Here is a 115,343-nt window from a genome sequence, read left to right as displayed (position 1 = left end):
GGTTACATCGCCCAAAAACCATGGCAACCTAGAAAATATCAGGAAAAACCATCTTTCACTTACGGAGGACGGTGCAACTGGCCTAAATACGGCGCAAATGCCCATTGTGGTCTACCAAGGCTTTTCCATCCATGGCAATGAACCCAGCGGATCTAACGCTGCTTTGGCCTATGCCTATTACCTAGCGGCGGCGCAGGGTGCGGAAATAGAAGCCAAACTGGATAATATGATCATTTTATTAGATCCCAGCTTTAATCCAGATGGCTTGCAACGGTTTGCCTATTGGGCCAACACCAATAAAGCCATTCAGTTAAACCCAGACCCCAACGATAGGGAATACAGTGAGGTTTGGCCGGGTGGCAGAACCAACCACTATTGGTTTGATATGAACAGGGACTGGCTGCCTGTACAATTGCCCGAAAGTAGGGCTCGTATAGAAACCTTTCACAACTGGATGCCCAATATTCTAACAGACCACCATGAGATGGGTACCAACAGCACTTTTTTCTTTCAGCCTGGTGAACCATCGCGAGTGCATCCGTTGACCCCAAAAATAAATCAAGAGCTGACCGCAGAAATTGGCACTTACCATGCCAAGGCTTTGGACGCCATTGGTTCGCTCTACTATTCAGAAGAAAATTATGACGACTATTACTACGGCAAGGGATCTACCTTCCCCGATGTCAACGGTAGTATAGGGATCTTGTTTGAGCAGGGCAGTTCCCGAGGTCATGTGCAGGAAAGTGAAAACGGCTTGTTGACGTTTCCATTCACCATCCGTAACCAGTTTGCCACCGCATTATCTACCATTGAAGCGGCGGCAAATATGAGAACCAAAATTTTGGACTACCAACGCAACTATTACCAAACTATCAAAGCGGAGGGTGCCAAAAGTAAGACCAAGGCCTATATTTTTGGGGATGCCAAAGATGTCAACCGCACATGGCATTTGGCAGAAATCCTAAACCGTCATAAAATTAGTTTTCATGAGCTGGCCAATGACGCTACCATCAATGGAAAACAATACCAACAAGGAGCTTCCTATGTAGTACCCCTAAATCAAAAAAATCCAAGGTTGATCAAGGCCATTTTTGAAAAACGCACCAGTTTCACGGACAGCCTGTTCTATGATGTATCTGCTTGGACACTTCCCTTGGCCTTTAACCTTGATTACTCAGAAACAACTTCTTTAAGTAATGCAGGACCAAAAGTGACCAATTTTGAGCCTGTAAAAGGTAGCATTACCAAAAAAAGCAATTATGCGTATCTGTTTGAGTGGCATGAGTACTATACCCCCAAAGCACTCCATGCCATAACCAAAAAAGGCCTACGTGCCAAAGTAGCCAAATCACCTTTTAATATTGAGGGAAAAACCTATGACTACGGAACCATTATGGTCCCTGTACAAAACCAAGCATTAGATGATCAGGAGCTCTACCAATTTCTTTCTAAGGTGGCGATGGAAAGTCGTATCACTATCACAGGGGTTGGCACCGGACTCACCCAGGGAATAGATTTAGGAAGCAATGATTTTGACCCGGTTAAGGAGCAACATGTGGCCCTGCTGGTAGGTGATGGCATCCGCTCCTATGATGCAGGGGAAATATGGCATTTATTTGATACTAGATACCAAATGGTACTTACCAAATTGGATACACGGGATTTAAACCGTGCGGACCTTAGCCGCTATACGGACATCATTGTTCCTAGCGGATGGGGAAATGGCATGCTTTCTGCCGCAAATACGGATAAAATAAAAACCTGGGTTAAAAACGGCGGTACTGTAATTGGTTACAGAAATGCCGCCAATTGGTTACAAAAGAACGAGTTTACCAATTTTGAGCTAAAAAAGGACACCTTGATTGCCAAAAACATTTCTTTTGGACAAAAAAGGGCCTTTTTGGGGGCACAGGTAACCGGTGGAGCCATTTTTGAGGCTACTATAGACCGCTCACACCCCATTAATTTTGGGTACGCGGGTAATAAGATTTCGCTTTTCAGAAATACAAACATTTACATAAAACCAGATAAGGACAGCTATAACAACCCCATTCAATACACCAGTAACCCCTTACAGAGTGGATACATTTCTGAAGAGAATAGCGAGCTGATTAAAAATAGTGTTCCCTTTAAAACCAATCGTCTTGGGAGGGGACGGGTTATTATCTTTACGGACAACACCAATTTTAGGGCATTTTGGTACGGGACCAATAAGTTGTTGATGAATGCTATCTTTTTTGGCGATATGATGTAGGTAGTAAAAATTTAACACAACATAGATTAAAAACGGCATGACCAAGAACCCCTAGGCATGCCGTTTTTAGGTCAAGGGCAAAGCTAAACGTACCAAGGGCAATGGCATAAAATAGAGGGAAACCCACCGCACAAAAGCCAAACCTAAACGTATCCATAAATTCCATTTCTGGCACTTTGGGTTTTAAGAAAGTCCGCCATAACCAAATCATTGGCAAATTCCATACTACGAACAGCACACGGACCGCACTTCCAATACCCCTTGGGTAGACCATTGTTCTTTTATTGGAAAGGTCTGTGGCCAAGGTGGCATTTACTTCAATGGGCTTGGTAAAATCCTGTTGTTGTGCTTGTAATTGATTATGTATGGCCTCGTAGTTTGCCTCGTCTTGAATATGGGTTGTCAACCCTTGTAAAGCATGGGACACCTCATGCTTAATAGTATTTATTACCAACCTTTTATCTTCTGCGATCAATGGCTGAACCTTAATAGGCTTGCCGTAATATATGGCGGCACTATCAGGAAAGGTGGAAGCATCTTGATAGTTCTGCCCTATGGGCACCAAGGTAATGTCCAATTTTGGGTTTTGTTTTAAGGCGCTAAATATCAATCGGGTAAAACCCTTACTGAGAGGGCGTACCCTTCGCTTTAAACTATGGTTGGCCTCCGGAAATAATAATATGGCCTCATCCTGATTCAGTAATTCCCCAGAAAGCTTAAAGGTGGTATCGTTATTTTTCAAATTTGCCTTGCCATCACGCATGCGGTACACGGGCAGCATTTGAAGAAAGGTGAAAAAAGGCCTTAAAACCTTGCTCTTAAAAACATCTGCCCGCGTTAAATACCAAGGCTTTCTGCTACAATTGGTGGCGATTATTAAAATGTCCATCAAGGCATTCTGATGATTACTAAGAAAGAGCACTGGGGTACGAGCAGGAATATTTTTTTTACCGACCACCGTAATTTTTCGGTAATAACAAAACAAACTTATGGCCATCCAATAGCGGATGATGTAGTAGCCCAAATTTCTCAAACCAGCTTTTTGCTTTTAATAGGTATATAACCCCACAAACCAGCCAACAACAATCCCGATACCAAGTGCCAAATACCCCAAAAGGCGGTAAGCACTGCCATTCCTCCGAGCCCATCAAAAAAGGTAAAAATAAGAAGTAGCCCCAAGCCCGAGTTTTGAATTCCTGTTTCTATGGTAATACTTTTAACATCGGCACCAGAGAAACCCATCAATTTAGCCAAGGAAAAACCAGATACAAAGGCAACAAAGTTATGGAGCAGGACTAACCAGAACACATAGACCACATATTCCATAAATATCTCCTTATTCTTGTACAGGGCAAGAAAAACCAAGGCTACAAAAAACAACAAAGAGCCAATTTTAAAGTACCGTGCCATTGCAGAGGCAAGTCTGGGTTTCCAATAATTCACCAACATGCCCAAAAGAAGCGGCACGCCCAAAAGCAAGGCGACCAATTTGACCATTTCCAAGGGAGAGATGGCAACATCTCTGAGAATAGCCGCTGTTGGTTGGTACAATGCCCCCCAAAACTGCAGGTTCACAGGGGTCATCACCACGGCCAATAAGGTAGCTATTGCCGTCAACGTAACGGACAAAGCGGCATTGCCCTTGGCCAAATGGGTAATAAAATTGGATATGTTACCTCCAGGACAGGCGGCTACCATAAACATGCCCAAGGCAATACTGGGATACGGTTTGGCCAACCATACCAATAAGAAAGTTATGGCGGGCAGTACTAAAAATTGGCTAGCCACACCGGTTAATACCAATTTAGGACGTTTGGACAACTCTTTAAAATCCGATAGGGATATCTCCAAAGCTATTCCAAACATAACTAGGGCAAGGGCAAGGTTTAAGGTCCATAAGGTCCCTTTATCAAAATGGATAGATGCGGTATCTATGATGGCTTCCAATTTAGCTTCTTTTGTTGGTTTTAGTCTGGCAATTCCATTGCCACGTAAGTTGCCTAAGATACTATTTCTTGTTAAAAGCTGGGAATGGGTGCCTTATAATACCCGCTTTACTTGAATCTGACAAAAAAAGACAAGTGCTATGGCCAACCAAGTACTTAAGGTATGTAAATACCATTGCCTAACTTTTCTTCTAGGTGCTACAATAAACTGCCAGGACAAGCGCACCAAAACATCAAATTTCCAGCAGAATTGCGTACCTTAATAGGCAATTAATATGGACGTAATGAAACTACTTTTCACCATAGTCTGCCTGGGTTGTAGCATATTCGGTTTTGGATTTCAAAATGAAATTAGAAGCAACGAGGGAGACGATTATCAAACCTTGACCAGTCTTTTTTCCCAGTGGCGCGCTTTTGAAGATCCTCCAAAGGTGGATGGTGTTCCAGACTATTCAGCAGCTACCTTCAACGCAAGGCACCCAAATTTTAAGCTTTTACAAGACAAGTTAACGGCAATAGACACCACTGGTTGGGAAACAGCACAAAAGGTGGATTGGATGATCGTCTGGGCAGAAATGAACGGCTATGACTTTAACCATCGGGTGCTTAGACCTTGGCAACGAGACCCTGCCTTCTATAAAACCCTCTGGATGTACCGTAGTGATGTTCCCGCACATGAAGGCCCTACCCATCATGCCATATTGGAGTTTTGGCAGTATAAATTTCCGTTGACCAAAGAAGACCGTTCCAAGTTACTTGCACAGTTTACGCTAATTCCCGGCATTAATGCAAAAGCCCGGGAATACCTTACTGGCAATGCCAAGGAGCTGTGGATTGCAGGAATACGAACCATAAAGAATCAAGCCAGTCAACTAAATCAACTCAAAATTCATCCTGAGCTGAAAAAGGACCGCCAAATGCAAAAGGCAATAAATAGCGCCATGCTTTCCACCATGGAATTTGCCAGTTGGTTGGAGGAACAGGCCAAGTTTAAAAATGGTGTTTCAGGCATTGGTAAGGACAATTATACCTGGTACCTTAAAAATGTGCACCTAGTCCCATTAACCTGGGAAGATGAGGTCCTTTTGCTAAAACGCGAACTGGCAAGAGCATGGGCCGCACTCAAACTAGAGGAACATCGTAACAGGAAATTACCTCCTTTAAAAGCAGCAGCATCAGCTGAGGAATTCAAAACAATGACAGATAAGGCAGCCAAGTCCCTTCTAAAATTTCTGGACCAACAGGAAATTGTTACCGTAAAACCGTATTACAAGCCAGCGCTCTATGAACATTTGGGCACTTTTGTTCCTGAAGAAAAGCGGAACTTTTTTGAAATAGGCCGCCATTTTGATGCCAGGCCCCTCTACTCCCATTTTTACCATTGGTTTGAACTGGCCAGAATGGATACCGAACCGCATAGCAGCCCTGTACGAAAAGGGGCACTCCTCTATAATATTTTTGATTCCAGAAATGAGGGAACGGCAACTGCCGTAGAAGAGATGTTCTTGGATGCGGGTCTTTATGATGATTCCCCAAGGGTCCGGGAAATCGTGTATATCATGATTGCACAACGAGCGGCAAGGGGGCTGGGCTCCCTGTATGCACATGCCAACCAATTGAGCATGGAAGATGCCGGCAGTATCCATTCAGAATATACGCCAAGGGGCTGGATGAAAACGGAAAAAGACCTTTTAATTTTTGAACAGCATTTATACCTAAGACAACCTGGGTACGGTACCAGTTACATTACGGGGAAATATCTTTTGGAAGCCGCCATGGCAGATTATGCCAAAATGAAGGAAGGCAACGAGAAAGCGTTTAGCGTAAAGGACTTTTTTGATGAACTTAACAGCATAGGGAACATTCCCATAAGCCTTGGCCATTGGCAGATGACCGGCGAAAACCAACATCTGCAAAGCATTTGGGATGCATCAAACTAAAAAAAATTAAAATTTAACACTATGGCAAGAACACTGAGCAATATGTTGCCCCTTGGCACCATAGCCCCAAAGTTTACCCTATTTGATACCGTAAGTGAAACGCATAAAAGCCTTGAGGAACTTAAAGGACCAAAAGGTACCTTGATTTTTTTTATTTGCAACCACTGTCCGTTTGTTATCCACATTAACCCAGAACTGGCCCAAATTGGGTTAGATTATCAAGCAAAAGGAATTTCACTAATTGGTATTTCTAGCAATGACGTTGAAAACTATCCTCAGGACAGTCCGAAGCTTATGAAGCAAAAAGCCAAAGAGGCAGGTTATACCTTTCCTTACCTTTATGACGAATCTCAGGACGTGGCCAAAGCCTACGATGCCGCTTGTACCCCTGATTTTTTTCTGTTTAATACTAACTTGCAATTGGTGTATCGTGGACAGTTGGATGATTCCAGGCCTGGAAACGATATTCCCTTAACCGGCCAAGATTTACGCAACGCCATGGATTGCTTGTTAGCTGGAAGGGATGTACCTGCGCATCAGAAACCTAGTATTGGCTGTAACATAAAATGGAAAAACTAAGTACGGTCTGTATTGTTCCAGTAACAAAGGATAACATTAACAGCTACCTAAGGGTAGGTATCCAATCCTACAAGGAACATTATTTACACCTCTGGGAAAATAGTGACCCAGAACCTTTTATCTCAGCGAACTTAACCAAGGAATCCGTTAAAAAAGCACTCGCAAATGACCGTGAACATCTTTTTATTGTTGAATGTAACCACGAGGCCGTAGGCATTTTAGCAATTACCTTGGATGTAAACAGAGCCGGACTGCCCACAAACAACCTTCTACTCCATAAAATCTATTTAACAAAAGTGAGCACCAATCAAGGGATTGGTAGTACGGTCTTGAAATTTGTCGAAGATTTTGCGCGTGCAGCCAACAGACAGCTCGTATGGCTTTTTACTATGCAAAAAGGAAAACCCATGACATTTTATCAAAAACAAGGCTATCGAATTTTGGAGGCTGCAGAAATCACCTTGCCCAAGGTAAAACCATCAGAAAAAGCCATGTGGGTAATGACCAAGAGCTTAGTGGGTAGTTAGTGGATTTTTTTTAACCCCTAGACTTTTATTTTAGTGGGCAATGGGCATGAATTTACGTAGTCCAATTCATACGAAGCACCAAGTTTTGAATATGTGCCAAATGGTGGGAGCCATGCCAGGCATACCTGCCTATATTTTCGGCCAGAGTGGTTTTGGTATTCCCATCAGGATGCATAAAAGTACGCTGCAAATCTTTCTTATCCAGACCCTTTAGCAAATAGACCAATTTTGCATGAACAGCACCCAAGTGTTGCAAGGATAGGAAAACGGGAGCTGATTTAGAGTCAAAAAGCGCTGCCCACTCCTTTTCCAAATACGGTTTAATGGTAGGATTGTCTTCGGTAAGCGCCCACTTAAAGCGCACATAACTGTGATGGTGGCTATCCGCAATGTGGTGGACAAGTTGCCTAACGGTCCAACCGCCAGGCCTATAGGGCGTGGCAAGCTGTTCTTGGGTAAGATTATTTACCATAGCTTCCAACGTTAAGGGAAGCTCCTCTAAAACGTTTATCCATTCTACAATATGATGGTCGGTTATAGGCATTGGAATTTGATAAGTACCTATTGGGTATTTTAATTTCTCAAGGGCTGCTGTTGTCATACTTTAAAAAACAATTAAATGAGACCATTATACCATTAAAAAAGTACTTCCTGGCGCACATCTTAATGTCTAATGTCCAAGTACTAAATATACACATCCTTGGTGAATACCATAGCAATTAAGGAGAAGTCCACAAATCAATTATCCCAATTGCCAAGGCCTCTTTATTTTTAGTGCATTCTTAACACCATATAGAATAAAAAACCTATTTAATCCACTAACTTTGTAGACTAATTTAAAAATTGAACTATGAGTACCTTACGATTAGGGGATACCGCCCCAAATTTTACCGCTGAAACCTCATTAGGGACCTTAAACTTTTATGATTATCTGGGTGACGCCTGGGGTATATTGTTTTCGCATCCAGCAGATTTTACCCCAGTTTGCACTACGGAACTAGGCACTGCCGCAAAATTTAGTGAGGAATTTTCCAAAAGAAACGTGAAAATGATGGCGTTGAGCGTTGATGGAGCTGAATCCCACCAAGAATGGATTAAGGATATCAACGAAACCCAACAGACCACGGTAAACTTTCCTATTGTTGCGGATAAAGACAAAACAGTCTCTAACCTGTACGATATGATACACCCCAAGGCAGACAACAATCTTACCGTGCGGTCCGTATTTATTATTGCACCAGATAAAACCATTAAGCTAATGTTAACCTACCCTGCGTCCACGGGTAGGAATTTTTATGAACTTCTAAGGGTAATAGACTCCCTACAACTCACCGCATACCATAAGGTAGCTACCCCGGCCAATTGGAAAAACGGGGAGGATGTAGTAGTAAGTCCGGCCATTGGAACAGCAGAGGCTAAAACCATTTTTAGCAAAGGGGTAAAGGAAATTAAACCCTATTTACGTATGACACCAGACCCAACAGTATAAGTTTAAAGATTATTTAATATAAAAGTGTTCATTGTCAATAAATTAAGTGTACCTTTGTGGCTTAAATTAATTTTTTATTATTATTTATTATGAGTAAAGGAACAGTAAAATTCTTCAATGATTCTAAGGGCTACGGCTTTATTACTGAAGAAGGTTCAAACACAGATCACTTTGTACACATTTCTGGCTTAGTCGATGAAATTCGCGAAGGTGACGTTGTAGAATTCGAACTACAACAAGGTAAAAAAGGATTGAACGCCGTAAACGTACAAGTTGTAGATTAAGGTCAATAACACACTTTTTTATAAGCTAAATCCCCAGAAATTTCTGGGGATTTTTTTGTGTACAATTTAAGATAATCCTTAAGGCACCTTTAAGAGGTAAGACCGCATGTATGACCTCTATGACACGACCTATTAGAAAGAAAAATTTTAATTTAAGAACCATAGGGTAGCCCATCTTATACCCATGAAACCACCAAACACATTTATTGTCAAAATAATAAAGTAGGGTTTTTCTCCGTTAAACTGTTAACTAAGTACGTTAACCCACATATACAATCATGGTAACATTCCTATCCATTTTAATATGCTTGTTGGCCATTAATGCCGCCATGCTTTTTTTAAGCGTGAATAAAGCCAACTAGCCCTTTTAGCCAACCACCATGAACTTCTATAAAATGGTAGAGGGAGTCCAAGCCGCACTCAGCCATTGGTTTTAGGTTACAGCTTTCTGTCCCTTGCAGTAAGACACAATTATCCTAAAAAAAAAGCCCCGATAGTTCGAGGCTCTTTCTTTACTTGTCCATTACGCCTATGATACGGCCATTAATTCCACATCAAAAATTAACGTGGCATTTGGTGGGATAACCCCGCCGGCACCAGCTGTACCGTATGCCAAGTCTGATGGAATCACAAATCTTGCCTTGTCCCCTACTTTTAGCAATGAAATGCCTTCATCCCAACCAGGGATTACCTGACCTACCCCTAGTTGAAAATCTATGGGTTGGTTTCTTTTAAAAGATGAGTCAAACACTTGTCCGTTAGGTAGACTGCCCTCATAATGTACGGAAACCTTTTGGCCCTTTTCGGCTTTCTGTCCGCTGCCTTCCTGTATCATTTTGTAGCGCAATCCCGAAGATGTTTTTTCAAAACCTGCCGCCAATTCTTCCATAGCTGCCTCGGCCTTGGCCTTTTCCTCTGCCAGGCGTTTTGCTTTTGTGCTTTCAAAAGTATTAAAAGCGTCAACGGCATTCCAAGCTTCTGCCGCCTGCCCTACCCGTACAATCTCCAAACTTTCTATGGTATCCCCCTGTGCAACGGCATCCACGACCTCTTGTCCTTTTGTAACATGACCAAAAACGGTATGCTTATTATCTAACCATGGGGTTGGGACATGGGTAATAAAAAACTGGCTGCCATTGGTTCCTGGACCTGCATTGGCCATGGAAAGCACACCGGGTGCACTATGGTTCAATTCTGGGTGGAACTCATCATCAAATTGATATCCCGGGCTTCCAGTCCCCGTACCTTGCGGGCAACCGCCCTGTATCATGAAATCTGGAATTACCCTATGAAATTTAAGTCCATCATAATACGGGGTTCCCTTGGGCTTTGCTCCATTTTCTTTATCACCTTCTGCCAAAGCAACAAAATTACCCACGGTTCCCGGGGTTTTATCGTGGGTGAGTTTCACTAAAATTTCCCCTTTTGTTGTATTGAATTTTGCGTAAATACCTTCTTGCATCTTTATGTTTTTATTATCGGGTGCAAAGATAATGGAATTACTATCAAAGTAGGTGAATAGGCGTAACCAGACAGCAAGGGCATCCAAATTGGTTATGCCTTACACGGACCAGTGTCAATCCTTAACTTGTAGCACCGGCGCAGTACTTTTAAAATGTTGCTGGAATATGGGCTAAGCTCCCGGGAATGCACCAAACAAATGTCGTAATCAAAGCATAATAGTGCTGCGGAGCGTTAAACTACCGATTTCCAAACGGCGCCTACATTTGGGTGGCTAAAACCAGTTGAACTAAGTAATGTTACCCCTTTATTTTCCTTGTGGCTGGGAACCCATACTTGTCCGCCAAATACACTAAGCTGGCCATGGTTGCCGCCCCAAGTTCCAACTCTCTCTTATTTACATGTTCAAACGTATCGATTTCGGCATGATGATGGTCAAAATATCGTTGGGAGTCTGGTCGTAATCCTGAGAGCACCAAACCTTCATCCTTTAACGGTCCTATATCCGCGCCGCTGCCACCACGAACAAACTGATGGATTAAATAGGGTTCAAAGAGCTCTTTCCAACCTTTTATTTGCTCAAAAGCTGCGTCAGTACAATCAAAAGAAAACCCCCTTGGGGTAAATCCTCCGGCATCACTCTCCAAGGCAAATACATGCTTTTCATTCTTTGCTTTTGCTACCTCCGCATACTTGTTCCCACCACGAAGTCCATTTTCCTCGTTCATAAACAACACCACACGCAAGGTTCTTTTGGGTGTATATCCGTTGGCCTTGATCAGCCGAAGTACCTCCATACTTTGTACCACTCCGGCACCATCATCATGGGAACCATCCCCTAAATCCCAAGAATCCAAATGCCCGCCTACGACCATTATTTCATCAGGAAATTCACTACCCTTGATCTCACCTATGACATTATAGGATTCCACATCATCAAACTGCTTGCAATTTTGCTTAAAGTAGAATCGTATATCGGGATTTAATTTTAGCGAGGTACTTAATAATTCTGCCCCCTTTGTACTTATGGCGGCCGCTGGAATACGGTCTTGGATAGGGGTGTTCCCATAACTCATGGAACCTGTATGCGGATAATCATCCAACCTTAAGTTTAGGGAACGCACAATAACACCAAGGGCACCGTACTTGGCAGCTTCCTCAGCCCCGGAATACCGCTGGTCCACACATCCGGAATAGGCAGAAAAGGTACTGATTTTAGTAGGGTCCATAGGTCTGTTAAAAAACACGATTTTACCCTTTATTTTTTCTTGGCCCAAGGCTTCCAGCTCTTCTAGACCCTTTACTTCGATCACGTTTGCCTTAATGCCTACATCGGGGGTGGCAACGGAACCACCCAAAGCACAAATAGGCACATTTGTTGTCATTCCCGGCCGTGTTTCAATGTAGGCAAACTCTGGGGTACCCCTAACCCATTTGGGCACCATTACTGGTTGTAGCCAAACCCTATCCAAGCCAATGGAGTCCAACTGCCTTTTAGTGTATTCTACAGCCTGTTGTGCCTGCACAGATCCAGAAAGCCTACCCCCAATCTGGTTAGACAGGTGATTAAGCCAATCATAGGCCATACCGTCCGTTAATGCCATATCATAAATGGACCTTAGCTGCTTGGCATCATCTTGGGCCGTGAGGGTTGTGACGCAGAAAAAAGCAATCAAAAAATATAGTTTCATGGGGCTTCGTTTTCCAATTCCTGTATAAAGCTTTCTAAATTAGCTTTTATTTCCTCATCCAACTCGGGAGGCTGCACATCTTTGTACTTTTTTAACGATTCCAATAAAATAGTAGCGACTATTAGCCTAGCTGCTTTTTTATCGTCTGCGGGAACCACAAACCAAGGCGCATGTGGTTTTGATGTTTTTAATAAGGCTTCTTGATAATAGGTTTGATAGGCATCCCATAGTTTACGTTCCTTAAGGTCATCTGGGGAAAACTTCCAATTCTTTCGTCTTAAACGCAATCTTCTTAGCAAGCGTTGGCGCTGTTCTTCTTTTGACAAATGGAGAAAAAACTTAAAAATCAGGGTGCCGTTTTCACTAAGGTGACGCTCAAAGTCATTGATTTGGCGATATCTTTTCTCCCAAAACGCATCGTTAATATCTTCAACCGTATCAACACCCGGTATATTTTCATTTAAGATATAGTGGGGATGTACCTTTGTGACCAGCACATTCTCATAATGGGTTCTGTTAAAAACACTGAACTTACCCCTTTCTGGAAGTGCCAGATAATGCCTCCACAGATAATCATGGCCAAGTTCTAGTTCTGTGGGCACTTTAAAGCTGTGCACCTCCACTCCCCTAGCGTTTAGCTCTTTAAATACTTCACGGACAAGACTATCTTTTCCAGAGGTGTCCATGCCCTGTAAACAGACCAAGACTCCGTACTTATTATGTGCGTACAAAGAATCCTGAAATTGTGCCAATTCCTTGCTGACCTGTCTTAATGATTTTTTTAATGCCTTACTCTCTTGTCCAAAGTTTTCATGGGTTGTCCTGTCTTTTAACCTCATCCCTTCCTGCACCAGGTACTTGTTTATGTTGATGTCTTCCATAGACCGAAATATAAGGATTTTTAGCGATTTTTTAAGGAGCGATTACCTCGCAGAACCCAATATCAGTATCTAAAAAACTAGGGGGTTGCCTTGCCACTTTTTTTATTGCCGGCGCAAGGCTGCCACTGCTACCAAAATGCTGCGGTTATCGAGTAAAGATTTGGTTTTAACGAGTGTTTTATAAAAAATGTAGCACAAAGAATACATTTACGATCCCAAATTAAACCATATGTTAACCTACAGCAAACGCTTCTGTGTTTCTACCTTACTTTTTGCCGGTAGTACATTATTTTTACTCTTCTCGTTCAGCCTCAACGATCCATGTGCCTTTGCTAACCAGCATACGGAATTCATAAAATCACAAACCAAACGGGCCTTAAAAGCACCTAGTTTGGAATTGTCCAAATTTTACGCTTACAAGGCTTTAAAAGGTATCTTTAAGACAGCGGACAATTTTGAAAGTTGCGGTTGTAACGATGCCTATGTAACCATAAAAAAAGCGGAATTATCTCTAAGGCAGGCTACTCAGGCGAACGACCATCAGACGTCTTTGCAATTATTGCAGTCTTCCTTACAATTAACGGAGAAAAGTCTGGATAAGCTTCATGCGTTCAGAAATACCAAAAGTCTTTATACGGATGACGTGCTTACCATGAATACCATAGAAGGTGATACGATGAAAGCCACTGAACATCTTTCCTTACCAAAACAGGAAGTTGACATTCCTCAAGAATTCCAACAAAAGGTAGACGAAAAAATAACAAACTTTAAAACATCCATAACAGACCTAAGGACGAGTTTAACCTGTGAAGAGGTTAAAGATTTTTTGACCAATGTGCAGGAGTTCACCAAATTAAAACTGGCTGATGATGCGATTACCCCGGTAAGGAAACTTTACCATGTAAAAATGCTGGAAGCTACCTATGAGGAGTTGGCCGGCCTACATACCTGCTTGGGCAAATAAGCAAACCGATACCATACCATTGGGGAAACTACGTGAAGAAAGCCAGACGTTATTCCTTAGACCCAAAAGCACGGTTTCTTATTACTTGCTGGCAAAAAGCTTAACGTCCTCTTCGTTCACCTCTGCACCCCCAAGAATAATAAGACGCTCCACCACATTGCGTAACTCGCGGACATTACCCGTCCAATCATAGCTTTTTAGCAAATTAATAGCCTTTGCCGTAAATTTTTTAGGTGCCGTACCCTGTTCATTGGCTATTTTATTGGTAAAATGGTTGATCAACAAGGGGATATCATCCCGCCTATCATTTAAGGCCGGAACGGGGATAATAATGACCGCAAGCCTGTGGTACAGATCTTCCCGAAAATTACCCTCCGCAATTTCAGCTTTTAAGTCTTTGTTTGTTGCGGCAACAACACGCACATCCACTTTAATGTCCTTGTCAGTACCTACCCGTTGAATCTTACTTTCCTGTAATGCCCTTAACACCTTGGCCTGGGCCGGCAGACTCATATCCCCTATTTCATCCAAAAAAATAGTGCCCTTATTTGCTGCCTCAAATTTACCTGCCCTATCTTTTACTGCAGAGGTAAAAGCCCCTTTTACATGGCCAAATAACTCGCTCTCTATCAATTCAGAAGGGATGGCAGCACAATTGACCTCAATGAACGGACCGGAGGAACGGGCACTTTTCTGGTGCAACCAATGCGCGACCAACTCTTTCCCCGTACCATTTTCCCCCGTTATAAGCACCCGCGCATCTTTTGGTGCCACCTTTTTTATCATTTCTTTAATGGTCCCTATCTGCGGGCTATCCCCTATCATCTCATAGTTCTTGCCTACTTTTTTCTTGAGTATTTTGTTTTCAACGACCAACTCTTTTTTATCCAAGGCGTTTCTTACCGTGGTGAGCAGCCTATTTAAGTCTGGTGGTTTGGAGATATAATCAAAGGCCCCCAAGCGCATGGTATTAACGGCGGTATCCAAATCGCCATGACCGGAGATCATGATAAAGGGAATCTCTGGCTTCACCTTTTTAGCAGTTTCCAATACTTCTACCCCGTCCATCTTTGGCATTTTAATATCACAAAGCACTAGATCAAAATCTTCCTTTTTTATGATATCCATTCCCTTAAGCCCGTCCTCGGCCTCAGAAACCTCGTAGCTATCGCTCTCCTCGCTTAAAATTTTGACCAAGACCCTTCTAATGGCGGCTTCATCCTCAATTACCAATATTTTTGACATATATCTTATTTTAAATCTTATTACTCAATTGCCATACATCCACGGTTAGACCTATGCATTGCCCCACTAACCATCGATACTTAGGATATCCTTACCAATAACGATGCCATCCCAAGTTGCATTGCTGTCCACTTTTAATCCATCCACCACGTAAAACTTTATTTCTTGCTATGGAACAAATGAACATCCCTTTGTGGAAATGGAATACTAATATGGTGTTCCCTAAAAGCGGCATCAATGGCATACCTCACATTACTTTTAATGCGTGGGTCGCTAAAACTATCCGTGATGTAAAAATTCACGGAGAACAACAAGGCAGAATCACCAAAATCCTCGAAAATGACAAAAGGTTTGGGATTCTTTAAAATTCCTTTTTGGTTGTTGACCACTTGTTCCAAAAGGCTGGTTACCAACTGAACATCACTGCCGTAAGCTACCCCAACACTCACTTTCTCCCTTGTCGTCTTATGGTTCTGGGTATAGTTATAAATAATATCGCTGATAAATTTATGGTTGGGTATCACAATAACCTTATCATCACGCGTTAATGCCCTTGTGGTGCGTAATTTAATTTCAAATACTTTGCCCACCTTTCCATTGACCTCTACAATGTCACCCACGCGCAGGGATTTATCCACTATAATAAAAACACCACCAATTATATCTTGAAAAAGCTCCTGTAACGCCAAACCCAAACCAACGAACAATGCGGCAGATGCCGTTAAGATTACGGTTACATTTATCCCCGCGGCGCTCATGGTAAGCAGTATGACAATGACGTAAACTACGTATTTGATAAATTTAAAAATGCTGATAAACTTATTTTTGTCCTCTTGGTCCATTTTACGGGTAAACAACCTTCTAAACCATTTTAGGACAAAACTGGTGGCCATAAATGCCAGCACCAATAATAATAGTAGGCCAATGGTGATGTGTATAGAATCTTCACCTTCTCCCAAATGAATGCCCCAATTGAGAAAGTCTTGAATGGAACCTAGAACATCTTCCTTAAATATTTCCTTTATCTCCGTAGTATCCGCTTCTTGCATAAAATCAATAATTTAACCATTTATACAATTCTCGATAGGTTGGTTTTTTACCGTACATAAGGATACCAACCCTGTAAATTTTTGCAGCCAACCATACAATGCCCAAAAAGGTCACCAGCAACAATATTATACTGGTCAAAAATTGCCATAAGGGTACGCCTCCCTCACCAATACCACCCGGCAAGCGCATGAGCATTACAATAGGGGAAGTTAAAGGGAACAGGGAAAACCCAACGGCTATTGGGCCATTTGGATTGCTAAAAACGGAAAAAAAACCTACATAAATGGCCAACATTAAAGGTAAGATAATCGGAAAAATAAATTGCTGTGTATCCGTCTCGTTATCCACCGCGGCTCCAATGGCTGCATAAATGGAACTATATATTAGATAGCCCATCATAAAGTACAGTAAAAAAGAACTGATCAATAATACCCATGGAATTTGCATCAATTCTTGGGCATACAGTTGCACATCACTAAAATTGCTGGATGGTATTGGGGCCATTTGCATTACGGGATTATTGCCTTCAGTAGAGGCACCCCTTAGGGCAGCCATGTCCACATCAAACAAAAACATGGCAACCAGCAGTAAAAACGAAGCGGAAAGAATCCAAATCACAAATTGGGTAATTCCCGCCAGGGAAGTGCCAATAATTTTACCTAGCATTAATTGGAACGGCTTTACCGAGGAAATGATAACTTCTATGATGCGACTCGTTTTTTCCTCAATCACACTGCGCATCACAAACCCACCATAGATAATGATAAACATCATAATTAAATACCCAAACAGTCCGCCGATTACGGCCTTTACCTCATTAATTCCCTTTAGGCTTCGCGCTCCTTCAAAAGTTGATGTTTTTACTTCAAAACTTTCGGAGACGGCAGCGAAATCCTTGGCAGAGACCCCTAAATCCTGTAACCTACCCTGTTGTAACCTGTTCTGAAAAATACGTTCCACCCTATCAAGTATACTGCCTACGGGGTTGTCTTTGGAATAAAAAGTGGCATGGTTTGCTGTTGCTTCCAAGGTTTCCGCTTGGGGTATATATAACAGTCCGTAGATGCCCATCTTTAAGGTGGAATCCTTTGCGGATTCCAAGTCTATAGCATTGTATGGAACAAAGGAAACATTGCCCGAGGAATGAAATGCATTAGAAAAATAATCACTTTCATTTAAGACCATGATTACCCTAGTTTCATTATCATTGACCTTGGTCAAAAACACAATCAACATCACCATGCCCACCAACAATATTGGACTTAAAAAGGTCATGACCACAAAGGACTTGTTGCGTACTTTGGCCAAATATTCCCGTTTTATAATAAGCTTTAGCTTATGCATGCATCTTCTGGTTTATAGTTTTGATAAAAATCTCGTTGGTGGAAGGAATTATTTCTTGAAACGTTTTTAAATGGATCCCATTCTGATGTAAATACCTTAAAAAATCCGTAGTATCCCCATTGGGTAGGCGCAGGGTGAAGGTGTGGTTGCGTGTATCGTCTATAACAATTTCATCCGAAATCTCGAATAAGGCTCGTAGTTCATGTATAACAGCATCGGACCTGTCACTTAAATGAAGCTCAATACGGTACTTATTATTTTTGTAGGCGTTTTTCACCTCCGATAATTTACCGTCCAATATTTTCTCGGATTTATGTATGAGTGCAATATGGTCACATAGTTCCTCTACAGATTCCATTCTATGGGTGGAAAATATAATGGAAGTGCCCTGTTCCTTCAGTGCTAGAATTTCATCTTTGATCTTATTGGCATTTATAGGATCAAACCCGCTAAAGGGTTCATCAAATATGAGCAGTTTGGGCTTGTGGAGCACCGTTACGATGAATTGTATTTTTTGTGCCATGCCCTTGGACAACTCTTGGATTTTTTTGTTCCACCAGTCCCCGATATCCAATCTTTTGAACCAATAATCCAGTCTTATTTTTGCCTCTTTTTTGGAAAGTCCTTTTAGTTGTGCCAAGTACAGGGCCTGCTCCCCAACTTTCATGCTTTTGTATAGCCCACGTTCCTCTGGTAAATATCCTATATGCGAGATATGTTCTGGAGCAAGAGGCTGGCCCTGAAAATAAACTTTACCTTCATCTGGGTGGGTAATTTGATTAATGATTCTGATTAAAGTAGTCTTTCCTGCTCCATTGGGGCCCAAAAGACCATAAATACAATTTTCTGGAATGGTAAGGGATACCTGAGTAAGTGCGGCATGGCCACCAAACCGTTTACTCACCTTTTCTACCTGTAATATATCGCTCATAACATTCCTTTACCCAAAGATACCTTATTGTGGTATTTTCCCAGTATTACCAGTCTCAAAACTAAGCTTTGATATTTGCGGAAACTCTTTTATAAAGGGAGTAAATTAACATAAGTGTTTAACCTTTGCTTTTTTAATGAAGTACCTAAAGTAGCCACATCCAACACAAAAAACCCCTTAAAAACAAAACCCACCCTCAAAAGAATCAAGGATGGGAAAAAAATTGCTATGAAAAAGAAAATTAGATACCGTTAAACAGTATCTGCGTCAAATATACGTTTTTTATTTAATTGACAATACCAAAATGTTCTCATTCTTAGGAGAACATATCTTTTACCTTTTCAAAAAATGATTTATCGGATTTTTTTGGGCTAGGGACAAAATTTTCATCGTTCTGCATCCGCTCAAAAAACTCCCGTTGTTCCTTATTTAGCTCTTTTGGCGTCCACACATTAACATGTACCAACAAGTCTCCATTGCCATAACCGTTTAAACTGGAGACCCCTTTACCCCGTAATCTTAATATTTTACCAGACTGGATGCCAGGTTCCAACTTGATTCTAACCTTGCCACCAACCGAGTCTATTTCTTTTGAACTGCCCAAGACAGCCTCCGAAATACTAATGTATAGATCATAGTGCAGGTTATCGCCTTCCCGCTTTAAGGTTGGATGTTCTTCCGTTTCAATGGCTACCAATAAATCACCAGGGACGCCATTTCCCGGGGCTCCATTACCTTTGCCGGACACCTTTAATTGCATACCTTCTTCTACGCCGGCCGGTATTTTAATGGATACGGTTTCCTCCTCTGTAGTTAACCCTTGTGCGTCGGCACCGGGCGGTCTATGGTCCATTATTTGTCCCGCGCCACCACATGCATTACACGTGGCCGCAGTTTGCATTCTACCAAGTATGGTATTTTGGATTTTGGTGACCTGACCGCTGCCGTTACAGGTGCTGCAGGTCTTGTAGGTAACCCCAGAAGCTTGTACCTTGCGCCTCACCTTTACCTTTTTCTCCACACCGTTGGCTATTTCTTCAAGCGTTAGCTTTACACGAATTCTTAGGTTGCTCCCTTTAACCCTTCTTTGACCGCCGCCAAAACCACTAAAGCCTCCAAAACCTCCACCGCCAAAAGCACTGCCAAAAATGTCCCCAAACTGGCTAAAGATATCGTCCATGTTCATACCTCCACCACCAAAGCCACCGCCCTCAAAAGCAGCATGGCCATATTGGTCATATTTTGCTTTCTTGTCCGGGTCTCCTAGTACCTCATAGGCCTCAGCAGCTTTTTTGAACATTTCCTCAGCTTCCTTGTCCCCGGGGTTTTTATCCGGATGGTACGCAATAGCTTTTTTTCTATAGGCCTTTTTGATTTCCGCCGCCGAAGCGTTTTTGGAGATACCCAGTATTTCGTAATAATCCTGTTTCATCTAACTTTTTTAATTGCCTACCACAACCTTAGGATGACGGATGATACGATCACCCAGTTTAAATCCTTTTTCTATCACATCAATAATCTTACCCTTTAACTTTTTGTCCGGGGCTGGAATTTGCGTCACGGCATCATGGATTTCTGCATCAAAGGAATCACCCTGCTTCACTTCAACCTCTTCTAAACCCTTGTTTTTTAGGGTTTCACTGAACTTATTGCTAATGAGCTCCACACCTTTATATAGTTCATTATCCTCAGATTTGGCAATTTCCTTCAATGCCCTATCAAAATCGTCCTTTACCGGCAGTAAAGAAACAATCACATCCTGGCCAGCAGTTTTAAAAAGCTCCATGCGTTCTTTGGAGGTACGTTTTTTAAAGTTTTCAAATTCAGCAAATAATCTTAAAAACTTATCTTTTTCCTTTCCCAATTCTTCCCGTAGCTCTTCTTCTATGGACAATTGGTCGTTACCTTCTTCTTCATTTAGTGGCTGCCCTTCATTTTCAACCGTCTCAACAGCTTGGTCTTGCTGTTGTTCTTTGTCAATTTTATCTGCCTTTTTCTTCTTGGCCATAACATGCTGTTTTATTCTGCGGTACTATTGTCAAAAGTACTGCCAATTCAGCTAAAATGTCAAAATGTCACTTAAAGTAGCTTCACCTCAGCTTTTTCTGGATAAGTGTAGTTTAGGGCGTAACCCATCCTCGCTATAATTGGCCAAAAACTAGTGTTAAAAGTAATGTCTTTAGATACTAAAAGGTTTGGGCAATCACTTGAAATGCTTGGTTAACCTAAACGTAAGTGTAGGAGGCTGTAAAAACTGTGGAAATCTCATCAGTAGTCTGGTCCGTACATGTTAAGACCTATAGGATAACGAATAATGGTATGCAGTACCATCCGCCCATTGTTTTACGATTTTAGTATTAAAGATGTGGAGCGTTCACCAGATGTAGCTTTCCGTTAAGAAACAGGAGGATAAAACAGCCTTATTAATACCGTTAAGCGTATTCTTTTTTAGCGGCAGCTGAGGTGTTTTTCACCGTTTCTTTTGCATAAAGGGCCTCAAGTGCCTTACAGATATTGATATAGGTAAAGTGGAAACCCATTTTCTCTATTTTACGGCTGCTTACCCTTTGACTGGTAAACAGCAAATAGGCCATTTCCCCAAGGACCATTTTCATTGCAAATTCCGGTACATTAGGCAAAAGCAGTGGTTTATCCAATACTTTTGCGAGCTCTGTAGTGAGCTTGGTATTGGTTACTGGGTTTGGACCTACGCCGTTGTATATGCCTTCAAGGGCTTTATCTGCCACATAGATAAACATACGGGCCAAATCCTTAATATGAATCCATGACTGCCATTGTTCGCCCGAGCCAAAAGCTGCGCCTGCATAAAGCTTCATGGGTTTTGCCATTTCTGGCAAAGCGCCTCCGTTTGTGGATAATACAAGTCCTATACGGATGCGCGCCACACTAAAACTAAACTGTTTAAAACTGTCTATTTCCCTTTCCCATGCCGCGACCACATCCCCTAAAAAACTATCATCTGCCTCACCGGAGTAATTTTCTGTGTACAAGGTACTAAGGGAATTGGGATAAAGTCCAATTGCTGAAGCTGCCACAAAAGATTTTATAGTATGCCCTTTTAAGGCCTTAATTGCTGTGTGTAATGTTCTTAAACTATCTACACGGCTGTTCAACACTTCTTTTTTGTAAGCTTCCGTCCACCGTTTCGCAATGGTGGCACCAGCTAAATTAATGATGTGCGTAACTCCGTTAAAGCATGCATCGTCAATTTCACCCTTCGCAGGGTTCCAATAGAAACCGGTATAACCAGCGGTTGCCTTAATCTTGTCCCTACTTGTGCTTAGGTAGTGGACCTCTATGTCCTGCGAACGCAGTTCTGCAACAATCTCACTACCTATAAGTCCGGTAGCCCCAGTAATCAACACCTTTTTCATCATTACATTTTGTTCAAAAGTAACTGATTTAAAACACTGATTACGAAGTCTTAAAGAAGGTTTAACAGTATTGTTTGATCTTTAGCAAAGCTTTAAGTCCTTTAGGTATCCCACCCAACCATTTAGGACTGGTCAGCTATTGATTTTAGTGGCACGTAGCATTTCCCGTTTACCAGGCGGACCGGCCAAACGCTCTACCTGGAACCCCACTTCTAGCATGGCCCTTCTTACACTGCCTTTTGCCGAATAGGTGACCAAAACGCCACCGGCGACCAAGGCCTCAAACATTATTTTAAAAACGGGCACCGTCCAAAGTTCTGGCTGCACCCTAGCGCCAAATGCATCAAAATATATCAGGTGATATGCCAATTTGTCCGTGATATCCAAGAAATCTTTTTGCTGTTTGCGTAAGACAAACTGTGGCGATATTTCAACAGGGGCATTCCAATGACACTGGTGCATCAAATAATGTTGTTCTTTGTAAGGTGCAGCGTCCAATGCCCCAATGTAATCCAGGTCTTTGATTAACCCTACGTCTATTGGATATTTCTCCACACCGGTATAGTAGACTTTTCTGTTTAGCTTGTTGGATTCTATTAAGGTGATAAGGGAATTAAGTCCTGTACCAAATCCTATCTCTAAAATCTTGAGTGCATCTAAATTAAGATGATAGAGCCCGTGTTTTATAAATACATGGTAGGCTTCTTGTACCGCCCCATGCTTAGAATGATACTGCTCGTTCCAATCCTCTATCTGGATGGTATTGGAACCATCGGAGGTCCTAATGATGCGTCTTTTCAACTTACCTTTTAATCAAAACCCCATCAGCTTCAAAACGTAAGGTCTTTTTGGGTGACGTAATTTTTTCCAACTCTTCCTTGCTTGCCCCTTCATCCTCAGCGTAATGGCGCTGTTCATCTACCGACATTTCTTCCACAAAGGCTAAACCGTTCATGATAACATGGCTTACGCCCGTATCCGTGGGAACGAAGAATCCATAGTCCTTAAACTTGACAAAAACTTCGTTGCCATTGGCCAAATCTACCTTTATCCAACAGCCTTTTGCTTTGCATACCTCTTTAATGGTGCCGCTTAGTTGTGTCACCGTGGTATCCGATGCCGTTAAATGTTCATATAGCTCTCCAGTCTTTACATCAGTGGCCGTAAAACTTTTTCCGTATGGTGCATACCCGGCCATATCCTGGGCCTGCAGGGTAATACTCCCAATCATCATCAATCCAATAACTAATTTGTTAAAAATTTTCATATCTAAAAAAAATCAAATTTTATCATCCTTTTTGAGCATTTAAAAGTAAGAAAACAATCAGAACTTCTTAGAAATAGCTAATTTTATTCTTTGTTAAAATGTAATATGAAAGCGATTAAGGAAGAAATACGGATAGAACGGGCCCCTGTCTCAAAAATAACTGAAGTAGATTTCAACAACTTGGCATTTGGCAGCGTCTATAGTGACCATATGTTAGTCTGTGATTATAAGGACGGGGCATGGGAAACACCAATAATCACCCCATACCAACCCATCACCTTGGACCCAGCTTCCAAAATCTTTCATTACGGCCAGTCCATATTTGAGGGAATGAAGGCCTACAAGGACTCCAATGGCCAAATTTGGTTGTTTAGACCCTTGGACAACCACAAAAGATTTAATATATCGGCCAAAAGATTGGCCATACCAGAAATTCCAGAAAGTCATTTTATAGACGGGTTAACCACCTTATTGCGGTTGGAAAAGGATTGGGTTCCCACCACAGCTGGCAGCTCCCTTTACATAAGACCATTTATGTTCGCTTCTGGAAAGGGATTTCATGCGTCACCTGCGGATGCCTATAAGTTTATGGTTTGTTTTGCCCCATCTGGACCTTATTTTTCCGGGAAGGTGAAGGTGTTAATAGAAGAAACCTATTCCCGCTCCGCCAATGGCGGCACAGGCTATGCCAAAGCAGGCGGAAATTACGCCGGGCAATTTTACCCAACACAATTGGCCATAGCCAAAGGGTACAACCAAGTTATTTGGACGGATGACAATACGCACGAGTTTATTGAGGAAGCTGGTGCCATGAATATATTCGTGAGAATCAATGATACCTTAATTACCGCTCCCGTAAGCGATAGGATTCTTGATGGTATCACCAGAAAAAGTATTCTGACCCTTGCACAAGACCAAGGAATTACCACTGAAATAAGAAAGATAAGTGTCACCGAGGTCGTAGAAGCTGCCCAAAATGGCTCGCTAAAAGAAATGTTTGGAGCAGGCACCGCTGCGGTTATTTCACCCATAACTACCTTCGGCTTCCAAGGGGTGGATTATGATTTGCCAGAACTACAGCATAGTTATGCAACATCACTTAAAAAGCAAATAACGGACATCCAATACAACCGCTCTGAGGATAAATTTGGTTGGCGTTTTAAGGTGTAAACCGTAGACTGTATACGTTATTAATTTCATTTGTAACGCCGCATATTTTTGCCGCACCTTGGTTAAATGACGTTGAAGCCAAACGCGTGCTTACCCCCTAAGGCACCAGTGTTGTGGCGGGCTTTTTAAAACTGTAATCCCACACCCTATTGATGCAGTATCTTTTTTATGTTAGGTGTAAAGTAATTGGGGCCTTTTAACACCTTGCCATCTTCACGGTAGATCGGTTTTCCATCCGCGCCAAGTTTGCTCATATTACTGGATTGTATCTCAGTAAAGACTTCTTCTATTTTATGCTGCATGCCATGCTCTAGGATGGTGCCGCATAAAATATAGAGCATATCTCCCAGGGCATCTGCTACTTCTACTAAATCATTGTTTTGAGCAGCCTCTAAATACTCTCTATTTTCCTCATCCATCAAATTAAAACGGAGCATATTTTTTTTGGTTCCCAAATCCGCTCTTGGGGAATCCGCAATACCAAGCCCAAAGGCTTTGTGAAAATCGCCAACGGCCTTTAGTTTATTTTTCATTTCGTTTGGATAACATTAGCTTTGTCCAAAAATAGAAAACTTATGTCGTTCTCTACCGGACAGCTCATCTTTGCATTGCTTTTTGTAGTAGTTTTTGTCTCGGCAATGGTTTTTCTCTACCGAAAGGACAGCCGCTTACATGCAAAAAATTATAAAGGGGTAAAATGGGTGCTCATTTGGTTTATCATATTTGTAATATTCCTTGTTGGCATTAAGTGGTTAATGAAAAATTAACGTTTTTTTTGGATACACCACAAAAATCAACCGCTTCACAACAATATATAGCTTTCTCTCGTATAACATAGGAAAAGGTGTACTTTTGTACCGTAATAATAACCAATGATAGTTTTTTTAAGCATTTTATCGGGTCTGGTTGTGTTGAATGTGCTCTTGCTCATCTTTAGCGTAAATGGGGTAAAAGCCAAAAATGAAAAACCAGTACAGCATTTATCCCCAAATGCCGTTCCAAAACTATTTGCCCAGGACTTTAAGAACGGAGAATTCAAAAAAGCAGTTTAGTTTGTACCTTTAAGGTATGAAACAGATGCTTTTGGTGTTTTTTGGCGGAGGTGCTGGGAGTCTTTGTCGTTTCCTTCTAAGCAAATACCTTAATCCACTTTTTTCCAATGTTTACCTAGGTACCTTTACCGTTAATATACTAGGATGTTTTTTTATTGGAATCCTGATGGCCATGGCCAAGAAAGAGGGACTTATAAGTGATAACCAAACACTCCTTCTGGCTACGGGCTTTTGCGGTGGTTTTACAACTTTTTCCACCTTCATTTATGAAAATAATGCCATATTAAAACAGGGTGACAGTCTTCATTTTGTGCTGTACACGGTATTTAGTATTGCCGTTGGCCTTGCCGCTTTTGGTTTTGGCCATTGGCTTGCAAGAGGCTAAAGAATATATATTCACCATCTATTTAACCCTATTGTTACATTATGCGCAACAATCCAATAAAATTGTTGCGTTTTTGCAAATTTTCAAACAAGCAGATTCAATCTACCAAAATCTAATTCTTTATTTTTTGAAGTCTTCATTAAGGTACCCCTAAATTTTAGGGGTAGTTTTTTTTAATATGATAAAAATCATGTTTTACCCCCCTGTAAAATAGCGTGTATCAATTTCATTATTCATATTTGATGCTTTATTAAACAAATCGGAATATGAAAAAAGTCGAGGCAATTATTCGAAAATCCAAATTCGATGAGGTCAAGAAGGCACTTCACGCAATTGAGGTTAACTTCCTTAGTTACTGGGACGTTACCGGGGTTGGCAACGAAAAACAAGGACATGTATATCGTGGTATCAGTTATAGCACCACAGACATACAAAGAAGGTACTTGGTTATCGTGGTTTCTGATGATTTTTTGGAACGTACCATTGAAACCTTAACCAAAACTGCATCTACGGGTAATGTGGGTGACGGTAAAATATTTGTATCGGAAATCACCGAAGCCTATAGAATACGCACCGGGGAAAGCGGCCACGCAGGTATCAATTAACAACATAGCCAACTAACAATTTTACTTTTTATGGAAGCAGGATTATTTACAGCAAACAATGTATGGATGATGATGTGCACTGCACTCGTCTTTTTTATGCACTTGGGATTTTCTTTTTTGGAAATCGGACTAACGAGACAAAAGAACACCGTCAATATTTTATTTAAAAATGTCTTTATCATTTGTGTAGGGCTTTTGCTCTACTATATTGGCGGATTTAATTTAATGTACCCAGGATTTGAGGATATCGATGCTGGATTTTTCAAATTTGCGGGCTTTGGGATAGCCGCTCCGGAAAATGGAATGACCCCGGAATATGCTGATGGTGGCTATACCTGGTGGACAGACTTTTTGTTTCAAGGGATGTTTGCAGCCACCGCGGCCACCATTGTCTCAGGTGCTGTAGCAGAACGGGTTAAACTGGGCGGATTTATGATATTCACTTTAGCATACGTTGGTCTTGTCTACCCTATTGTTGGTTCTTGGCAATGGGGCGGTGGTTTCTTGTCTTCTTTGGCCTATGGTGAGGCTGAAGGTTTTTATGATTTTGCGGGATCCACATTGGTCCACTCCGTCGGAGGTTGGGCCGCACTTATCGCTATTTACTTGCTGGGGGCACGCAAAGGCAAATTTGATGAAAATGGCAAACCAAGGGCCATTCCCGGCCATAACCTGCCTTTGGCAGCAGCCGGGGTACTAATTTTATGGTTGGGCTGGTTTGGATTTAATGGTGGGTCCGTTTTGTCTGCAGACCCTGCGGGAACATCATTGGTCTTGGTCACCACCTGTTTGGCCGCGGCCGCAGGCGGGGTATCCGCATTCATAACCTCTACCATCATGTATAAAAACTATGATCTTACCATGTTCTTAAACGGTATTTTGGGCGGTCTTGTAGGTATTACGGCCGGCGCTGATCTTATGTCACCCAACGAGGCTGTCATTATTGGTCTCTTCGCCGGTGTCATCATAGTATTAGGGGTAGCTTTAATCGATAAATTAAAATTAGACGACCCTGTTGGTGCTGTTGCTGTACACCTTATTTGTGGTATTTGGGGCACCTTGGCCGTTGGAATATTTGGTGCAAAAGCCGGTATAGATCAGCTTCTGGTGCAACTTGCAGGAATAGGCGCGGCAGCCACCTTTTGCAGCATAACAGGTTTTGCCATTCTTTTTACCATTAAGAAAACCGTTGGCCTGCGTGTATCAGAAGAAGAAGAGGTAGAAGGCCTTGATATTCATGAACATGGAATGGACGCCTATGCAGATTTTAGGATGAACCAACATTAACTAAAAACGGGGGGTTTTGCCAAACGCCCCGTTTTGTTACTTTTTAAGAGTTTCCTCTTAACTTATTCACGCAAAGCAAACCCAACATCAAGCGGTATGGCTATCGCTTTTGACTAGCTGTTAGATCCTAACTAAATATGCTGTATGCGTTATCCGGTAAAGACCCGATAATCATCTCTTTGTTATCAAGACATCCTTTTGTGGGTACTTTGAAATCATTGCAAGAGTGGTGTATCTCTAGAACATGAATCCTTGGATACTGGTTTTTTGAGGTTACAGGCGGAACAGGAACCCAAAGGAAAACTCACGACCTTTAACCAAGGTTGAATACTCTTTTTTCACTGTTTTTATATTAATCCCGCTGTTGACCCACTTTACCCAACAACCATTACATACATTTTAATTCCGAGAGATTGCGATGACCTTTAATAAGCATAGTAACTAAAACACCCCTAGATTACCCAACAATGGCACCATCTGTTGTGTGCTAGGAATTAGGCCAGACATAAACTCCCTACTACATATTCTCAATTTTTTGTGTGCTTTTTTGTCGTGGGTTCTTTCCGGCATGTCCACACCGTAGTGGATTTTCTCTAAAATCAATATCCATCCTCAATTGGCCTTTAGCTCTAAATAACATTTCGCTCTTTCCCCTGTCCCTTACTTACGGGCCATGGTTTATAGGCAGGCATTTCTAACTCGTTAAGGAAATAGCTCTTTTAGTTACCGATATGGTAAGTTATACCTTGAAAATTCTACTAAAACTCCTTAAATCCGTAAGGTCTTTGGAAAATGCTAGATACACTCCCATAGGATAGCACTCCTATGCGAACATTTTGCAACCCCTACAAAGTAAGTTTATGTAATAACTAGGTCGCTACCAGTATTATCTTTCTGGAGGAATTATCATCCTGACTTGACACGAGCCCAATAACTAGAGTATCATAAATTGCTTTTGACACCTGCAAAAAAATAAGAAGGAAGCCAAAGGTTGTATCCTAAGCTAGGGAGATACGAGTCAACCTAAACACATATGTTACAAAATCAAAAAAAGTTTGTGCAGATTCCAAACTAGACCTCTGTTACATTTATCATGAGAATCCAGCTATCTAGCAGTAAATATAACAAGCCGACAACAAAGTTTATAAGTGTGCTTTGTAGAATTCCCATTATTTTATCTATAGAATCCATAGGCGACATTTCAAGTATCGTTCCATTAAGAAAGTCATAAATATGAGTGCTAAATGGCCCTTTCTTTTGATAAAAAAAATGGGGAACACTACTTTTGAAATGTTCATTAAAAAAACCTAAATACAGATATTTTTATACAGAAAACCAATATTTATTAAATATTATTTAATGAATTTTAATATTCATTAAGTAATCATTTATAGGAAAGTTTTGTGTTCAGGATATCTAAAGACTAATTAACTTAAATGTAATTTTATGAAAAAACAAACAGTATTTGCAGCAATCGCTTCGGGCCTATTTATGTGTTCCGCATTAGCACAAGAGGACCAATTAGAAGATAAGGTAAGTGTAGGTTTAAGTTTAAATCACGATGCATTTTTTGGTTTTAACCCGATGATGGCCGTGTCCTATGCTTTGAGCGATACGGATGCCCTAACCAGTTACGGAATACAATGGGGGGCCGGTACAGGATCTGCATGGGGACAATGGACCGAATTTGGTATTGGTTACAACAAAACAGTGGGTGCGTTTGATATTAACCCGCAGCTTGGATTCACCATGGGGAGCTTACTTTCCAGTGGAGCAGCACAACCGGGTATCATTGGAGACGGCATTGTGCCCAATTTGACCGTCAATCTAGGAACCGAAAAACTAGAGGGCCAGTTATATGCTGGGTACTACGCAGCATTAAGGGACAATACAGAAGCGGGTAACGCCACCAATAATTATGTGCACTATTGGTTAAATCTTGGGTATAAAGCTTCTGACTTCTTTTCCATTGGGGCCCATTTTGAAGAATTATACCTTTCCGGAGGTGAGGTTAATGGTGGTGGCAGCTTAGACCGTGCAGATGGTTACGTATGGTTTGGCCCTTACGTTCAATTCCAAAAAGGAAATGCTGGATTAAGATTCTCTTTTGGGGGTAACCTCGCAGACGAAAACGATCGTTTTGCACCCAACGATTTTTACAAACTATCCTTCTTTGTATCGCTCTAATAGAGCATAAACCTAGAAGTACCACTTAAAAAGCGCCCATGTGCAATTTACTTGCACTACTTGGCGCTTTTTTTATTAAAATCCTTTACTCCTGCCAAAACTTTGGTATTCAAATAATTTTGCCTTGGCACTAAGGGGCAGGAGTATTTTTTATTGTAGACGCAATAAGGATTGTAAGCGCGGTTAAAGTCTATGATAATGGTATCACTCTCCGGGATTTTTAAATCTATATACCTCCCGCCCCCATAGGTTTCCTCCCCATTGGTATTATCTAAAAAAGGTAAGAAAAGGTAATCCTCATAGCCTTCCTTCTCCATAAGTTCCGGTGTTTGGTAAATCTCCAATTGGTAATTTTCACCGTTGAGTGAAAAATGTGCAATTCCGTACACCACCTCTATGGTTTTGTCCCCGGTGGTAGAGGGCATTAAAAAGGGCTTTGCGTCCGGGGTTCTTTCCAGTCTGGCCGTAACCGTATAGGAAGTGTCAGGTTCAAAAAAATCAAGGCTCTCAAAATTCTTTCTATAACGGTCTGGCAATGGTGAAGTCTCTGGGTCCTTAAAACTTTCATTCTGGTTTTTTTGATACTCCAAGATGGTTCGTACCGCTTTGGGAAAAGTGTCAAAATCAACATTTTCCTTATGGTACTTTTTCTTCTGACCGCAGGACACAACCAATAGAATACCGATGATTACAAATATCCTCATAATGTAAAAATACAACGAAAGCAAAATACTCAAAATTACCCCTTGTACATTTTGATAAATTTTGTCAATTCGGCTTAACTAGTCTTTTGTAAGACAAACTAATTGTAACGCTCTGACGGGAGACAGGCCTTTAGTCAAAAATTCTAGTTCAACCAACCGTTCCCCATACTATTTTCCGTACTTCTAAACCACCAGATGAGACATTTGGTTGTCTAAGCACAGCAACATGCACAACGGGTTAAAAATTGTTTTTTAGCAGAAAAGCCATCCTTAATCTTGGTTTTGGGCGTCTGTGTTCTCCATTAGAATTGTAACTTTCACTTTAGAATATATCTTTATGAAACCACTTTACATGTTCCTTCCCCTGGTCTTGGGCTTCGTATGCTGTCAACCCCCTGTAACAAAGACCGCAAAAAGGCAAAATCCATATCAAACTATGAAGGAAAATCGGTTAAATGCCGCCTTCTTGATTATGGAAGGTGTGTACAACACGGAGTTTACCGCTCCGTATGATATCTTCCAGCACACCCAATATCGTGAGCATATTACCGCCATGAATACCTTTACGGTAGCCAATACGCTAGAACCCATTACCACTTTTGAGGGCCTTAGAATCTTGCCGGATCTTGACTATACCACGGACAGTATTCCTCCCATTGACATTTTGGTAATCCCTAGTGCGGAAGGACACCTGAACACGGACTTAAAAGACACTACCATGTTGTCTTTTGTAAAAAAAGTGGCTACCTCTGCCCGGTTGATTACTTCCCATTGTGATGGCGCTTTTGTGCTGGCCGAGGCTGGTCTTCTAGATGGTGTGGTCTCCACCACCTTCCCTTCTGATATTGAAACTTATAAAAAGCGATACCCTCAATTGACCGTCATGGACAGCGTTTTGTTTGTCCATGATGATAAATACATCACCTCCGCCGGAGGAGCCAAAAGTTTTGAAGCTGCTTTATACGTATGTGAATTATTGTACGGCAAAAAGGTAGCTCAAGATATTGCCAAAGGTTTGGTCATCTCTTGGAACCTAGAAGAAATACCCCATGCCATCATTCCTTGATGACAGCGGCGGGTTCCGGTTCTTCTTCTCTGGTAACCTTGTATCTAGGCTCGCCTAAATACTTCTCAATAAGTGCATTATATTCTGGGGTGATTTTAAAAAGGTGGGTGTAATCTATGGTGTACATGGCATCTTTGTCCTTGTAACCTTGCTTTAAGAGCTCTTCTGCGTAAAATAGTGCAGTGCCATAGTCAAGGTTCTTGGCCGCAATGGATATGACATTTTTGTAATGAACCAACTCTTCTGGCGCTGTAATGGTCTTTAGCATGTAAAGCAATACCAGTGCTTCCTCATCCACCACCTTATCTGCCTTTACCAGGGTAATGTTGTCATCTATCAAGGCGTTTATGTAGCCAATAAGACGCAGCCCCATTTTTCTATCTTCTTTTTTTGCGGCATTTACCTTGGCATTTAATTGTGTCATCTGGTACTTCCACCAGCCTAAATTGTTGAAATTATAGGTCACCACATCATCTTCCAAATAATAGTTGTACTCGTCTCGCTTTAACTGTTCGTTGAACAAGGTGGCGGTTCTTGACCTATATTGGGTTTTGTACAATTTACTTCTTCGCAATTCTTTCTGTACCCGTCTTAGGGAATCCACATCTTTTAAGGTGCGGAAGGCCGTAATGGTTTCACGTAGGGAACGGTCTGCCAATAACCATTCTTGTTGGCTTTGGTATTTGACATTTTCTGCCAAGTCCTCTTTAAAAAGGGATTGGATAAGGGCGGAGTCCTTGGGAATAAAACCTTTGGCCATGGAAGAAAGTTCAAACAAATTTAAGGCCCGGCGAAGATATTTTGTGGTAGGCAGTTCATTATCCCCATCATGCACCAAGAGGTGATTGGGAAATTTTAATTTATTGAGCACCTGTTCATCTTGAAGCAAACTGGGATATGTAAAATCACTGGTACCTACAATACCGATAAAATAAAACGGATTTTTTGATGCCAATAATTCGATATTTACCAAAGAGGCCCCAACAGAGACCACCCCTGCAACATCCTTGATAAAAATGGGAACTAAATTTGCAAAGCGCCCACTGTTTCTGAATCCAGCGGTATAGATACGCTCATTATGCACCGGCAGTACCTCTCGTAACCTATTGATGCTCCTTTGGGCCACTACCATATTTTTACTTAATGCCAAGGAATCCGCAACCCCCAATGGAGCCGCCAGTATATATCCTTTATCTTCCGCAACTTCCTTAAAAAGAGACATGTAGCGGTTTTGATTGCCATCTAAATCAATTACAAGCAACAAGGGCCATTTGCCCTTGGAGTCAAAAATCGTGGGGAGGAATATACTTATCCTTTCCGTGATGGTATCCGTTTGTACCTCAATCTCATTAAACACGCCCTTCTTTAGCCTTAACTCCTGCGCAAGCCCTGTCTGACAAAACACAAACAACGTTACTAGTATCCCAATCTTTTTTACCATACTTTTTTGTTATCAAAAATCCAGCCAAAAATTATGTGTCAACAACCGCTTTATTGGCAACAACATCAGAGAGTACAATATGCGTCCTAGTTTCGCCGTATGCAATGAGTTTATCAATAAAACGTTCTAAGTGAAATTGGTCTTTTAATACCACTTCCATAATGATGTTTTCATTACCGGTTATTCTATGGCAATTGATGACCTCCTCAAAGGTCTTAACTACTTCTAAAAAAGGTTTTAATTTGCCTATGAAGGCACGTAAGGTTATGATGGCACGTAGTTGCTTTCCTAAATGCACATGCGAAACGGTGGCATGATACCCTTTGATCACACCCAAATCCTCCATCTTTTTTACTCGTTCTGCGACAGCCGGTGATGTTAGCCCTATGGCCTTACCAATTTCCGTAAAGCTTGCCCTTGCATTGCCCTGTAAGTGGACCAAAATCTTTGCGTTAACACTGTCTAATTTAAAATCCAAAGTGAATTGTGGGTTAAAACTTTAAAATTAAACAATAAGCTTTTTTTACTCTGTTTATTTAAAGTTAAAATTTTAGCGCCCGTACTATCTTTATATTAAAAATAACAGCTGTTATGGGAGGAAAGTTACCTTCATATCATACTATTCACCAGAAATCGATAGTGTTAAAGGATGTGAGCAAGTCGCTCGCCCACTACTTTTCTTCTGACCGAGTATTTCTTGGGTGTACCGGCAAACAAAGTCTTAGGGATGATATCGCGCAGTCCCTTATTGTAGATGCCAACTTAATAACGAAATTGGTGCAACAGCTTCATCCAAAGGTTCCCAGGGCGATTAGGTGCTATAATCTTGGCTTTATCAATAGCATCACCCGTAACATTTGGTCCTACTGCAATGGGCTAGAGCATGATGGGGTAAAAGAAAGGGAATACGTGCAATTGTTACGGCAGGAAATTAAAACCTTTAGAAAAGATTTTAAACGATGGAGAAAAGCCCTAATGACGATGGATGACTAACGTCATCTTCCAAAACATCTTCCCTGTCGCTTGCTGAGACTTTTTTGCCTTCCCATATCCCAACCATCCTACTCCTCTTTGGAGGAATGGGGCTTGTAGTCCTTTATAAAAGCGTAAAGCCTAAAAGCCGCTGGAACAATTATAGTTGGCAAACCTTTAGACGCCTCCAAAACCGAACTTTTAACTACATATTGCGCCTATACTCGCCACCTACCTGAAATAAGGCATTGGTCATTTGTCCCAAGGAACAGTATTTGGAAGCTTCCATGAGGGATTCAAAAATATTCCCGTTTGCAATGGCCGTCTGTTGAAGTTGTTGCAATAGCAGTTGGGCTTTATCCGTATTGCCCTGTTTTAAATTCCCTAAAGTAGTAATCTGTACTTCCTTTTCTTCTTGGGTAGCCCGGATGACCTCTGCGGGTAGAACGGTGGGTGAGCCTTTAGCGCTTAAAAATGTATTTACACCAACGATAGGATATTCGCCGGTGTGCTTCAACATTTCATAATGCAGGCTCTCTTCCTGGATTTTTGAACGCTGATACATGGTTTCCATGGCCCCTAAAACACCACCGCGTTCCGTAATCCTATCAAATTCCAACAACACCGCTTCCTCTACCAAATCCGTCAATTCCTCAATAATAAAAGAGCCTTGTAGCGGATTTTCATTTTTTGCCAGACCCAATTCCTTGTTAATGATCAATTGTATGGCCATGGCACGCCGGACAGACTCTTCCGTAGGTGTGGTAATTGCCTCATCATAAGCATTGGTATGTAAGGAATTACAGTTATCATAAATCGCATAAAGTGCCTGTAAGGTTGTGCGGATATCATTAAAATCGATTTCTTGGGCGTGCAAACTTCTACCGGAGGTCTGTATGTGGTACTTTAGCATCTGGGCCCTTGGTCCAGCTCCGTATTTTTCTTTCATGGCCTTTGCCCAAATACGCCTGGCCACCCGGCCAATAACCGCATACTCTGGATCTATTCCGTTGGAGAAGAAAAAGGAAAGGTTAGGGCCAAATTTATTGATATCCATACCCCGACTTAAATAATACTCCACGTAGGTAAAGCCGTTGGATAAGGTAAATGCCAACTGGGAAATAGGATTGGCACCAGCTTCTGCTATATGGTAGCCAGATATGGAAACAGAATAAAAGTTCCTGACATTTTGGGCGATAAAATATGCCTGTACATCTCCCATGAGCCTTAGGGCAAACTCCGTGGAAAAAATGCAAGTATTTTGGGCCTGATCTTCCTTTAGGATATCTGCCTGTACGGTACCTCTAACCTGGGCAAGGGTTTTGGCCTTTATTTCCTGATATGTTTTTTCCGGAAGTACCTGGTCTCCGGTCACCCCTAACAAGAATAATCCCAGACCCGTATTTCCTTTGGGCAAATTGCCAGCGTATGTGGGCCTTGGGACTCCTTTGGCCTTATAAATCTCCGCTATCTTTTTTTCTATGGATGCTTCAAGTCCTTTGTCATGAATAAATTTTTCGCAGTTTTGGTCTATGGCGGCGTTCATAAAAAATGCCAGAAGCATAGGTGCTGGGCCATTGATGGTCATACTCACGGAGGTCATTGAGTCGCTCAGGTCAAAGCCGGAATACAATTTTTTGGCATCGTCCAAACAGCAAACAGAAACTCCTGCATTTCCTATTTTACCATAAATATCAGGTCTATAATCTGGATCGTTTCCATACAACGTAACAGAATCAAAAGCTGTGGACAGTCGTTTTGCGGGCATCCCCAGGCTTACGTAATGGAACCTTCTATTAGTACGCTCTGGTCCGCCTTCACCGGCAAACATACGGGTGGGGTCCTCCCCTGTTCTTTTGAAAGGATAAATACCTGAGGTATAGGGGAATTCCCCCGGTAGGTTCTCTCGTAACATCCAATGTAACAAATCTCCCCAAGCGGTATATTTTGGTAACGCTACCTTGGGTACATCATTATGGGACAGTGATTTGGTATGTGTATCTATATGAATTTCCTTGTCCCGTACCTTAAAGGTATATACCGGCGCCTTATAACGGGCTACGGTAAGTTGCCAATTGATGATCAATTCCCAATTTCTAGGGCTAAAATCCATCTTTACCTCATCAAACTGCTGTATTAATAAGGTTACCAGCGGTCTATTGTCATCGGTTGTCTGGGCCAAAAGCGCTTCCCCATCCAGGCCACTTTTGTTTAAAAACAATGCCGATTGTATACCCTCCATTTTGTTAAGTGCGGCAAGGATGGCCATAAAAATCCCATACAGCTTTTGGGCAATAGCGGCTTGGTCGAATGCCTTGGCATCGTAGGCCCGGTTATGCTCTGCAATTTCCGACAGATAGCGTGTGCGTGCCGGTGGTATTACAAAAAGCTTCTCCGAAGCTTCATTCCCTGCGTTAAAGTTGGAGACCAACTGGCTTTCCGTTTTATCCACAAGGGTATCCATTACCTTCCGATAAAGGCGGTTCATACCTGGGTCGTTAAACTGGGATGCTATGGTACCATATATGGGAAGGTCTTCCTGTTTGGCGTCCCAAAGATTATGGTTTCTAACATATTGTTTTTTCACGTCCCTTAAGGCATCCAAAGCTCCCCTTTTATCAAATTTGTTGATGGCCACGATATCCGCAAAATCCAACATGTCAATTTTCTCCAACTGGGTGGCGGCACCAAACTCTGGAGTCATCACATAAAGGGATACGGCACTATGCTCTAAAATTTCCGTATCTGATTGCCCTATCCCGGAGGTTTCCAAAATAATAAGATCATATCTGGCGGCCTTTAAAACCTGAACTGCCTCACTTACATGTTTGGACAACGCCAAATTAGATTGCCTTGTGGCCAGGGATCGCATGTATACCCTTTGATTGTTGATCGCATTCATGCGTATACGGTCTCCCAACAACGCCCCACCGGTTTTTCGTTTGGAGGGGTCTACGGATACGATGGCGATGTGCTTATCCTCAAAATCCAGCAAAAAACGACGTATGAGCTCATCTACCAAACTAGATTTTCCGGCACCGCCCGTCCCGGTAATTCCCAAAACAGGTATGCTGTCATCGATATCAATTTGGAAAAAATGAGTTTTGAACTCAGTTGGCCTATTCTCCGCCAATGAAATTAAACGTGCAATGGTGTTCCCGTCTTTCTCCAATAAGCGCTTGGCAATACTTTCCGTACCGGACACTTTTAATTCTGGCACCGCTGTATCGCATTGTGAGACCAAATCATTGATCATTCCTTGTAGGCCCAATTCACGGCCATCATCCGGAGAATAAATCCTTGTGATACCATAGGCCATTAATGTTTTTATTTCCTCTGGTAGGATAACACCTCCACCACCGCCAAAAATTTTGATATGCCCCGCATCCTTCTCCCGCAGTAGATCGTACATATAGGTAAAGTACTCGTTATGCCCCCCTTGGTAGGAGGTCATTGCAATGGCGTTGGCATCTTCCTGAATGGCACAGTTGACCACTTCTTCCACACTACGGTCATGTCCCAAATGTATGACCTCTACCCCTGTAGCCTGAATGATTCTCCGCATGATATTAATGGCTGCATCATGACCATCAAACAAAGAGGCGGCGGTAACGATTCTTATCTTATGCTTAGGGAGGTAAGGCTTCACTTGTTCCATTATCAATAAAGGGTCTTAAATAGGTCTGCAATTTACAGAAAATGTAATCAAAATGCAGTTATAATTATAATCACGCAAAAAAGTATGGTTCAATGGAATCCTTTTTTAGAATAGTATAATTTTAGCTCTTAATAATGCCCTATGCACCTCACGTTTTTGATTCATTGTCCAGACCAACCCGGGATTATCCAAGCTGTCACCCGATTTCTATTTTCCAAGGGCGGGAATGTAGTGTATTTGGACCAACATGTGGATAAAGATGCCCGTGTCTTTTTTATGCGTATCGAAAGTGAGTTTAATCATTCAATAAACACCAACGACCTGCGTGCCAGCTTCCAAAAAGAACTAGGAAATCCCTTTGCGATGCAGTGGCAGGCCTACAGTAGGGAGAGCAAACCAAAAATGGCTCTTTTTGTGTCCAAATACGAACATTGCTTGTATGACATTTTAGCCCGATACCACAGTGGTGAACTAGCGGTAGCTATCCCATTTATCATTAGCAACCACAAAGACATGGCCCATATTGCCCAACAATTTAAACTGCCCTATTACCATATCCCCGTCACTAGAGCGACCAAGGCAACCGCCGAAGACCAACAACTACAGCTGCTAAAAAAATATCAGGTAGATTTTATTGTTTTGGCGAGGTACATGCAGATCGTTAGCCCAAAAATCATAAATGAATATCCCAATAAGATCATAAACATCCATCATTCCTTTTTACCCGCCTTTGCTGGGGCAAAACCCTACCATGCCGCCTTTGAGCGAGGGGTTAAGATCATTGGCGCAACGAGCCACTACGTTACAGAAGAGCTGGATGCAGGACCCATTATCGCCCAAGATGTGGCACCGGTGAGCCACTCCCATAGCATTAAAGATTTCATCACCCAAGGAAGGGATTTGGAGAAGATCGTGCTATCAAAGGCAATTAAGCTGCATGTCAATAGAAAAACGATGGTTTACCAAAATAAAACCGTCATATTCACATAAAAGCCAATACTTTTAAAGCCATAATTAGGATAAACCCATAAAAACACCCATAATGAAAAAACACCTATTATGTCTAGCCATTGTTTTTGGCTTTATACGCTGTAATGAGTTACAACAAGTAGTGAATCAGCTACCGCAGGGAGACGCGGGCATCGGAAACGCAGAAATAGCCCAAGGACTGCAACAGGCCTTAAATCAAGGTATTGAAAAACAAGTGAGCAAATTAAGTGCTGAAAGTGGCTTTTTTAAAAACGAGCTGGTGAAAATTATGCTACCGGAGGAACTGCAAAAAGTGGACAAAACTTTAAGGGGCATAGGCCTTGGCAAACTGGCCGATGAAGGACTTAGGGTGCTCAACAGTGCTGCGGAAGATGCCGTGGCCGAAGCTACACCTATTTTTGTGGATGCCGTAAAAAACATGAGTTTCCAAGATGCCAAGAGTATTTTGGTGGGAGCGGACAATAGTGCAACGGAATATTTAAAATCCAACACTTCCAGCGCTCTCTACGATAAATTTAACCCCGTAATTAAAAAATCATTCAAAAAAGTGGGTGCAGACCAGGTTTGGAACAACCTTATCCAAAGATATAACAGCATTCCGTTGACCAATAATGTTAACCCAGACCTAACGGATTATGTCACCCAAGAGGCCTTATCTGGCGTATATACCATGATAGCCATAGAGGAAAAGGAAATACGGAACAAGGTATCCGCTAGGGGAACCGCGCTGCTACAAAAAGTATTTGCCCTACAGGATTAACGAACTTTTAATATTTACCATTTACAATAATGCAGATTTACGGGCGTTATAACTTCAAGAAAATAAAGCAATTATAACATATTGCTAAAATTTAATTAACCTTGGTAACAAGGATTTAATCGAATTTTAACCACGTTATTTGAGTTAGCATTTTTTTGAGTTAGTTAGTTAAAAAAAACCGGTGGGAGCACCGGTTTTTTGTTTTTAAAGCCTTGAGGAATTTTGATCTATTTCTTTAAGGACGATAAATAGCGTATCACGTTTTCATTGAATATCAAAGGCTGCTCCACGTTTACCACATGACCGCAGTTCTCCACGACAAAGAGCGTGGAAACCTCATGCTTTTTAACCACTTTGCGGATGGTGGGCAAAAACAGGTAATCTTCCTGCCCCATCACGTACAAGGTGGGGATTTTAATATCCACAGCCCTAAAAAAGCGTAACAACGGATTAATTTCCGAGGCCAACTTAAACCAGCGGATAAATTCTTTTTGATATAATTTTTTTGCCTCCCTTACAAATAACGAGCGGGATTCTTTATGGTTTTTGTTGGGCATGATGACAAAGGCAAAAAATTTGTACAGCCACAGATAAGGAATCACGGATTTAAACACCACGCCCAGTCTCATTAAAACTTGAGACCGGAAATTAAGTTTCATAATTGCTCCGCCCATTACCATACTCGCTACCCGATGCGGGTATTTTTCCGCTATATTTCTAATGAGGATAGTACCCAAAGAAATACCTACAAAATGGGATTTTTCTATCTGCTCATGATCAATGACCTTGATGATATCTTCCGTAATGCTATCAAAGGTATACTTATCATTAAATGCATCTTTAAGGTTGGGTTTTGAGTTCCCATGTCCCCTTAAATCCAACAATAGGATGTTAAAATGTTTTCTGAAATCCCGCAGTTGTTTAAACCAAATAGAGGAGCTACCGCCCGCGCCATGCACAAAGGTAACCCACTCCTTGGATGTTTTATGATGATATGTATTGTAATGAAGCAAAGAATTCTTTTGATTAAAAGTACGTTAATTTTTTACCAACAAACCTTGTTCTAAGGACAAGAACTGTAAAATTTCAGTTAAAAATAGACAAACTACTTGATTTTTAGATTAATACACCTACTGCCAAACATCTAAAAATTGAATCTCAACGTATCTTTGTTAGAACAAATCTTATTAAAATGGAAAATCAATATTGCAGGGTGGGAGCCACTAAATCCATTACCAGTGGCCAACAGGCCTCACTTATCCTAGAACACCGGTACCAGCTCTTTTTAGAGCGTGCCTCCGGCCTGCATAAAACGAATGCGAAACTGGCAGAATTCTTTGAATCCAAGGCCCTACAGATAAAGACCATACTGGATAACTTGGTGTAATTACACCAAGTTTGCCCGCTTTAGCTCTGCTTTCATCTCAGTCTGCAATGCCTTTGCTTTTGCGGCGGCAGCTTGCGCAAAATCATTCCCATTTTCAGCATAAATAATGCCCCTGCTGGAGTTTACCAAGAGTCCCACATTGTCTGTCATGCCATAGGTACAAACTTCCTTTAAACTTCCCCCTTGGGCACCTACTCCCGGCACCAAGAGAAAGCTGTTGGGAACAATTTTTCGGATATCGGTTAAATAATTGGCCTTTGTTGCCCCTACAACGAACATCAACCTTTCCGCATTTTTATAGGTAGTTGCAGTGGCCAGTACCTCTTTGTACAATTCTTCATTCTTCAACCGTTTGGTTTGAAAATCAAAAGCCCCTTTATTAGACGTCAATGCCAATAAAATGGCGTGCTTATCCTCAAACTCCAAAAAGGGCTCTACGGAATCCTTGCCCATGTATGGGGCTATGGTAATGGAATCAAAATTTAAGGTCTCAAAAAATGCCTTGGCATAGCGGGTTGATGTATTGCCAATATCTCCCCTCTTGGCATCTGCAATGGTGAACTGTTCCGGATACTTTGTATTTAAATAGCCAATGGTTTTTTCCAAGGCTTTCCAACCTTCCAACCCGTAGGCCTCGTAAAAGGCAATGTTAGGTTTGTACGCTACGCAATAGGCCTGCGTGGCATCTATAATAGCCTTGTTAAAAGCAAAAATAGGGTCTTCCTCCCTTAAAAGGTGCTTTGGAATCTTATCCAAATCGGTATCTAGGCCCACACAAAGAAAAGATTGTTTTTTTTTGATCTGGGCAATTAACGCTGCTATGTTCATTCTAAAACGGTCTAATCAATGGTGAAAATATATGACGGGGAACCGGCGTCCCTACCTAAAATATTTCGGAGGCTTCTTTTAATTTCTCGGTGTTTTCAACCAACATTAGCTCATCAATGATTTTTTGAATATCGCCGTTGATAATGTTTTGTAAATCGTACAAGGTGAGCCCTATCCTATGGTCCGTTACCCGGCCTTGCGGATAATTGTAGGTTCTAATTTTGGCAGAACGGTCCCCACTGCTTACCTGTGAATTTCGTTTGGCGGCATCCGCCTCCTGTTTTTTGGCCAGTTCCAAATCATACAACCTGGAACGTAGCACCTTAAAGGCCTTCTCTTTGTTCTTATGTTGTGATTTTTGATCTTGGCACTGAGCTACCAACCCTGTTGGCAAGTGTGTAAGACGTACCGCAGAATAGGTGGTATTTACGGATTGGCCACCTGGTCCGGAAGAACAGAAAAAATCAATACGCACATCTTTAGGGTCTATCTGTACGTCAAACTCCTCCGCCTCAGGAATCACCATCACAGTGGCCGCACTGGTATGCACCCTACCCTGGGTTTCGGTCTGCGGCACCCGTTGCACCCGGTGCACTCCGGCCTCAAACTTTAAGGTTCCATAAACATCCTCCCCAGTTACCTCAAAATGGATTTCCTTGTATCCTCCACTGGTACCCTCGCTAAGGTCAATAATATTGGTTTTCCATCCTTTGGATTCACAGTACTTGGTGTACATCCTAAATAAATCACCCGCAAAAATACTGGCCTCATCCCCTCCGGTGCCAGCACGTACCTCCATGACCACATCTTTGGAATCCTCCGGGTCTTTGGGAATGAGCATCAATTTAATTTCCTCTTCCAAGGGCGGGAGTGCTTCTTTGGCCTCATCATATTGCATTTTGGCCATTTCAACCATTTCTGGATCACTGCCGTCTGCAACAATTTCCTCTGCTTCCTTAAGGTTATTGGTCAAGGTAATATATTGGTCCCTTTTTTCACAAAGGGCCTTGAGCTCCTTGTACTCTTTGTTCAAGGTCACATAGCGTTTTTGGTCCGTGACAATGTCTGGCTGTATAATTAGATCAGCTACCTCATCAAAGCGCTGCTTTACAATATTAAGTTTATCAAGCATAGTTCAATCTCCTAGGATTAGCGAATTTACAATTAATTTGTACATTTAAAATAGCTTCGTTGCGGTAAGCGATTGGATTTCGCAACCAAGATATTTGTGCCTTTGAACCTAAATGGTCTGCGTTACTTTTTCATGGTGAAGTAGACCAATCAGAAAAAACTTTAAGGATGTGGTCCTAGCTTCGCTGTTTTGCGCCACAGAAGTATCAGGGGATAAGCAGTTGGCTTGGGTTTTAAGATGTGTATCTGCTTTTCCATATGGAAGCAACATTCAATCAATAATAAAGGTTGTACCCAAGGTTACAATGGAGGCAGAAAGGCCATCGCTACGATCATAAAAATTATAGCGCAGGTCCACCGTTTTTAATCCCAATAGCAACAGCTTGGCCGTGGTAAAAATATCCTTGTACTGAATACCAAAACCAAATTGATTGGCCGTGTAATTGGAGAGGTCAAAATCCGAAGTGTAAAACTCAAAATCCGATGTTGCCCTTTCCTTTTCAAAAAAGTAGTCCATCCCAGACTGTTGGTAGTAGCGGTATGAGGGGTATAAGGTGAATTTATCGTTGAGTTTAATTGGTGTTTCCAAACTGGCGGTATGTGAACGCAATCCCCAATCGTCTAAATAATAGCGGTAGAAAGACCGGATGATGAGAAAATCATTGAGGTAATAATTTAATCTGCCTCCAATTGGAATTTTAAATCGTGTTGCCGGAAGACGTTCCACGTCATCTGCCAACTGAAAATCCTCCACAAAAAAATCGGCCCTATCCCCAAAATACACCCGTTGAAAAGGGGTACTCAACAAACCCTCTTGTTGCACAATATCTACGGAAAGGGCCCCTTGCAAACGCTTTCCCAGAATTTGGGAAAAGCCTAGGGAAAGACTGAAAGAATTACGGTTTACGTTATCAAACCTTTCAAAATCAGGGTTATATCCGTTAATTTCGGCAGCAAAATCACCACGTAGCTCTACAGGGTACTGCGGGTCCCAACGATCCAAGTACACTTGGGCACCAACATAAACTTCGGTGTTTTTTTCATTGAACAGATAGGCATAAGAACCGCCAAAACCTAAGGACAAATAGTCGTATTCATTAGATACATAAGCGTTGGTGCTCCATACACGGTTTCTGTCGTTGGAACTATGGGCGTATGATGGATTCACGTAGGCCAAAACATCTTGGCGAGATTCCCCGGAAGAAGCATCAAAAGGAGAGGCCACACCAGTTCCATCAAACGGATTGATATTACTGGAAGAAGCGGAGGTGTAGGCAGAAATGCCCGCGTCCACGGTGAGTACATCATCTGAATTTAAGGGCATCCTTAATACAATGGTAGAGGTGGCGTCAATCAATTCTTCCGTACCTTCACCCCCATTGACGGCGGCATTTTGGCCTTCTTGGCTATAGTAACTGAACAACATATCCAACTCACTGGCTTCCAGCACCCTTTTTTTATAGGGCGTATCTGTTTGTTGCCCATAGCCTAAGCTACCCAGCAAAAACCATACAGTCCCACAAATATATCTTTTACGCATGCATTATAAGCTAGTATAAAGGTAGGAATTAGAAATTACAAGCACATAAAAATAAGTTGGGCGTAATTAATGCCGTAGACAACAACATTCTTCATTTCGTTTTTTGATGAAAAGATAATCCCGCATTTTATGAATTACGTTCGGTAAAATCATAGAAATGTACGATAGATTTCGTTTTTAGCGGAATTTATAACGCACAACGGGTTAGTCGCAATTTTAAAAAGTCCCGTTTAAAGGGAGGAAGTCGTTTATAGAAAAGCCTACAAGATAAACGTACTTTTTAAAGATTTTATAATAGAAAATGTTGAATTTAACAAAGAGTAAGGTAACTTTACTTCTATAGAAAAAATTGTAAACCACTAATGGAAAGCGAATTTTAATGTCAATGAAGGATATAATCCGTATCAATTGCATTAAAACAATCCTTTAAAGTTCCTAAAATTGATTGCTATAATTGAAAAAAAATAAGGCTAAAATTCACCTTGACGAAACTAGATTAAAGTTGGACATACAGAGTGAGGCACTTTATCAGTTGGCAGTATCGTTATATCAAGGGAGAACCAGGGGAATAATTCTGCACCCACTCAACTCCATAAAACAGGCGCACAAAATTTTGGTTATTGAAGCTGACGTTAGTGCAAATCAACATATCATGGATATGCTTGTAGCTAAAAAAGGGCGATATGATGATACATTTACCTGTCAGCCAAAAATATACTAATTCTTCATGCAGTGGCTAAATCTACCTTATCCATTATTGCAATCTGCTAAGTACAAGTGGTTATTTGCTTTATTATCAGGTATTTTTGTTTTTGTTTTTTTGATTGTTTTTGAACCTTTTGGCACGGCACGATTAACCACCTACAAATATGCATTCTTAGCAGGTATTGGGTTTTCGGTCTTTCTTGGTGTGACTGCCACCTATTTTTTTCTTCCTCAACTATATGGGCAGTTTTTTCGTCCAGAAAGATGGACTATAGGAAAAGAAATTCTGTTACAATTGTGTTGCATTCTAATGGTAAACGTTTTTATTTGTTTACATAATTATTTCGTAGGGCGTGCAGAATTTTCATTTCAAGCATTTTTTGGTTTTCTTAAAATCACCTTTTCGATAGGGATTTTCCCTATCGTAGGCTTGATTTTTTTTATGGAGCGGACACTTACAAAACGTAATATTAAGAGAGCTCAATTACTTTCCATTAAGTTGCCGCCTGCAGCCGAGGAAAAGACCACTACGGTACAAATACACGAAGAAAGTGTAAAGGCATCTCCTACTGTAATGCAATTATCGGAGTTTGTATATGCACAATCTGAGGGGAATTATGTGACGATTTATTACCTTAAGGAAGGTATCCTTACTGATAAACTCATTAGACTTTCTTTAAAACAGCTTGAAATACAGTTAGAAAATCTTTCTCAAATAAAACGTTGTCATCGTTCTTACCTTATCAATACACAACATATAAAATCCATTGATGGCAATGCCAGAGCACTAACCATACAACTAGATAAGGTAGTTACAAGTATTCCCGTTTCTAGATCCTTTTCCAAAGCTGACTTTTACTAGCGTTCCCATTCATCACAAAAGTGGCACACCCATCCCAATTTTATCCTAGGTACTGATTACAAGCCTATTTTTGAGCCAAACCATTTGAAAATAGACTTATGAAAAATCGTATTTACAACATCTTAATCTTTATGACAGGAATCTTATTATTAAGCAGCGCTACAAGTATAAAACTAGAGCAAAGAAATTCTAAGCTCAATGTAAAACTCAATGAGGTGGCATCCTATATTCCTGTGCGGGATACCATAAACCTTGAAGTGTCAGAAGCTTCTGTTGCTTGGCATATGGATCATATTTATTTAATGGTAAATCAGTTACATAAAGCGCTAAAGTATTCTAATGAAAGTAATTATAAAGCGGAACCCAATCAGACACGAGACTATGTGTTTACTTCTAATACACTGCCTAGAGGAAAAGTTACTGCGCCAGAGTCCGTAAGCCCAAAAGGAAATTTAACAATCAAAACGTTACAAATGCATTATGATGAAGCGCTCGCCACAGCGGAAAAGTTGGCTGCGCTTGCAGAAAAAAAGCATTTTAATCATCCAATGCTTGGGACTATGAATAGAGATGAGACCATTAAGTTTCTTACTATTCATACGGAGCATCACCTCAAGATTATACGTGATATTTTAAAGAAAGAGTAGTTTTTTTAGACAATTACAGTTTAAACCAGTGAATACACCAAAAACAATAAACGATATAAAAATGAAAAAATCAATATTTCTCTTATCTGCACTATTTCTAATAATTGCATGTAAGAATACAAAAAAAACAAACACAACTACAGCTAAATATGAAGTTGTGAAAAATGATAAAACGCAACGATTAGATTCCGTTTATTCTGCGCATTTTGAAAGAAATGAATTTAATGGAAATGTACTTGTGGCAGAAAAAGGTAAAGTTATATTTCAAAAAAGTTATGGAATTGCCAACCAAAAAACGAATGAAAAATTAAACATTGAGACCTCTTTTGAATTAGCATCTGTATCAAAACAATTTACAGCGATGGGAATTGTACAACTTCAAAAAGATGGGAAGCTCTCTTATAATGACCCGATTAGCAAGTACATACCAGAATTAAAGCATTACTCAGGTGTTACTATAAAGAATCTTTTAATACATACCGGTGGTTTACCTGATTATATGAATATTATGGAAGATAATTGGGACAAATCTAAAATAGCAACTAATGAGGATGTGATTAAAATTTTTGCAAAACTAAAGCCTAAAAAGGAATTTGAACCGAATCAAAAATATAGCTACAGCAACACAGGGTATTTAATACTTGGTACCATCATAGAAAGAGTGAGTGGAAAATCATTTGAGGACTATTTGAAAGAAAAGATATTTGAACCGCTTGAAATGGACAATAGCTTTGTTTACCGGAGAAGATATAATCCAAAGAAAATAAATAATTATGCACTAGGCTATATTTATTCAGATAGCTTGAAGCGAAATATAGTACCTGATGAATCCCCTGAAGATAGTAAAGTCATTTATTTAGATGGTATTGTTGGTGATGGAATGGTTAATTCTAATTTGAAAGACCTATATAAGTGGGATAGGGCACTCTACGGTAACGAACTTGTAAATAACGAAAACAAAAAATTAATTTTTTCCTCGTATCCAACAGAAAATAAGGAAGAAACTGGTTATGGATTTGGCTGGTTCGTTAGAAACGATAGTCTATATGGTAAAAGAGTTCTTCATACAGGTCGTTGGGCTGGTTATTTGACGATTATTGAAAGACATTTAGATACTGATAAAACGATTATTCAACTTATAAATATTGAAAATAAAATCACAACTAGTCCTGCTAAATACGCTCGTAAGATTTTGTATGACCAACCGATAGAGAAATCTTTTGAATTGCCCGAAGAAGTACTTAAAAAATATGTGGGAACCTATATTTGGGATGGACGAGAATCGGAGATTACTTTTGAATTTGGGAGACTGTGGGATAGCGGTCAATTTGAATTAAAACCGATTACAGAGACTGAATTTAGTATTATTGGCTTTCGTCCAGAAGTAACATTTAAGTTTAATATTGACAATGAAGATGTTGTTAACGGCTATAGATTACAGCAAAAAGAAACAGGATTAGATAGAACATATGTGCGCAAAAAATGAAAAAAATAACTATCCTGGTCGTTTTAATTCAACTAACCTCCAATGGCTTTGCACATACTTGTGACTGTAAGGCCACACTTGAGTGGGCTAGGAAAGTATTTGAGGAAAATGATGCCGGCTTTTCTACAATCATGAATATGCCAGGCAAACCTCAAGCTTACAAGATACATACTGCTTTATTTGAACAGAAAGTAACATCTATTTCTGACATTACACAGTGTGCCGCAACCATTGATGAATGGATGAAATTTTTTAGATCTGGCCATCTTGGCTTTGCCGTTTTACCTTCCAAAGTAACTGATAGTAAAGCGGATAGTACACCTAAACAAGAGCGTAAAGCAAAAAAAAATGGAAAAAAATTGACTTCAATTTAGAGGAATTCAACTTATATCTTTCAACAAAAAGTAGTGCTGATTTCGAAGGGATATGGGTTAGCGAGCCGTACGAAATTTGGAATTAGGAAAATTGGTGATGAGTATTTCGGCTTTATTATTGATCCAGGTACTAGCAAGTGGCAGAAGGGAGACATAAAACTGAGGATAAAGGAAGATGCATCCGCAGTGTATTACAAGGGCGATTATTCTGAAGAAAGTATCGAAAACGCTCAGCTATGGGAATCTGATTATTTAATCATGGATTTTATCTCCCTTAAACGCAAGTCTTCACCATCATCACCAAACTCTATTGTAGACCGATATTTGGAGGCCATAGAGGCGACAGAACCCTATTTTAGACAACTAGACACTAGTACGGTATACCTTAGAATTCCAAGTTTCAATCCTTCTGAAAAACGGAAAATAGACAGTCTCCTTAAGGCCCATAATTTGGATATTCTAAATGCACCTAATTTTCTAATCGACATAAGAAACAATGGCGGCGGCGGAGATGCAAGCTATGAAGAGCTGGTGCCCTATTTATATACCAATCCAATAAGAAAAATAGGTGTAGAGTACCTAGCAACCGAGGCCAATCTTCAGATGTGGTTGGATTTTGCAAATAATGAAGGTTTTATTAAAGAGCTATATGGAGGAAAAGATTAGCCTATTGAAATGCAAAAAGAGTGTCAAAGTATTTATGAGAAACTTTCCTCCCCTAAAGGGGAATTTGTTTCATTGGATAATTCTCCCATTAAAGAAACTGTAATTGATACCATTTATACCTATCCGAAGCATGTTGGAGTAATTATTAATAATTATGTAGCAAGCACTGCGGAACAATTTGTTCTTGCAGCAAGACGCAGTATAAAAGTTAAATTATTTGGAACAACCACCTACGGGGCACTAGATATGTCAAATTTAAATTATGTTAAATCGCCTTGTGGCCAATACTACATAAAATTTGCTACTTCTAGAAGTAAGCGTTTACCAGACAATGTAATTGATGATATAGGACTACAACCTGATTACTATTTTGATAAGACTATAAAACCGTACAAATGGATTGATAAGACCATAGCGATACTTAAAAACAGATAACAAGTGCCCAAAAATCTGATAATGATTCATTGCTATCAACCACCTAATAACATAAATACACGGGCACTTTTATCCCTTTTTACCAATGTAATTTTAGTGACTTATTTTGACGGATGATTTGGTTTTTCCATGATTTGTAAATAACCATTCACCACCATAAATTTCCTTAAGGATTTTATCCTTAGTAAAATTCTTCATGTCCGCATTTATCAAGACTAAAGTCCAATTAACTATACCAATTTAATAATGGCAAATAGGTTAAATTCAACAAGTATATCAGGGAAAACCCCTAGAATTATTTTCAGGTAATTTCATGTAGAAATTCGTCATCTTTTCATTAGAACTTCGCTATAAGATGAAATAGGATGATTAAGCTTAGTAAATACTTTATCTCACAACTTTTCCCCCTTTTAACGGTGCTGGTTTTAGTAAAAAATGGTCAAGCTCAGCAAGATAATTTGGTGACTTACCCACAATTGGGGCTTTCATTTGAAATACCCGAAGGTTGGTCAGGGCAAGAAATTGATAACGGATATCTTATGGGTAGTGATACCACCCCCGGTTTTATTTTGGTAACGACCCATGATTTAACTACGATATCAGCCATTCAAAAAGAATTGTCACAAAAATTTGAAATTGGGCCAAATAGTAAATTTTTCCCCGTTGGTGCTTTCGAGACCATTGACTCTAAAACAGTTGGAAATACCTTTACTGGAACCATTTCAGGTACTAATGCCAAAGCTTTTATTTGCGGGGTGTTGAATGTTTATGGTCTCGGGCTTACCATAATTAGCGCGGCTTCAGAAGGCTTATTTTCAAATTCCTTGCGTGAGAAAAGTCTAGAAGTTGCTAAATCTGCCTACTTCGAAAACCCTGATCTAGAAACAGAGAATTCGATAAACTATTCTGAAGCAAAAGATTGGGTGAAAAAATTCAGTAATTGTCGCTTGACCTATATGGAATCCCATACTTCGTATGGCACTGGTGGATATGGGAAAAAAGTAAAAATTGACCTATGTGGTCAAGGATATTTTAACCACTCCGCATACAATAGCTTGAGTGTTTCGGGTGGGGGGTACAATGGGGGTTATGGTAGTAATACGAACGGTGCTGGCACATGGACTATGATAGAACAAAACGGTGATGTTATACTGCGATTAACGTTTAATAGCGGCGAGGTTTATGAATACACAGTCACCATTGACCATAATGACAAGACCTTTTTAAACGGAAAACGTTATTTTAGGGTGTACAGTGGAAAATATGGTCCCAATTGTGGGTAACACCTATAAAAGTAACTGTCAAAGAGAAATCCTTAACCAATACATCATAAAATGAAAATCCCCTATTTGTTCTTTTTGTTTTGCTTCGTGTATTGTTCTTTGTGTGGTCAAGACAGTTTGCGTATTCAAGAAATATTGGATGAGGCTTACAGTTTTGAAAACACAGACCCTAAAAGAGCCCTTCAAACGTATAGGCAAGCTTTAGCTTTAAGTCTTGATGAGAACTACGATCTTGGTGCTTTTCGCTCATTGAACTATAGTGGTATAGTACACTCAAACCTTGCAGAATACGACTCTGCCCTATACTATTATAAAGAGTCAATGGGCTATGCCGATTTGGCCAACTATCCCAAGGGTAAAGCTGCAACTTTTATCAATGTCGGTAACATACATCAATATTTGGGAGATTTCGACAAAGCTGTTGATAATTATTTAAAGGGGATAGAAGTATTTGAAATTATTAAAGATAGCTCTAGTGTTGCAGTAACTTCACAAAATCTTGCCGCCCTATTCAGTTCATTAAAAAAGTATGATAAAGAAGCCAATTACTTGAATAAGTCATTACGTTTTTTGCCTAAAAAAGAGACCAAACTTTTGGGTTTTTTATATGGGGATTTAGGTCTTTCAGAAACTAGGGTTGGAAGTCTAAAAGAGGCTTTTGAGTATTTTAAAAATGCTGATAGCCTATCAAAAATGATAGATGACAAACGACTTGATTTTTTTGTACAACGAAATTTCGGTGAATATTATCTTTTGAATAAATCCTTTGACCAAGCCATTGATTTTTTAGAAAATGCACTTTCTATAAATGAGCAACTAAATGACGAATATTTTCGGGTAGAAATTCTGACTAAATTGGGAGAGGGACATGCCGAGTTGCAAGATTATTCAAAATCAATTGATTATTTAAATCGTGCGGTTGAAATGGCGAGGCTGAATGGTCTAAAGGAAATTCAAGAAAAGGCCTATTATACACTTTCAAAAGTTGAAGTGGTGAAGGGAAATTTCAAAAAAGCCCACGATTATTTGAATAAACATTTGATTTTCAGAGATTCCATTTTGAATGAAACCTATTTGAATCAAATCAATTATTACGAGAAATCATTTGAAACCAAGCAAAAAGAGGCAGAAATTAGTGAGCAAAGTTTACAGCTAGAGCAGCAAGAGAATATCATTCTAAAAAAAGAAAATGAAAAGGTGTTGGCCTACGCCTTAGGGGGATTTTTGTTATTGGCCCTCATCTCTTCAGCTTTGTTTTTTAAACAACGGCAAAAATCAAAAGCCAATGAGATTTTAGCATTACGGACAAAACAAGAGCTTGTAAAACTTGAGGCCTTGATAGATGGTGAAGAGAATGAACGCAATCGTCTGGCCCAAGATTTACATGATGGTATCAATGGTGACTTGGCGGTCATCAAATATAAAATCAGTAGCATTGGCCAAAAAGGCTTTTCACCTAAGGAAAAAGAAGATTATGGCGAAGCGTTGAACATGTTGGATAATGCAGTGGAACAGGTGCGAAGGATTTCTCATAATTTGGCACCACCCTCATTGACCCGGTTCGATTTGACCGAAGCCTTAGAACAATTTTGCAATAAGCAGAATACGCTTAAAAAGGTAAATATCAGCTTTCAACATTTTGGGAACAGGGTCAATCTAAAGAAGGAAAACGAAACGGCAATTTACCGTATCGTACAAGAGCTTATCAATAATATCCTAAAACATGCCAAAGCTTCAGAAGCTATGGTGCAAATAAATAACCATGGAGACAAACTGACCATTACTGTTGAAGATAATGGCATGGGTTTTGATCCATCAAATAATTCAACGGGAATAGGCTTGCAAAATATTAAATCAAGGGTTGATTTTTTAAAGGCCGAATTGGATATTGACAGTAGTGAAAATGGTACAACCACACAAATAGCCCTAGACCTGAATAAAATGAATGAAATATGATAAAGGTAGCGGTTCTCGATGATCACAATATGGTATTAAAGGGTATAGAAAGCATGTTGGAAGATGTTGAAAATATTGGTATCACTGCGACCTATAACTTGGGAAAACAACTATTAGGTGAAATCGAAGCTGAAGTGCCTGATGTTTTGTTGCTGGATATTAATCTACCAGATGTCAACGGTATCGATATATGTAAAACCCTAATAAAAAAATATCCTGATCTGGCGATTTTGGCTTTATCCAATTATAGCGAAACCGGTTTCATTAAAAATATGCTCAGAAATGGGGCCAAGGGTTATTTACTCAAAAATACCGGTAAAGCAGAATTGATAAGGGCGATTGAAACGGTTTGCGGCGGAAAACAGTACTTACCTCTAGAAATCAAGGACATTTTATTGAACGACAGCATCGGTAATTCCACTACTTCCTTTATACCTAAATTAACGAGACGAGAAAAAGAAGTCTTGTCACTCATTGTTAAAGAACATACTACACAAGAGATATCTGAGAAGCTCTTTATAAGTCCAAAAACAGTGGAAAGCCACCGCAACAATCTTACGCAGAAACTTGGGGTACGAAATACAGCCGGACTGGTTCGCGTAGCTTTAGAAAAAGGTTTATTGGGTTAAGCTTTTTAAAAGTTTCTTTTCATCTAGTCTTTCAAAAGATTGAGTCAGATAAAACGCTTTTGAAATCGTTAAAATGCAGGCTTTCACTTAATATTAGGGAAAACACCTAGAAAAAAATACGGGGATTTTCACTCATAATTAACCCTTTGGTTCACAATACTTTAGTAGTGTAAAAAAAGTTAAATCACTAAAATTTTGAATCATGAAAACAACACTTTTAAAACTGAAGTATTATTTAATCGGGAGTATTGTAATACTTGCCTTATCCTGTAGTGCAGAAGATGGTATGGACGGCATGGATGGCGCACCAGGACCTCAAGGAGAACAAGGACCTCCTGGCCAGAACGGAGCGGACGGTGAAGATGGACAAGATGGTGCCAATGGTACAGATGGTCAAGACGGAGAAGATGGTCAAGATGGGCAAGATGGAGCTGATGGAAATGCAAATGTAAATTCATATATATTTGATATTTCAAATGTCTCGGGGACACTATATGGGCAAAACATTCCAGAATTAACCCAATCAGTCATTGATAATGACGTGGTTCTTGGTTATGTAAAACGAAATAATAATTGGTACCCGCTACCGGCGATCGGTTTTTTTCTTCCTTTTAGTATAGCTGCCGATATATCTCCAGGTTTTTATATCATGAATTTTGTGGATCCTGCAGACGGTAGTTCTTTTTCTATCCCGGCTGGCGCCCTTGATTTATTAAAGGTGGTTGTCATTGAATCTACTAGCAATACAACGGGTAAAAATAGTTATCCTGACTTTTCAAAAATGACATACTTTGAGGTAATGGATTATTTGGGGCTTGATCATTAAATCAAAAAAACTGTTTTTAAGGAAAACCGAAACAAGTGTTTCGGTTTTTTTATGATATCCCTTCTAAAAAATTCAGTCACAAAAATCTAAGGCAAGAAATATGGCCTACAGAGTCTGGATTGTCTTCCAGAAAAACCCTGTAAAACTAAATTGAAAAGTAGCTAAAACAGTCATTCAAATTTTCCTTAAGGGTCTTATATCAGGGAAAACACCTAGAAAAAAATACAGGGATTTTCATGCACAAACAACCCTTTGGTTCACAATATTTTAGTTGTGATAATTAAAACTAAAGAAAATGGCCAAAATAAAGAATCGCATGAAGAAATACCATTTCAAGTTTACTGTTATACTGCTCTTTCTTGTAGCTATTTCGTGTAGTAAAGATGAGGTAGCGCCAGAGGTGTCACCAGTACCGGAAGAATCAATAGAAACACCACCGGAAAACCCTATACTTACCATTGTTGACCTGACCGCCGACATCGTTGAAAATCCTGAAAACCAGAGCGTCATTGCTCAGTTTGATGTCACTCAAGAAAACTTGACCGACGCACTAGTTTTTGATTTAGTCGAGATTTCCTTTTCGGGCGCCTTGTCTCTTAATCAGCAAGGCGAACTTGTGGTAACAGATGCATCGGTATTTGATTTTGAAAGGCGGGAAACCATTTCAGGTCTGGTTCAGGTAAGCTCTGGTGGACTCGTCCGTACTGCTAGTTTTGTTTTTAATATCATAGATGTAGATGAAGCAGCTATTCCCTTTATTTCGCAATGGCATGTCCAAGACTTTAATGATACCACATTTGACTGGATGACGGTACGTTTGCCCCTCTATGAAAGTACAGCCGAAGATGTTACCGAGTATGATTTTATTGTCGATTGGGGCGATGGTACTCCAATACAAACCGTAACCTCTTTTGATGATTCGCAGGCGCAACATACCTATCAGACAGAAGGGTTCAAAACGGTGACCATTACAGGCACGATTAAAGGATTTAGTTTTGACAAAGTTGAGACCGGTGCTCGGCTCCAGGATATTTTACAGTGGGGAGACCTTAGACTGGGAAATGCCGGAGCTTACTTTAAGAATTCTGGAATAAAAGAGTATTCAGCACCCCACCCGCCCAACATAAAAGATGTTACCAATATGTCCAGCATGTTTGAGGGGGTCATTACAAATATTTTTGAGAAGATGGGTATTTCAAATTGGGATGTCTCGAACGTTACGAATATGTCGAATATGTTTCTTAGTGCAAGAGAATTCAATAGTGATATCTCTAATTGGAACGTTTTCAGTGTTACAGATATGAGCGGTATGTTCAGATTCGCACCACTATTCAATGCTGATATTTCCGGATGGAATGTTGGCAATGTCACGGATATGCACGAAATGTTTTCCGATGCAAAAGCGTTCAATGCCGATATTTCTGGTTGGAATGTTTCGAATGTAACGGACATGCAAAAGATGTTCAAAAGAGCCTCAGTGTTCAATCAAGATTTACCCAACTGGGATGTTTCGAACGTCACCAATATGAATGAAATGTTCTCTGGAGCCGATGCTTTTAATGGCACTATTTCCAATTGGGCGGTCTCCGGTGTATCAGATATGTCAAGTATGTTCTATGCTGCAAGGTCATTTAATCCTGATGTCCTTCTTTGGGATGTTTCTAATGTCATTGATATGGGTGGCATGTTCAGTTCAACATCAATGTTCAATGCCGATATTTCAAGATGGGATGTCCGAAAGGTTACTAACATGTCGGGAATGTTCAGCCGTTCAACTTCATTCAATCAAGACATCTCTGAGTGGGGGGTTTTCAATGTCGTCGATATGAGCGATATGTTCCTTCTCGCAAATTCATTCAATACTGATATTTCAAGATGGAACACGGTTAGTGTAACTTCGATGAGCAATATGTTTTTTGGAGCAAGAGCCTTTAACGGCAATATTGCTCAATGGAATGTTTCAAACGTCACTACAATGCGTGGTATGTTCAGAAACGCAGAGACATTCAACCAAGATATTTCTAATTGGAATGTTGGTAATGTAACCGATGTTGAAAATATGTTTCGTGATGCTACGGCATTCGATCAAGACCTGTCCAATTGGGATCTGGGCAGTGTAACCAATTGTGAAAATTTTGCATCAGGCTCGGCGTTACAATTTTCAAACTTCCCTGATTTTGAAGACTGTGACGATTGATTACAAATCTATCAAGTTGTTTCAACGATTTACCATTTCATTTTCAAATCATTACACTATGTATTCTAAATTCAACAAGTTCAATATTGTTTTTGCACTACTCTTTTTTATTTCCTGTTCCAATGACGATAGTGTAGTACCCGAACCCATGCAAGAAGAACCTGAAACTCCGTTAGACACCACACCTGTGCTTAGTATTGCCAATCTAACGGAGTCGGTCATAGAAAATCCTGAAGATGAAAGTATATTGACTCAATTTGAGGTTACCCAAGAAAATCTTGACCAGCCCTTATCTTTTGAATTGCTTAATGTTTCCCGTGAAGATGCGCTAACCATCAATAACCAAGGTGAGCTAGTGGTTGAAGATGTCTCGGCTTTTGATTTTGAACGCCGTGAAGTCATCACGGGTGAGGTGCGGGTGACCTCGGGCCAACTCTTTCAAAATGCTAGTTTTACCTTGAATATTTTAGATGTACAAGAAGATGCTGTGCCTTTTATCACACGGTGGAATGTTGAAGGTGGTAGTCGTATCATAAGGTTGCCATTATATCAAGGCAGTGAAGAAGACCCTACGGAATACAATTTTATTGTGGAGTGGGGCGATAACACAGAGCCAGCGTTGGTCACCTCATTTGACGACCCAGATGCTGAACATGTTTTTGGTTCTGAAGGTATCAAGACTGTTACCATAACGGGTACTTTAAAAGGTTTCAGCTTTGGAAAAAGAAGTTCGTCAATTAATAAATTCATTGATGTAGTGCAATGGGGTGATGTACAATTGGGTAATGCGGGCGAACACTTTGCTGCCTGCAGAAATCTGGAACGCTTCTCTGCCCAGGACACCCCTATTCTAAAAGAAGTCACTAACATGAAAGAAATGTTTTCTGGTGCAAATTCATTTAACGGAGACCTAGCGGATTGGGATGTTTCCGATGTTACTGATATGGCATATATGTTTGAAGATGCTGATACTTTTAATGGTAATATCTCCGGATGGGATGTTTCTAAGGTTACCAACATGGCGGGTATGTTTTTTGTAGCCCAAGCTTTTAACCAAGACCTTCATGATTGGGACGTTTCTAAGGTTACGACAATGGAGCAGATGTTTGATGGGGCAACCTCTTTTAACGGTGATATTTCTGGTTGGGATGTCTCTCAGGTAACTTCAATGGAAGATATGTTCTTGGAAGCCACTTCTTTTAATGGTGATATTTCTAATTGGAATGTGTTTAGTGTTACGAATATGGTTGGAATGTTCAATGGAGCTACTTCTTTTAATCAGGATTTAAGCAATTGGGATGTCTCCAATACCACTACTATGCAAGGTATGTTTTTCGACGCAACCTCTTTTAATGGTGATATAACAACTTGGGATGTTTCTAAGGTAACTACGATGCTCGGAATGTTTGGCCGTGCAATATCCTTTAATCAAGATCTTTCTAATTGGAACACAACTAGTGTAACCAATATGGGTCGAATGTTTAGAGGTGCTGAATCATTCAATGGTGATATTTCCAATTGGGATGTAAGTAACGTGACCTCAATGGAGGTAATGTTTGAAAATGCCAGAGCATTTAATGCCGACCTTTCCAATTGGGACGTTTCAAGCGTGACCGAGATGAACCAAATGTTTTATCGGGCTGTTGATTTTAACGGTGATATTTCCAACTGGGATGTTTCTTCTGTAACCAATATGAGCGAAATGTTTTTTACGGCCAACTCCTTTAACCAAGATATTTCCAATTGGGACGTTTCCAATGTGAGCAATATGTCGGGCATGTTCAATACGGCTACAAGCTTTAATAGTGATGTCTCAAGATGGAATGTATCGTCAGTAACTGACATGGGTAATATGTTTGCATCTGCAAGTTCTTTTTCTGGCGATCTCTCGCAGTGGAATGTTTCCAACGTGACGAATATGGATTCCATGTTTTCGGGTGCTAGTTCGTTTAGTGGAGACCTCTCCCAATGGAATGTTTCATCGGTCTTCAATATGAACGGTATGTTTGCCCAAGCCCCTTTCTTTAATTCCAGCATTGGCAACTGGGATGTTTCTAGAGTGGTCGATATGCGGGGGATGTTCAACCGGGCTAGTAGGTTTAATCAAGATATTTCCGGTTGGGATGTTTCACGCGTACGCGATATGTTAGGAATGTTTTTTGAAAGTACCCTCTTTGACCAAGACCTTTCCAACTGGAATACGGATAATGTCGTGGAATGCGCCAGTTTTGGTTTACGGTCAGGTCTGCAACCGCAGCATTTCCCCACTCGGGGCAATTGTTTTAATTAATTCTCTAGACTCAAAGCTATTGCTTCTTATTCGTACCAACACTTCAGAGGTTGCGACAGGTATTACTTAATAATGAAACACCAATCTTACTTACGATAGCTATACCATAAACGAAAATTTTAAAAGCAAGGCTTACCTAAACCAAAAAAATATGTTTAATAAAGTACTTCTAAGCATTGTCATTGCAATCATCGGTATGGGTAGTGCCTACGCTCAACCTTTTGTTACTGTTTGGAACACCGAAAATGTAGAAGCGGGTTCATCTGCAGATAATCAAATTACGATTCCTACGAACCCAGCTTTTACAACTTATAACTATGATGTTGATTGGGGCGACGGTACAACTGATAATGGGGTCAATGGCAATATTACGCATACCTATGCTACTCCCGGCATTTATACGGTTAGTATTAGCGGCAACTTTCCTGCAATTTATTTTAATGGTACCAATGCAAGCGATAGGCTAAAGATTATAGAAATCTTACAATGGGGTGATATCGAATGGCGTACTATGGAGCGCGCCTTTCTGGCCTGTGTAAACCTGAATTTTGGTTTAATAGACTCCCCAAACTTATCTCAAGTTACTAGCTTAAAATCAATGTTTCAAAGATGTAACATGCTAAATGCACCTTTGAACTTATGGAATACATCGACAGTTACGGATATGTCTTTGATGTTCATGAGAACGATCAGATTTAATCAACCGCTAAATGATTGGGATGTTTCCGCGGTGACTGATATGTCTGAAATGTTTCATGGTTCGGCGAATTTCAATCAAGATATTAATGATTGGGATGTTTCGTCTCTGGTCAACATGTTCAGAATGTTTAGTGTTACCAATGCATACAATCAACCCATGAATAATTGGGACGTTTCAGCTGTTACCGATATGAGCTTTATGTTCGCTGGTGCAACAATCTTTAACCAACCTATAAATGCATGGAACGTGTCTTCAGTAAACAACATGTCAAGAATGTTCGGTGGTGCTCAAGCTTTTGATCAACCCCTTAATGACTGGAACGTTACTTCAGTGACGAATATGTCTGGAATGTTCTTTGACGCAATCAGTTTTAACCAACCACTAATTAATTGGGATGTTTCGTCTGTTGTTGATATGTCAAGTATGTTCAGGTTTGCAGAAAATTTTAATGGCGCTTTAAATACTTGGGATGTTTCTTCTGTTTCTGATATGTCTTTTATGTTTTCTGATGCGGATAGTTTTGATCAACCATTGAATACTTGGAATGTCGCAGCTGTAACCAATATGGCAGAAATGTTCAATGGTGCCAGAAATTTTAATCAAGTATTGAATGCTTGGGATGTTTCCTCTGTTACCGATATGACTTTTATGTTCGCAAACACTAGAAATTTCAACCAACAATTGAATAGTTGGGATGTTTCTTCTGTAACTGATATCTCCAGTATGTTCAGCAGGGCTGAAAACTTTAATCAACCATTAAATGACTGGGATGTGTCCTCTGTTACCAATATATCTTCTTTGTTTTCTCGAGCCTCTAATTTTAATCAGCCGCTTAACTCGTGGAAAGTTTCTTCAGTAATCAATATGTCAAGCGCTTTCTCACAGGCTACAAGTTTCAATCAACCCTTGAATAATTGGGATGTTTCTGCTGTTATGGATATCTCCGGTATGTTCAGCAGGGCTGAAAACTTTGACCAACCATTAAATGACTGGGATGTTTCTTCTGTAACTAATATTTCGTTCTTGTTTTTCGGTGCGAATAATTTTAATCAGTCCCTTGATTCATGGAACGTTTCTTCGGTGGTCAATATGTCGGGTGCTTTTTCACAGGCAACAAGTTTCAATCAACCTTTGAATAACTGGGATGTTACCTTAGTGAATGACATGACATTTATGCTTTCGAATACGGCAATTACCATTGAAAATTACGATACAACTTTAATTGGTTGGTCAGCACAAAACCTAAGTTCAAATGTTGAACTAGGAGCCTTTGGCCTATCTTATTGCTTATCAACAGTACAGCGGCAATCTATGGTAGATAATTTTGGGTGGGTCATAACTGGTGATACACTCGCATGCCCCCAAACATTATGCACAACCCTGATAAACCCGTTGGATGGTGATACCGATGTTGTAACGAATACAACCTTATCATGGGAAGCAGCACAATTTGCCGCGGGCTACCGAATTACGATAACGACCACGAGCGGTACGAACGAGGTGACCGACCTCGACCTCGGCGATAACACCCTGTACAGTCCGGGTGAAGACTTTACCATCGGCGATGTGGTAACGGTAACGATAGTGCCCTACAACGCTTTGGGCGATGCAGTGGGCTGCACTACGGAATCGTTCACCATAGAAGGTACCGTTCCCGAATGTACCGAGTTGACGGCACCCATTGATGGGGCCGTTGATGTTGTGGCCAATACCGATATCGTCTGGAATCGTCTCGACGGCGCCGATGGCTACCGTATCACGATAACGACCACGAGCGGTACGAACGAGGTGATCGACCTCGACCTCGGTGACAACATCGTGTACAGTCCGGGTGAAGACTTTACCATCGGCGATGTGGTAACGGTAACGATAGTGCCCTACAATGCTTTGGGCGATGCAGTGGGCTGCCCTACGGAATCGTTCACTATAGAGGGTGCCGTTCCCAAATGTACCGAGTTGACGGGACCCATTGATGGGGCCGTTGATGTTGTGGCCAATACCGATATCGTCTGGAATCGTATCGACGGTTCGGATGGCTACCGCATCACGATAACGACTACGAGCGGCACGAATGACGTGACCGACCTCGACCTTGGAGACAACATCGTGTACAGTCCGGGTGAAGATTTTACCATTGGCGATGTGGTCATGGTAACGATAGTGCCCTACAATGCTTTGGGCGATGCAGTGGGCTGCCCTACGGAATCGTTCACTATAGAGGGTGCCGTTCCCGAATGCACCAGCTTGATTTCACCATTAAACTTTGCTATTGATATACCGGTTAATACCAATCTTTCATGGGATGTTTCGGAAGGTGCTCAGGGTTACTTTCTCAAAGTGGGTACTTCATCTGATGGTAGTGATCTATTCGAAGGAGATGTGGGTAATGCCACGTTTTTTGGATTTAACGAAGATCTTCCACCAAATACTGAGATTTTTGTCTTTATCCAACCCTATAATAGTGCGGGCGTTGCTTTCTCATGTGAGGAGGAACAATTTATAACCGAATTGCCTTTAGATCAACTTTCACTTTGTACCACTATTTTGACTCCCGAAGCGGGAGCCATTGATATACCTGTTGATACTAGTATAAGTTGGAGTACCGTAACCGATGTATCCGGTTATTTGCTACACCTTGGAACCACGGAAGGAGGTAGCGAGATTCTGAGTATAGATGTAGGACCCAACACCTCATTTAATCTTCAAGAAGACCTTCCTTTTGGACAGGAAATTTTTGTTATGATTGTTCCCTATACAAATTCATCATCATCGGAAGCATGCGAATCACAGTCTTTTATAACCGTTGCTGAAAATGAGCAAATTGAATCCCTCTTTGGTTTCTCACCTGACAACGACGGAAATAATGATGTTTGGATTATAAATGGTATTGAGGAATACCCTGATAACACCGTGATGATTTTTAACCGTTGGGGCGATAAGGTCTTCACAATAAGTGGTTACGATAATAATTCTAATGTTTTTCGTGGAGAAGCGAATAGATTGTTGGGAATGGGTGCCGGTCAACTGCCCGAAGGAACTTACTTTTTTATGATAAACATCCCTACGGAACATCGTCTAAAAACAACCCAAGGCTACTTGGTATTAAAAAGATAAATCCATGAAAAAGAAATACATTTCATATCTGATTTTGGAATTGTGTTTTTGTGGGATGGTGATTGCCCAGCAGACGCCTTCTTTTACAGAATATAATTACAATCCGTTTATGATCAATTCAGCCTTTGCAGGTATTTTCAAAAATTCAGAGACAACGTTGAGTAATATTGGTTTTGGAAATCAAGATTTTGAAGGTTCACCCCGGAGCTTTGCCTTTACATTCAACAGCCCAATGAGGAATGAAAAAATGGGAATGGGTTTCGGGATTGTGAGTGATGAAATCGGGGTGACTTCTTCAACACAAATATTTGGAGCATATTCCTATAAAATAATTCTTAATGATAATGCTTACCCATATTGGAAAGTCTTTGATCGTTCCTTTATTTCATTTGGTTTAAATGCGGGTGCGCTACTTTATAGCCAAGACCTCTTAAGTCTGGGGCTTCAGGATGATCCCAATTTTATGGAGAATGTGAATGCGACTTTACCGGCGGTTGGAGCAGGTGTTCTTTTTGGTTATCGTAATTTTTTTGCTGGGATAAGTGCACCTAATTTACTCGGCGACACTTTTGCTAATCAAGACAACTTGGTTTTATCACAACCTTTTTATGGTTATACTGGCTATCATTTTGTCTTAGATCGATATGACCCAAAATTCATATTAAAACCAAGTTTACTTTTTAAATATGAAAATGGCGCACCTTTTCAAATAGATACTAATTTAGCATTAAGTTTTAAGAATATCATAGAGCTTGGAGCTGGATTTAGAACAAGTGATACAATCAATGCATTCTTAGGTTGTTATGTCTTTAAAAATTTCAGGTTAATTTACAGTTACTCGCAAGGCAGTGGTGACTCACCATTAAGAAATACCCATGGTATTATCCTAAGTTATAGAGCAGGTAAGGGGTATTCAATTGATTGAAAATTAGATTTTATTTTAATTATCCTGTCCCAAATCCTTACACATAACTTAGTGCAGGATCCTGTTTCGATGGCATCGTGAATCAGGAAGATGAACGAAATATGTCGCGAAATAGGGCACTCCTATCTTATGTCAAATCATATCAAATTTTAAGATTTATGATAAAAAATTTCAATGATTACTGGGCTTCCCGAGGTTTTTATGATAAAAATTGAATTTAAGTCTGGAATGGTATCTTTTAATCAGTTGATTAAAAGACGATTAAAAACATAACATGGCGTCAGCCTGTTATCCTCTTGCTCTTCCAGACCTATTGCGAAGCAATAAAACAAAATAGCACAAAGGCTATTGTTGAAAAAGTAGGTTGTTGCGCACTTTGGATTTTCTTCTTTACGCTTTTCTACCGGAACGCTAAAGAAACTCCTTAGGAACCATTCGCAAAAGTTAAGGGTAAGATTTGGGGATTTTTATCTATTTGAAAGTCTGTTTCGGAGCAATTGCATATCATGGCTTACTTTATGGTCGAGTACCCTTGCATAAATTTGTGTAGTTGCGAGTTTGGTATGCCCCAATAATTTTGAAACGGTTTCGATAGGAACTCCGTTGGACAAGGTAACTGTTGTAGCAAAAGTATGTCGAGCCATATGAAATGTCAGGTTTTTTCTTATTCCCACAGCATCAGCAATTTCTTTCAGGTATAAATTCAACTTTTCATTGGTAATCACCGGCAGCAATGATTCTGAAACAATTGTGATAGGATGGTCGTGATACTTCTTAATAATATTTTCCGCATTTTCAAGAAGTGGAATCTTGATTGGAGTTTTCGTCTTTTGTCTTTGTGAGATTATCCATTTGCTCCCATCAATTTCTATTGAAATATTATTTGCCGTCAACTTTATGATATCCGCATAACTTATACCCGTGTAACAGCTAAAAACGAATAAATCGCGGACACGGTCCAATCGTTCAATGGGAAATTTATAAGTTTCCAAATTGGAGAGTTCATGGTCAGAAAGAAATTCGCATTGCCTTTGCTCGAAACTAGGTTTCCAGCGAATGAAAGGATCTTTATCCAGCCATTCCATATGATAGGCAAGGGTAACGATTTTCCGAAGTCTTTGAAGATGTTTCATAACGGTGTTATGGCTCATAGCTTTGTGATGGCCTTTTGGGTAGTATTGTATCAGAAAAATTTCAAAGTCTGTAATGAACTTATAGTTCAGTTGTTTTAGAAAAATATCCGTTGTTTTCAGTTTTTGATTCAAAAATCGGTTGATATATTTTTCTGTTATTCCAAAGTTTCGAATCGTTCCAACTGCAAGTGTTTGTTCAATTTTTTTGTTGTGATAGGCTAAAATCTCTGAAAGTGTTTTTGAGTTATCGTCTTCTCCGTAGTAAAGCGATTTAATTAATTGAGCAGTTATCAGTTCATCTTTGAATCTTAAATCATGATAAATCTGTATCAGTCTTGCTTGTACGCTGTCGATTTGATGATTTACTTGTTTTGCGAAAGAAGATCTACCGATGACTCTTTTGCTTATTACATCCCAAAGTTCAATAGGGATCTTCCTCTTCAGGCTTAAGTTCACTCGTTTAGAATTCACTGTAATACGAGCAAACAAGTCTGCTTTTCCATAGGATGCTCTTGAAGCGTTTATCCAAAATAGGATTGTGAATGTGTGTGAAGATTTCATAGTTGTCATCTTTACGGTTAAACATTAAGATGAAAGTCAAATCAACTACGGTTTGCGTTTTTGGCCAATCGTCAACAGTGTTGACGATTAAAAAATCTGTTGACCGATTTGTTGACGTTTGGAATCATATCAATCCAAATCGTATTATCGTCCAAAAACAACAAAACCTTGCAAATCATAAGATTTACAAGGTTTTAGTACTCTTTCGAGTTTTGTTTAGTGACCTCGACAGGATTACCTACGGTTTTCCTGACAAAGCTCCGCTTTGAAAATAGTTCAAACAAAAAAACGCTCAAGCGAGCTTGGCGTTTTTTCTTATCGAACTACTTATCCGTGACCTCGACAGGATTACCTACGGTTTTCCTGACAAAGCTCCGCTTTGAAAATAGTTCAAACAAAAAAACGCTCAAGCGGGCTTGGCGTTTTTTCTTATTGAACTACTTATCCGTGACCTCGACAGGATTCAAACCTGTAACCTTCTGAGCCGTAATCAGATGCGCTATTCAGTTGCGCCACGAGGCCATTTTCATGGGGTGCAAATATATTTCTTTTTACATTTACAGCAAAACCTCTAATCCCATTTCAATGCATTTCAATGAATTTGTCCGTGATATCGTAGATTTTCCAAAACCAGGCATCACCTTCAAAGATATTACGCCTTTGCTGCAAGACCCTAAAGCCCTACAGCAGGCGGCAGAGGCGCTGTATGTTTTGGTCAATGAACGGCCTATAGACAAAGTGGTTGGGGTAGATAGTCGTGGGTTTATTTTTGCACCGATACTGGCAATGAAATTAAATGCGGGCTTTGTCCCGGTTCGTAAGGCGGGCAAACTCCCCTTCCGTACAGTTGCTGAACCCTATCAGTTAGAGTACGGGCAAGATATTCTGGAAATACATACGGATGCCATTTTAAAAGGGGAAAAAGTTTTGGTTCATGATGATGTGCTGGCCACAGGTGGCACCTGTAAAGCTGTCTGTAAACTTGTGGAACAATTAGGGGGCGAGGTGGTACAATGTAATTTTTTGGTGAACCTCACTTTCCTTAAAGGCGCTGCCCAATTGCCCAACTATACCATCACTTCCTTATTGTCTTATTGACCCAAGGCCCGGGTGGTCACAAAATAACGCCATCCGATAAGTGCCAATTGAAACTTTGAGGCTTTGGCTAAATCCAGCCTTTTCCGTGTAAATGAGGGAAGCACCAACTTGTTGATTTTCGCCAAGACTTTGAAGACATGCTGCATGGTGGATTTTTTGGCAAAATACAAAAATTAAAGCTGGGTCATAGACCCAGCTTTAAGGGTATTATTTTTCTTTGTTTTCTGTCATTTTTTTTAGCCAATTCTTAGCCAATCAAAGACTGTAAAAGGTTATCGTTGCCGATAACATTTCCAACACCTTCCTTGTAAATTGCCAGCAATTTTACACTTTTTAAGTCACCGGCAACCCCCACAGCGGTTTTATATTCCCATTCCGCCCTTTCTTAATAGGATAAGCTCTGCAATTACAAATTTGGCATTTTTGATTGGCCTCCACATCTGCTGCTCCTTTTTTACTCCGGGCATTAAACTGCTGCACCTTAAACTGCCTCTTTTCCTTGATAAAACTAAATTCCACCACTTTTGCCTCGGTTTCCGTGGCTATGGTCTTTTGTATTTGTTCTTTTTCCAAACGAGCGCGCTTAGTAGCATTTCTGCCTCCTTATCCGGAAACACGTATGTTATCGGAAGTTCAAACGGAATCGGTATCAGACGTCCTTACATTTTGGTAGGGATGCCCTGCTGGAAAATGGCCTTTTGACCTCCCCAAGGATATTGCAGCACATAGGCGGTACATGGCTTTGCGAAAAAAACATGCCGGGAAGAATACTTGAGATGATGCCCACGGCAATAATCTGACTTCTTTTTCTTGTATTGACTCTTAGATATGGTTGGCACGCTTAAAGAGTGTTTCTATCACCAGGGCGGTTATTCCGGTAATAATAGTCCGTAGTCCTAAACGTGTTATCATAGTAGTATGGTTTTAAAGTGATGACATAAGGACTGTTAGGACACTTAAAAGAAGCGTGACCATAAACTTTGCTAAAGCAATCATATTACGTTGAATTTAAAGGTTGATACATATGGTTTTCCACCTGGTTCTTTTTCAATATAAAATGATAACCATCCGGTTTACAAATATTTGGGTAGATATATACACAATTGAATACAGTATTGTAATCAAATAAACAGATTTGCCTTTAATTTTGATGTGACTTTCTTAATAAAAGTAACAATATGAAGTAGTTAATAGTTTTTAACACAAAAAAATGATAGAAATGAAGAGGTATTTTAAGACAGTTTTTAAAATCCAAGGTAGGTTTTGTTTTTTAAAATTTGATTTGATGGACTTTCGTTTTTTTTGCAAAAAAAATCCGGCCGCAATTGCGGCCGGAAATTCCAAGTCCAAAGACTTATTTTTGACTAATCCTCTTCTTTGGTACTAATTTCTACTACTCCATTTTCACCCTTGATTCCATATTTTTTTACGGCCTTCTTTCCCTTAAGGACATAGACACTCTTTATGGAATTGGGTGATAGGTTTTTCATCTGCTTTTTGGTCGCCTCTACACCATCTATGATATAAAGCGGTTCCTTGCCGTAGTCTTTTTGGAGAATGACGATAGAACCCTCATCATCCTCATCACTTTCATCATCGTCGTCATCGTCAATAACCAGATGTACGATGGTTTCATCCCCACTTTCTTCCATTTTCAAAACATCGGTTCTGGTAAGGATGTATTTTTTTGTTGCGTTAACGGTATCGTTTTCCAATAATCTAAGTGCTCTGGAAGAACCTGTACTATCCGCAACTTTTACCTGGGTAACAATAGTATTGTTATCCTTATCACTAATTTTCACAACCTTTACAAAAGCCTGCTCCAATTCCCCTAAATTGGCAAGGGAATCTAAAGAAACCTCGTTGCCATCAATGAAGATGATATCCGTGTCACCATTCTTGGAAATGTCCAGCGTTTTATAAGATGCTCCCCGCTTGATACGAATATCATCATGTTCACCAATTTGGTCCAATCCGCTCCATACCGCATGGTTTAAGGTGCTTTTTTTCTGCCAGGCACCCACGGTAATCTGTGCCGGGCTATCAGGGTTAAATTGCACCATGACCACAAAAGGCTCAATACCGTCAGTTCTTCTTTGTTGGTAATTTCCGGTATCAGCTGCCCCATTGTCATAACTCACCTTGATGGCAGTAATTTCTCCCTTGGCATTTTGTTTGATGTTCTTAAACTTTACACTAACGCCGCGTTTGGCAAGAAAATCACTATTATCCTTCAGGGTCTCTACTGAGGATGTTTTGTCAATCTCCAAAGTGACTTTGGTAATTTGGGTGTCCGCTGCAATGGGGGGTTGGGCGATCACAGCAGGTTTTTTGCCAAAACTGTTTGGTACAGTGCTCCCGTCATCCGTTTGGGCCATGGGAACTGCCACCAAGCCTTTTGTGCTTTCTTGCTCTATGGCAAGTTTTGGGAATTGGTCTAGTTGCTGGCGTTTGATGGGCTGCTTGGCAACAAGCAGTTCTTTGGTATTAAAACTGAATAGAAAAAGGGTGAGAAGGGGCAAAATGGTCAATACCTTTACAAACTTTACCCGTTTTGATTGATTTTGATTTAACATGACGATTCGTTTTTTGATTAATGAATTAAAAAATGGGGTGACGATGCCTATTTTTTGATGCCCAATAAGTTGCTTTAACATCAAGTATTGGTATTCTTTTTTGTCTTCATCTTTTGTACAGGTCTTGGCATCCGCGAGGTATTCCAAGTTTTGTGCAACCATGGTTTTGTACCACCAAACGGCAGGATTGAACCATAGTAGCATACACCCTATCTCCGTGATCAAGGTGTCCAAGGAATGCCATCCTTTGGCGTGCGCTTTTTCATGGTTGATAATGGTTTGCAGTTCCTTGGCGGTAAACTGGAACGGATAGTAAAAAATATGCTTAAAAAATGAAAATGGGGAAATATTGGAATGGGTCCGCACGTGGTAAAATGTCCCCTCTTTAAAGACAGTGCCTCCTTTTTTTATTTGGTAAATGGCAATTAGCTGCAAAACAAGCCTAATGCCCAAAAAAATAACCCCAACCAAATACACCACAAATAATACCGGTAACCAAGGAAATGGTTCTTCTGCGGCAACCTCTGCCATGGGCAGTAAGACAGTTCCCTGGTCCAGACTAAAGGCAGTGGCCTCCACATATACGGTCTTGGTGATGTTTACAAAGGGCATAAAAACGGCCGTAATAATCCCTAGTCCCAAAAATATACGGTTGCTTTTAAAAAAAGTCTCTTGCCTTAAGAACAGGGTGTAAGTACCAAGGAACAGCAATAAAATTCCGGAAGATTTTGAGAGGTGGATAAAGAATACGTCCATTACTTTTTCTTTTCTATGAGTTCAATTATTTCCTTTAATTCTTCAACGGATATCTTCTCTTCCTTGGCAAAGAAGGAGACCAAACTCTTATAGGAATTATCATAATAGTCCGTTATGGTGGCATTAATAAACAATTTGCGGTATGCCTCTTTGCTAATAATGGGATAATACCGATGCGTGTTTCCAAAAGCTTCATAGGATACGTACCCTTTTTCCTCTAAATGCCGGATGATAGTGGACAGGGTGTTGTAATGTGGTTTTTTGCCTTCCATCTCCGCCAACACTTCCTTGACAAAAGCTTTTTCCAGCTTCCATAGGATTTTCATTACCTCCTCTTCCTTGTTCGTTAATTTCTGCATGATTGCCATTTTGAGAACAAACATAATATTATTTTTATAGTTAAACAACTAAAAAAATAGTTTATTAACGTAAAATATAGTTTTTAAAGGTCGGGGCAATTGGGATTTAAGAGTTATTCTTGCGCTATATTTGTGCAAAAACAAGGGACTGTGCAAGATATTATTTTTATTGTTTTGGGCTTGGGATTGTTGATTTTAGGGGGGAATTGGCTTTTAAAGGCTGCCGTGGCACTATCCTTAAAATTGGATATTCCCAAAATTGTGATCGGTATGACGGTGGTATCCTTTGCGACCTCCGCACCAGAATTGATCGTGAGCATAAAGGCCGCCTTGGACGGATTTCCAGATTTGGCCCTGGGTAACGTGGTGGGCTCCAATATTGCAAATTTGGGGTTGGTGTTGGCCGTAACCGTCCTCTTGGGGAGTATTGATGTGAGAAAAAGCTTTTACACCACGGACTGGCCCGTTATGATGGCGGCATCTCTTTTGTTTGTTGGGTTTGTGTATTTTGATGGGCAATTGCAACAGTACGAAGGTATCATTATGGTAGTGCTCTTGTTCGCATTCTTGGTGTATCTGTTACGATTCCAAAAAACTGCCGTAGTGGATGACATGCCAGATGATGATGTTCCCCTGCCCTTGTACAAGACGGTGCTTTTCCTAGGTTTGGGCGGTTTGGGCCTATGGGGTGGATCGGAGCTGCTCATAGACGGAGCGGTTGGTTTGGCATCGGCCTTTGGCGTTAGCGATAGGGTCATTGGGGTTACCGTAGTTTCCATTGGCACCAGTATCCCGGAATTGGCTGCCTCCATCATTGCCATCATTAAAAAGGAAAAGGCCATTTCATTGGGCAACCTCATTGGTTCAAACATCTTTAATCTATTGGCCGTCCTCGGAATTACCGCGATCATTACCCCAATCAACGTTGTGGACCAAGGTTTACTGACCAATGATATTTGGTGGATGCTTGGCATCTCCGTATTAATCTTACCGCTGGTATTCATTCCCAAGGGACTTCGGTTGGGCTGGCGGGATGGCCTAGTATTACTAGGGACTTACCTAGCTTTTGTGTACTTTACAGTTAGCTAACGACTTAGATGATGGCCTATTTCTTGCGTACGGTATTAATGTTGCTATGGTTAGCCCTACCATTAACCCTAAGTGCTCAAGAAGACCTTGATTTTATACAAGGGATATTGCTGGATGCCAACACCAAAGAGGCTGTAGTTTTTGCTACCATACGGGTGCAGGGCTTGGCACTTGGCGTAATTTCAAACAATGATGGTAGCTTTCAGCTGCCCACGGAATTTCAGCAAAAGGGTGATACGTTGATCATATCCAGTATGGGCTATGAAACACTTAAAATTGACTTTGCAAGCTTAAAAAAGAATCTTGTCAAAGAATTATTGGTAAAACCATCGGTTTTTGAACTGTCAGAAACCATAGTGACCGCCAACAGAAAGCGTAGACCCAACAACAAGGTGGGCAAGGAACTTTCTGCCCTGGAAATTATAGACAAGGCCATTGCCAATATTCCCCTAAACTACCCCCAGAAACCTTTTGGGCTCATTGGGTACTACCGCGATTATCAATTTAAGGAAAACACATACAGCAACCTTAACGAGGCCTTGGTCAGCGTAAGGGATAGGGGCTTTGCGGTGGATGATTATAAGAGCATACAATTTGGTCTGTTTGATTACCGGACCAATAGGGATTTTAACATAGACTCCTTTGCCGACAAGCCCTATGATTACTCCAAAAAAGACAAGTATATCCCAGATGCCACGGTCGGGGAAGTTTATGCGCCAAATGAACTGGTCCTTCTTTTTATCCATGATGCCATTAGAAACCACAACATCAATTCTTATTCTTACGTCCACAAATTTGTGACGGATTTTGTTAAAGAGCATACCTTAACCAGGACTAAAAATACCTCCTATGGGGACAAAGGCGTGTACAGCATCGCTATTCGCAAAAAAGTAGCTCCTTTTCAAGTAATGGGTACCATTTATGTGGACAAAATCACTTTCGCCATAAGAAAGTTGGTGTATTCCGTGTACAAACAACCGCTTAAAGCAGGGCAAACGTTAGCTAATCGCAAAGCTAAAAAAGAGCTGATCTATGAAATCTTAGTGGAATATCAAGATTACAAAGACCAGATGTACCTTAATTATATTTCTTTCCATAACAACTTTAAATTGGTAAGGCCCCCGGAGTTTTACATCAAAGATGCGGAGTTGAACCGTTTGTCCAAACGACTGCTGGTCACCTTAAACAGGCCTGCGGCAAATTGGTTGACCTTAAAGCCCAGTGATTTTAAAGTTTTTTATCAAAATACCAGGCTATGGGTAACGAAGGTAGAGCGAATAGGAACTGTAGGCGACACCTACGCCCTTAGTTTTATAAGGAAGGAACGGCCACCACGCAAATTGCTCAGGATTCTTGAATCTGAAATAAAGGACCCACAAAAAGCTTCATTTAAAGTTAGCGTCAACAAAATGATGGATGCCCAAGGTAATTTTTTGGAAGAAAGAAAATCTGAACTACTGGATCAGTTCCGCGAATTTTTTACCCAAAAAGTAATCCCTACACAACCCAGTGGGATTAACGCTAACTTACAGGTAAATAAGACCATTTCATTGGGCAGCAAAGACCAACCAAAACTGATAATGAATCTGGAAGATGATTTTTGGATGAACACCCCCTTAAAAAGCCTACCACAGGAATAACAAGGACGGATTACCGTTTTTTGATGGTACTGTTGTTTGGCTTTATTTTGCTTATATTGGTGTTGTGCTTCATTATAACCAACCAATGACCAATGATAAAATTCTTTAGAAAAATTAGACAAAACCTACTTTCAGAAGGTAAAACTGGAAAGTATTTTAAATATGCGATTGGGGAAATTATACTTGTTGTTATTGGAATTTTAATTGCATTACAAGTAAACGATTGGAACCAAAACCAAAAGAATAGAGAGTTATCAAAACTATATGTTGAAAATTTTATTAAATCGGTAGAATCTGATATTGTTTTTTTGAGTGATAGAATCAAAATAAATGAAAAACAAATTCAAAATATTGCGTCAATTATAAATACTCTTTCAACTCAAAAAAATCTGTCAGAAAGTGAATTAACATCATTTTTTGAACAAAATTATTCCCTTGGTTTTGAATCCTACTTTATTCCAGAGTTAAGTACTTTTAGACAATTTGAGTCCAATAATGCAGGCGTTTTAATCGAAAACAAGAAGTTGGCAGATAAGCTATATGAATATTATTTATTAAACGAAAGAAATGAAAAAAATGGGGAGATAAGCACACAACTATATCAACATAACTATGTGACTAAAAATCTAATAAAACACTTGACAACAGGAGATTTTTTAGAAACGAAGATAGGCTCTTCCTTAAACCGTCCGAAGTTAGATTTAGAAACTTTGCGCCAGGATTACGATTACATAGGTACCTTATTGATGAAAAACCAAATGACAGAAAGTCAAAATGAAAGATATCAAGGAATCAAAGAGAAAGCCGAAAACCTTTTGCAATTATTAGAATCTGAATAATAAAATAACGATAGCACAACAATGGCTATAAGTAATTGCTTGTTCTCGCCTACCTCTGAATCCCAAAGCTTCGGGACTCGCGGATTTCCAGTTTGGTGTGTACTTGTAAAGTTTAGTGCTAAACCACGCAACTACTCATACGAGCCGAGACCGTTAAGCAACCAAAAAAGATTTTCTTGGCAAATTCAATAACCTAACGCAACAAATCCAATTTTTAGATTTGTTGTATGAAGCCAAAAAAGCACAAACGATTATCACAAAAAGAACGTGTCTTAATCCAGACACTTTTGAAAGAGAACCAGAACAAATATTTTACGACAAAAAAGCTCTGGCTTGCAGACCAAACAAAAACCAAAAGTATGCTTTCCCGCCCTACTTGCCATATCCGTGAAAGTAACGTAAACCTTGTTATGAAAATTCCGTTTATTTTTCTGGTCCTTCTTTTCTTTGCAAGTCTTGGGGTTTGTGCACAGGAAGATTTTTTTAAGGGCATTGTACTGGATGCCAAGAGCAGAACCCCGGTAGCGTTTGCCACCATCCGTATTCAGGGTAAGGCTGTTGGGGTCATCTCCAATGAGGATGGAAGTTTTAGAATACCAACTTGGTTCAAAGCGTCTGGGGATAACATTGAAATTTCATCCATGGGGTATGAAAAACAGCAAACGGCACTATCAACCTTCAAACTTGGACAAACCAATGTGGTCTTATTGGCCCCTGCTCTTTTTGAATTGGAAGAGGCGGTGGTGACGGCAAAACTCAAAACATTATCCGCCGAGGAAATTGTCCAATACGCCATAAATAATTTGTATAACAATTACCCAGATGAGACCTATGCTTACTTGGGCTATTACCGGGATTATCAACGCAAGAATGATACCTATATAAATTTGAACGAGGCTATAATTTCCGTTCTTGACCATGGATTTAAGAGCATAGACACCGTCATGACCAATTTCCTTATCCATGAATACAAGGAAAACAAGCAATTTAAAATAGATTCCCTCGCTAGACAGCCCTATGACTATACAGATTTTACCAAAATAGTGCCAGGCGCGCTCTTACAGAGCAGGGGTGGTAATGAATTGATGTTGCTAAGGGTTCATGACCCCATTAGAAATAACAGGATCAAAACTTTTTCCTACGTGTATAATCTCAGGGAGGATTTTATAAAAAATCATACGTTCACTTTATCTGGTACCACATACTACGATAATAAAAAGGTATATAAGATAAAGTTCCGGGCAGATTTTGAACCCTATTTGGCAAATGGTATCATCTATATTGCTAAGGAGGACTTTGCCATCAGAAAATTCTTTTATGAAGTCAACGAAGTTTATGAAATAGAAACCGTTTTAGGGAAAAAAACGTCTTACACCAGCACACGTACCAAAAACATTGTAGAAGACAAAGGGGTGTTATTTCGGATTTTAATTGAATATAAGGAACTGGGAGACAAGCTATTCCTAAACTATATCTCTTTTAAAAACAAGTTTCGAGTGGCACGCCCGCCCTTGTTCAGCATAACGTCTTTAGAAGTGGATTCCAAAAATAAAAACCTACGGTTTACCCTAAATAAACCACTATCTGAAGTAAAAAACCTAAAACTCCGCAACATTGAGGTACGCTATGATGGGCAAGAGGTGCCGCTTAAGGGTCTTACCTTGGTAGGGCCAGACTCATTTACCGTTACACCGAATTCGAAGCAAAAAAAGGATATCCCACAACAAAAAAAGTTGTTTTCCACCTTTATAGACCCAAATAAGCAAAAACTTAAGGTGGTGGTCAAAAAAATAAAAGATAAAGAGGGGAATTTATTACAGGAGCCGCGCTTGGAAGAATTATATCAGTTTAGGGAATTTTTTGTGCAATCCCCAATGGAACCCAACAACTTTAAAGGGCACAACACCTATTTTATGCAAAAGGAACTTCCTTTGTTTTCTGCCAGTCAACCTGTTCTTCAGTTACCTGAGAGCAAAACCTATTGGATGAACACGCCCTTGCAAAGTATAGACGTTGCCCCTAATTTTTAAAAGGCCCTGTTATGGCCTAGAAAATATAGGAAGGAAGGGATAATTAGGTACACGTTTTAGCCTTATCAAAAAATAAGATAATAAAAAAACCACCCGTTGGTCGCTTAGTGCGACCAAGTAGGTGGTTTTTAAGTTTACAACAATTAATGCTATCCTAGATATCCGCAGACTTAACGGTTTCTATAATCCTTCCTGCAATTTTGTATGGATCCCCATTGGAAGCCGGCCTTCTATCTTCTAACCAACCTTTCCAACCACTTTCTACCGTAGCGATAGGGATACGGATAGAGGCTCCCCTATCAGAAATACCAAAGCTAAAATCTGTGATTGCAGCCGTTTCATGAAGTCCTGTTAAACGCTGGTCGTTAAATTCACCATACACGGCAATATGTTCCTTAACCACAGGTCTAAAGGCTTCACAGATTTTTTCATATGTGGCTTGGTCACCGCAAGTTCTTAAGGTGGTATTAGAGAAATTGGCGTGCATACCAGAACCGTTCCAGTCCATATCCTTCCCTAACGGCTTAGGATGGTACTCAATGTAGTACCCATATTGTTCGGTTAAACGGTCCAATAAGTACCGTGCTATCCAAATTTCATCACCTGCTTTTTTTGCTCCTTTGGCGAACAACTGAAATTCCCACTGCCCAGAGGCAACCTCTTGGTTAATGCCCTCAAAGTTTAAACCTGCCTCAATACAGAGGTCCGCGTGTTCCTCCACCAAATCCCTTCCGTGGGTGTTTTTACCACCAACAGAGCAGTAGTACATCCCTTGGGGTGCAGGATAGCCACCGATAGGGAAACCTAGGGGCAATTGGGTAGCGGTATCCATGATAAAGTATTCTTGCTCAAAGCCAAACCAAAAATCGTTATCATCATCATCAATGGTAGCCCTCCCGTTAGAAACGTGCGGCGTACCATCCGCATTTAATACTTCTGTCATCACCAACCAACCGTTTTTCCTTGCTGGATCGGGATAAATGGCAACTGGTTTAAGCAAGCAGTCAGAAGAGCCACCTTCTGCTTGGCGTGTGGAACTCCCGTCAAAAGACCACATGGGGCAGTCTTCCAATTTTCCACTAAAATCATTGACGACCTTAGTTTTGCTTCGCATGTTTTGTGTTGGAAAATAGCCATCTAGCCAGATGTACTCTAATTTTGATTTGCTCATAATCGCGGTAATTTTTTACATTTTACTAATTTCCAAAAATAATTTTTTTTATGAATATCCTATATTTTACGGGGTCTAATTAGTCAAAAGTTATTAAAAATTGGACAACCCCTATTTTAAAAGGGGTTTCTTAGGGAAAAATGATTTTATTTAGGGTACTATTACGAAATTGTTAATTTTGCGGGTCACACGAATACACGGATATCATGATGAGATTTGAGGCACTCAGTGCGCTAAAAGTTCAAAAGCCCTTAGTGGTCAAAGAGTTGGAAAAGCGTTCCGAACTCTACGCTAGGAATGTTTTTAACGATGCTAAAATGCTTCAGTTTTTAACTGAGGAATCTTACAATAAGGTACAGGCCGCTATTTTTTCCGGGGGTAAGATAGACCGTAAAATAGCGGATCAAGTGGCCGAAGGGATGAAGGCCTGGGCCATTTCCATGGGAGCAACGCATTATACCCATTGGTTTCAACCGCTTACGGGCGCAACTGCAGAAAAACACGATGCCTTTTTTGATGTTATGGACAACGGGCAAGGTCTGGAACGTTTTGGCGGTAGCCAATTGGTGCAGCAAGAACCTGATGCCTCTAGTTTTCCCAGTGGTGGTATCCGCAACACCTTTGAAGCCCGTGGATATACCGCTTGGGACCCTACCTCACCTGCCTTTGTCTACAAAACCACACTTTGTATTCCCACCATATTTGTGTCCTACACCGGCGAGGCATTGGACAATAAAGCTCCTTTATTGCGGGCCCTACACGCCGTTGACCATGCTGCAACGGCCGTGGCACAATACTTTGACAAGAATGTGCGTAAAGTCAATGCTACCCTAGGTTGGGAGCAGGAGTACTTTTTAGTGGATAAGGCACTGGCCCAATCACGCCCGGATATTTTAATGACGGGCAGGACCTTGGTAGGTAACGCCGCTGCAAAGCAACAACAACTGGACGACCATTACTTTGGTGTTATTCCCAACAAAGTCCTTGCCTTTATGAGCGCTTTGGAAAGACAATGTATGCTTTTGGGAATCCCCGTTAAGACCAGGCATAATGAGGTGGCGCCCAATCAGTTTGAACTGGCCCCTGTTTTTGAAGAGGCCAATCTATCCGTAGACCACAATTTATTATTGATGGATGTGATGAAGGAAATTGCAGATGACCATGGCTTTAAGGTGCTCTTCCATGAGAAGCCGTTTGCGGGAATAAATGGGTCTGGAAAACATAATAATTGGTCCTTGGCCACAGATACTGGCGTTAATTTATTGAGTCCCGGCTCCACGCCCATGAAAAACCTTCAATTTTTGACGTTTTTCATCAATACCATAAAGGCCGTAGATACCTACGAGGAGTTATTGCGCTCCTCCATTGCCTCTGCCAGCAATGACCATAGACTGGGCGGCCACGAAGCCCCACCTGCTATTTTTTCCATCTTTGTGGGCACACAGCTAGGGGAGGTCCTGGATGAGTTGGAGGGCGTTTCCAAAGGAAAACTGTCCCCGCAGGAGAAAACGGAACTCAAGCTCAACGTGGTAGGTAAAATACCGGAAATATTGTTGGACAATACGGACAGGAACAGAACATCTCCCTTTGCCTTTACGGGAAATAAGTTTGAAATGCGCGGCGTAGGGGCCAAGACAAGCTGTTCCAAGCCCATGACCGTGCTCAACACCATTGTGGCGCAGCAGCTCATGGATTTTAAGAAAGAGGTGGATGTGCTCATCGATAAAAAAGGACTTAAAAAAGACGAAGCGGTTTTTAATGTGTTGCGGGAATACATTAAAACCTCCAAGCGTATCCGTTTTGATGGGGATGGGTACAGCAAGAAATGGCAGGATGAGGCTCGTAAACGTAAATTGAGCCACAACAAGAACACGCCCGATGCCTTAAAAATACTGACTTCCATAGAAAGCATCTCATTATTTGGCGCTACTGGGGTGATGAATGAAAAAGAGCTCATCGCACATCAAGAGGTAGAGTTGCACAACTATATTTCCCACCTACAGATTGAGGGAAGCATTCTAAGGGAACTGGCCTATAACCATATTATACCGGCAGCCCTTAGGCACCAAAACCTGCTGTTGGAAAACATCGCCGGCCTAAAGGAGGTCTACGGTGCGGCACATAAAAAGCTGACAGAGCCGCAATTAAATGTTTTAGAGCTGATTTCTGAACATATGGTAGGCCTAAAAAAAACCACGGATAGAATGTTGGAAGCAAAACAAAAGGTAGATGCCAAAGCGGATATCATGCAAAAAGCAGAAGCGTACTGCGAAGTAATTTTACCATTTTTTGACACCATAAGAACGCATGCTGATGCCTTGGAGGAACTGATTGCGGATGACATCTGGCCCCTGGCCAAGTATCGAGAGCTATTGTTTATAAAATAGATTTGGGTTTCACTGTGGCAACTAGGCGTATGGTACTGGGGATTAGTATGTATTAAAAAGCTAGAATGATGCTGAACAAGCCCATCACGGATTTAATTAATGTTCTCCAAGAAGTACATGATTTGTTGAATAAGTGCGATAAAATTCCTTGGGATGCATCAAATCCCAAAAAAGCAAGTGCATCCATACAAAATGCAATTGCACAATTAACCTCCAAGCAGAAGGTGGATAAAAACCATTTGAAGCTATTATTCGCTCCCACTGGATGCCTGCAGGAATGTTCCATGGCAAATCATTGGGAAACAGAATATTTGAACCTTTCAAAAAAGTTTGATAAACTTATGGATGCGATTTCCTGATGCTTTTTGTTGCCATGATTAACCTCCCCTATTCAGAACAGTCTCAAGAACAGATTGATGCAAAGAGAATCCTTGGGCGTTGGACACAGGGAATGCCGATGATGATGTTGAATTTAAAGTTGAATAGAAACCAAAGCATCACAATCAGCGCATAGATTCATACAAACCCAACATCAGCATTAATACACCAACCCCACGATATCAAAGCGGATGTTGCACTAAGATTTTTCCACAGGAATTCCGCCTTAGCCCATTTAGCCTGTAAAACAACATCCTTTACCTAAAACCCTAAATACCCTTTTCCTTTACCAAAGCGCACAGACCTACGGCTAAGCATTCTCATGTCCTCTATAGTTGTTCAACTGGGATACGCCAAAAAAATCACCCTACATCGTATTCCCAAAACTAGAAGTCCTGAAGCCATAAAGCGTCAAGCGCTAATGAGCACGCCCCGCCAAACCTATCACAAAATGATGGGCAGGTAATGACTCTTTACCCATAACCCAAATAAATTATGCCGTAAGTTGGGTCAGATTCCATTATTTTTATCAAAAACTGGAATATGGGTTTGGGATTAAAGGATATTGTTGCTGCGAAACAACGGATAGACCCCTACATTAACAACACACCAATTCTTAGTTCGTCCGTTTTAAATACATGGCTTGGCCATGAGATTTTCTTTAAGTGCGAAAACTTTCAAAAGATTGGGGCCTTTAAGGCCAGGGGCGGTGTAAATACGTTGGCCTGGATACTGGAAAATGGGGAAAGACCCAAGCATATTGTGGCCAACAGTTCTGGCAACCATGCGCAGGCGGTGGCATATGCGGCTCAGCGCTTTGGCATTCCAGCCACCATATTCATGGCCGCATATTCCTCCAAAGTAAAGGTACAGGCTACACAAGCTTATGGGGCCAAGGTGGTGCTGAGCCAAACCAGGGACATAACCGACGCTAAAGTGGCCCAAGCGGCTAAGAAAGATGGCACTTTCTGGATTCCACCGTTTAACCATGACCAGGTCATTTGCGGACAGGGAACGACAGCCCTTGAAGCCTTTTCTGAGCTCCAAAACATAGATGCCGTTTTTACCCCCTGTGGAGGTGGCGGACTTACCTCTGGCACCTTGGTGGCGACCCGAGGCCTATCTCCCAATACCAAAGTTTTTGGGGTAGAGCCCTTAAATGCCAACGATGCAGCGGAATCCCTGCGCAAAGGAAGTATCCAACGCTTAAAATCGGTCCCGGATACCTTGGCCGATGGTGCCATGACCATGGCAGTAGGCAATATCACCTTTGAATATTTAAAACAATTGGATGGTTTTTATGAAATTGAGGAGGAATACTTGGTGTATTGGACACAATGGCTCACCCATGTATTAAAATGCCGGATAGAGCCTACCTGTGCCATGCCCATGGAAGCCATCAGGCGTTGGTTGCGAACACAGAAGACCAAAAAAAGGGTGCTTTTGATCATCTCAGGCGGTAATATGGACCAAGCCACCTCCAAGAAAATTTGGGAATATGATTGCTTGGCAAAGCAACCTACCCTGTCGGATAGTGAATAGGAAGTTTAGGTTATGTGCCGGCATTTATCAGGACTTGGGTCGTAATCCCTGCATCAAAGCTCCCGAATTTTCATATTGCGAAACCATACCTCAAAATACCAATTTTGGAGTGCTATCTGCCCTTTGGTATGCGTACCAAAGTGGGGGTGGTTGGCAAAATTGGAGGTAGACACCCTAGTTTTCCATCGGTCCGAATTAAAATCTTCCGTAGCCGTCAACACACCGTTTAAATAAAACTGCACCGTCCCGTTTTTTTGCTTGATGGTTGAGTTGTTCCATTGACCCGTTGAATGTACCTCCACCCTATTTTCCTGTGGCAGGAAACCGTAAAGGCATCCAGGACGTTTGGTAGCTATGTCATAATCCATATGGTCACTATCCAAAAGCTGGTATTCCGGGCCTGAGTGATAGGTCTGTAAAATTTCTGGACGCTCTTGTACATTAATGAAGATACCACTGTTCCCGCGGCTGGCTATTTTCCATTCAAAGCTAAGCTCATAATCCTCAAAGGCCTCATCTGTTACCAAATCACCGGCAAGCTTGTTTTCATCTTTGGGGTTACAATACAAAAGACCATCCCTTACCTCCCATGCAGATTGTTTGGTAGCATCCCTTTTGTTGTATAAATGCCATCCATTCAAGGATTTTCCATCAAACAATAAGCGCCAGCCGGCCTCTTTTTCATATTCCAATAACTGATTATGTACTTTATTCTTTAGTACGGCCTGTTTTGTGTTCCAAATATCAGGGCTTTTCTCCTTTTTTGGTGCGCAACCAAAATAACATAAAACAAAGAGGATAATAAAAAAATTGGACTTCATCTTCGCAGGCTTGGATATACTTAGGAAAACTTTAGCGCTTTCTTTTTTCAAATGTACGTGCATTCTAAAAACATTGCCAATGGTAAGCAGGAAAATCATGGAGGCTATTGGCGGATGGGGGCCGTTTTGCCTATTTTTACGCAAACTTCAGAATCATGTCGCAACGCAGTAGCGAACGTTATGCCCAAAGAGGGGTTTCTGCATCCAAAGAGGATGTGCACAATGCCATCAAAAACATAGATAAAGGACTCTTTCCAAAAGCGTTCTGTAAAATAGTCCCGGATTACCTTACTGGAAGTGAAGACCACTGCTTGGTCATGCATGCAGATGGGGCCGGTACCAAGTCTTCCTTGGCCTACATGTATTGGAGGGAAACTGGCGACCTATCCGTTTGGAAAGGGATTGCGCAAGACGCCTTGATCATGAACATTGATGACCTCATCTGTGTGGGTGCCGTAAATAACATTATGCTCTCCTCTACCATTGGCCGCAATAAAAATCTGATTCCTGGAGAAGTGATTTCCGCCATCATCAATGGTACGGAAGAACTGATTTCTGATTTAAACGAGCATGGCATCACCATTCACGCCACTGGAGGGGAGACCGCTGACGTGGGTGATTTGGTGCGCACCATTATCGTAGACTCCACCGTAACCGCGCGCATTAAGCGCTGTGACGTCATTGATAACGCCAATATTAGAACGGGAGATGTTATTGTAGGGCTCGCATCCTTTGGGCAGGCATCCTACGAAAAAGAATACAACGGCGGCATGGGCAGTAATGGCCTTACCTCCGCTAGACATGACGTTTTTTCCAAGGACTTGGCAAAAAAGTACCCAGAAAGTTATGATGCTGCCGTACCAGAAGACCTGGTGTATTCCGGAGGGGTACAACTTACGGACACGGTTAAAGGCTCACCCTTAAAGGCCGGTAAATTGGTACTGTCCCCCACAAGGACCTATGCCCCCATCGTTAAAAAAATTTTAGAAAAATACGACAGTAACGCCATACACGGGATGGTACATTGTAGCGGCGGGGCACAGACTAAAATACTACATTTTTTGGATGAGTTCCATATTATAAAAGACAACCTTTTTAACGTACCACCACTGTTTCAATTGATACAGGAACAATCCGGCACGGATTGGAAAGAGATGTATAAAGTTTTTAACTGTGGGCATCGTTTGGAATTTTATGTGGATGGGAAAGTAGCTGAGGACATCATTGGGATTGCCAAAAGCTTTAATGTTGAGGCTAAAATAATCGGAAAGGTAGCGCCATCAGCAGAAAAAAGATTGACCATTAAAAGCGAATATGGAACCTTTGAATATCATTGATACGAAAATGGAATCTTTTACCGTTCTTAAATAAAAACACCTTATGAAAAAAATGAAATTCTACACCGCCTTAGTGCTTACCCTGCTACTTATTTCTTGCGGCAGCGATGACCCTGCACCAGTTATTCCACCAACACAGGATTTAGACTTATCCGAAACAACAATATGGACGGGACCTACGATTGTTTTTCAAAAATCTTCGGGAGGCGACCCATCCGCAGCTGAAAACCGGGACGTCATTACGCCAAATGTTATCATTACAAGGGGCAACTCTGGTGGCCAAATCTACAATGCTGCTAGCGAGAACAGTGCCAATAAAAACACCAGTCCTGCTGGCACGTTGTGGGCAAGGGGAACCACCGACAACCTTCAAAATTTGGAATTTTCCACGTTTAGGGGAACCTTGGCCAAACCCAAGGATAATGTAGGAGTGAATTTGGTATTGTTATTAGTGGAAGATAATATTGCTTTGGATATTACCTTTACCAGCTGGTCCCAGCAAGAAGCTGGTGGTTTTGCCTACGAGCGTAGTTCCATGGAATGAAGCATTAAGTTGCTAAACCCTTATTTCCCAAACCCTTGAGAAATGTGCATGAAACCCAAATTTTTGATGTTATTGTTCTTTTTACCATTGGGGCTAATGGCTCAGGATTGGGAGCAGGATTATCAAAAGGTAGTACAGCGGGCCTCCCAGGAAAACAAACTCATTCTTTTGGTTTTTTCGGGGTCGGACTGGTGTGCCCCCTGCATTAAATTGGAACGCACCATTTGGCAATCAGAAGAGTTTCAAAACCATGCCAACGCCAATTATGTGCTCTATCGAGCAGATTTCCCAAGAAAAAAAGCCAATCGGTTACCCAACCCTATCTTAAACCAGAACAAGGCGCTTGCAGAACGCTTTAACACCAATGGGCTTTTTCCATTAGTGATTTTGATGAGGGCGGACGAGACCGTACTGGGCCAAACGGGTTATAAAAAGTTGGACCCCAACGCCTATATCGATCACTTGAACTCATTTCTAATAAAATGAAAATCCTGCTAAGCGCACTGCTAATGGTCTTCTTCCACGCCAAGGCACAGGAAGATTTGGTTAACGTTTCGCAAGTACTCAAACTGATGGGCACCCGCTTTGAGATTACGGTGGTTGCGCAAAACGAAGAAATTGGGTATATCAACATCAATGAGGCCATTTCAGAAATTAAGCGAATAGAAAAATTGATTTCCTCGTGGGATGAAGGTTCTGAAACCTCCAAAATAAATAGGAATGCTGGCATACGCCCAGTTGTGGTAAGCAGGGAGCTTTTTGGGCTTATACAGCGAGCAATAGGGATTTCTAAAATTACGGATGGTGCATTTGATATTTCCTATGCCTCCATAGATTCCGTTTGGAAGTTCAATGGGGAGATGACAAAAATGCCCAGTCCAGAAGCAATACGGGAATCTGTCCAAAAAGTGGGCTATGGGAAAATTGTGTTGGACCAAACAAAAAGTACCGTATTTCTCCCCGAAAAGGGAATGAAAATAGCCTTTGGTGCGCTAGGCAAGGGCTATGCAGCAGACAGGGCCAAAGCATTATTGGTGTCCAAAGAAGTTATTGGTGGCATAATCAATGCATCCGGGGACCTAACCACATGGGGTACCAAATATTCTGGCGAAAAATGGATGGTGGGCATCACCAATCCATTGGATAAGACCAAAGTGTTTTCATGGTTGCCCGTTATAGAATCTGCCGTGGCCACATCGGGCAATTATGAAAAATTTCTTCTCTTTAAAGGTCAGAAATATTCCCATATTATAGACCCAAGAACTGGATATCCCACCCAAGGTATACAAAGCGCAACGGTATTTGCAAAAAATGCCGAACTTTGTGATGCTTTGGCAACTGCGGTTTTTGTGATGGGAAAAGACGCAGGCGTACACCTGATCAATCAATTGGATGGTGTTGAGGTTGTTTTGATAGACGATGACAATAAAATCCTCACTAGTTCCGGCATCCTCTTGGATACCTTTGAAAAATAATAAGATGAAAAGTGTTCTTTTGGCCTTAACCTTACTTCTTACCACCAGCTCCTGCGTAGTGGTAAAGGAATATGACAAAGCCTACATCAATGATACCGAAATGCAACTTGGATTGCGCGGTTGCGAGCGTTTTGAAACCAATTTCCAAATCTACAGAGAAGGTGCTGCGGGCGCCAATGGTGGAAAAACCGGAGGTGGCTGTGGGTGCAATTAAGGACTAAATTGCCAAGCCAAATCTAAATGGACTATGCTTATTAACAGCCCTGATAAATGCAGGAATTTGTTGACCTAAGGTGTAATATCCTATTGGGCGGGACACTATGTTCTGCCATGAAAAGGGGAACAAATGACAATACGAACCCTATTTATCCCTCTATTTGGAAGAAGTAAAACCACAATAGCACCTATTTGTATATCATAAAGACACGGAATCAGAAAAGACCAACCAAGGGGGTACCAAATCTGGGCATTTTATAATGGAAAAAACAAATAAAAAAAGCCCATGATATCAAGAACCATGGGCTTTTGTGTTAACCATATCCACTTTATACCAAAGGCGTACCTTTGATACGTTTCTCAATTTTCTTTTTCTTTTCTGTAAGCCGCTTCATCGTATCCATGAGGTTTGGGTCTTTAGATTCCTTATACACTTCATTGATATCGAGAATTAGTTTTTTCACCTCTCTAGAAGCCGCAACCCTATCACTCGTAGACATATGGCTTAAAGTTCTATTCTCAAACTCTTCGGCATGTTCCAACAATTTTTCTATCATGTTTATCTTATAATTAAAACGATTTATCCCATTTGAGCCTTATTTAGCTACATATGACCTTGATTGGTCCATGACCATAAGCCGTGAACAACTACTAGGCCAAAAAAATTCGTTTGGGAAGGTAAACAAATTTCTGCGCCAATATAAAGAATAAAGATTGAATAGATTTCTCAAAATCTCGTTAAAATCGTAAATTACTTAAAATACTCTGTATGAAATCTTTTTCTTACTTTTTTTGTTTGATTATTGCATATCTCTTTATGCTTTCTTGCAGCACCGAGGAAGATGGTCCCGTTGATACCACAACTACCGATGTATTGGGTACTTGGCAGTTAACACAGCTTACGGTAAGTTCCGCAATTGATGCCAATAATGATGGGATAACTGCCACTAATCTGCTGGAAGAGGTGGATTGTTTAAACGAAGTTCTTACCATAACCGCAAACGGTTCTTGGAACCTTGGCGGGGTAGCACCTGCCCTAATTTCCTCCATAACCGGAAATTTATATAATGTTACATGCTCTGAGCCTTTTGCCCTTTCCGGAAATTGGGAGGCCGCCAGTGGTACGTTACAGTTAAATGGAGGTGCCTTAACCCAATTTACCTTGTCCGGAGATCAATTGATACAGAATGTTGGGGATGACCTTCCTGGCATCAGGACCAAAGTGTACCAGCGACAGTAAATTAACCTCTTATCCATTCTATATCGTTACTACCGTGGGCTACGCCTAATGGTTGCTTACATCAGTATTAAAAGACTTCCGATGGCGAATCCAGCTGGTTTTACCAATAGAAAAGAGCGTCATTGCCGTCCCAATCAAGGGTTGGTCGGCATCCATTCCAAAGGATTTAATATGGTCAAAAACTAAGGGTTTATAACGCTAATTGCCTTAAAATGGTCCGGGAATCATTCTTTTTTTCGTACCAACAGGGAGTCTTGTTTAAATTCTATGGTTGCCTTTTCCTTTTTTATAGGTGACGTTAGTTTCAAAGACTGTACATCCGATACCTTTTCAAAAGAATTCTGACCAGTTGTCAACCCATTATCACCGAATATAATGTAGCCCAGCAAACAGATATTGAGAACTATGGAAAGACCTAATACGGAACTTATTGGTACAAGCCATTTTTTTTCATTTCTAAGGCTTTGTCTTTGTTTGGTATCCAACAACGATTTTTCTTTTTTGGACAGTTGCCTTAATGTAGAGACCTGTTTCAAAAAATTATCCCATTTTTCTTCTTCCTGAACCACAAGTTGACAAAAACTTGATTCCGCTACAAAAGCTTTGGTGGCCGCTGTTGAAGAAATCATAAAAACCTTAAATCCGTTGCCACTCATGACGTCTAGCAATTCCGGATCATATTCAAGAATTTCGCTGACCAGCCGTGATGCAAACTCCAAGCTATAATGGGGATATAGAAATTCGTTATACAACAACCGTAGTTCAAAGTAATTGTCCTTGGAGGCAGCAAACTTTAAAAACTTATCCTTTAGTTCTGCTTCAAAGAACTTGCCCATAGCGAATAGATTAATTTTTTCTTCAAAATTATCTTAATTTAAGTTAGAAAAACAACCAGTTACCCTGTTTTACCAAATGATAACTTTTGTCAATTCGATTGGATTTAAGGGATTTAAGAATTCAAGATTTAGATGGACAAACCTCTCTATCTATTTTCTTTCGTTTCTGAAAATCATTAAAGGAGACATTTAAGTGTATTTTGATCCCAGTAAGCGCAACCTATACTGCATTTTACTTAAAATGATGTTGGGCAAGTGAAAAATGATGTCCTTACCTGTATGATATAGATTAATTCTTAAAGATTGTTCACTTTTCTTTCTTCTATCTTAGCTCTTATTGCATTGGCCTTTTCTTCAGTAATGTCATAAGAATTCATGATATACATTGCCACCAAGGTACCAACAACGGGGAAAAAGCAGAAAATGGCATGCAAGCCCTGAATGGCATCGGGTTGCTGCAATGTGGTGAGATCGGGATCAAACCCCACGACACCCAAAAAAGCCGCACCTAAGCCCCCGGCAATGGCAAAACCGACTTTTACCATCCACCAATAAATAGCCCCAAAAACACCTTCCCTTCTTTTACCACTATTTAGCTCATCAATATCTATTATGTCCGCTGTCATGGACATCATAATGGTGAACAAGCTTCCAATACCAAATGAAAAGAACGGCAAGCAAATGATATACAACCATGGTTTTCCGGGGATAAAAAGAAAATACATCATAATATACCCTATTATGGAAATTGCTTGGGAAATCATAAATGCTTTTCGCTTACCCATGGTTTTGGACATCCATGCCACTATGGGAATCACAATAAATGTGGTTCCCAAAGCTCCTAGACACCCAAATAAGGACACCCATATCCCAGAGGCCTCTGCATCACCATTGAACAATTTATAGACGATTACAAAAAATGTCAATGAGGACACTGCAAAGAACGCATTGTAGATAAAGAAGGTGGAAAAACAAATTTTTCTGAATTCGGGAATTTTGAAAGCCTCTTTAAAATTTTGGGCAATCTTAACCAGGCTACCGCCAATATTGGCGGCATTAAGCGGTTCATAATCCTCATTGAGGGTAGATTTACTTTTGATGAACAATGCCGGTACAATGGCACAAATACTGCAAGGTATCGCTACCCAGATAGCAAGTTCACGGACAGCAACATCTGCGGATGGAAACCATTCTGGATCATACATTATGACCCAAAACCAAGGGGCAATGACCCATGCCCATTGACCGATCCACTGGGCAATGGCCATAATATTGGTGCGTTCATGAAAGTCGTCACTCATTTCATACCCCATGGCTACATAGGGTACACTAAAAAAGGTTAGACCTAAATAAAAGATGATGGACCAAATGAAAAAATACCAAAAGTTGTACTGGAGGGAATCTTCCTTAAAAAGTTGCCACATAAAAACATAGGCCACCCCCATAATAAGCCCACCAAGCAGCACATACTGTCTGCGGCGGCCCCATTTGGATTTGGTATTGTCAGAAATGAACCCCATAATGGGGTCCGTAATGGAATCAAAAATCCTTGGAAAAAGGTATATAAGGGAGTACATCCAATTAGGAAACCCTAAATCTTGAACCAAAACCACCATAAAAATGCCCAAAATAGCTGGAAACATTTGGTTGGCGAACATCCCAACACCAAAAGCAATCTTTTGTCCCAGTGGGACTTTCGTATGAATCTGAATAGCATGGTCTGTCATTGTCTTCTTTTTTGTCAATTCGTTACTATCTGTATATAATCTACCTCAGCACAACGGTTTGGAGGGCCGGTTCCTTTAGCTGCGTTTCAGCGGTTATGTCTCCAAGCGAAAGGGAGATGTCCTTGCTGTTATCACAAGGATTACATTAGCCAATAAACACACAAAGCCATAAAGCAAAACCCTTGCGGCCATATGTGCTTTATTTTTATTGTTCTCCATATTGCGACTTAAATATTACTGCTTAGTGGACGGCACCAGCGCATGTTGCATCATTGCATCGGTATCCCCTTTAAATGTCTTTTCTATGGGCAGACCACCTCTGGTAAGACCCTTAAATGTACCCTTGTCCACTTCTTCCCAAAGGGCGTATTTAGCCTTCCCATCCACGGTAAAAAGACCAAAATGTTTTTCGGAATCCCCTGGATTTTCACCACCTTTCCAAGGCTCGTCAAAGGCCTCAAAATAAAAACAAGAGATACCTTCTAATCTGGTCCAATCCCGCATATGTCCATAGTACAAGGCTTCTTTATACTCATCTGTGGCCTTAGAACCATTGGCACCATAAAACCCAGTTGAAAAACTGGCCCATCCTGTTTCTCCGATATGAATTGGTTTGTTTAAACCCAAACTTGCCACATACGCTTGGACCCCTTTATACTGGAATATGGCGTATTCTTTGGCCCTTAGCATGGCTGCCTTAATTTTATCGGTATCCGCCAAACCCTGCTCATTGGGCATTGTGCCCCAAAAACTAGGATTGTAATGTGTGTCATGCATGGGGTAGGTATGTATGGATAAAAAATCTACGGCTTTGATCAAGTTATTTAAATCCTGTACATGGTATTCCGTACCACCGCCGCCCCAAGACGCAAAATTATCCGAACTGGTGATCCATAGGTGTTTGGGCAACTGCCCATCCCTCTTTAACGCTTGCAGATGGTTTACCCACTTTAGGATAATTCCCGGCTGCACATAATAACTAGTTGCCCATTTCACCATAGCCTCGTTACCTACGGCAATTGCCTTTACAATGTCTGGATATTTTTTGGCCAACCTTACGGTCTCTTTAATTTCAACGGCGTTACGTTTACTTTCCTGGTTATGGTCTGGCTCCAGCTCCGTCCACGCATTCTTGCAATCTATCCATGCCCCAAGCATCACATACATTTCAAAATTAGCGTCGGAGGCTTTTAACTCGCTTATGGCCTGTAATACATTTGCGGCATGCGGAAGGTGCACCTTATACGTACGCAGCATCCTAACGCCCATGGCATGTAGGATTTTCATATCCTCTTTAATTTCGGAAAGGGTAGGTTCAACGCCATGGTCATGATCTCTATAACCACCATAAGACATGGCCAAAAAGTCCGGGTTTCCTAAAATATCCTTGGCTGTCAACTCTTTGCTGTTTATCAGGTCATTGGTCTTATGCTCCAATTTTGCGTCTTGCTTGCAAGACAGGGCAACAAGCCCCAAAACAATACAGGATAGGATTACAAGATTTTTTTTCATGTGTTCATAGTTCTGTGAATTCTTACACTACTTATGTAAACATACTTCTATTCGCGTTACGGTGCCATCCCTAAGAAATAGGCTTTTAGAGGTTATGGCATCCAAGGAAGTGGCATCAAAAACCACCCTTGAATTGTCATTCATAAAAACAGTAGTGGTATCCAAACTTCCCAGTCTATACACCACAGGTACCTGACAATAGGTAAAGGCAAGGCTATTGGGCTCCAAGGCTATTTCCTGGAGAGAATTATGGACATCAAGATATTGGAAGATGACAGCTTTCTTAAGGAACTCCTCCTTTCTTAACAAGTGGGAGATAAAAGACACTATCCCTTCCTCAACAACTACACCCAGCTCCCCAAACCTACTTAAAATATCCTCCTTTACCTGTCCTGTCATCCCCGGTTGTTGCGCGCCTTTACCTGCGGGTGTATGGGAATAGGGATCGGTGGGAAACGCACCGTACAGTTCGGGGGATTTGTGTACGCCTATGCCCTCATTGATTTCATAATAATGCTCCAAAAGTCTGCCTATGGTTTCATCTGAAGCCCTTTCATGGATGGCACGTAAACAGATTTCCTGCACGGCCAAAAGCAGTTTGGACACCATATGCCAATAGATGGACCCAAGCCCTTCATACCCAAAAAAGGTTCCTGAACGGCCTGTAAAGGATTTATGATCAAAAACTGCCTCAAAAACATCCAGTAATAGCTGCTGTTCTTTGTTCACCAAATCACCATATGTAGCAGTTGGCAAACTTGCCAATGCGGTCTTTAGACTATCCGCATTATTAAAATCCCCATTAAAATGATACCCACCATCGGCGCTTTTTTCTATGATGGAGTTATCTCCGGCCTCCAATAATTTTTGGAGGAGTACCGATGTTTTTATGGCTGGCTCGGGAATGTTGTTTTTGACCACAAATTTGGGTAAATCCTTGTTGGGGTATAGGATGTAGCTATACTGATCAGCGCGGAACAAGGCACTATTTTTTAAACCATCCAACAAGACCACCGCCTCCTCATTACCAATATGGCCAGAACTAAGAACAGCTACCTGCCCTTCCAACATTTCGGCCAGATAAGATACTTCAATTTCGGTATCTGATTTTACCGTCATTAAATTATAGGCGTGGTACAGCCCATCTTTCCGTTTATTTACGGCAATACTTTGTTCTAGGTATTTTAGGGCAACCCCCACAAAAGCTTGTACATCTGCAGCCGTAATTTTCTTGGTAGCGGAAGAAAAACCGTTTTGGTAAACAGAACTTCTATATCTACTTCCTGCCTTACCTAAGCCATCCGTAATTGTTTTTCTGTCCCTATCCGTTATGTTGTTTCCTAAAAGGTGCTGATAATCAATCAGGGTTTTGGAAATTTGTTTAAAGAAATCGGACAATTCCATAGAAACCTCAAACTGCTTGGCAGTGGAATTACCCAACAAGCCCTTAAAAAACGCTAAGAAACGTCTTAAATAATAAAGGGTTACCATAGAAACCCCATTGCCTACCAATGCATTATTGGCATCGTTCCATTCTGGCCGTTGGGTATTCATCCAAATACCACCTTCTGGGATAAAGTTGGATACTTTGGCAAGGACGGTTGCCAAAAGTTTTTCCATCATGTTCACCCTGTATATAGACCCATTTTCTAGCCAGATAAGGGCGCCGTCCGCGCCAATTTTAGCTCGTTTTTCACGAATGGAACTATCCAAGTCTTCATCAAAAAGAATGGTATCCTTTGGGTTCTCTAGGATGGAACCATAGTCTTTAATCTTATAGGGAACGTTGGCATATACAAAAATCCGTTCTTGAAAATATCGTTGTAAACTACCCGGATAATGCTTTTCACTAAATTCCAAAAATTTAAGAAGGTAAATGATTTGATGGTCTCCCCAATACCCTATGTAAGACCAAGGGTCGTCCGGTTCAATAGTTTCCCAGTCAAAGCCACTTTTGGTGACCCTATACGGGTTATACCCGTCAAAAGTGGTCGCATTCAGGAACTTATGAATCATGCTATCTATGAACTCTGGGTAGGAATGGGCCAAGGCTTCCCAATTTTGAAAAATATCACGCCAGTTGCCCTCGTAGTCCAATATTTTATCACCATTCTCTGTGACGGTATTTATGGAAAACTTATTCCATGGCCTACTAGGGTCACCGTGCCTTCTACTAAATTGTAACGGGAGGTATTCCAAACATAACCTGGCTAAATCCTTGTCCGCAGTTTGGTTGGCCAATTCTTTTAATTTTTGAAGGGGGAAGGTCCTTGGTAGGTTGTTTATAGGGTCCCTATTAGAGGTAAATACCTTGCTATTTGCTTTTTGGATATAGGTGCTAAAATCTACTTTCTCAATGGTGTAGTTATCATCAAAAATTCCTCCACGCATCATATTGAAGAGCACATTGGAATAATGGCGGGTATTGGTTTTTTGGTCGGCCGTTAGTTGTTTGGCATCGGCAGCGCTGGTCAATCGCACCAAATTTGCAGACCCTTTGGAAACATCTTTGAATACGCTTTCCCATAAACCGGAAGCGACTTTGAGCTCTTCGGAAAGGCTGATGACCCTAGCGGTGCTTTTGTTCACATCTGCCACCAGCGCCCATTCCTTGGATTGCCCCGCGCTAAGCTTCACTTTAAAAACATCAAAATAAGCCCCTCTTTCCGCTTTAACATCCTCCTCTGGCGCCACGTTATGTCCGTTCCTGAACGCATCTAGTTGTAGTGAGGATAATAACTTCGTTGATGGACCACAGCCCATGGACCAGACCACATTGGCCTTGAGCGCCTCACTGGGTTCTGCCTTATCCACAATAATCGCACTTAGGGCAAAAATACCTAGGCCAGAGTCCGCAACCAACTCGCTACGCTTATAGGCATCTACCAAATTACTGCTCCCTTGTTGTGTTGCCGCATCTACCCCATAGGGCATAATATTCTGTATTCCATCAAGAACGGTGAGCTCCACAGCACTCCCAGAGGTATTCAAAAGCGTACTTTTTCTTACAAAACCGTAGGTATGGCTAGAACTCCATTGATACCGATAAGTAAGTCCTAAGTCCTTGTTATTTTCCTCAAAGATGATTTTGTTGCCAAGTTCACTTTTAAAAAGGTTTCTAGTGATGTTAAAAAGGCCGGTATACCTATTTGAAAAAGGCTCCCATATGAGATGCGTTCCATCTGCCCGCTCTATTTTAACTATGGTCTTACTTCCGGTGATATCAAAAGACTCCGTAATTTTATCATCCGTGTAATAGGGAAATAGTGCATAAGCGCTATTTTTTCGGCCAGCCGTTAGGCCGCCATTGCTAGCAATAAACATCCAATGGTTAGAATCACTCACCACACTCATAAAGAAGGGGCGCAGTGCATCACTATTTTCTATCTTATAGTAACCTTCATTCTCTATCTGGATATACTTCATCAACTTCTATTTTTATACATTTTTTTGCCTTCTGCAGTGCGTTATTGACATTTGGGCTTTTGGCTCTAAAGTTTCCATAAAAAAAGCAGCGTTGCTTTTTCATAGGATAGGCCATTGGGCCACTTTTAGAACAACTTCTTTTTTGGTTGAACAGCTTGGCAGATTCCCTTTACCATGTCTCACTATTTGGTTTTATTTTCTTTTGCCTTTTCTAGTGCCTGTTGAATATTTATAGACTTAAAAAAAGTGGTAATGGAATCTGCGGTGACACCATCTCCATATGGATTTAATTGATGTGCCTGTAAGAGCGAGTAATAAGCAGCCCTTGGATACAATTCATAGAGCCCCATGGCGTCCGTTGGTCCTTTTCCACAAATCCCAAACCACTCCTCGTTCATGTTATTCCCGCCTCCGGGCACCATGTCCCGGTCATATCCCCCATTGGACCAAGAGGCGTGGACGTCATGGATTTCCTCATTAACACGATCATTAAATCCATACTTCCACCAGCCGTCACTGAACTGAAAGGTAAAACCACCAATAACGTTGTTGGCACCGCCCAGCCCATATGCGTTCTGATACACTTCCTTCCAATTTCCCAATACATAATACGCCTGCGAAACCTGGTCTTCTTGTCCTTCGACCGCATTATATGCATCTGCCCCAAATTCGGTAAGGAGAAGTGGCTTGCCCAATTTTTGCTTGACCACGTTAAAGAGATCACCAAAAGAAACTCCCCGGTAGGTATTGGTGCCAAAAACATCCACATCTGTACATTCCGCTGCAATGATATCTATGAACTGCACATCCCCGTTACAAATGGCCACGGGGTGTGACTTATCCAGTTCTTTCATCATCCTCGACGCGGTATTCATTAAACGGTACATGGGTCTGCCCCGGGTTTCCCCAATAAGTGCCTTTTCCTTTTCGTCCTCCGGAAAGTCCTCGCTTTCCGCGCCGGCCCAAAATAGGCCGTAGTTATTTTCATTCCCTAAAAGGTACAACAACAAGCCCGGGGTATGTTGGTATTCCTTGACCAGAGCAGTCACCTCTGTCAATAGCAAATCTTGGGTCTCTTGATCTGCATAATCGGTTACGGGCACCCAATTGCCCTTTATCGTTAATCCATAACGTCCAAAGGAATGGTTTAACATGGTATACATTCCATGGTTTTCATAAATATACCTAATCCATTTAGCGGGAACACCGGTGTACAACCTTACGGCGTTCACATTCATATTGTGCAGTAAAGACATTTCATAATCCAATGCCTTTTGGATGATGTCATCGGGTTTTTGCCAAAAATTAGCATTTACCGCATTAGTGCCTCTTGGAATATAATCCCAGTTCATCCCATTTACCATAAACTCCCGTCCATCTACCAAAAGTTTATTTCCTTTTTCATCAGACACCAACTGCACCAGATTAGATTGGCCCTTTACCATGCTTACAAAGAGTAACATCCCCACCAAAACGGTAAGAACGGGGTCTAGCCCAAAAGCTCGCCTCTTTTTATTGCTATTATAATCTTGAACCCCCATATGGCGTTTGCTCTGTTGAAGAATTGAATTGGCTGCAAAATCAGACAAAAAAGACCAGCACTACCACTGGTCTTTTAAGACAACTATTCCAATCCAAATTAGTACTTATTGATACATTCTAATATAATCCACTTCCATTGTAGACTGCTCAAAATTGGGGTCTACGTCTCCGCCAAAAGTGCCTCCCATGGCCACATTCATGATGAAGAAGAAATCTTTGTTAAACGGAAGGGAGGGGTCATTGGGTACGGTAAAGTACACCTGGCCATCCACGGCAAAGCTTATCTCTTCCGGGGTCCATTCCATCTCATAAATCTTAAATTCATCCGACACGCCTGAAACGGAAGTAGAACCTGTCCTTGCATTCCCTCCGAAATTATTGGGATCGTGAGTTGAGCCAAAAATGATGTCTTGCTGGTTTCCCACGTGCTCCATGATGTCCAACTCTCCAGCGCCTGGCCAAGGATTGGTCTCTAAGTCCGCTCCCAACATCCAGATAGCGGGCCAAGTGCCGCCACCAGTTGGCAACTTTGCCCTTGCCTCCACCCTACCATAGGTAAATTGTTGTAACCCTTGGGTCTTGATTCTCGCAGAGGTAAAACTTGCACCACCGGGAACACCAAAATCAAAAAAAGTGACCAACCTGTTGTAGCTAAAGTTGGGTGCATTGGTTAAGTCAAAACTTAAATTCTCCCAAGTATTGGCTACGGTGGTTGTGGCATCTACCTCAAAAAAACGGGTACTATCATTGGAATCCTCAATCTTTAAACGTACCACGGCACCCACTTTTGGGGACCAGGTTTTTATGGTCATGGTCTTGTTTACACTTAAATCCAACGGGGCGGGCAAATCAAAGAAGGAACCTGCAAAAGTTTCTGCCGTTCCAGATTTTGTAAATTCCCCAACATTGGCCGATGTATTGATGCCCGATGCATCAGGATTGGATATGACCGTTGAACCACCGCCCCCAAAACTCTCGAACGTTGGCACAGTGCCTTCAAAATCCTGAACAAGTTGCTGTACCGTTCCAGCACCATCTACCAAGGCAAAATCATCGTAATAATAAATTCCTTCTCCGCCAACCTCTTTTTTTAGGGTGATTTTAAGCACATCATCCTCAACAATGACATTTTCTGCGGTATCCGTATAGGTCTGGACTTCTTGGTTGCCCCAACCATTGTCCCCTGTACCCAAATCATAGGTCCAGTTGGCAGGATTAGGGGCACCGGCAACGTCAAATTCATCGGACCAGACCAAATTGGTAAAAACAGAATCCAACGGGTCCCCACCACCAGTATCTACCTGTCCTTCCGGAACAAAAACACTGTACCATGCCAACGGTCCGTCACCATTAAAGGGTTGACTGATGCCACGAAGGGCCAACCTATTTTCCGTGAGTTCCAAAATTTGGTATTGCCCGGGGATAACCGCCCAATAGCTTAAAAAACTACTGCCAACATCCAAGGTGCGAGAACCATCTTCATTGTCGATAATCACAAAACCTGTATCAAAAACAGCTTGATCCGTGATATCGCGACATTCATCGGCAAACTGTTGTGGAGTGGCATCTGGAAAAAACCGATTGACTTCTGTCCAATTCAAGAAACTTAAATTATCTGCGCCAGGGTCCAGGGTATAGCTATAATTGTCTTGGCCATCATAGCTAAATTCCAAAACATCGTCATAAAGACAGTCGTTTAAAGCATTTGGCGAGGCACTAAAAAATTCTGGGAAATCATTGGTCAAGGGCCCTACACCAAAGTGACCGCCCACAGTCCTATCCCATACCCAGCGCTTTGTTCCATCCCCTGCAATAAGCCTTAAAGTTGCCTCATCTATGAACAGACGTACGTCCAAATTAATGAACTCCGTCTTGCTTGAGCTAACCCCACCACTACCAAATGCGACCAAGGTAATGGGCTGTTCATATTGTCCAGATCGGGTATATCTAAAGGTTGCACTTTCGCCATTGCCAACAACCACCGCATCTGCACCTTGGTTAAATACCACATGAAAGGTAATGGCATTGTCACCGGAAGGCGTCACGGTAACGTTCCCAGATTGATCGTCCGCCACCACCGCGTTCAGCGCAATGTTTGTAGGAGTGAATATGGTATCTAACGTTGGTTCCTCTTCTTGGCATCCGTTAATGGCCAGAGAGACCAAAAAGAGGGCAAGCACATATGTTAACTTCTTCATGAGCATCAAATTTTAATTTATCAACTGAATATCATCGTAATAGTAGGTAGATCCATCTCCTGCCAAATCTGGAACAAATTCAAAGAATACTACGATACGGTTGTACTCAGCGCCAGCATTGAATACCCCACTAAAATCAAACACCAACTCTTCCCAGCCATTGGCCGTTGTTGTGTTGACATCAACCACAATTTGATCAACACCGCCGGCGGCATTTTCCAAGGCAACACGTACGGGTATATTGGCTTTTGGCGACCATGTTTTCATACTTACTTTTTGCGTGCTGGAAAAATCAATGGGTGCTTCCAAATCCAAAAAGGTTCCGGCAAAGAACTGTGCCCCAGCTGTTTTGGTGGTTCTCATAATGGTAGCCGTTGGGTTGATTCCGGAGGCATCCGGATTGGCCTCAATGGCAGAATCTGCACCTTCAAAACCTACAAAAGAATAGGTTAAACTTGTGGATTCAAACCCGACAGGGAGTGCCACCTGTGTTGCGGCAGAATCGTCTACATTGCCAGAAGCACCGCTAGTACCTCCATTATCCCCAGATGATCCCAATATTTGGATGTCATCATAGTAATAGGTAGACCCATCACCCGCCAAATCCGGAACAAACTCAAAGAAAATCACCATTCTATTGTATTGCGCCCCACTATTGAACACCCCACTAAAGTCAAAACGAAGTTCTTCCCAGGCATTGGCAACGGTGGTGTTAACATCCACCACGATTTGATCTACCCCACCGGCAGAATTTTCTAGCGCCATTCTTATGGGAATACCAACTTTAGGGGATAAGGTTTTTATACTGATGGTTTGCGTAGAAGCAAAATCTATGGGCGATTCCAAATCCAAAAAGGTACCTGCGAAAAATTGGGCACCTACCGTTTTGGTACTTCTCATTGCGGTGCTTGTTGGGTTGATACCATCCGTAACCGGGTTGGCTTCAATGGCAGAATCCGCCCCTTCAAAACCTACAAAAGAATAGGTTAAGGTCGTAGATTCAAATCCAACGGGAAGGGCTACTTGGGTAGCCGAGGAATCATCTACATTGGGTGAGGTTTCATCATTACCCCCATTGGTATCTTCACTGGCGGTTTGTGCAATATCATCTATAAAAAAGGTTCCCGCAGTTGTTCCTGGACCATCAATAAAAATAACCATGGTTGCATATTGGCCCTCGGGAACAAAAGGCTCTCCAACCCCTTGGTTGCCATCAATAAAACTTTTTATGGCATCCGTTGCAAAATTGAAGGAGAGGTCTTCCCAGCCAGTACCTGAATGGTTGGCAACAACCTCGGTCTGTCTTTCATCATTCACACCACCTTCAAACTTTAACAATACAGGCACTGCAACCTGTGACCACATTTTCATGGTAATGGTTTTCATGTTCCCACTAAAGTCCACTGGTGTGCCCAAATTGAAGGCTCCACCTTCAAACTGTGCACCAGAATTGGTGATGGCACCTACGTTGGAGACGGTAGGATTGGCACCAGATGCATCAGGATTTTCCACAATTTCATAAGAAGCCCCGTTGAATGTGCCAAACGCATAGTTCACGGAAGCACTATCAAAGGTTATTGGCAAGACAATAGGGTCCGCATTACCCAAAATGGTAACGGTCTCACTAGCCTCTATGGTGGCCGCACCTGCTCCCCGTGCCACAACACGAACTACATAGTCACCAATCTCTGCGTAGGTAAACTGGGCCGTTTCGCCATTCATGATGGTCACAGGAACTTCATCCTCCGTTGCGCCAAAGAATACATCATATACCGTGGCATTCTGTGCCGATGCGGAAACGATGACCTCAAACGGATTCTCATCAGAAATTTCTAGAGCAAACTGTAGGTCTGTTGGCGGTGTAAAGGAAATGGTCACTACCCTGCTTAATTCACTGGTAAGACCTGTGGCCCCTATAGCAACCACTTTTAATATAAACTCCCCTTCCCCATAGACCTTGGTTATGGTTTCTCCGGGGGCAACTTCTGTGGGGGTTTCGTTCTCCACATCGCCAAAGAACACCTCAAAAACAGATGCTCCAACTGCGGTAGGTGTAACGCTCACCTCACCAGAATCGTCCTGGGCAATATCAAAAATAGCATTAACGTTGGTTGGCGCAGATATTTCCTGCAATACAAAAGAGGTGTTATCATCGTCCTTACATGCCACTAAAGCAGTTGCGACCAAAACGCCCACCAAAAGATTTTTTATTAGTCTCATCATTATCAATTTTAATTTTTAGTATCCTGGATTCTGTTCCCAACGGTTGCCCGTCAATTCAATTTCTATTAAAGGAATGGGGAATAATTCATGCTTTCCCGATTGAAAACCATCTATTTCCTGCGCTGCCCTATCGGTTCTTACCAAATCAAAAAACCGATGCCCCTCACCAACCAATTCCACTCTTCTTTCTTGGTAAATTGCTTCTGTTAGTGCGGTACCGGTGGCGGTTACATTTCCCAAGTTGGCACGATTTCTAACCCTATTTAGATAGGTCTGTGCACGAGTATCATCTATTCCGCCCCTATTTAAAGCCTCCGCTGCCATTAACAAAACGTCCGCAAAACGGATGGCCCGGTAGTTATTTGGATTGGTAAGGTTGGCGTCCCCAGTATTTAAATCTCCCTGGCGGGCAATATATTTTCTATTGTAAAATCCTGTATGCTCAAAACCTTCTACGAAAGATACCTCAGGATTGGCAGCGGCCCATGCATTAATGTCCAAAATGGCCACGTCCCTTCTTATGTCTCCGGGCTCAAAAGCATCAAAAACCTCTTGTGTAGGGATATTAAAGCTAAAGCCAGATTCGAAAACTGGGCCAGAGTAATTCCTAATACCGTTAAAACCTACGGCTACGTTACCCTCACTGCACTGCAAACACCCAAAACCGGCACCTTCAATATCCGAATATTGTACCTCAAAGACAGATTCTATATTATTCTCATTGTCATTCTCAAACATGGAACTGTAATCCGTGAGCAGTTCATATACCCCAGAATTGATTACTTCTTCCAATACTGGAGCAGCTTCCTGGAACTTATTTTGAAACAAATACACCTTACCCAATAAAGCTTGGGCAGCGCCTTTGGTGATTCTACCTGTATCTGCTTGGTTCAGGGGTAAATTAGCCGCTGCGAAAATCAGGTCTTGCTCAATTTGGGCGTAGACCTCAGCCCTTGGGGTGCGGTCTATCACATCTTGATCACCAAAAAGCAACCTTTGGTCTACAGCAAGTGGCACATCACCAAACCATTTCACCAATTCAAAATAATAATACGCCCGTAAAAAAGTAGCTTCCGCAATAATGCCCTCCTTGCCGACAAAATCTATGTTGTCTTTGAACTCCAGCACATAGTTTGCCCTATTGACACCAGCAAACATCCAGGTCCACAAATCCCGTAACTGCTGGTTCACCGGAGTGTGCACCATATCATCCACTTCTTGGATTCCAGGTACGTCTACGGCGCTCTCTCCGCCTGCCAAGGTATTGTCGGATGCTATTTCACCCAACATGACATTGATATAGGTAGATTGTAACAAATCATAGGCAGCCGTTAGGGCACTTTGATAATCCTCCTCTGAATTAAAGAAGTTTTCCGTGGTTTCGTCAAAGGAATCTACCTCAACGAAATCATCCGTACATCCAATCATGAATGTAAATGAAGCTAGAAAGAATACTATTTTTTTCATATGTTTTTTACTATTCAGAATTATCTTCATTTTAAAATTTCAAATTAATACCCAACAAAAATGTTCTTGGCACAGGATAAAACCCTGGGTCTATACCGGCTCCAATGGGATCACCGGATGAAGCACTTGGGTCATAACCCCTATATTTTGTAAACGTGTAGAGGTTTTGTCCACTAACGTATACCCGTACTTTATCCGCACCAAATTTATCCATGACCTCATCGCTAAAAGTGTAGCCAATTTGTGCGTTTTGGATTCTTGCAAAGGAGCCATCCTCCACAAAATAGTCTGAAAACAGCGCATTTGAAGTAGCTCCCGTGGTTAACCTTGGTTCTGTTGTGGAGGTACCAGCACCCGTCCATCGATCAATGGTATACACGGAACGATTCACCAAAGGCTGGTTACGCTCATAATTCCTGACAATGTCATTGCCAATTGAGGCAAAGGTGTAGGCCTGAAAATCCAAATTCTTGTAATTTATAGACAAGTTTAAGCCCATAGTTGTCGCGGGTATTGGATTGCCAATTGCCACCCTGTCATTGGAATCTATGACTCCGTCCCCATTTTGGTCTACAAACCGTAAATCTCCCGGAGCGGCATTTAGTTGTGAGGCGTGGGCATCCACTTGCGCGGAATTCTGAAAGATACCATCTGTCTCCAGGCCAAAGAAGTAACCAATTGGCCTACCGGCCTCCATCCGTGAAGGTGGCTCTTGACCCACTCCAAAAGAGCCTGCTTGTAGAAAGCCCGCCTCATTATTGACCGCCAAAACCTCATTGTCCAGAAAGGTGGCGTTATAATTGATACCAAAGGAAAAGTCGTCCGACGGGGCATAATTATACCCAATGGCGAATTCAAACCCGGAGTTTCTTACCTCACCACCATTGACAAAGGGAACTTGCGTTCCAGGAGCATTGCCTCCAAGAATACCGGAAACCTGCGGCTGCAGCAGTAAACCATCCGTAGTCCTTACAAAATAATCTGCCGTAACGTCAACGGCGTTGTTGAACAGTCTTAAATCAAGTCCGATATCCAACGTTTTTTGCTGTTCCCATTGAATGGCAGGATTTGGCAGAATACCAACGGCCTGCCCAAAGACCAACTGATCATTGAACACATAGGTGCCTTCTCCGTCCAAAACACCCCTAAAAGAATTGGCACGAATCCGATCATTACCCAAAATACCGTAGCTCCCCCTTAATTTAAAAAAGTTCACCGTATTACTTTGGTTAAGGAAATTTTCTTCTGAAACAATCCAACCTGCGGAGGCAGAGGGAAAGAAACCAAATTTATTTTCCGGTCCAAATTTTGTGGAACCGTCACGCCTTAATACCCCAGAGAATAAGTAGCGACCTTTATAGCTATACTGAATTCTGGTAAAATAAGATAGCAAACGTTCATCAAAACGTCCGCTCAGTCCTGCTTCCTGAAGCCCGTTAAGTTGGTCTACGGTATCATTGATGTCCGCATCCGCAAATCTGACCTCATTTTCAAAAAATCCAGTATTGGTGCCGGAAAATAATCCCTGAGTTTGAAAAATTGACATTCCTAAGGTTGCCTGAAAATTGTGGTCTTCCTTAAAAGTTTTATTGTAGTTGGCAAAGGTATCCCAAGTATAATCTTTAAAAAGGTCCTTATTGACACTTAAGAATGGCCTGCCCGTGTTGTTGAAAACCTTGCCCGAACCAAAAAAGAGCGTTGGAACCAAGGTACGCCCCTGAACCTCTGCGTAATTGAACTGCACACTGGACTCCACGGAGAAATTCTCCAAAAACGAATAGTTTAAACCAAACTTTCCGCTAATTCTATCCACCTTTGTGCTGTTAAACGTATTTTCTACCTGTGCCAAAGGATTGATTACCTCATTACCTAGTCCCTCAGAAATCGTAAAATTGCCATCCGCGTCGCGGACATCAAAAGTTGGCGCATTGTTGAGCGCATTAAAAAGTACGGACCCTATACCATTTTCCGGCAATGTTCTGCGGTTGGTCCCAGTGTACAATAGGTTTGCCGTTAACTTTAGGTTATCCAGCAAATCACTGTTAAAATTAATACGTACCGTTGAGCGGTTAAAGTTGGATTTGTTTCCTCCTACGATACCATCTTGTGTTAGAAAACCAGCACCAAAGGAAAAAGTGGATTTTTTTGTACCACCAGAAATGGTAAGGTTATGATTTATGATTGGTGCCGTTTGGAAAACTTCATCTTGCCAATCTGTGCCAACCCCAAGGCGCTGTAAATTGGGAAATGGATTGGACTGTCCACCCGCCGCGAAAGCCTCATTGGTCAGCAAGGCATATTCCGTAGCATTTAACACGGGTATTCTTCTGGAGGTTTGTTGTATGCCACCAAACGCATCATAGCTGAACTGTAATTCTTGGTTTTTCCTTCCAGTTTTGGTGGTTACCAGAACAACACCATTGGCAGCACGCACCCCATAAATACCTGCGGTTGCATCTTTTAAGACATTGATGCTTTCAATATCTCCAGGATTTAAAACACTTAAATCCTCTATGACGTTACCATCTACCAATATTAGTGGCCTGTTGTCCCCATTGGTACTAATACCACGTATCCTTATGTTGGAGCCACTTCCTGGAGAACCAGAGGAAGCCGTAACCTGTACCCCAGCAACCTGCCCTTGCAAAGCTTGCTCTACCTGAGTGGGGTTTAAATCCTCAATGGTCTCTGCACCTACAACCGCAACAGCCCCGGTGACTTCTTTTTTTCGTTGCGTTCCGTACCCAATGACCACCACCTCATCCAATGCCGCTACATCTTCCATTAAAGTTACCCGCAGTGGACCATTATCATTCACCTGGACTTCTTGGGTCACAAAACTAATGTAAGAGAAAACCAGAACATCTCCCGGATTAACACCACTGATACTGAAGTTCCCATCAAAATCCGTGGAAGTTCCGTTTGTTGTGTTCTTCACAAAAACGTTTACACCAGGTAGGGGTTCATTCATACTACCATCAATGACGGTTCCAGAAATCGTCAAGCTCTGGGAATGCACCAGCACAGGAAATAATAAAAAGGATAAAAAGTAAAGTGTACTCTTCATTTGAATTTATTTTTTTTGCAATGTAGTGGCTGTGTTTTATGAAACCCAAAAATTGACCACAACAAAAAACATACATTGATAAAAAAATGGTGCTTTATTTAAGAATATCACAATCTAACCGTGTATTTACGGGGATAACGTTGGGGAAACTGCTGCTTTGTTGCCTATGGACAAACGCAATTGTGCTACATTGTATAGGTAATGTAGTGGTCTTTTACCTCCTTGTATAGGGGGTTACAAACTTAGAATGTACTCCACAAGGCTTTTTTCGTGCGGTAAGTTCATTTTTTTTCGTAATCGGTAGCGTTTTACCTCAACACTTTTATTGGAAATATTGAGTAATGGGGCTATATCCTTAGAAGAAAGATTAAGTCTTAAGTATGCACAAAGTTTAAGATCATTGGGAGTTAGCTCTGGATGTTGGATTTTAACTTTTTTGAGAAAATCCTTATCGGCATTATTAAAAGCTTTTTCAAAAAACTGCCAATCATCCTTACTGTTGATATTGGTATCAATCGTGGCTACTACTTTTTGGATCTCATGACCGTTTGAAGCTTTGGCCAACTGGTTCTTTATGGTGGCAAGAAATTCATTTTTCTTGATAAGGCTCATGGTAGCCACCGCCAGTTCACGGTTCTTAGACTCTATTTCTGACTTAAGCTTATCGTTTTTTAATTGAACAAGTTCCTTTTCTGTTTTTAATTTTTTGCGTTTCTGTTTTTTCTTCTCCAAGTCTAAAAGCGCCTGTTGTTTTTTGGTGTAATACCCCTTATAGAGCTTGTGTACCAAAAAGAAGATGCCAAGAAGTAGCAAACCATATGCCACCATGGCCATGGTAGACCAGTACCAAGGCCTGCTGATGGAAAAACGGTACGTAGCCGTATCCTTGACCATGGTATTGCCTACCTTGCCCCTGACCATAAATTCATAGTCACCGTATGGCAGACTACTGAATGTTACCTCCGTCTTCTCGGTAAAATCACTCCATTCGTTAAAAAGTCCTTTTAATCTATATTGATAACGGACTTGATCATATTTGGTGTACTGGGAGACCCCGTACAAAATACGCACGGTATTTTGCTCAGGCTCCAACTGGCCATCCCCACTTAAAGCCAAAGCCTTAGGTTGTTTAAAGCCTTCTTGAACGCTTACCCTATCAATAACCACTTTAAACGTTTTGGAATCGTTGTTTCCTGCATCCAAGGTCACATAGCCATTGGAAATGCCTATCAAATATTGTTGCTTCCCTATTGGTTCCATATTCTCAAAACCGGTAACCCCGAGACTTCTTTTAAAAAAATCCGGAATTGGAATGACACGCATATCCATTGCTCCGTTAAAACTATCTAGAAACAGCTTGGAAAGACCAATCTTGGTAAAAGCCCATAAGGAACTGTCTGCTCTATCTGGCAACATGATACCGTTTATGCCCTTGGCCTTGTCAAACCATAAGTCGTAAAGCACCGTATCCCTTTTAAATGCCAGGGTATCCTTATCCATCGCATAGACATCCTCCAAGGTAGCATAAACCAACTTATTGTCAAATAAAGTAATACTGGAACCGTAGCCCAGCATGGGATGTGTTTGTTCAACGCTTACGGAAGCGTAATCTGGCTGTAATTTAAGTTTAAAAAGACCTTTGTATTCGTGGTTTACCAAAAGCGTACTATCCGTTATAAATTCAATAAACCTACTGGAAATCGTAAAACCGGTTAGTTGATTTCTAAACCGCCATTTTCCGGATACCTTGGTCAGCATGGAAAGCCCGTTGTAATTTCCCTGCACTAACAAATTTGGTTGGTTGGGCATGGGTTTTATGGTCCAAGTACCAGGAAATGTTGAAATTAATTCTGCCCCGTCCCCATCTATGGTAAATGTTCCGCGGTTGTGACCACAAAAGAGGGTATTATTGTATTCAAATAGGGTCCACACCTGGCCTTGTGTACCAGCCACAAGCTTAAAATCGCCCGTATCATTTCTATCCTTGACAAATAATCCTTGGTTGGTTCCCAAATACAGCCTTTCTCCCACCAACTTGGACGCATATACCAACCCTAATTTACCCGAATTATCTATGTATTCGTTAAAGGGTGAGTTTAGGTTGATAAGACTTATACCATTGTCTAGGCCCAGCCACAAATTTGCGTTCCTATCTTGGAACAAGGATAGCACGGTATTGTTGTTAAGCCCATTCCGTTGGTTTACGATACGTACCAATTTGCCCTGTGGAGATACCTCAAACAATCCTTTTGAAACCGTACCCAACACCAAGCGACCATCAGTTAACTGAGCCGTTGAATACACATTGAGACCCAATTGATCTATCTCATTTGGCAAAGGGTCTACGCTGCCATCCGTTGCTAACCTATAAAAACTGGCATCATCCAAAATAACGATAATGCCATCATCATCACTATACATACCAACCACGTTGCCACGTTTAAATTCTTTGGCTTCTGCCACCACGGCTGGCCGTCCCGAAATAATTTTTGAAATCCCTTGATTTTCGTTTTGGAAATACACGGTACCGGCCACCTTAAACATATGCGCCTTAGTGGTTTTCACATCCAATATCTTAAAAGACCCGCTGGTGATATGGTAACTGTATATGCGATCTAATGACTGGAACAACACCCATTCCCCCAAAACAATGATGTTCCAAAATTCTTCATCCTCTATCATGGGACGCTCCAACTTTTGGGATATGGAGTTGTACCCCATGTCACCATAAGCTCCTCTTTTCCAGTACCCGAACTCCATATACTGGCCCGTAAAAACCAAAGAATCGTTGGCACTTACAGAACGGAAAATTGAAGCGTTGGGGGAATCGTACGTATACCATCTTACCCCATTAAATTCCAAGAGGTTGTGGTTATTGGCGATAAAAATATTGCCATCATTGGCCTGTGTCAATGCCCAATTCTGATTTTCGCCCTCATAGTCTATAGGGGTAAAATTTTGGATGGGGGGCAGTTCTTGGGAGAAAAGCCAAGAAACAAAAAAGAGACTAAATAAAAACGTACGGGTCTGCAATATCACTATTACTTTCTTAGGATATTGCTAAATATATGAAAAGTATCCGCAAAAAAGGTCTATACCAGTTCGGCACTTAAGCCCGCTTTCAGCAACTGCGAACAACGGGGTTTTAAATCATCATATTCACCGGTCTTTACCGTGCATTTTCCTTTATAATGCACAATCAACGAACACTGTTCTGCTTGCTCGGGGGAGTGTTCGCATACATCCATTAGGGTGTTGATGACGTGGTCAAAAGTATTAACGTTATCATTAAAAAGAATGATTTCATTTTGCTTTACGACCTCTTCTTCTAGAAGTAACTCTTCGGAATTTTTTTCTTCTGGTCTCATAGCTAAAGACTTTATATCACTAATGTACGTATTTTACCGCTACCCAATTATTCTTTTCTATTTTTTTTAGGAATTGCAGTCCAGACGCTTCACATTTTGCAGATATCATTTTTAAATCGCTCAAATAGAAGCCACTAAGAAATAGTTGCCCCCCTTTCTTTAAACAACTGGCATATGTTGGAATATCTTCTAACAAGATATTTCTATTGATATTGGCTATGATGATATCATACATCTTATTTTTTAAATAGGACGCATCCCCCTCAAAAACTTGAATCTGTGGACAATCGTTACGCGCTGCATTTTCAACAGAATTCTTAAAACACCAGTTGTCAATATCAACGGCATCTATCTGGGCAGCGCCTTTTTTTGCGGCCAAAATAGCCAAGACACCTGTACCGCATCCCATATCCAAGACGGACTTACCAGAAATATCCGTTTCTAAAAGGTGTTGCAGCATCATATGGGTAGTTTCATGGTGACCCGTACCAAAACTCATTTTTGGCTCAATGACAATATCATAGGTTACCGGCCTTACCTTATGAAAGGGCGCACGTACCGCACAATCTTCCCCAATGTAAATGGGATCAAAACTCTTTTCCCACTCAGCGTTCCAATTCTGTTGCGCTACGGATTTGGTGGTGTAGGTTATTTGGAAGTCACCTGTTTGTAATACATAGAGTTCCAAAAACTGTTCTTCATTAAAATCCTTCTCATTTATATAGCCCACTAGCGAAGTTTCTTTTTCCACGAAACTTTCAAATCCTATTTCGCTGAGTTCTGCAATTAAGATATCCACAGCTGGTTGCAAAGGATTGGGCGTAAAAGTGAACTCTAAAAAGGTTTGGCCCATGGCATGAATTTTTTGGTTGGGTAAACTAGGCTTCATTAAAAAAGCCCGGCTAACTTCTTTGGACAAAGAAAAGGACTCCTAGCTGGTTTATATAGCGTTTATAATGGCGATAAAATCATCACATTTAAGGGCTGCCCCACCAATAAGTCCCCCATCAACATCTGGCTTGGAAAATATTTCCGCTGCATTGGCAGGCTTTACACTACCGCCGTAAAGAATGGTCACCTCATCAGCAATATTGGAATCATAGGCCCCCGCAATGGTTTTTCTAATAAATTCATGCATTTCCTGGGCCTGCTCGGGGCTTGCGGTTTCACCGGTTCCTATGGCCCAAACAGGTTCATAGGCAAGGATAATGCTGCTCCATGCCTCAGCTGGGAGGTTAAATAGTCCGTTTTTGAGTTGCCCCTCAACAACCTTAAAGTGGTTACTAGACTTTCTATCGGACAATTCTTCACCAAAGCAGAAAATAATCTGCATATTCTTTTCCAAGGCCTTTTTTACTTTCCGGGCTAGCATAGCATCATCCTCGCCAAAGAGAGAGCGTCTTTCCGAATGCCCCAATATCACGGTGCCCACACCAATATTTAAAAGCATATCGGCAGAAATCTCGCCAGTATATGCGCCAGTATCCTCAAAGTGCATATTCTGTGCCGCCACTTGGATAACACTGCTGTTTAAATGGTTTACCGCTGTGGCAAGATTCACAAAAGTTGGCGCCACAATGACGTCTGCATGGGTATCCGGCAGTTTAGCAGAAAGCTCTGCCAGTAACGCCTCGGTCTCATCCAAATTTTTATTCATCTTCCAGTTTCCTGCTACTATTTTTTTTCTCATGTTCTTAATAGTTTATGGTTTGTGGTTTATGGTTTATGGTTTATGGTTTATGGTTTATGGTTTATGGTTTATGGTTTATGGTTTATGGTTTAATTTAGAAACCCTGCATATCAATCCCTATAATAATTCCTAATGTTTCGTGTTTACCCCAAACAACTTGGTCGTCACTGTTCACTGCCTACTGCCTACCTCATACTGCCTACTAAAATCTAAAACTTCAACTCCTCAAAATCATTATAATGTGCTTTTTGCAAAATGGTTCCTCTCTCCAAAACCAAAATTGCCGGGTTACTTCGCACAATAGTTTTTAACGTGGTCTCATCCGTAAAATAAAAATCAAAATTTAGCTTATGTTCCTTGCCAAGGGCCTTGCCAATTTCCGTACTTGAAGCGGACATCCCAATAACCTTGTAACCTTTGGCAATCGCCTCATCAGTTATGGTCTTTAAGGCAGCGAACACCTCATAGTTGCTTTTTGCCAAATCATAGGCAATGACCATTACCAACTTTTCTTCGGAAAGCATGGCATCCGTATAATCGGTTCCATCTTGTTCAATGGTAAAATCATGCACGGGAGGCTCATAGCCTTTTTGAATCTGAGTGGTTTCCACATCTATAAACTCACCATCTACGGTAGGATAATCGCCGTTGGTCACCACAATTTTATCCGCTCCATTTACCTTAAATCTCCATGCATATTCATAAATGGCCTTGGGCGCGTCTTCCGGGACCGTCATCCCATCAGCAATATTCGCCCCAATTTTGTAGGGCCGGAAGTCTTTTACGGGCAAGTGGTTCAGCACATGATTACAGAACAGGATGCAGCCTGCCAAGGATATCCCCAAAAGAGTCCAATTTAACTTTGCAGAAAATAAGGGTTTAATGTGTTTTATCCCTATAAGCAAAATCAAGATAAACACGAGTAGAACAATGTCCTTGGTGAAAGACTCCCATGGCGTCAGTTTTACGGCATCCCCAAAACAACCGCAGTCCGTTACCTTGTTAAAGTAAGCGGAATAGAACGTTAAAAATGTAAAGAACACAATCATGCCCAAGAGGCTCCACACCGTAAATTTGGGTTTAAATCCGATTAATAAAAAAATACCGAGTAATACCTCCACAATGACCACTATAACGGACAAGGCCAAGGCATAGGGCATAAAAAAGGGCAAATCCAGCACTCCAGGACTAAAATACTCTTCCAATTTAAAGGAAAAGCCTACGGGGTCGTTAAGTTTAATAAGGCCGCTAATGATAAAAAGCACCCCAACAAAAATTCTGGAAAACGCTACTAAAAACCTCATATTAAGAGTTTAGGTGTATTAAGGCAAAAACGGCATAATTTATCATATCCTGATAGTTGGCGTCCACGCCCTCACTAGCCACCGTCTTACCATTGTTGTTCTCTATTTCCTTTACCCGGAGCAACTTTTGTAAAATCAGGTCCGTCAATGAGCTTACGCGCATATTGCGCCAGGCCTCGCCGTAATCATGGTTCTTATTTTCCATTAGGGCCTTGGTCAGGGCAATTTTGGCATCATAAAAATCTATGGCCTTCTCGGCATCCAAATCTGGCTGCTCCGCCACTCCCAAATCCAATTGTATGAGTGCCATTACCGCGTAATTGACAATGCCCATAAATTCTGATTGCTGGCCCTCATCCACCTTCCTAACCTCATTTTCCTGTAACCCGCGGATACGCTGGGCCTTAATAAATAATTGATCGGTCAAAGAGGGCAAACGCAGAATTCTCCATGCTGTGCCGTAGTCCTTTGTTTTATCTACAAATAGTTTGCGACAATCTGCAATTACCGTATCATATGCCTGCGAAGTTTGCGCCATGTGTGGACGAATTTGATTAATTTTCGCTGTTGTTAAAAATTTGAGGTTCTTTTTAACTACCAAGGGAACAAGCCCATATGGCAACCAAAAGGAGCGCTTTAATTTTTTATTGCGGGTAAATCCCGTAGTTACGCTATCTCAATTACCGGGTAAAGATAACGAAACCCATAAAAGCAAAAAGTGAACATGACCATAAACTGTAATGGAACTTTAATAGACCTAAGCCAACCAAAAATATTGGGTGTTTTAAACATTACGCCAGACTCCTTTTATGACGGTGGAAAATACAAAGACCCTAAAAGTATACTACAACAGACCGAAAGGATGCTTGCGGATGGAGCCAGTTTCATAGATATTGGCGCCTACAGTTCTAGACCAGGGGCAGAACATGTTCCACTGGACGAAGAGTTGCACCGCATCCTCCCAATCGTACATTTGGTGCTCAAGGAATTCCCCCATGCGGTACTCTCCATTGATACTTTTAGACATCAAGTGGCAAAAAAATGCTTGGAACTCGGTGCCGCCATTATTAATGATATCTCAGCGGGAAATCTTGACCCAAAAATGATGGAAACCGTGGCCAAGTTCCAAGTCCCTTACATCATGATGCATATGAAAGGTACTCCACAAACCATGAAAACCATGGATGGGTATACCGATTTGATTAAAGACCTACGCTACTACTTTTCCGAAAAAGTAGCCTTGGCCAGAGGACACAAAATCAATGATATTATTCTAGACCCAGGATTTGGTTTTGCAAAGAATACTGGCCAAAACTTTCAACTCTTGGCGCATTTAGACCTTTTTAAATCATTGAATCTGCCATTATTGGCCGGGGTAAGCCGTAAATCCATGATTTACAAAACCCTTGGGACCAGTCCAAAACAGGCACTAAATGGCACAACCGCCTTACATATGATTGCCTTGCAAAAGGGAGCCTCCATTTTACGCGTCCATGATGTGAGGGAGGCCAAGGAGTGTATCCTTCTCTACCAAGAACTTAAGGCCAATGAAATTGATTTCCGCAAAGACTAATTTTCGCTACATTTACAAAAACACGGCATTTGGAATTTTTTAATTTTCTGGAATTCAAAATTACCGACCTTATCGACATTATACTTGTCGCCGTGCTGCTGTACTACATTTATAAGCTGGTAAAAGGCACGGTGGCCATCAATATTTTTATTGGAATTGTCATTGTTTGGGCCTTATGGAAACTTACGGAGCTTCTAGAGATGAAAATGATTAGCAGTATGGTGGGTGGGTTTATGAACATTGGGCTAATTGCCCTTATCATTGTTTTTCAGCAGGAAATCCGAAAGTTCCTGCTCATGATCGGTTCTACCAATTTTGCATCCAAACGGAACTTTGTAAAACACTTTAAATTTTTAAAACAAGAAGGGCTTCCCACCAATACGGATGTAGATGCGGTGATTGGTGCCTGTGAGAAAATGGGCATAAGTAAAACAGGGGCTATTTTGGTCATGGAGCGTAATAACAACCTGGATTTTTTACGGGAGACCGGGGATAAAATGGACATTAAGGTCACCCAGCCCATTATTGAAAGTATATTTTACAAAAACAGTCCGTTACATGATGGCGCCGCGGTAATCCAAGACAATTACATCACGGCAACGCGGGTTATCTTGCCCGTATCCAACGAACGTAACATTCCGCTACGTTTTGGTCTCCGGCATAGGGCAGCCGTTGGCATTACGGAAAAAACCGACGCCCTTTGTTTGGTAGTCAGTGAAGAAACGGGCATGGTGTCCTATATTAAGAATGGGGAGTTTGTGCTGTATAAAAGCATGGAAGAACTTGCGGATATGGTTAAAAAAGATTTGGGTTGATGGAATGTAAGAACTGTGAAAATAGCCTAAGAACAGATTACAGCTATTGTCCAGATTGTGGGGCAAAAGTAATACGCAACAGAATCACGGTCAAAAATCTTTGGTATGATGTTATTGAACGCTATTTTAATTTGGATAACACCTTCCTTAGAACCATTTGGCATCTTTTTACCAAACCTGAAGTTGTCATTGGTGGTTACATTAATGGGATTAGAAAGAAATATCTAAACCCCATAAGCTATTTAGGGATAGCCTTAACCCTGTCAGGTTTAATGGTTTTTGTCATTCAAAAATTTTATACTAATGCGATTCAATTTGAAGATGAAATCAACAATGCTCCATTCGCTAAAAAGTGGGGTGAATTTGCGTTTGATTTTAACGCATTCATGTTTTTATTATATTTCCCTGTATTAGCAATCCCCGCCTATCTATTGTTCAATAAGGTAAAATATAATTTTCCAGAATATATTTTGGTTTTTGTGTACACCATGTCTCACTTTAGTATTGTGACTTTTACAATTTCAATGGCTGTTTTAACCATTGCAGCTGATAGCTATATGCTCTACAGTCAACTTTCATTATTGGTGGTTCTTGCTTATAACTTATTCGTTCTTCAAAGATTGAATAAATTCTCCATTGGTGCGTTTTTAACAAGGAGCTTTACATTTAGTTTAATGGTTGCAGTTTTGTTTTTTGTATTGATTTTGGGCTTAATGATCGTATTGCTTTTGATTGGTGTATTTGACTTACAAGATTTTGTTCCACAACCAGCTTAAGCCACCTCTTCCTCCATAAACTGGGCCTCGTAAAGGGCATGATAGTAGCCGCCTGTTTTTAACAGCTCTTCATGGGTGCCACTTTCCACGATGTTCCCGGCATCCATGACCAAAATGGTATCGGCCTTTTTAATGGTGGCCAAGCGGTGGGCGATGATTATGGACGTGCGCCCCTCCGTAATCTTATTGGTGGCCTGTTGGATCAACTGTTCAGAATAGGTATCTATGGATGAGGTGGCCTCGTCAAGTATTAAAATACTGGGATTGCTCACATACGCCCTTAGAAATGCGATCAACTGGCGTTGGCCACTGGATAGCATGGTTCCCCGTTCTTTTACATTGTATTCAAATCCGCCCGGTAGTCGGGAAATAAATTCATGCACCCCTATTTCCTTGGCAGCATTTTCTATGGTTTCAAGGGAAATAGCATCATTTTTCAGGGAAATATTATGGGCAATAGAGTCTGCAAAAAGAAAGACATCCTGCAAGACCACGGCAATGTGGGAGCGTAAGGATTTTAGGGTATAGTCCTTAATAGACGTGCCATCTACCAAAATACTGCCAGAATGTATTTCATAAAAACGGTTCAATAGATTGATGATGGTAGATTTTCCCGCACCCGTTGTCCCTACAATGGCAATGGTCTCTCCCGCCTTAACCTTAAAGGATATGCCGTGGAGCACCTCTTCACCCTTAACATAACCAAAGCGTACATCCTTAAATTCAATATCGCCCCTTACCGCTTCTTTAGTGACCGTTCCATGGTCATCTATATGGCTGTCCGTATCCAAAATTTTAAAAACCCTGTTGGCAGCTACCATGCCCATTTGCAGGGTATTGAACTTATCCGCAATCTGCCTCAGGGGACGAAACAAAAGATCCATCAAAAAGAAAAAAGCGACAATGGTGCCCTTGTCGTTAAAACCTTCAATAGTTACATTTTGCAAAACCCCAAAATAGACCACCAGGCCAATACCAATGGAGTATGAGATTTCCGCAACGGGAAAAAAGATGGAATTGTACCAGACGGTTTTTAACCAAGCATTTTGGTGCTTTTCATTGATAATCCTAAACTTTTCCTTTTCAATCTCCTCCCTATTAAAAAGCTGCACGATCTTCAT

At 41.2% G+C, this 115,343-nt stretch carries 98 protein-coding genes and 1 tRNA gene (2 of these 99 cut by a window edge); 50 read left to right on the top strand and 49 right to left on the bottom strand.

What is annotated here, in order from left to right; genetic code table 11:
- Positions 1-2,254 carry the 3' portion of a M14 family metallopeptidase gene (locus tag I595_RS14880; RefSeq protein WP_054560236.1) on the top strand. 278 nt of this gene lie to the left of the window's left edge, so only the last 2,254 of its 2,532 coding nucleotides appear in the window; its start codon lies beyond the left edge, outside the window; its stop codon occupies positions 2,252-2,254.
- Here I595_RS14880 and I595_RS14875 read toward each other — a convergent pair.
- Together I595_RS14875 and I595_RS14870 are read right to left on the bottom strand one after the other, a co-directional pair.
- Complete coding sequence (locus I595_RS14875; RefSeq protein WP_157449761.1) at positions 2,229-3,287, bottom strand: lysophospholipid acyltransferase family protein; 1,059 nt, start codon at positions 3,285-3,287, stop codon at positions 2,229-2,231. The genes I595_RS14880 and I595_RS14875 overlap by 26 nt on opposite strands.
- The gene (locus I595_RS14870) at positions 3,284-4,201 is read right to left on the bottom strand and encodes a bile acid:sodium symporter family protein (RefSeq protein ID WP_054560234.1); all 918 of its coding nucleotides are present in this window, start codon (positions 4,199-4,201) and stop codon (positions 3,284-3,286) included. The genes I595_RS14875 and I595_RS14870 overlap by 4 nt, the downstream gene beginning before the upstream one ends.
- A 283-nt stretch (positions 4,202-4,484) precedes the next feature.
- Between I595_RS14870 and I595_RS14865 the strand changes: the two genes are divergently transcribed.
- From I595_RS14865 to I595_RS14855, 3 genes are read left to right on the top strand one after another with little or no spacing between them, the layout of a single operon-like run.
- A complete protein-coding gene (locus I595_RS14865; protein WP_054560233.1) occupies positions 4,485-6,140 on the top strand; it encodes a DUF885 domain-containing protein in 1,656 nt (551 codons plus the stop codon).
- A 21-nt stretch (positions 6,141-6,161) separates the two neighbouring features.
- Positions 6,162-6,719, top strand: coding sequence for a thioredoxin family protein (locus I595_RS14860; protein WP_054560232.1), 558 nt, complete (start codon positions 6,162-6,164; stop codon positions 6,717-6,719).
- Complete coding sequence (locus I595_RS14855) at positions 6,707-7,246, top strand: GNAT family N-acetyltransferase (RefSeq protein ID WP_054560231.1); 540 nt, start codon at positions 6,707-6,709, stop codon at positions 7,244-7,246. Before I595_RS14860 ends, I595_RS14855 begins: the two co-directional genes overlap by 13 nt.
- 52 nt (positions 7,247-7,298) lie before the next feature.
- On the opposite strand, the gene I595_RS14850 is transcribed toward I595_RS14855, so the two are convergent.
- Positions 7,299-7,847 (bottom strand): YfiT family bacillithiol transferase, encoded by a 549-nt coding sequence (locus I595_RS14850; RefSeq protein ID WP_054560230.1) that lies wholly within the window; start codon positions 7,845-7,847, stop codon positions 7,299-7,301.
- A 249-nt stretch (positions 7,848-8,096) separates the two neighbouring features.
- Between I595_RS14850 and I595_RS14845 the strand changes: the two genes are divergently transcribed.
- Positions 8,097-8,735: a peroxiredoxin gene (locus I595_RS14845; RefSeq protein ID WP_054560229.1), complete on the top strand. Its 639-nt coding sequence runs from the start codon at positions 8,097-8,099 to the stop codon at positions 8,733-8,735.
- An 89-nt stretch (positions 8,736-8,824) separates the two neighbouring features.
- Positions 8,825-9,019 (top strand): cold-shock protein, encoded by a 195-nt coding sequence (locus I595_RS14840; RefSeq protein WP_054560228.1) that lies wholly within the window; start codon positions 8,825-8,827, stop codon positions 9,017-9,019.
- Between the two features lie 529 nt (positions 9,020-9,548).
- Here the strand turns inward: I595_RS14840 and I595_RS14835 are convergent.
- From I595_RS14835 to I595_RS14825, 3 genes are all read right to left on the bottom strand, one after another.
- The gene (locus I595_RS14835; RefSeq protein ID WP_054560227.1) at positions 9,549-10,481 is read right to left on the bottom strand and encodes a peptidylprolyl isomerase; all 933 of its coding nucleotides are present in this window, start codon (positions 10,479-10,481) and stop codon (positions 9,549-9,551) included.
- A gap of 298 nt (positions 10,482-10,779) precedes the next feature.
- Positions 10,780-12,171 (bottom strand): M20/M25/M40 family metallo-hydrolase, encoded by a 1,392-nt coding sequence (locus I595_RS14830; RefSeq protein ID WP_054560226.1) that lies wholly within the window; start codon positions 12,169-12,171, stop codon positions 10,780-10,782.
- On the bottom strand, positions 12,168-13,052 hold the full coding sequence (locus tag I595_RS14825; RefSeq protein ID WP_054560225.1) for a PPK2 family polyphosphate kinase: 885 nt from the start codon (positions 13,050-13,052) through the stop codon (positions 12,168-12,170). The genes I595_RS14830 and I595_RS14825 overlap by 4 nt, the downstream gene beginning before the upstream one ends.
- A gap of 229 nt (positions 13,053-13,281) precedes the next feature.
- Here I595_RS14825 and I595_RS14820 point away from each other — a divergent pair, with 229 nt between their 5' ends.
- Positions 13,282-14,016 (top strand): hypothetical protein, encoded by a 735-nt coding sequence (locus I595_RS14820; protein WP_054560224.1) that lies wholly within the window; start codon positions 13,282-13,284, stop codon positions 14,014-14,016.
- Between the two features lie 81 nt (positions 14,017-14,097).
- Here the strand turns inward: I595_RS14820 and I595_RS14815 are convergent, their stop codons facing one another.
- From I595_RS14815 to I595_RS14775, 9 genes are all read right to left on the bottom strand, one after another.
- Positions 14,098-15,261, bottom strand: a complete 1,164-nt coding sequence (locus I595_RS14815) for a sigma-54-dependent transcriptional regulator (RefSeq protein ID WP_054560223.1) — start codon at positions 15,259-15,261, stop codon at positions 14,098-14,100.
- A gap of 158 nt (positions 15,262-15,419) precedes the next feature.
- Entirely contained in the window at positions 15,420-16,310 is an 891-nt protein-coding gene (locus I595_RS14810) for a mechanosensitive ion channel family protein (RefSeq protein ID WP_054560222.1), read from the bottom strand.
- Between the two features lie 4 nt (positions 16,311-16,314).
- Complete coding sequence (locus tag I595_RS14805; protein ID WP_054560221.1) at positions 16,315-17,655, bottom strand: ABC transporter permease; 1,341 nt, start codon at positions 17,653-17,655, stop codon at positions 16,315-16,317.
- Positions 17,648-18,586: an ABC transporter ATP-binding protein gene (locus I595_RS14800; protein WP_172675955.1), complete on the bottom strand. Its 939-nt coding sequence runs from the start codon at positions 18,584-18,586 to the stop codon at positions 17,648-17,650. The genes I595_RS14805 and I595_RS14800 overlap by 8 nt, the downstream gene beginning before the upstream one ends.
- Positions 18,587-18,902: 316 nt before the next feature.
- The gene (gene dnaJ / locus I595_RS14795) at positions 18,903-20,018 is read right to left on the bottom strand and encodes a molecular chaperone DnaJ (RefSeq protein ID WP_054560220.1); all 1,116 of its coding nucleotides are present in this window, start codon (positions 20,016-20,018) and stop codon (positions 18,903-18,905) included.
- 9 nt (positions 20,019-20,027) lie between these two features.
- The gene (locus I595_RS14790; RefSeq protein ID WP_054560219.1) at positions 20,028-20,594 is read right to left on the bottom strand and encodes a nucleotide exchange factor GrpE; all 567 of its coding nucleotides are present in this window, start codon (positions 20,592-20,594) and stop codon (positions 20,028-20,030) included.
- 424 nt (positions 20,595-21,018) lie between these two features.
- The gene (locus I595_RS14785) at positions 21,019-21,981 is read right to left on the bottom strand and encodes a TIGR01777 family oxidoreductase (RefSeq protein WP_054560218.1); all 963 of its coding nucleotides are present in this window, start codon (positions 21,979-21,981) and stop codon (positions 21,019-21,021) included.
- Positions 21,982-22,113: 132 nt separating this feature from the next.
- Complete coding sequence (mnmC2, locus tag I595_RS14780; protein WP_054560217.1) at positions 22,114-22,782, bottom strand: tRNA (5-methylaminomethyl-2-thiouridine)(34)-methyltransferase MnmC2; 669 nt, start codon at positions 22,780-22,782, stop codon at positions 22,114-22,116.
- Position 22,783: 1 nt separating this feature from the next.
- Positions 22,784-23,248 (bottom strand): DUF4920 domain-containing protein, encoded by a 465-nt coding sequence (locus I595_RS14775; protein WP_054560216.1) that lies wholly within the window; start codon positions 23,246-23,248, stop codon positions 22,784-22,786.
- Between the two features lie 105 nt (positions 23,249-23,353).
- Between I595_RS14775 and I595_RS14770 the strand changes: the two genes are divergently transcribed.
- Positions 23,354-24,418, top strand: a complete 1,065-nt coding sequence (locus tag I595_RS14770) for a branched-chain amino acid aminotransferase (protein ID WP_054560215.1) — start codon at positions 23,354-23,356, stop codon at positions 24,416-24,418.
- Between the two features lie 146 nt (positions 24,419-24,564).
- Here I595_RS14770 and I595_RS14765 read toward each other — a convergent pair whose 3' ends face one another.
- On the bottom strand, positions 24,565-24,951 hold the full coding sequence (locus I595_RS14765) for a pyrophosphohydrolase domain-containing protein (protein ID WP_054560214.1): 387 nt from the start codon (positions 24,949-24,951) through the stop codon (positions 24,565-24,567).
- A 339-nt stretch (positions 24,952-25,290) separates the two neighbouring features.
- Between I595_RS14765 and I595_RS14755 the strand changes: the two genes are divergently transcribed.
- The 5 genes from I595_RS14755 to I595_RS14730 all read left to right on the top strand — a co-directional run bounded on the left by I595_RS14755 (position 25,291) and on the right by I595_RS14730 (position 29,934).
- On the top strand, positions 25,291-25,470 hold the full coding sequence (locus I595_RS14755) for a hypothetical protein (protein ID WP_054560212.1): 180 nt from the start codon (positions 25,291-25,293) through the stop codon (positions 25,468-25,470).
- Between the two features lie 16 nt (positions 25,471-25,486).
- Positions 25,487-25,855: a fluoride efflux transporter CrcB gene (gene crcB, locus I595_RS14750; protein WP_054560211.1), complete on the top strand. Its 369-nt coding sequence runs from the start codon at positions 25,487-25,489 to the stop codon at positions 25,853-25,855.
- A 266-nt stretch (positions 25,856-26,121) separates the two neighbouring features.
- Positions 26,122-26,460, top strand: a complete 339-nt coding sequence (locus I595_RS14740; protein WP_054560209.1) for a P-II family nitrogen regulator — start codon at positions 26,122-26,124, stop codon at positions 26,458-26,460.
- 30 nt (positions 26,461-26,490) lie between these two features.
- Positions 26,491-27,747 (top strand): ammonium transporter, encoded by a 1,257-nt coding sequence (locus I595_RS14735; protein ID WP_054560208.1) that lies wholly within the window; start codon positions 26,491-26,493, stop codon positions 27,745-27,747.
- A gap of 1,446 nt (positions 27,748-29,193) precedes the next feature.
- A complete protein-coding gene (locus I595_RS14730; protein WP_083467624.1) occupies positions 29,194-29,934 on the top strand; it encodes a DUF6733 family protein in 741 nt (246 codons plus the stop codon).
- A 56-nt stretch (positions 29,935-29,990) separates the two neighbouring features.
- Here I595_RS14730 and I595_RS14725 read toward each other — a convergent pair whose 3' ends face one another.
- Complete coding sequence (locus I595_RS14725; RefSeq protein ID WP_054560206.1) at positions 29,991-30,638, bottom strand: DUF1684 domain-containing protein; 648 nt, start codon at positions 30,636-30,638, stop codon at positions 29,991-29,993.
- Positions 30,639-31,074: 436 nt separating this feature from the next.
- Here I595_RS14725 and I595_RS14720 point away from each other — a divergent pair, with 436 nt between their 5' ends.
- Entirely contained in the window at positions 31,075-31,704 is a 630-nt protein-coding gene (locus tag I595_RS14720; RefSeq protein ID WP_245628299.1) for a DJ-1/PfpI family protein, read from the top strand.
- Here I595_RS14720 and I595_RS14715 read toward each other — a convergent pair.
- Together I595_RS14715 and I595_RS14710 are read right to left on the bottom strand one after the other, a co-directional pair.
- Complete coding sequence (locus I595_RS14715; protein ID WP_054560204.1) at positions 31,694-33,145, bottom strand: hypothetical protein; 1,452 nt, start codon at positions 33,143-33,145, stop codon at positions 31,694-31,696. The two genes, I595_RS14720 and I595_RS14715, sit on opposite strands and share 11 nt — an antisense overlap.
- Before the next feature lie 31 nt (positions 33,146-33,176).
- On the bottom strand, positions 33,177-33,623 hold the full coding sequence (locus tag I595_RS14710; RefSeq protein ID WP_054560203.1) for an Lrp/AsnC family transcriptional regulator: 447 nt from the start codon (positions 33,621-33,623) through the stop codon (positions 33,177-33,179).
- A 113-nt stretch (positions 33,624-33,736) separates the two neighbouring features.
- On the opposite strand from I595_RS14710, the gene I595_RS14705 reads away from it, so the two are divergent.
- Entirely contained in the window at positions 33,737-34,138 is a 402-nt protein-coding gene (locus I595_RS14705) for a hypothetical protein (protein WP_054560202.1), read from the top strand.
- 184 nt (positions 34,139-34,322) lie between these two features.
- On the opposite strand, the gene I595_RS14700 is transcribed toward I595_RS14705, so the two are convergent.
- Positions 34,323-37,775, bottom strand: coding sequence for a methylmalonyl-CoA mutase family protein (locus tag I595_RS14700; protein ID WP_054560201.1), 3,453 nt, complete (start codon positions 37,773-37,775; stop codon positions 34,323-34,325).
- Positions 37,776-37,916: 141 nt separating this feature from the next.
- Here I595_RS14700 and purU point away from each other — a divergent pair, with 141 nt between their 5' ends.
- Together purU and I595_RS14690 are read left to right on the top strand one after the other, a co-directional pair.
- Positions 37,917-38,765: a formyltetrahydrofolate deformylase gene (purU, locus tag I595_RS14695; protein WP_054560200.1), complete on the top strand. Its 849-nt coding sequence runs from the start codon at positions 37,917-37,919 to the stop codon at positions 38,763-38,765.
- Positions 38,766-38,817: 52 nt separating this feature from the next.
- Complete coding sequence (locus I595_RS14690; protein WP_054560199.1) at positions 38,818-39,525, top strand: DUF4197 domain-containing protein; 708 nt, start codon at positions 38,818-38,820, stop codon at positions 39,523-39,525.
- 227 nt (positions 39,526-39,752) lie between these two features.
- Here I595_RS14690 and I595_RS14685 read toward each other — a convergent pair whose 3' ends face one another.
- Positions 39,753-40,538 carry an alpha/beta fold hydrolase gene (locus I595_RS14685; protein WP_054560198.1) on the bottom strand — a complete coding sequence of 262 codons (786 nt, stop codon included), beginning with the start codon at positions 40,536-40,538 and terminating at the stop codon, positions 39,753-39,755.
- 179 nt (positions 40,539-40,717) lie between these two features.
- Between I595_RS14685 and I595_RS14680 the strand changes: the two genes are divergently transcribed.
- On the top strand, positions 40,718-40,912 hold the full coding sequence (locus I595_RS14680) for a hypothetical protein (RefSeq protein WP_054560197.1): 195 nt from the start codon (positions 40,718-40,720) through the stop codon (positions 40,910-40,912).
- On the opposite strand, the gene pyrF is transcribed toward I595_RS14680, so the two are convergent.
- The 3 genes from pyrF to I595_RS14665 all read right to left on the bottom strand — a co-directional run bounded on the left by pyrF (position 40,913) and on the right by I595_RS14665 (position 44,411).
- Complete coding sequence (pyrF, locus tag I595_RS14675) at positions 40,913-41,740, bottom strand: orotidine-5'-phosphate decarboxylase (protein WP_054560196.1); 828 nt, start codon at positions 41,738-41,740, stop codon at positions 40,913-40,915.
- 55 nt (positions 41,741-41,795) lie between these two features.
- Positions 41,796-42,872 (bottom strand): peptide chain release factor 1, encoded by a 1,077-nt coding sequence (prfA, locus tag I595_RS14670; protein ID WP_054560195.1) that lies wholly within the window; start codon positions 42,870-42,872, stop codon positions 41,796-41,798.
- A 270-nt stretch (positions 42,873-43,142) separates the two neighbouring features.
- Positions 43,143-44,411 (bottom strand): DUF3570 domain-containing protein, encoded by a 1,269-nt coding sequence (locus I595_RS14665; protein ID WP_054560194.1) that lies wholly within the window; start codon positions 44,409-44,411, stop codon positions 43,143-43,145.
- Between the two features lie 454 nt (positions 44,412-44,865).
- Between I595_RS14665 and I595_RS14655 the strand changes: the two genes are divergently transcribed.
- From I595_RS14655 to I595_RS14585, 15 genes are all read left to right on the top strand, one after another.
- Positions 44,866-45,132, top strand: a complete 267-nt coding sequence (locus I595_RS14655) for a P-loop NTPase family protein (protein WP_054560192.1) — start codon at positions 44,866-44,868, stop codon at positions 45,130-45,132.
- A 6-nt stretch (positions 45,133-45,138) separates the two neighbouring features.
- Positions 45,139-45,978 (top strand): LytR/AlgR family response regulator transcription factor, encoded by an 840-nt coding sequence (locus tag I595_RS14650; protein WP_054560191.1) that lies wholly within the window; start codon positions 45,139-45,141, stop codon positions 45,976-45,978.
- 98 nt (positions 45,979-46,076) lie between these two features.
- Positions 46,077-46,625, top strand: a complete 549-nt coding sequence (locus I595_RS14645) for a DinB family protein (RefSeq protein ID WP_054560190.1) — start codon at positions 46,077-46,079, stop codon at positions 46,623-46,625.
- A 61-nt stretch (positions 46,626-46,686) separates the two neighbouring features.
- Positions 46,687-48,111: a serine hydrolase domain-containing protein gene (locus tag I595_RS14640; protein ID WP_083467630.1), complete on the top strand. Its 1,425-nt coding sequence runs from the start codon at positions 46,687-46,689 to the stop codon at positions 48,109-48,111.
- Complete coding sequence (locus I595_RS14635) at positions 48,108-48,485, top strand: hypothetical protein (RefSeq protein WP_054560189.1); 378 nt, start codon at positions 48,108-48,110, stop codon at positions 48,483-48,485. Before I595_RS14640 ends, I595_RS14635 begins: the two co-directional genes overlap by 4 nt.
- Before the next feature lie 33 nt (positions 48,486-48,518).
- On the top strand, positions 48,519-49,151 hold the full coding sequence (locus I595_RS14630; RefSeq protein ID WP_054560188.1) for a S41 family peptidase: 633 nt from the start codon (positions 48,519-48,521) through the stop codon (positions 49,149-49,151).
- Between the two features lie 9 nt (positions 49,152-49,160).
- The gene (locus I595_RS14625; protein WP_054560187.1) at positions 49,161-49,586 is read left to right on the top strand and encodes a S41 family peptidase; all 426 of its coding nucleotides are present in this window, start codon (positions 49,161-49,163) and stop codon (positions 49,584-49,586) included.
- A 365-nt stretch (positions 49,587-49,951) separates the two neighbouring features.
- Positions 49,952-50,869 carry a hypothetical protein gene (locus I595_RS14620; RefSeq protein WP_054560186.1) on the top strand — a complete coding sequence of 306 codons (918 nt, stop codon included), beginning with the start codon at positions 49,952-49,954 and terminating at the stop codon, positions 50,867-50,869.
- 51 nt (positions 50,870-50,920) lie between these two features.
- Positions 50,921-52,825 (top strand): tetratricopeptide repeat-containing sensor histidine kinase, encoded by a 1,905-nt coding sequence (locus tag I595_RS14615; protein WP_083467623.1) that lies wholly within the window; start codon positions 50,921-50,923, stop codon positions 52,823-52,825.
- On the top strand, positions 52,822-53,454 hold the full coding sequence (locus I595_RS14610; protein ID WP_054560184.1) for a response regulator: 633 nt from the start codon (positions 52,822-52,824) through the stop codon (positions 53,452-53,454). The genes I595_RS14615 and I595_RS14610 overlap by 4 nt, the downstream gene beginning before the upstream one ends.
- A 202-nt stretch (positions 53,455-53,656) precedes the next feature.
- Positions 53,657-54,280, top strand: a complete 624-nt coding sequence (locus I595_RS14605; RefSeq protein ID WP_054560183.1) for a collagen-like protein — start codon at positions 53,657-53,659, stop codon at positions 54,278-54,280.
- A 295-nt stretch (positions 54,281-54,575) separates the two neighbouring features.
- On the top strand, positions 54,576-56,477 hold the full coding sequence (locus tag I595_RS14600) for a BspA family leucine-rich repeat surface protein (RefSeq protein WP_054560182.1): 1,902 nt from the start codon (positions 54,576-54,578) through the stop codon (positions 56,475-56,477).
- A 58-nt stretch (positions 56,478-56,535) separates the two neighbouring features.
- The gene (locus tag I595_RS14595) at positions 56,536-58,767 is read left to right on the top strand and encodes a BspA family leucine-rich repeat surface protein (protein WP_054560181.1); all 2,232 of its coding nucleotides are present in this window, start codon (positions 56,536-56,538) and stop codon (positions 58,765-58,767) included.
- A gap of 151 nt (positions 58,768-58,918) precedes the next feature.
- A complete protein-coding gene (locus I595_RS14590; RefSeq protein WP_054560180.1) occupies positions 58,919-62,581 on the top strand; it encodes a BspA family leucine-rich repeat surface protein in 3,663 nt (1,220 codons plus the stop codon).
- A gap of 4 nt (positions 62,582-62,585) precedes the next feature.
- On the top strand, positions 62,586-63,506 hold the full coding sequence (locus I595_RS14585; protein ID WP_083467622.1) for a PorP/SprF family type IX secretion system membrane protein: 921 nt from the start codon (positions 62,586-62,588) through the stop codon (positions 63,504-63,506).
- Between the two features lie 467 nt (positions 63,507-63,973).
- Here I595_RS14585 and I595_RS14580 read toward each other — a convergent pair whose 3' ends face one another.
- Both I595_RS14580 and I595_RS14570 read right to left on the bottom strand, forming a co-directional pair.
- On the bottom strand, positions 63,974-65,200 hold the full coding sequence (locus I595_RS14580) for a site-specific integrase (protein ID WP_054560278.1): 1,227 nt from the start codon (positions 65,198-65,200) through the stop codon (positions 63,974-63,976).
- 448 nt (positions 65,201-65,648) lie between these two features.
- Positions 65,649-65,722, bottom strand: a tRNA-Arg gene (locus I595_RS14570).
- Positions 65,723-65,785: 63 nt separating this feature from the next.
- Between I595_RS14570 and I595_RS14565 the strand changes: the two genes are divergently transcribed.
- The gene (locus tag I595_RS14565; RefSeq protein WP_054560277.1) at positions 65,786-66,298 is read left to right on the top strand and encodes an adenine phosphoribosyltransferase; all 513 of its coding nucleotides are present in this window, start codon (positions 65,786-65,788) and stop codon (positions 66,296-66,298) included.
- Here I595_RS14565 and I595_RS14560 read toward each other — a convergent pair.
- From I595_RS14560 to I595_RS14545, 4 genes are all read right to left on the bottom strand, one after another.
- On the bottom strand, positions 66,292-66,444 hold the full coding sequence (locus I595_RS14560; protein ID WP_054560276.1) for a hypothetical protein: 153 nt from the start codon (positions 66,442-66,444) through the stop codon (positions 66,292-66,294). The genes I595_RS14565 and I595_RS14560 overlap by 7 nt on opposite strands.
- A gap of 187 nt (positions 66,445-66,631) precedes the next feature.
- A complete protein-coding gene (locus I595_RS17445) occupies positions 66,632-66,871 on the bottom strand; it encodes a hypothetical protein (RefSeq protein ID WP_054560177.1) in 240 nt (79 codons plus the stop codon).
- Positions 66,872-67,662: 791 nt separating this feature from the next.
- Positions 67,663-69,630: a M56 family metallopeptidase gene (locus I595_RS14550; RefSeq protein WP_054560176.1), complete on the bottom strand. Its 1,968-nt coding sequence runs from the start codon at positions 69,628-69,630 to the stop codon at positions 67,663-67,665.
- Positions 69,630-69,989: a BlaI/MecI/CopY family transcriptional regulator gene (locus tag I595_RS14545; RefSeq protein WP_054560275.1), complete on the bottom strand. Its 360-nt coding sequence runs from the start codon at positions 69,987-69,989 to the stop codon at positions 69,630-69,632. Before I595_RS14545 ends, I595_RS14550 begins: the two co-directional genes overlap by 1 nt.
- A gap of 150 nt (positions 69,990-70,139) precedes the next feature.
- Between I595_RS14545 and I595_RS14540 the strand changes: the two genes are divergently transcribed.
- The 4 genes from I595_RS14540 (at position 70,140) to I595_RS14525 (ending at position 75,587) form a co-directional block, all read left to right on the top strand.
- Positions 70,140-71,078, top strand: a complete 939-nt coding sequence (locus I595_RS14540; RefSeq protein ID WP_054560274.1) for a calcium/sodium antiporter — start codon at positions 70,140-70,142, stop codon at positions 71,076-71,078.
- A gap of 11 nt (positions 71,079-71,089) precedes the next feature.
- Entirely contained in the window at positions 71,090-72,718 is a 1,629-nt protein-coding gene (locus tag I595_RS14535; protein ID WP_172675954.1) for a carboxypeptidase-like regulatory domain-containing protein, read from the top strand.
- A gap of 92 nt (positions 72,719-72,810) precedes the next feature.
- On the top strand, positions 72,811-73,557 hold the full coding sequence (locus tag I595_RS14530; RefSeq protein ID WP_054560174.1) for a DUF6090 family protein: 747 nt from the start codon (positions 72,811-72,813) through the stop codon (positions 73,555-73,557).
- Between the two features lie 227 nt (positions 73,558-73,784).
- Positions 73,785-75,587, top strand: a complete 1,803-nt coding sequence (locus I595_RS14525; RefSeq protein WP_054560173.1) for a carboxypeptidase-like regulatory domain-containing protein — start codon at positions 73,785-73,787, stop codon at positions 75,585-75,587.
- A 154-nt stretch (positions 75,588-75,741) separates the two neighbouring features.
- Here I595_RS14525 and I595_RS14520 read toward each other — a convergent pair whose 3' ends face one another.
- Entirely contained in the window at positions 75,742-76,758 is a 1,017-nt protein-coding gene (locus I595_RS14520; RefSeq protein ID WP_054560172.1) for a glutamine synthetase beta-grasp domain-containing protein, read from the bottom strand.
- Between the two features lie 209 nt (positions 76,759-76,967).
- Between I595_RS14520 and I595_RS14515 the strand changes: the two genes are divergently transcribed.
- From I595_RS14515 to I595_RS14505, 3 genes are all read left to right on the top strand, one after another.
- Complete coding sequence (locus tag I595_RS14515; RefSeq protein ID WP_054560171.1) at positions 76,968-79,145, top strand: glutamine synthetase III family protein; 2,178 nt, start codon at positions 76,968-76,970, stop codon at positions 79,143-79,145.
- 65 nt (positions 79,146-79,210) lie between these two features.
- Positions 79,211-79,504, top strand: coding sequence for a hypothetical protein (locus I595_RS14510; RefSeq protein WP_054560170.1), 294 nt, complete (start codon positions 79,211-79,213; stop codon positions 79,502-79,504).
- Positions 79,505-80,066: 562 nt separating this feature from the next.
- On the top strand, positions 80,067-81,065 hold the full coding sequence (locus I595_RS14505) for a serine/threonine dehydratase (RefSeq protein WP_054560169.1): 999 nt from the start codon (positions 80,067-80,069) through the stop codon (positions 81,063-81,065).
- A gap of 53 nt (positions 81,066-81,118) precedes the next feature.
- Here I595_RS14505 and I595_RS14500 read toward each other — a convergent pair whose 3' ends face one another.
- Entirely contained in the window at positions 81,119-81,886 is a 768-nt protein-coding gene (locus I595_RS14500; RefSeq protein ID WP_054560273.1) for a 3-keto-disaccharide hydrolase, read from the bottom strand.
- Between the two features lie 155 nt (positions 81,887-82,041).
- Here I595_RS14500 and I595_RS14495 point away from each other — a divergent pair, with 155 nt between their 5' ends.
- From I595_RS14495 to I595_RS14475, 5 genes are read left to right on the top strand one after another with little or no spacing between them, the layout of a single operon-like run.
- Entirely contained in the window at positions 82,042-83,223 is a 1,182-nt protein-coding gene (locus I595_RS14495; protein ID WP_054560168.1) for an AIR synthase related protein, read from the top strand.
- A gap of 43 nt (positions 83,224-83,266) precedes the next feature.
- Positions 83,267-83,767 carry a hypothetical protein gene (locus I595_RS14490; RefSeq protein WP_054560167.1) on the top strand — a complete coding sequence of 167 codons (501 nt, stop codon included), beginning with the start codon at positions 83,267-83,269 and terminating at the stop codon, positions 83,765-83,767.
- 48 nt (positions 83,768-83,815) lie between these two features.
- On the top strand, positions 83,816-84,253 hold the full coding sequence (locus I595_RS14485) for a thioredoxin family protein (protein WP_054560166.1): 438 nt from the start codon (positions 83,816-83,818) through the stop codon (positions 84,251-84,253).
- Positions 84,250-85,242 (top strand): FAD:protein FMN transferase, encoded by a 993-nt coding sequence (locus tag I595_RS14480; RefSeq protein WP_054560165.1) that lies wholly within the window; start codon positions 84,250-84,252, stop codon positions 85,240-85,242. Before I595_RS14485 ends, I595_RS14480 begins: the two co-directional genes overlap by 4 nt.
- Positions 85,243-85,246: 4 nt before the next feature.
- Positions 85,247-85,456: a DUF4266 domain-containing protein gene (locus tag I595_RS14475; protein ID WP_054560164.1), complete on the top strand. Its 210-nt coding sequence runs from the start codon at positions 85,247-85,249 to the stop codon at positions 85,454-85,456.
- Between the two features lie 331 nt (positions 85,457-85,787).
- Here the strand turns inward: I595_RS14475 and I595_RS14470 are convergent, their stop codons facing one another.
- Positions 85,788-86,015, bottom strand: a complete 228-nt coding sequence (locus I595_RS14470) for a hypothetical protein (RefSeq protein ID WP_054560163.1) — start codon at positions 86,013-86,015, stop codon at positions 85,788-85,790.
- Positions 86,016-86,227: 212 nt separating this feature from the next.
- Here I595_RS14470 and I595_RS14465 point away from each other — a divergent pair, with 212 nt between their 5' ends.
- Entirely contained in the window at positions 86,228-86,698 is a 471-nt protein-coding gene (locus I595_RS14465; RefSeq protein ID WP_157449760.1) for a hypothetical protein, read from the top strand.
- A 224-nt stretch (positions 86,699-86,922) separates the two neighbouring features.
- Here the strand turns inward: I595_RS14465 and I595_RS14460 are convergent, their stop codons facing one another.
- From I595_RS14460 to I595_RS14390, 15 genes are all read right to left on the bottom strand, one after another.
- On the bottom strand, positions 86,923-87,534 hold the full coding sequence (locus tag I595_RS14460) for a hypothetical protein (RefSeq protein ID WP_054560161.1): 612 nt from the start codon (positions 87,532-87,534) through the stop codon (positions 86,923-86,925).
- 296 nt (positions 87,535-87,830) lie between these two features.
- Positions 87,831-89,261 carry an MFS transporter gene (locus I595_RS14455; protein ID WP_054560160.1) on the bottom strand — a complete coding sequence of 477 codons (1,431 nt, stop codon included), beginning with the start codon at positions 89,259-89,261 and terminating at the stop codon, positions 87,831-87,833.
- Positions 89,262-89,495: 234 nt separating this feature from the next.
- Positions 89,496-90,773 (bottom strand): glycosyl hydrolase family 17 protein, encoded by a 1,278-nt coding sequence (locus I595_RS14450; RefSeq protein ID WP_054560159.1) that lies wholly within the window; start codon positions 90,771-90,773, stop codon positions 89,496-89,498.
- A 27-nt stretch (positions 90,774-90,800) separates the two neighbouring features.
- Entirely contained in the window at positions 90,801-94,199 is a 3,399-nt protein-coding gene (locus I595_RS14445) for a hypothetical protein (RefSeq protein WP_054560158.1), read from the bottom strand.
- 182 nt (positions 94,200-94,381) lie between these two features.
- Entirely contained in the window at positions 94,382-95,740 is a 1,359-nt protein-coding gene (locus I595_RS14440) for a glycoside hydrolase family 2 TIM barrel-domain containing protein (RefSeq protein ID WP_217997196.1), read from the bottom strand.
- Positions 95,741-95,845: 105 nt separating this feature from the next.
- The gene (locus I595_RS17680; protein WP_054560157.1) at positions 95,846-97,939 is read right to left on the bottom strand and encodes a glycoside hydrolase family 16 protein; all 2,094 of its coding nucleotides are present in this window, start codon (positions 97,937-97,939) and stop codon (positions 95,846-95,848) included.
- Positions 97,940-97,951: 12 nt separating this feature from the next.
- Complete coding sequence (locus I595_RS14430) at positions 97,952-100,159, bottom strand: hypothetical protein (protein WP_054560156.1); 2,208 nt, start codon at positions 100,157-100,159, stop codon at positions 97,952-97,954.
- A gap of 18 nt (positions 100,160-100,177) precedes the next feature.
- A complete protein-coding gene (locus I595_RS14425; RefSeq protein WP_054560155.1) occupies positions 100,178-101,659 on the bottom strand; it encodes a RagB/SusD family nutrient uptake outer membrane protein in 1,482 nt (493 codons plus the stop codon).
- 1 nt (position 101,660) lies between these two features.
- Positions 101,661-104,696: a SusC/RagA family TonB-linked outer membrane protein gene (locus I595_RS14420; protein ID WP_054560154.1), complete on the bottom strand. Its 3,036-nt coding sequence runs from the start codon at positions 104,694-104,696 to the stop codon at positions 101,661-101,663.
- A 234-nt stretch (positions 104,697-104,930) separates the two neighbouring features.
- Positions 104,931-107,735: a triple tyrosine motif-containing protein gene (locus I595_RS14415; RefSeq protein ID WP_054560153.1), complete on the bottom strand. Its 2,805-nt coding sequence runs from the start codon at positions 107,733-107,735 to the stop codon at positions 104,931-104,933.
- Between the two features lie 53 nt (positions 107,736-107,788).
- Complete coding sequence (locus I595_RS14410; RefSeq protein ID WP_054560152.1) at positions 107,789-108,064, bottom strand: ATP-dependent Clp protease adaptor ClpS; 276 nt, start codon at positions 108,062-108,064, stop codon at positions 107,789-107,791.
- Positions 108,065-108,083: 19 nt separating this feature from the next.
- Complete coding sequence (prmA, locus tag I595_RS14405; protein WP_054560271.1) at positions 108,084-108,917, bottom strand: 50S ribosomal protein L11 methyltransferase; 834 nt, start codon at positions 108,915-108,917, stop codon at positions 108,084-108,086.
- An 87-nt stretch (positions 108,918-109,004) separates the two neighbouring features.
- The gene (tpiA, locus tag I595_RS14400; protein WP_054560151.1) at positions 109,005-109,754 is read right to left on the bottom strand and encodes a triose-phosphate isomerase; all 750 of its coding nucleotides are present in this window, start codon (positions 109,752-109,754) and stop codon (positions 109,005-109,007) included.
- A gap of 209 nt (positions 109,755-109,963) precedes the next feature.
- Complete coding sequence (locus I595_RS14395; RefSeq protein ID WP_054560150.1) at positions 109,964-111,058, bottom strand: BT_3928 family protein; 1,095 nt, start codon at positions 111,056-111,058, stop codon at positions 109,964-109,966.
- Position 111,059: 1 nt separating this feature from the next.
- A complete protein-coding gene (locus tag I595_RS14390) occupies positions 111,060-111,596 on the bottom strand; it encodes a DUF1599 domain-containing protein (protein ID WP_054560149.1) in 537 nt (178 codons plus the stop codon).
- Between the two features lie 186 nt (positions 111,597-111,782).
- On the opposite strand from I595_RS14390, the gene folP reads away from it, so the two are divergent.
- The 3 genes from folP to I595_RS14375 are packed head-to-tail and all read left to right on the top strand — an operon-like array spanning position 111,783 to position 114,222.
- Positions 111,783-112,631, top strand: a complete 849-nt coding sequence (folP, locus tag I595_RS14385) for a dihydropteroate synthase (protein ID WP_054560148.1) — start codon at positions 111,783-111,785, stop codon at positions 112,629-112,631.
- Between the two features lie 29 nt (positions 112,632-112,660).
- Entirely contained in the window at positions 112,661-113,446 is a 786-nt protein-coding gene (cdaA, locus tag I595_RS14380) for a diadenylate cyclase CdaA (RefSeq protein ID WP_054560147.1), read from the top strand.
- Complete coding sequence (locus tag I595_RS14375; protein ID WP_054560146.1) at positions 113,446-114,222, top strand: DUF3667 domain-containing protein; 777 nt, start codon at positions 113,446-113,448, stop codon at positions 114,220-114,222. The genes cdaA and I595_RS14375 overlap by 1 nt, the downstream gene beginning before the upstream one ends.
- Here the strand turns inward: I595_RS14375 and I595_RS14370 are convergent.
- A protein-coding gene (locus tag I595_RS14370; protein WP_054560145.1) for an ABC transporter ATP-binding protein crosses the window boundary here: on the bottom strand, positions 114,219-115,343 show its 3' portion. Its footprint extends 648 nt past the window's final position; 1,125 of the gene's 1,773 nt are visible here — the last part of the coding sequence; the start codon falls outside the window, past its right edge — the gene reads right to left on this strand; the stop codon is at positions 114,219-114,221. The genes I595_RS14375 and I595_RS14370 overlap by 4 nt on opposite strands.

Origin of the sequence: Croceitalea dokdonensis DOKDO 023, assembly GCF_001306415.1 — a bacterium.
In the GTDB taxonomy this organism is placed as follows: Bacteria; Bacteroidota; Bacteroidia; order Flavobacteriales; family Flavobacteriaceae; genus Croceitalea; species Croceitalea dokdonensis.
The sequence above is the reverse complement of the archived record's forward strand: the minus strand, read 5'-3'. Positions and strand labels throughout refer to the sequence as shown.

Excerpts from the sequence above, each read along its gene's own strand:
- I595_RS14865 (WP_054560233.1), top strand. The coding sequence starts at position 4,485 with ATGAAACTACTTTTCACCATAGTCTGCCTGGGTTGTAGCATATTCGGT.
- I595_RS14860 (WP_054560232.1), top strand. The coding sequence starts at position 6,162 with ATGGCAAGAACACTGAGCAATATGTTGCCCCTTGGCACCATAGCCCCA.
- I595_RS14855 (WP_054560231.1), top strand. The coding sequence starts at position 6,707 with ATGGAAAAACTAAGTACGGTCTGTATTGTTCCAGTAACAAAGGATAAC.
- I595_RS14850 (WP_054560230.1), bottom strand. The coding sequence starts at position 7,847 with ATGACAACAGCAGCCCTTGAGAAATTAAAATACCCAATAGGTACTTAT.
- I595_RS14845 (WP_054560229.1), top strand. The coding sequence starts at position 8,097 with ATGAGTACCTTACGATTAGGGGATACCGCCCCAAATTTTACCGCTGAA.
- I595_RS14840 (WP_054560228.1), top strand. The coding sequence starts at position 8,825 with ATGAGTAAAGGAACAGTAAAATTCTTCAATGATTCTAAGGGCTACGGC.
- I595_RS14835 (WP_054560227.1), bottom strand. The coding sequence starts at position 10,481 with ATGCAAGAAGGTATTTACGCAAAATTCAATACAACAAAAGGGGAAATT.
- I595_RS14830 (WP_054560226.1), bottom strand. The coding sequence starts at position 12,171 with ATGAAACTATATTTTTTGATTGCTTTTTTCTGCGTCACAACCCTCACG.
- I595_RS14825 (WP_054560225.1), bottom strand. The coding sequence starts at position 13,052 with ATGGAAGACATCAACATAAACAAGTACCTGGTGCAGGAAGGGATGAGG.
- I595_RS14820 (WP_054560224.1), top strand. The coding sequence starts at position 13,282 with ATGTTAACCTACAGCAAACGCTTCTGTGTTTCTACCTTACTTTTTGCC.
- I595_RS14815 (WP_054560223.1), bottom strand. The coding sequence starts at position 15,261 with ATGTCAAAAATATTGGTAATTGAGGATGAAGCCGCCATTAGAAGGGTC.
- I595_RS14810 (WP_054560222.1), bottom strand. The coding sequence starts at position 16,310 with ATGCAAGAAGCGGATACTACGGAGATAAAGGAAATATTTAAGGAAGAT.
- I595_RS14805 (WP_054560221.1), bottom strand. The coding sequence starts at position 17,655 with ATGCATAAGCTAAAGCTTATTATAAAACGGGAATATTTGGCCAAAGTA.
- I595_RS14800 (WP_172675955.1), bottom strand. The coding sequence starts at position 18,586 with ATGAGCGATATATTACAGGTAGAAAAGGTGAGTAAACGGTTTGGTGGC.
- dnaJ (WP_054560220.1), bottom strand. The coding sequence starts at position 20,018 with ATGAAACAGGATTATTACGAAATACTGGGTATCTCCAAAAACGCTTCG.
- I595_RS14790 (WP_054560219.1), bottom strand. The coding sequence starts at position 20,594 with ATGGCCAAGAAGAAAAAGGCAGATAAAATTGACAAAGAACAACAGCAA.
- I595_RS14785 (WP_054560218.1), bottom strand. The coding sequence starts at position 21,981 with ATGAAAAAGGTGTTGATTACTGGGGCTACCGGACTTATAGGTAGTGAG.
- I595_RS14775 (WP_054560216.1), bottom strand. The coding sequence starts at position 23,248 with ATGAAAATTTTTAACAAATTAGTTATTGGATTGATGATGATTGGGAGT.
- I595_RS14770 (WP_054560215.1), top strand. The coding sequence starts at position 23,354 with ATGAAAGCGATTAAGGAAGAAATACGGATAGAACGGGCCCCTGTCTCA.
- I595_RS14765 (WP_054560214.1), bottom strand. The coding sequence starts at position 24,951 with ATGAAAAATAAACTAAAGGCCGTTGGCGATTTTCACAAAGCCTTTGGG.
- I595_RS14755 (WP_054560212.1), top strand. The coding sequence starts at position 25,291 with ATGATAGTTTTTTTAAGCATTTTATCGGGTCTGGTTGTGTTGAATGTG.
- crcB (WP_054560211.1), top strand. The coding sequence starts at position 25,487 with ATGAAACAGATGCTTTTGGTGTTTTTTGGCGGAGGTGCTGGGAGTCTT.
- I595_RS14740 (WP_054560209.1), top strand. The coding sequence starts at position 26,122 with ATGAAAAAAGTCGAGGCAATTATTCGAAAATCCAAATTCGATGAGGTC.
- I595_RS14735 (WP_054560208.1), top strand. The coding sequence starts at position 26,491 with ATGGAAGCAGGATTATTTACAGCAAACAATGTATGGATGATGATGTGC.
- I595_RS14730 (WP_083467624.1), top strand. The coding sequence starts at position 29,194 with ATGAAAAAACAAACAGTATTTGCAGCAATCGCTTCGGGCCTATTTATG.
- I595_RS14725 (WP_054560206.1), bottom strand. The coding sequence starts at position 30,638 with ATGAGGATATTTGTAATCATCGGTATTCTATTGGTTGTGTCCTGCGGT.
- I595_RS14720 (WP_245628299.1), top strand. The coding sequence starts at position 31,075 with ATGAAGGAAAATCGGTTAAATGCCGCCTTCTTGATTATGGAAGGTGTG.
- I595_RS14715 (WP_054560204.1), bottom strand. The coding sequence starts at position 33,145 with ATGGTAAAAAAGATTGGGATACTAGTAACGTTGTTTGTGTTTTGTCAG.
- I595_RS14705 (WP_054560202.1), top strand. The coding sequence starts at position 33,737 with ATGGGAGGAAAGTTACCTTCATATCATACTATTCACCAGAAATCGATA.
- I595_RS14700 (WP_054560201.1), bottom strand. The coding sequence starts at position 37,775 with ATGGAACAAGTGAAGCCTTACCTCCCTAAGCATAAGATAAGAATCGTT.
- purU (WP_054560200.1), top strand. The coding sequence starts at position 37,917 with ATGCACCTCACGTTTTTGATTCATTGTCCAGACCAACCCGGGATTATC.
- I595_RS14690 (WP_054560199.1), top strand. The coding sequence starts at position 38,818 with ATGAAAAAACACCTATTATGTCTAGCCATTGTTTTTGGCTTTATACGC.
- I595_RS14680 (WP_054560197.1), top strand. The coding sequence starts at position 40,718 with ATGGAAAATCAATATTGCAGGGTGGGAGCCACTAAATCCATTACCAGT.
- pyrF (WP_054560196.1), bottom strand. The coding sequence starts at position 41,740 with ATGAACATAGCAGCGTTAATTGCCCAGATCAAAAAAAAACAATCTTTT.
- prfA (WP_054560195.1), bottom strand. The coding sequence starts at position 42,872 with ATGCTTGATAAACTTAATATTGTAAAGCAGCGCTTTGATGAGGTAGCT.
- I595_RS14665 (WP_054560194.1), bottom strand. The coding sequence starts at position 44,411 with ATGCGTAAAAGATATATTTGTGGGACTGTATGGTTTTTGCTGGGTAGC.
- I595_RS14650 (WP_054560191.1), top strand. The coding sequence starts at position 45,139 with ATGCAGTGGCTAAATCTACCTTATCCATTATTGCAATCTGCTAAGTAC.
- I595_RS14645 (WP_054560190.1), top strand. The coding sequence starts at position 46,077 with ATGAAAAATCGTATTTACAACATCTTAATCTTTATGACAGGAATCTTA.
- I595_RS14640 (WP_083467630.1), top strand. The coding sequence starts at position 46,687 with ATGAAAAAATCAATATTTCTCTTATCTGCACTATTTCTAATAATTGCA.
- I595_RS14635 (WP_054560189.1), top strand. The coding sequence starts at position 48,108 with ATGAAAAAAATAACTATCCTGGTCGTTTTAATTCAACTAACCTCCAAT.
- I595_RS14625 (WP_054560187.1), top strand. The coding sequence starts at position 49,161 with ATGCAAAAAGAGTGTCAAAGTATTTATGAGAAACTTTCCTCCCCTAAA.
- I595_RS14620 (WP_054560186.1), top strand. The coding sequence starts at position 49,952 with ATGATTAAGCTTAGTAAATACTTTATCTCACAACTTTTCCCCCTTTTA.
- I595_RS14615 (WP_083467623.1), top strand. The coding sequence starts at position 50,921 with ATGAAAATCCCCTATTTGTTCTTTTTGTTTTGCTTCGTGTATTGTTCT.
- I595_RS14610 (WP_054560184.1), top strand. The coding sequence starts at position 52,822 with ATGATAAAGGTAGCGGTTCTCGATGATCACAATATGGTATTAAAGGGT.
- I595_RS14605 (WP_054560183.1), top strand. The coding sequence starts at position 53,657 with ATGAAAACAACACTTTTAAAACTGAAGTATTATTTAATCGGGAGTATT.
- I595_RS14600 (WP_054560182.1), top strand. The coding sequence starts at position 54,576 with ATGGCCAAAATAAAGAATCGCATGAAGAAATACCATTTCAAGTTTACT.
- I595_RS14595 (WP_054560181.1), top strand. The coding sequence starts at position 56,536 with ATGTATTCTAAATTCAACAAGTTCAATATTGTTTTTGCACTACTCTTT.
- I595_RS14590 (WP_054560180.1), top strand. The coding sequence starts at position 58,919 with ATGTTTAATAAAGTACTTCTAAGCATTGTCATTGCAATCATCGGTATG.
- I595_RS14585 (WP_083467622.1), top strand. The coding sequence starts at position 62,586 with ATGAAAAAGAAATACATTTCATATCTGATTTTGGAATTGTGTTTTTGT.
- I595_RS14580 (WP_054560278.1), bottom strand. The coding sequence starts at position 65,200 with ATGAAATCTTCACACACATTCACAATCCTATTTTGGATAAACGCTTCA.
- I595_RS14565 (WP_054560277.1), top strand. The coding sequence starts at position 65,786 with ATGCATTTCAATGAATTTGTCCGTGATATCGTAGATTTTCCAAAACCA.
- I595_RS14560 (WP_054560276.1), bottom strand. The coding sequence starts at position 66,444 with ATGCAGCATGTCTTCAAAGTCTTGGCGAAAATCAACAAGTTGGTGCTT.
- I595_RS14550 (WP_054560176.1), bottom strand. The coding sequence starts at position 69,630 with ATGGACGTATTCTTTATCCACCTCTCAAAATCTTCCGGAATTTTATTG.
- I595_RS14545 (WP_054560275.1), bottom strand. The coding sequence starts at position 69,989 with ATGCAGAAATTAACGAACAAGGAAGAGGAGGTAATGAAAATCCTATGG.
- I595_RS14535 (WP_172675954.1), top strand. The coding sequence starts at position 71,090 with ATGGCCTATTTCTTGCGTACGGTATTAATGTTGCTATGGTTAGCCCTA.
- I595_RS14530 (WP_054560174.1), top strand. The coding sequence starts at position 72,811 with ATGATAAAATTCTTTAGAAAAATTAGACAAAACCTACTTTCAGAAGGT.
- I595_RS14525 (WP_054560173.1), top strand. The coding sequence starts at position 73,785 with ATGAAGCCAAAAAAGCACAAACGATTATCACAAAAAGAACGTGTCTTA.
- I595_RS14520 (WP_054560172.1), bottom strand. The coding sequence starts at position 76,758 with ATGAGCAAATCAAAATTAGAGTACATCTGGCTAGATGGCTATTTTCCA.
- I595_RS14515 (WP_054560171.1), top strand. The coding sequence starts at position 76,968 with ATGAGATTTGAGGCACTCAGTGCGCTAAAAGTTCAAAAGCCCTTAGTG.
- I595_RS14510 (WP_054560170.1), top strand. The coding sequence starts at position 79,211 with ATGATGCTGAACAAGCCCATCACGGATTTAATTAATGTTCTCCAAGAA.
- I595_RS14505 (WP_054560169.1), top strand. The coding sequence starts at position 80,067 with ATGGGTTTGGGATTAAAGGATATTGTTGCTGCGAAACAACGGATAGAC.
- I595_RS14500 (WP_054560273.1), bottom strand. The coding sequence starts at position 81,886 with ATGAAGTCCAATTTTTTTATTATCCTCTTTGTTTTATGTTATTTTGGT.
- I595_RS14495 (WP_054560168.1), top strand. The coding sequence starts at position 82,042 with ATGTCGCAACGCAGTAGCGAACGTTATGCCCAAAGAGGGGTTTCTGCA.
- I595_RS14490 (WP_054560167.1), top strand. The coding sequence starts at position 83,267 with ATGAAAAAAATGAAATTCTACACCGCCTTAGTGCTTACCCTGCTACTT.
- I595_RS14485 (WP_054560166.1), top strand. The coding sequence starts at position 83,816 with ATGAAACCCAAATTTTTGATGTTATTGTTCTTTTTACCATTGGGGCTA.
- I595_RS14480 (WP_054560165.1), top strand. The coding sequence starts at position 84,250 with ATGAAAATCCTGCTAAGCGCACTGCTAATGGTCTTCTTCCACGCCAAG.
- I595_RS14475 (WP_054560164.1), top strand. The coding sequence starts at position 85,247 with ATGAAAAGTGTTCTTTTGGCCTTAACCTTACTTCTTACCACCAGCTCC.
- I595_RS14470 (WP_054560163.1), bottom strand. The coding sequence starts at position 86,015 with ATGATAGAAAAATTGTTGGAACATGCCGAAGAGTTTGAGAATAGAACT.
- I595_RS14465 (WP_157449760.1), top strand. The coding sequence starts at position 86,228 with ATGAAATCTTTTTCTTACTTTTTTTGTTTGATTATTGCATATCTCTTT.
- I595_RS14460 (WP_054560161.1), bottom strand. The coding sequence starts at position 87,534 with ATGGGCAAGTTCTTTGAAGCAGAACTAAAGGATAAGTTTTTAAAGTTT.
- I595_RS14455 (WP_054560160.1), bottom strand. The coding sequence starts at position 89,261 with ATGACAGACCATGCTATTCAGATTCATACGAAAGTCCCACTGGGACAA.
- I595_RS14450 (WP_054560159.1), bottom strand. The coding sequence starts at position 90,773 with ATGAAAAAAAATCTTGTAATCCTATCCTGTATTGTTTTGGGGCTTGTT.
- I595_RS14445 (WP_054560158.1), bottom strand. The coding sequence starts at position 94,199 with ATGAAGTATATCCAGATAGAGAATGAAGGTTACTATAAGATAGAAAAT.
- I595_RS14440 (WP_217997196.1), bottom strand. The coding sequence starts at position 95,740 with ATGGGGGTTCAAGATTATAATAGCAATAAAAAGAGGCGAGCTTTTGGG.
- I595_RS17680 (WP_054560157.1), bottom strand. The coding sequence starts at position 97,939 with ATGAAGAAGTTAACATATGTGCTTGCCCTCTTTTTGGTCTCTCTGGCC.
- I595_RS14430 (WP_054560156.1), bottom strand. The coding sequence starts at position 100,159 with ATGAGACTAATAAAAAATCTTTTGGTGGGCGTTTTGGTCGCAACTGCT.
- I595_RS14425 (WP_054560155.1), bottom strand. The coding sequence starts at position 101,659 with ATGAAGATAATTCTGAATAGTAAAAAACATATGAAAAAAATAGTATTC.
- I595_RS14420 (WP_054560154.1), bottom strand. The coding sequence starts at position 104,696 with ATGAAGAGTACACTTTACTTTTTATCCTTTTTATTATTTCCTGTGCTG.
- I595_RS14410 (WP_054560152.1), bottom strand. The coding sequence starts at position 108,064 with ATGAGACCAGAAGAAAAAAATTCCGAAGAGTTACTTCTAGAAGAAGAG.
- prmA (WP_054560271.1), bottom strand. The coding sequence starts at position 108,917 with ATGGGCCAAACCTTTTTAGAGTTCACTTTTACGCCCAATCCTTTGCAA.
- tpiA (WP_054560151.1), bottom strand. The coding sequence starts at position 109,754 with ATGAGAAAAAAAATAGTAGCAGGAAACTGGAAGATGAATAAAAATTTG.
- I595_RS14395 (WP_054560150.1), bottom strand. The coding sequence starts at position 111,058 with ATGAGGTTTTTAGTAGCGTTTTCCAGAATTTTTGTTGGGGTGCTTTTT.
- I595_RS14390 (WP_054560149.1), bottom strand. The coding sequence starts at position 111,596 with ATGGCGCAAACTTCGCAGGCATATGATACGGTAATTGCAGATTGTCGC.
- folP (WP_054560148.1), top strand. The coding sequence starts at position 111,783 with ATGACCATAAACTGTAATGGAACTTTAATAGACCTAAGCCAACCAAAA.
- I595_RS14375 (WP_054560146.1), top strand. The coding sequence starts at position 113,446 with ATGGAATGTAAGAACTGTGAAAATAGCCTAAGAACAGATTACAGCTAT.